This is a genomic window from Microlunatus sp. M237, assembly GCF_056896895.1.
Genome location: NZ_JBXHBL010000001.1, coordinates 1,185,157 through 1,286,038 on the forward strand (window position 1 = coordinate 1,185,157; position 100,882 = coordinate 1,286,038).

The 100,882-nt window shown below is 67.8% G+C and carries 92 protein-coding genes, 6 rRNA genes and 3 pseudogenes (1 of these 101 cut by a window edge); 48 read left to right on the forward strand and 53 right to left on the reverse strand.

Annotated elements, in window-relative coordinates; all coding sequences use genetic code 11:
* Positions 1 to 871, forward strand: partial view of an ABC transporter ATP-binding protein gene (locus AC1XX3_RS05685; protein WP_483320092.1) — the 3' portion only. 866 nt of this gene lie to the left of the window's left edge; 871 of the gene's 1,737 nt are visible here — the last part of the coding sequence; its start codon lies beyond the left edge, outside the window; it ends in the stop codon at positions 869 to 871.
* Positions 868 to 2,943 carry an ABC transporter ATP-binding protein gene (locus tag AC1XX3_RS05690; protein WP_483320093.1) on the forward strand — a complete coding sequence of 692 codons (2,076 nt, stop codon included), beginning with the start codon at positions 868 to 870 and terminating at the stop codon, positions 2,941 to 2,943. Before AC1XX3_RS05685 ends, AC1XX3_RS05690 begins: the two co-directional genes overlap by 4 nt.
* Before the next feature lie 12 nt (positions 2,944 to 2,955).
* Here AC1XX3_RS05690 and AC1XX3_RS05695 read toward each other — a convergent pair whose 3' ends face one another.
* The 4 genes from AC1XX3_RS05695 to AC1XX3_RS05710 all read right to left on the reverse strand — a co-directional run bounded on the left by AC1XX3_RS05695 (position 2,956) and on the right by AC1XX3_RS05710 (position 7,617).
* On the reverse strand, positions 2,956 to 3,489 hold the full coding sequence (locus AC1XX3_RS05695) for a TetR-like C-terminal domain-containing protein (RefSeq protein ID WP_483320094.1): 534 nt from the start codon (positions 3,487 to 3,489) through the stop codon (positions 2,956 to 2,958).
* 264 nt (positions 3,490 to 3,753) lie between these two features.
* Positions 3,754 to 4,491, reverse strand: coding sequence for an SDR family oxidoreductase (locus AC1XX3_RS05700; protein WP_483320096.1), 738 nt, complete (start codon positions 4,489 to 4,491; stop codon positions 3,754 to 3,756).
* 184 nt (positions 4,492 to 4,675) lie between these two features.
* Entirely contained in the window at positions 4,676 to 6,961 is a 2,286-nt protein-coding gene (locus tag AC1XX3_RS05705; RefSeq protein ID WP_483320097.1) for a glycoside hydrolase family 3 C-terminal domain-containing protein, read from the reverse strand.
* A gap of 71 nt (positions 6,962 to 7,032) precedes the next feature.
* Positions 7,033 to 7,617: an alpha-ketoglutarate-dependent dioxygenase AlkB family protein gene (locus AC1XX3_RS05710; RefSeq protein WP_483320098.1), complete on the reverse strand. Its 585-nt coding sequence runs from the start codon at positions 7,615 to 7,617 to the stop codon at positions 7,033 to 7,035.
* A gap of 83 nt (positions 7,618 to 7,700) precedes the next feature.
* On the opposite strand from AC1XX3_RS05710, the gene AC1XX3_RS05715 reads away from it, so the two are divergent.
* Complete coding sequence (locus AC1XX3_RS05715; protein ID WP_483320099.1) at positions 7,701 to 9,290, forward strand: molybdopterin-dependent oxidoreductase; 1,590 nt, start codon at positions 7,701 to 7,703, stop codon at positions 9,288 to 9,290.
* On the opposite strand, the gene AC1XX3_RS05720 is transcribed toward AC1XX3_RS05715, so the two are convergent.
* Positions 9,291 to 10,151, reverse strand: a complete 861-nt coding sequence (locus AC1XX3_RS05720; RefSeq protein WP_483320100.1) for a helix-turn-helix transcriptional regulator — start codon at positions 10,149 to 10,151, stop codon at positions 9,291 to 9,293.
* Positions 10,152 to 10,251: 100 nt separating this feature from the next.
* On the opposite strand from AC1XX3_RS05720, the gene AC1XX3_RS05725 reads away from it, so the two are divergent.
* Genes AC1XX3_RS05725 through AC1XX3_RS05740 form a run of 4 tightly spaced genes read left to right on the forward strand, consistent with a single transcriptional unit; the run spans position 10,252 to position 14,108 of the window.
* Positions 10,252 to 11,232 carry an SDR family NAD(P)-dependent oxidoreductase gene (locus tag AC1XX3_RS05725; protein WP_483320101.1) on the forward strand — a complete coding sequence of 327 codons (981 nt, stop codon included), beginning with the start codon at positions 10,252 to 10,254 and terminating at the stop codon, positions 11,230 to 11,232.
* A 55-nt stretch (positions 11,233 to 11,287) separates the two neighbouring features.
* The gene (locus AC1XX3_RS05730; RefSeq protein WP_483320102.1) at positions 11,288 to 12,418 is read left to right on the forward strand and encodes an NAD(P) transhydrogenase subunit alpha; all 1,131 of its coding nucleotides are present in this window, start codon (positions 11,288 to 11,290) and stop codon (positions 12,416 to 12,418) included.
* Positions 12,415 to 12,729 carry an NAD(P) transhydrogenase subunit alpha part 2 gene (locus tag AC1XX3_RS05735; RefSeq protein WP_483320103.1) on the forward strand — a complete coding sequence of 105 codons (315 nt, stop codon included), beginning with the start codon at positions 12,415 to 12,417 and terminating at the stop codon, positions 12,727 to 12,729. Before AC1XX3_RS05730 ends, AC1XX3_RS05735 begins: the two co-directional genes overlap by 4 nt.
* On the forward strand, positions 12,726 to 14,108 hold the full coding sequence (locus AC1XX3_RS05740) for an NAD(P)(+) transhydrogenase (Re/Si-specific) subunit beta (protein WP_483320104.1): 1,383 nt from the start codon (positions 12,726 to 12,728) through the stop codon (positions 14,106 to 14,108). The genes AC1XX3_RS05735 and AC1XX3_RS05740 overlap by 4 nt, the downstream gene beginning before the upstream one ends.
* 42 nt (positions 14,109 to 14,150) lie before the next feature.
* On the opposite strand, the gene AC1XX3_RS05745 is transcribed toward AC1XX3_RS05740, so the two are convergent.
* Positions 14,151 to 15,041 carry a phosphodiesterase gene (locus tag AC1XX3_RS05745; RefSeq protein WP_483320105.1) on the reverse strand — a complete coding sequence of 297 codons (891 nt, stop codon included), beginning with the start codon at positions 15,039 to 15,041 and terminating at the stop codon, positions 14,151 to 14,153.
* A 358-nt stretch (positions 15,042 to 15,399) separates the two neighbouring features.
* On the opposite strand from AC1XX3_RS05745, the gene AC1XX3_RS05750 reads away from it, so the two are divergent.
* Both AC1XX3_RS05750 and AC1XX3_RS05755 read left to right on the forward strand, forming a co-directional pair.
* A complete protein-coding gene (locus AC1XX3_RS05750; RefSeq protein WP_483320106.1) occupies positions 15,400 to 15,981 on the forward strand; it encodes an ArsR/SmtB family transcription factor in 582 nt (193 codons plus the stop codon).
* Complete coding sequence (locus AC1XX3_RS05755) at positions 15,981 to 17,315, forward strand: MFS transporter (RefSeq protein WP_483320107.1); 1,335 nt, start codon at positions 15,981 to 15,983, stop codon at positions 17,313 to 17,315. Before AC1XX3_RS05750 ends, AC1XX3_RS05755 begins: the two co-directional genes overlap by 1 nt.
* Here AC1XX3_RS05755 and AC1XX3_RS05760 read toward each other — a convergent pair.
* Together AC1XX3_RS05760 and AC1XX3_RS05765 are read right to left on the reverse strand one after the other, a co-directional pair.
* Positions 17,234 to 18,136 carry a M56 family metallopeptidase gene (locus AC1XX3_RS05760; protein WP_483320108.1) on the reverse strand — a complete coding sequence of 301 codons (903 nt, stop codon included), beginning with the start codon at positions 18,134 to 18,136 and terminating at the stop codon, positions 17,234 to 17,236. The two genes, AC1XX3_RS05755 and AC1XX3_RS05760, sit on opposite strands and share 82 nt — an antisense overlap.
* Positions 18,133 to 18,561 (reverse strand): BlaI/MecI/CopY family transcriptional regulator, encoded by a 429-nt coding sequence (locus AC1XX3_RS05765; protein WP_483320109.1) that lies wholly within the window; start codon positions 18,559 to 18,561, stop codon positions 18,133 to 18,135. The genes AC1XX3_RS05760 and AC1XX3_RS05765 overlap by 4 nt, the downstream gene beginning before the upstream one ends.
* A gap of 106 nt (positions 18,562 to 18,667) precedes the next feature.
* Here AC1XX3_RS05765 and AC1XX3_RS05770 point away from each other — a divergent pair, with 106 nt between their 5' ends.
* From AC1XX3_RS05770 to AC1XX3_RS05825, 12 genes are all read left to right on the forward strand, one after another.
* On the forward strand, positions 18,668 to 20,179 hold the full coding sequence (locus AC1XX3_RS05770) for a cytochrome ubiquinol oxidase subunit I (protein ID WP_483320110.1): 1,512 nt from the start codon (positions 18,668 to 18,670) through the stop codon (positions 20,177 to 20,179).
* A gap of 12 nt (positions 20,180 to 20,191) precedes the next feature.
* A complete protein-coding gene (gene cydB, locus AC1XX3_RS05775; RefSeq protein WP_483320111.1) occupies positions 20,192 to 21,217 on the forward strand; it encodes a cytochrome d ubiquinol oxidase subunit II in 1,026 nt (341 codons plus the stop codon).
* Positions 21,218 to 21,375: 158 nt separating this feature from the next.
* The gene (gene cydD / locus AC1XX3_RS05780; protein ID WP_483320220.1) at positions 21,376 to 22,965 is read left to right on the forward strand and encodes a thiol reductant ABC exporter subunit CydD; all 1,590 of its coding nucleotides are present in this window, start codon (positions 21,376 to 21,378) and stop codon (positions 22,963 to 22,965) included.
* Complete coding sequence (cydC, locus tag AC1XX3_RS05785) at positions 22,962 to 24,545, forward strand: thiol reductant ABC exporter subunit CydC (RefSeq protein ID WP_483320112.1); 1,584 nt, start codon at positions 22,962 to 22,964, stop codon at positions 24,543 to 24,545. Before cydD ends, cydC begins: the two co-directional genes overlap by 4 nt.
* Before the next feature lie 68 nt (positions 24,546 to 24,613).
* Entirely contained in the window at positions 24,614 to 25,165 is a 552-nt protein-coding gene (locus AC1XX3_RS05790) for a VOC family protein (protein WP_483320113.1), read from the forward strand.
* Positions 25,166 to 25,477: 312 nt separating this feature from the next.
* Positions 25,478 to 26,224, forward strand: coding sequence for a polysaccharide deacetylase family protein (locus AC1XX3_RS05795; protein ID WP_483320114.1), 747 nt, complete (start codon positions 25,478 to 25,480; stop codon positions 26,222 to 26,224).
* Positions 26,221 to 27,807, forward strand: coding sequence for an MDR family MFS transporter (locus AC1XX3_RS05800; protein ID WP_483320115.1), 1,587 nt, complete (start codon positions 26,221 to 26,223; stop codon positions 27,805 to 27,807). Before AC1XX3_RS05795 ends, AC1XX3_RS05800 begins: the two co-directional genes overlap by 4 nt.
* Positions 27,800 to 28,690, forward strand: a complete 891-nt coding sequence (locus AC1XX3_RS05805; protein ID WP_483320116.1) for a glycosyltransferase family A protein — start codon at positions 27,800 to 27,802, stop codon at positions 28,688 to 28,690. Before AC1XX3_RS05800 ends, AC1XX3_RS05805 begins: the two co-directional genes overlap by 8 nt.
* Complete coding sequence (locus AC1XX3_RS05810) at positions 28,687 to 30,030, forward strand: glycosyltransferase (protein WP_483320117.1); 1,344 nt, start codon at positions 28,687 to 28,689, stop codon at positions 30,028 to 30,030. The genes AC1XX3_RS05805 and AC1XX3_RS05810 overlap by 4 nt, the downstream gene beginning before the upstream one ends.
* 48 nt (positions 30,031 to 30,078) lie before the next feature.
* Positions 30,079 to 30,615, forward strand: a complete 537-nt coding sequence (locus AC1XX3_RS05815; RefSeq protein ID WP_483320118.1) for an NUDIX domain-containing protein — start codon at positions 30,079 to 30,081, stop codon at positions 30,613 to 30,615.
* A 97-nt stretch (positions 30,616 to 30,712) separates the two neighbouring features.
* On the forward strand, positions 30,713 to 31,099 hold the full coding sequence (locus tag AC1XX3_RS05820) for an ArsR/SmtB family transcription factor (protein WP_483320119.1): 387 nt from the start codon (positions 30,713 to 30,715) through the stop codon (positions 31,097 to 31,099).
* A complete protein-coding gene (locus tag AC1XX3_RS05825; RefSeq protein ID WP_483320120.1) occupies positions 31,096 to 31,590 on the forward strand; it encodes an SRPBCC family protein in 495 nt (164 codons plus the stop codon). The genes AC1XX3_RS05820 and AC1XX3_RS05825 overlap by 4 nt, the downstream gene beginning before the upstream one ends.
* Positions 31,591 to 31,622: 32 nt before the next feature.
* Here the strand turns inward: AC1XX3_RS05825 and gdhA are convergent, their stop codons facing one another.
* On the reverse strand, positions 31,623 to 32,960 hold the full coding sequence (gene gdhA / locus AC1XX3_RS05830; RefSeq protein WP_483320121.1) for an NADP-specific glutamate dehydrogenase: 1,338 nt from the start codon (positions 32,958 to 32,960) through the stop codon (positions 31,623 to 31,625).
* Between the two features lie 88 nt (positions 32,961 to 33,048).
* On the opposite strand from gdhA, the gene AC1XX3_RS05835 reads away from it, so the two are divergent.
* A complete protein-coding gene (locus tag AC1XX3_RS05835; protein ID WP_483320122.1) occupies positions 33,049 to 33,396 on the forward strand; it encodes a VOC family protein in 348 nt (115 codons plus the stop codon).
* Between the two features lie 18 nt (positions 33,397 to 33,414).
* Here the strand turns inward: AC1XX3_RS05835 and AC1XX3_RS05840 are convergent, their stop codons facing one another.
* The 5 genes from AC1XX3_RS05840 to AC1XX3_RS05860 all read right to left on the reverse strand — a co-directional run bounded on the left by AC1XX3_RS05840 (position 33,415) and on the right by AC1XX3_RS05860 (position 37,962).
* Positions 33,415 to 33,954: an AAA family ATPase gene (locus AC1XX3_RS05840; RefSeq protein ID WP_483320123.1), complete on the reverse strand. Its 540-nt coding sequence runs from the start codon at positions 33,952 to 33,954 to the stop codon at positions 33,415 to 33,417.
* Positions 33,955 to 34,016: 62 nt separating this feature from the next.
* Entirely contained in the window at positions 34,017 to 34,568 is a 552-nt protein-coding gene (locus AC1XX3_RS05845) for a P-loop nucleotide/nucleoside kinase family protein (protein WP_483320124.1), read from the reverse strand.
* A gap of 67 nt (positions 34,569 to 34,635) precedes the next feature.
* Positions 34,636 to 36,072 (reverse strand): lactate racemase domain-containing protein, encoded by a 1,437-nt coding sequence (locus tag AC1XX3_RS05850; protein ID WP_483320125.1) that lies wholly within the window; start codon positions 36,070 to 36,072, stop codon positions 34,636 to 34,638.
* 67 nt (positions 36,073 to 36,139) lie between these two features.
* Positions 36,140 to 36,907 carry an SDR family NAD(P)-dependent oxidoreductase gene (locus tag AC1XX3_RS05855; protein WP_483320126.1) on the reverse strand — a complete coding sequence of 256 codons (768 nt, stop codon included), beginning with the start codon at positions 36,905 to 36,907 and terminating at the stop codon, positions 36,140 to 36,142.
* Entirely contained in the window at positions 36,904 to 37,962 is a 1,059-nt protein-coding gene (locus AC1XX3_RS05860; protein ID WP_483320127.1) for a sugar-binding transcriptional regulator, read from the reverse strand. Before AC1XX3_RS05860 ends, AC1XX3_RS05855 begins: the two co-directional genes overlap by 4 nt.
* A gap of 133 nt (positions 37,963 to 38,095) precedes the next feature.
* Between AC1XX3_RS05860 and eltD the strand changes: the two genes are divergently transcribed.
* A complete protein-coding gene (gene eltD / locus AC1XX3_RS05865) occupies positions 38,096 to 39,187 on the forward strand; it encodes an erythritol/L-threitol dehyrogenase (RefSeq protein WP_483320128.1) in 1,092 nt (363 codons plus the stop codon).
* A gap of 51 nt (positions 39,188 to 39,238) precedes the next feature.
* The gene (locus AC1XX3_RS05870; protein ID WP_483320129.1) at positions 39,239 to 39,736 is read left to right on the forward strand and encodes a ribose-5-phosphate isomerase; all 498 of its coding nucleotides are present in this window, start codon (positions 39,239 to 39,241) and stop codon (positions 39,734 to 39,736) included.
* A 72-nt stretch (positions 39,737 to 39,808) separates the two neighbouring features.
* Here AC1XX3_RS05870 and AC1XX3_RS05875 read toward each other — a convergent pair whose 3' ends face one another.
* Both AC1XX3_RS05875 and AC1XX3_RS05880 read right to left on the reverse strand, forming a co-directional pair.
* A complete protein-coding gene (locus AC1XX3_RS05875) occupies positions 39,809 to 40,123 on the reverse strand; it encodes a hypothetical protein (RefSeq protein ID WP_483320130.1) in 315 nt (104 codons plus the stop codon).
* A gap of 371 nt (positions 40,124 to 40,494) precedes the next feature.
* Complete coding sequence (locus AC1XX3_RS05880) at positions 40,495 to 41,076, reverse strand: hypothetical protein (protein WP_483320222.1); 582 nt, start codon at positions 41,074 to 41,076, stop codon at positions 40,495 to 40,497.
* 134 nt (positions 41,077 to 41,210) lie between these two features.
* Between AC1XX3_RS05880 and map the strand changes: the two genes are divergently transcribed.
* Positions 41,211 to 41,975: a type I methionyl aminopeptidase gene (gene map / locus AC1XX3_RS05885; protein WP_483320131.1), complete on the forward strand. Its 765-nt coding sequence runs from the start codon at positions 41,211 to 41,213 to the stop codon at positions 41,973 to 41,975.
* On the opposite strand, the gene AC1XX3_RS05890 is transcribed toward map, so the two are convergent.
* From AC1XX3_RS05890 to AC1XX3_RS05935, 10 genes and pseudogenes are all read right to left on the reverse strand, one after another.
* Positions 41,972 to 42,481, reverse strand: a complete 510-nt coding sequence (locus tag AC1XX3_RS05890; RefSeq protein WP_483320132.1) for a MarR family winged helix-turn-helix transcriptional regulator — start codon at positions 42,479 to 42,481, stop codon at positions 41,972 to 41,974. The genes map and AC1XX3_RS05890 overlap by 4 nt on opposite strands.
* 134 nt (positions 42,482 to 42,615) lie before the next feature.
* Positions 42,616 to 43,182, reverse strand: a complete 567-nt coding sequence (locus tag AC1XX3_RS05895) for a dihydrofolate reductase family protein (protein ID WP_483320133.1) — start codon at positions 43,180 to 43,182, stop codon at positions 42,616 to 42,618.
* Positions 43,183 to 43,218: 36 nt separating this feature from the next.
* Positions 43,219 to 46,272 (reverse strand): LysM peptidoglycan-binding domain-containing protein, encoded by a 3,054-nt coding sequence (locus tag AC1XX3_RS05900; RefSeq protein WP_483320134.1) that lies wholly within the window; start codon positions 46,270 to 46,272, stop codon positions 43,219 to 43,221.
* Between the two features lies 1 nt (position 46,273).
* Positions 46,274 to 46,693 carry a pilus assembly protein TadE gene (locus AC1XX3_RS05905; RefSeq protein ID WP_483320135.1) on the reverse strand — a complete coding sequence of 140 codons (420 nt, stop codon included), beginning with the start codon at positions 46,691 to 46,693 and terminating at the stop codon, positions 46,274 to 46,276.
* On the reverse strand, positions 46,690 to 47,085 hold the full coding sequence (locus AC1XX3_RS05910) for a TadE/TadG family type IV pilus assembly protein (protein WP_483320136.1): 396 nt from the start codon (positions 47,083 to 47,085) through the stop codon (positions 46,690 to 46,692). Before AC1XX3_RS05910 ends, AC1XX3_RS05905 begins: the two co-directional genes overlap by 4 nt.
* An 80-nt stretch (positions 47,086 to 47,165) precedes the next feature.
* Positions 47,166 to 47,534, reverse strand: coding sequence for a TadE/TadG family type IV pilus assembly protein (locus tag AC1XX3_RS05915; protein ID WP_483320137.1), 369 nt, complete (start codon positions 47,532 to 47,534; stop codon positions 47,166 to 47,168).
* Positions 47,535 to 47,546: 12 nt separating this feature from the next.
* Positions 47,547 to 47,708, reverse strand: coding sequence for a hypothetical protein (locus tag AC1XX3_RS05920; RefSeq protein WP_483320138.1), 162 nt, complete (start codon positions 47,706 to 47,708; stop codon positions 47,547 to 47,549).
* 183 nt (positions 47,709 to 47,891) lie between these two features.
* Entirely contained in the window at positions 47,892 to 48,779 is an 888-nt protein-coding gene (locus AC1XX3_RS05925; protein ID WP_483320139.1) for a type II secretion system F family protein, read from the reverse strand.
* On the reverse strand, positions 48,776 to 49,516 hold the full coding sequence (locus AC1XX3_RS05930; protein WP_483320140.1) for a type II secretion system F family protein: 741 nt from the start codon (positions 49,514 to 49,516) through the stop codon (positions 48,776 to 48,778). The genes AC1XX3_RS05925 and AC1XX3_RS05930 overlap by 4 nt, the downstream gene beginning before the upstream one ends.
* A gap of 128 nt (positions 49,517 to 49,644) precedes the next feature.
* A pseudogene (locus AC1XX3_RS05935) lies at positions 49,645 to 50,004 on the reverse strand (P-loop NTPase family protein); the annotation flags it as partial.
* 20 nt (positions 50,005 to 50,024) lie between these two features.
* Here AC1XX3_RS05935 and AC1XX3_RS05940 point away from each other — a divergent pair.
* The 10 genes from AC1XX3_RS05940 (at position 50,025) to AC1XX3_RS05985 (ending at position 59,338) form a co-directional block, all read left to right on the forward strand.
* On the forward strand, positions 50,025 to 51,458 hold the full coding sequence (locus tag AC1XX3_RS05940; protein WP_483320141.1) for a recombinase family protein: 1,434 nt from the start codon (positions 50,025 to 50,027) through the stop codon (positions 51,456 to 51,458).
* Positions 51,459 to 51,809: 351 nt separating this feature from the next.
* Positions 51,810 to 52,241, forward strand: a complete 432-nt coding sequence (locus tag AC1XX3_RS05945; protein WP_483320142.1) for a hypothetical protein — start codon at positions 51,810 to 51,812, stop codon at positions 52,239 to 52,241.
* Positions 52,242 to 52,258: 17 nt separating this feature from the next.
* Positions 52,259 to 54,265 carry an AAA family ATPase gene (locus AC1XX3_RS05950; RefSeq protein ID WP_483320143.1) on the forward strand — a complete coding sequence of 669 codons (2,007 nt, stop codon included), beginning with the start codon at positions 52,259 to 52,261 and terminating at the stop codon, positions 54,263 to 54,265.
* 223 nt (positions 54,266 to 54,488) lie between these two features.
* Positions 54,489 to 54,959 (forward strand): hypothetical protein, encoded by a 471-nt coding sequence (locus AC1XX3_RS05955; protein ID WP_483320144.1) that lies wholly within the window; start codon positions 54,489 to 54,491, stop codon positions 54,957 to 54,959.
* Between the two features lie 44 nt (positions 54,960 to 55,003).
* Positions 55,004 to 55,513: a hypothetical protein gene (locus AC1XX3_RS05960; protein WP_483320145.1), complete on the forward strand. Its 510-nt coding sequence runs from the start codon at positions 55,004 to 55,006 to the stop codon at positions 55,511 to 55,513.
* Between the two features lie 168 nt (positions 55,514 to 55,681).
* Complete coding sequence (locus tag AC1XX3_RS05965) at positions 55,682 to 56,503, forward strand: phage major capsid protein (protein ID WP_483320146.1); 822 nt, start codon at positions 55,682 to 55,684, stop codon at positions 56,501 to 56,503.
* A gap of 58 nt (positions 56,504 to 56,561) precedes the next feature.
* The gene (locus AC1XX3_RS05970) at positions 56,562 to 56,837 is read left to right on the forward strand and encodes a hypothetical protein (protein WP_483320147.1); all 276 of its coding nucleotides are present in this window, start codon (positions 56,562 to 56,564) and stop codon (positions 56,835 to 56,837) included.
* On the forward strand, positions 56,834 to 57,157 hold the full coding sequence (locus AC1XX3_RS05975) for a hypothetical protein (protein ID WP_483320148.1): 324 nt from the start codon (positions 56,834 to 56,836) through the stop codon (positions 57,155 to 57,157). The genes AC1XX3_RS05970 and AC1XX3_RS05975 overlap by 4 nt, the downstream gene beginning before the upstream one ends.
* Before the next feature lie 226 nt (positions 57,158 to 57,383).
* A complete protein-coding gene (locus AC1XX3_RS05980) occupies positions 57,384 to 58,253 on the forward strand; it encodes a hypothetical protein (RefSeq protein ID WP_483320149.1) in 870 nt (289 codons plus the stop codon).
* A gap of 512 nt (positions 58,254 to 58,765) precedes the next feature.
* Positions 58,766 to 59,338, forward strand: a complete 573-nt coding sequence (locus AC1XX3_RS05985; protein WP_483320150.1) for a GNAT family N-acetyltransferase — start codon at positions 58,766 to 58,768, stop codon at positions 59,336 to 59,338.
* A gap of 154 nt (positions 59,339 to 59,492) precedes the next feature.
* On the opposite strand, the pseudogene AC1XX3_RS05990 reads toward AC1XX3_RS05985, so the two are convergent.
* The 8 genes and pseudogenes from AC1XX3_RS05990 to AC1XX3_RS06025 form a co-directional block, all read right to left on the reverse strand.
* A pseudogene (locus tag AC1XX3_RS05990) lies at positions 59,493 to 60,605 on the reverse strand (TadA family conjugal transfer-associated ATPase); the annotation flags it as partial.
* Positions 60,602 to 61,390, reverse strand: coding sequence for a P-loop NTPase family protein (locus AC1XX3_RS05995; protein ID WP_483320151.1), 789 nt, complete (start codon positions 61,388 to 61,390; stop codon positions 60,602 to 60,604). The gene AC1XX3_RS05995 and the pseudogene AC1XX3_RS05990, both read right to left, overlap by 4 nt.
* A gap of 1 nt (position 61,391) precedes the next feature.
* Entirely contained in the window at positions 61,392 to 62,009 is a 618-nt protein-coding gene (locus tag AC1XX3_RS06000; RefSeq protein ID WP_483320152.1) for an SAF domain-containing protein, read from the reverse strand.
* Between the two features lie 260 nt (positions 62,010 to 62,269).
* Positions 62,270 to 63,010 (reverse strand): hypothetical protein, encoded by a 741-nt coding sequence (locus AC1XX3_RS06005; protein ID WP_483320153.1) that lies wholly within the window; start codon positions 63,008 to 63,010, stop codon positions 62,270 to 62,272.
* A 523-nt stretch (positions 63,011 to 63,533) separates the two neighbouring features.
* Positions 63,534 to 64,181, reverse strand: coding sequence for a response regulator transcription factor (locus tag AC1XX3_RS06010; RefSeq protein ID WP_483320154.1), 648 nt, complete (start codon positions 64,179 to 64,181; stop codon positions 63,534 to 63,536).
* 58 nt (positions 64,182 to 64,239) lie between these two features.
* Positions 64,240 to 64,998: pseudogene (locus tag AC1XX3_RS06015) on the reverse strand (sensor histidine kinase); the annotation flags it as partial.
* A 329-nt stretch (positions 64,999 to 65,327) separates the two neighbouring features.
* On the reverse strand, positions 65,328 to 65,969 hold the full coding sequence (locus AC1XX3_RS06020; protein ID WP_483320155.1) for a DedA family protein: 642 nt from the start codon (positions 65,967 to 65,969) through the stop codon (positions 65,328 to 65,330).
* A 309-nt stretch (positions 65,970 to 66,278) separates the two neighbouring features.
* Positions 66,279 to 67,184 (reverse strand): LysR family transcriptional regulator, encoded by a 906-nt coding sequence (locus tag AC1XX3_RS06025; protein WP_483320156.1) that lies wholly within the window; start codon positions 67,182 to 67,184, stop codon positions 66,279 to 66,281.
* Between the two features lie 72 nt (positions 67,185 to 67,256).
* On the opposite strand from AC1XX3_RS06025, the gene AC1XX3_RS06030 reads away from it, so the two are divergent.
* Positions 67,257 to 68,186 (forward strand): EamA family transporter, encoded by a 930-nt coding sequence (locus AC1XX3_RS06030; protein ID WP_483320157.1) that lies wholly within the window; start codon positions 67,257 to 67,259, stop codon positions 68,184 to 68,186.
* A gap of 4 nt (positions 68,187 to 68,190) precedes the next feature.
* Here AC1XX3_RS06030 and AC1XX3_RS06035 read toward each other — a convergent pair whose 3' ends face one another.
* Both AC1XX3_RS06035 and AC1XX3_RS06040 read right to left on the reverse strand, forming a co-directional pair.
* Positions 68,191 to 70,143: a MinD/ParA family ATP-binding protein gene (locus AC1XX3_RS06035; protein ID WP_483320158.1), complete on the reverse strand. Its 1,953-nt coding sequence runs from the start codon at positions 70,141 to 70,143 to the stop codon at positions 68,191 to 68,193.
* Positions 70,144 to 70,161: 18 nt separating this feature from the next.
* Entirely contained in the window at positions 70,162 to 70,569 is a 408-nt protein-coding gene (locus AC1XX3_RS06040; protein WP_483320159.1) for a hypothetical protein, read from the reverse strand.
* On the opposite strand from AC1XX3_RS06040, the gene AC1XX3_RS06045 reads away from it, so the two are divergent.
* Entirely contained in the window at positions 70,541 to 70,882 is a 342-nt protein-coding gene (locus AC1XX3_RS06045; RefSeq protein ID WP_483320160.1) for a hypothetical protein, read from the forward strand. The two genes, AC1XX3_RS06040 and AC1XX3_RS06045, sit on opposite strands and share 29 nt — an antisense overlap.
* Here AC1XX3_RS06045 and AC1XX3_RS06050 read toward each other — a convergent pair.
* Positions 70,863 to 72,365, reverse strand: coding sequence for a peptidoglycan DD-metalloendopeptidase family protein (locus AC1XX3_RS06050; protein WP_483320161.1), 1,503 nt, complete (start codon positions 72,363 to 72,365; stop codon positions 70,863 to 70,865). The genes AC1XX3_RS06045 and AC1XX3_RS06050 overlap by 20 nt on opposite strands.
* Before the next feature lie 272 nt (positions 72,366 to 72,637).
* Between AC1XX3_RS06050 and AC1XX3_RS06055 the strand changes: the two genes are divergently transcribed.
* The 8 genes from AC1XX3_RS06055 to AC1XX3_RS06090 are packed head-to-tail and all read left to right on the forward strand — an operon-like array spanning position 72,638 to position 80,952.
* Positions 72,638 to 73,189 carry a DUF6668 family protein gene (locus AC1XX3_RS06055; protein ID WP_483320162.1) on the forward strand — a complete coding sequence of 184 codons (552 nt, stop codon included), beginning with the start codon at positions 72,638 to 72,640 and terminating at the stop codon, positions 73,187 to 73,189.
* Between the two features lies 1 nt (position 73,190).
* Complete coding sequence (locus tag AC1XX3_RS06060) at positions 73,191 to 73,490, forward strand: hypothetical protein (RefSeq protein WP_483320163.1); 300 nt, start codon at positions 73,191 to 73,193, stop codon at positions 73,488 to 73,490.
* 46 nt (positions 73,491 to 73,536) lie between these two features.
* Positions 73,537 to 74,373, forward strand: a complete 837-nt coding sequence (locus AC1XX3_RS06065) for a DUF8175 domain-containg protein (protein WP_483320164.1) — start codon at positions 73,537 to 73,539, stop codon at positions 74,371 to 74,373.
* 3 nt (positions 74,374 to 74,376) lie between these two features.
* Entirely contained in the window at positions 74,377 to 75,765 is a 1,389-nt protein-coding gene (locus AC1XX3_RS06070) for a hypothetical protein (RefSeq protein ID WP_483320165.1), read from the forward strand.
* Entirely contained in the window at positions 75,762 to 77,246 is a 1,485-nt protein-coding gene (locus AC1XX3_RS06075; RefSeq protein ID WP_483320166.1) for an SCO6880 family protein, read from the forward strand. The genes AC1XX3_RS06070 and AC1XX3_RS06075 overlap by 4 nt, the downstream gene beginning before the upstream one ends.
* 2 nt (positions 77,247 to 77,248) lie before the next feature.
* Positions 77,249 to 78,718 (forward strand): ATP/GTP-binding protein, encoded by a 1,470-nt coding sequence (locus AC1XX3_RS06080; protein WP_483320167.1) that lies wholly within the window; start codon positions 77,249 to 77,251, stop codon positions 78,716 to 78,718.
* Positions 78,719 to 78,731: 13 nt separating this feature from the next.
* Positions 78,732 to 80,549, forward strand: a complete 1,818-nt coding sequence (locus AC1XX3_RS06085) for a type IV secretory system conjugative DNA transfer family protein (protein ID WP_483320168.1) — start codon at positions 78,732 to 78,734, stop codon at positions 80,547 to 80,549.
* Entirely contained in the window at positions 80,542 to 80,952 is a 411-nt protein-coding gene (locus AC1XX3_RS06090; RefSeq protein WP_483320169.1) for a DUF4913 domain-containing protein, read from the forward strand. The genes AC1XX3_RS06085 and AC1XX3_RS06090 overlap by 8 nt, the downstream gene beginning before the upstream one ends.
* Positions 80,953 to 81,025: 73 nt before the next feature.
* On the opposite strand, the gene AC1XX3_RS06095 is transcribed toward AC1XX3_RS06090, so the two are convergent.
* The 8 genes from AC1XX3_RS06095 to AC1XX3_RS06130 all read right to left on the reverse strand — a co-directional run bounded on the left by AC1XX3_RS06095 (position 81,026) and on the right by AC1XX3_RS06130 (position 90,831).
* Positions 81,026 to 81,568 carry a hypothetical protein gene (locus tag AC1XX3_RS06095; RefSeq protein ID WP_483320170.1) on the reverse strand — a complete coding sequence of 181 codons (543 nt, stop codon included), beginning with the start codon at positions 81,566 to 81,568 and terminating at the stop codon, positions 81,026 to 81,028.
* A gap of 195 nt (positions 81,569 to 81,763) precedes the next feature.
* Positions 81,764 to 82,837: a zeta toxin family protein gene (locus tag AC1XX3_RS06100; protein ID WP_483320171.1), complete on the reverse strand. Its 1,074-nt coding sequence runs from the start codon at positions 82,835 to 82,837 to the stop codon at positions 81,764 to 81,766.
* Entirely contained in the window at positions 82,834 to 83,286 is a 453-nt protein-coding gene (locus AC1XX3_RS06105; protein WP_483320172.1) for a hypothetical protein, read from the reverse strand. Before AC1XX3_RS06105 ends, AC1XX3_RS06100 begins: the two co-directional genes overlap by 4 nt.
* Positions 83,287 to 83,343: 57 nt before the next feature.
* Positions 83,344 to 83,844, reverse strand: coding sequence for a DUF192 domain-containing protein (locus tag AC1XX3_RS06110; protein WP_483320173.1), 501 nt, complete (start codon positions 83,842 to 83,844; stop codon positions 83,344 to 83,346).
* A 212-nt stretch (positions 83,845 to 84,056) separates the two neighbouring features.
* Positions 84,057 to 84,173: ribosomal RNA gene (rrf, locus tag AC1XX3_RS06115) — 5S ribosomal RNA — on the reverse strand.
* A 137-nt stretch (positions 84,174 to 84,310) separates the two neighbouring features.
* Positions 84,311 to 87,435: ribosomal RNA gene (locus AC1XX3_RS06120) — 23S ribosomal RNA — on the reverse strand.
* A gap of 361 nt (positions 87,436 to 87,796) precedes the next feature.
* A 16S ribosomal RNA gene (locus tag AC1XX3_RS06125) occupies positions 87,797 to 89,315 on the reverse strand.
* Together the 16S, 23S and 5S rRNA genes form the textbook arrangement of a ribosomal RNA operon.
* A gap of 541 nt (positions 89,316 to 89,856) precedes the next feature.
* Positions 89,857 to 90,831 carry a helix-turn-helix domain-containing protein gene (locus AC1XX3_RS06130; protein WP_483320174.1) on the reverse strand — a complete coding sequence of 325 codons (975 nt, stop codon included), beginning with the start codon at positions 90,829 to 90,831 and terminating at the stop codon, positions 89,857 to 89,859.
* Between the two features lie 7 nt (positions 90,832 to 90,838).
* Between AC1XX3_RS06130 and AC1XX3_RS06135 the strand changes: the two genes are divergently transcribed.
* The gene (locus AC1XX3_RS06135) at positions 90,839 to 91,258 is read left to right on the forward strand and encodes a DUF6157 family protein (RefSeq protein WP_483320175.1); all 420 of its coding nucleotides are present in this window, start codon (positions 90,839 to 90,841) and stop codon (positions 91,256 to 91,258) included.
* A gap of 14 nt (positions 91,259 to 91,272) precedes the next feature.
* Here AC1XX3_RS06135 and AC1XX3_RS06140 read toward each other — a convergent pair whose 3' ends face one another.
* The 3 genes from AC1XX3_RS06140 to AC1XX3_RS06150 are packed head-to-tail and all read right to left on the reverse strand — an operon-like array spanning position 91,273 to position 92,578.
* Positions 91,273 to 91,527, reverse strand: a complete 255-nt coding sequence (locus tag AC1XX3_RS06140; RefSeq protein ID WP_483320176.1) for an aminoglycoside adenylyltransferase domain-containing protein — start codon at positions 91,525 to 91,527, stop codon at positions 91,273 to 91,275.
* A gap of 15 nt (positions 91,528 to 91,542) precedes the next feature.
* Entirely contained in the window at positions 91,543 to 92,139 is a 597-nt protein-coding gene (locus tag AC1XX3_RS06145; RefSeq protein ID WP_483320177.1) for a hypothetical protein, read from the reverse strand.
* Positions 92,132 to 92,578 carry a hypothetical protein gene (locus AC1XX3_RS06150; RefSeq protein WP_483320178.1) on the reverse strand — a complete coding sequence of 149 codons (447 nt, stop codon included), beginning with the start codon at positions 92,576 to 92,578 and terminating at the stop codon, positions 92,132 to 92,134. Before AC1XX3_RS06150 ends, AC1XX3_RS06145 begins: the two co-directional genes overlap by 8 nt.
* Positions 92,579 to 92,691: 113 nt before the next feature.
* Between AC1XX3_RS06150 and AC1XX3_RS06155 the strand changes: the two genes are divergently transcribed.
* Complete coding sequence (locus AC1XX3_RS06155) at positions 92,692 to 93,534, forward strand: nucleotidyltransferase domain-containing protein (protein ID WP_483320179.1); 843 nt, start codon at positions 92,692 to 92,694, stop codon at positions 93,532 to 93,534.
* Positions 93,534 to 93,938: a hypothetical protein gene (locus tag AC1XX3_RS06160; RefSeq protein ID WP_483320180.1), complete on the forward strand. Its 405-nt coding sequence runs from the start codon at positions 93,534 to 93,536 to the stop codon at positions 93,936 to 93,938. The genes AC1XX3_RS06155 and AC1XX3_RS06160 overlap by 1 nt, the downstream gene beginning before the upstream one ends.
* A gap of 79 nt (positions 93,939 to 94,017) precedes the next feature.
* Here the strand turns inward: AC1XX3_RS06160 and AC1XX3_RS06165 are convergent, their stop codons facing one another.
* From AC1XX3_RS06165 to AC1XX3_RS06185, 5 genes are all read right to left on the reverse strand, one after another.
* Positions 94,018 to 94,401, reverse strand: a complete 384-nt coding sequence (locus AC1XX3_RS06165; protein ID WP_483320181.1) for a VOC family protein — start codon at positions 94,399 to 94,401, stop codon at positions 94,018 to 94,020.
* Entirely contained in the window at positions 94,394 to 95,185 is a 792-nt protein-coding gene (locus AC1XX3_RS06170; protein WP_483320182.1) for a MerR family transcriptional regulator, read from the reverse strand. Before AC1XX3_RS06170 ends, AC1XX3_RS06165 begins: the two co-directional genes overlap by 8 nt.
* Before the next feature lie 119 nt (positions 95,186 to 95,304).
* Positions 95,305 to 95,421 (reverse strand): 5S ribosomal RNA (rrf, locus tag AC1XX3_RS06175).
* A gap of 137 nt (positions 95,422 to 95,558) precedes the next feature.
* Positions 95,559 to 98,683 (reverse strand): 23S ribosomal RNA (locus AC1XX3_RS06180).
* Positions 98,684 to 99,044: 361 nt separating this feature from the next.
* Positions 99,045 to 100,563, reverse strand: a 16S ribosomal RNA gene (locus AC1XX3_RS06185).
* Positions 100,564 to 100,882: the final 319 nt, after the last annotated feature.

Below are 100,882 nucleotides of genomic sequence, written 5' to 3' on the forward strand. Positions count from 1 at the left end.
GATGGCGAGCTTCTTGCTGATGATCGCGCCGCGTGCCGCGGTCTGCGCCGAGCGGATCAAGGAGGTGCTGGACACCGACTCCTCGGTCGTGCTGCCGGCCAACCCGGTCACCAGCCTGCGCAGCACCGGCACCGTCGCCCTGCGAGCCGCCGAGTTCACCTATCCCGGTGCTGACCACCCGGTCGTCCGAGACGTGTCCTTCGACGCCCGCCCGGGCCAGACCACAGCCATCATCGGCTCCACCGGCGCCGGCAAGACGACCCTGATCTCGCTGATCCCGCGGCTGTTCGACGCCACCGGCGGGTCGGTGGAGGTGGACGGCGTGGAGGTGCGTGAGCTCGACGCCGACCTGCTGTGGAGCCGGATCGGTCTAGTCCCGCAGCGACCGTTCCTGTTCTCCGGCACCGTGGGCAGCAACCTGCGCTACGGCAAGCCCGATGCGACCGACGAGGAGCTGTGGCACGCCCTCCGGGTGGCCCAGGCCGCTGACTTCGTCGCCGAGATGACCGGTCAGCTGGACGCCCCGATCAGTCAGGGCGGCACCAATGTGTCCGGCGGGCAGCGCCAGCGACTGTCGATCGCCCGGGCGCTGGTGAAGAAGCCCGAGATCTACATCTTCGACGACTCCTTCTCGGCCCTCGACGTCACCACCGACGCCCGGCTCCGGGCCGCGCTGAAGGCGGAGACCCGGGAGGCGGCCGTGATCATCGTCGGCCAGCGCGTCGCCACCATCGCCGACGCGGACAAGATCTTGGTGCTGGAGGACGGAACCATCGTCGGCTCCGGCACCCACGACGAGCTGCTCGAGACGTGCGCCACGTACGTCGAGATCGTCAACTCCCAACTGAGCGCCGAGGAGGTGGCCGCATGACCAGCACGACACGCACCCAGGACGGGCCCGACGACCCCACGACGGACCCGGCACCGGCCACCGGATCGTCGGTGCCCACGCCGAAGGCGCCCGAGCGTCCCAAATACCAGCCGAACGCCGGGTCGCGGATGTTCGGTCAGGGGCCTGCGCCGGAGAAGTCGATGAACTTCGGGCCATCGCTGCGTCGGCTCCTCGGCCACCTGGCCCCCGAGCGCGTCGTCATGATCGCCGTCATCGCACTCGCCGTCTTCGGCATTGCGATGAGCGTGGTCGGGCCGAAGATCCTCGGCTGGGCCACCGACGTGATCTTCACCGGCATCATCGGCAAGCAGCTGCCGGCCGGAGCCAGCAAGGAGCAGGTGGTCGAGTCGCTGCGGGCGCAGGGCAACAACACCTTCGCCGACATGGTGCAGCGGCTCGACATCATCCCGGGCCAGGGCATCGACTTCGACCGGCTGGGGCAGATCCTGCTGCTCGCGTTAGGGCTCTATCTGGCGTCATCGCTGTTCTTGTGGCTCCAGGGCTATCTGCTCAACGGCGCGGTGCAGCGCTCCATCTACGCGATGCGCGCGGAGGTCGAGGCCAAGCTCAACCGGCTGCCGCTGCGCTATTTCGACCGGCAGACCCGTGGCGAGCTGCTCAGCCGAGTCACCAACGACATCGACAACGTCTCGCAAGCCCTGCAGCAGACGCTGAGCCAGCTGCTCACCGCCCTGCTGACCGTCATCGGCGTGGTGATCATGATGTTCGTGGTCTCGCCGACGTTGGCGCTGATCGCGCTGATCACCATCCCGGTATCGGTGCTGATCACCGGACTGATCGGCAAGCGGTCACAGAAGCTGTTCGTGCAGCAGTGGAAAACCACCGGTGAGCTCAACGGGCACATCGAGGAAGCCTTCACCGGTCACGCGTTGGTCAAGGTGTTCGGCCGGCAGCACGAGGTGGAGGAGGTCTTCGCCGAGAAGAACGAAGGGTTGTTCCGATCCAGCTTCGGCGCGCAGTTCGTGTCCGGCATCATCATGCCGGCCATGATGTTCGTCGGGAACCTCAACTACGTGGTCATCGCCGTCATCGGCGGCCTGCGGGTGGCGAGCGGCACCATGAACCTCGGTGACGTCCAAGCCTTCATCCAGTATTCGCGCCAGTTCACCCAGCCGCTGACCCAGCTGGCCTCGATGGCCAACCTGCTGCAGTCCGGAGTCGCCTCGGCCGAGCGGGTGTTCGAGGTGCTGGACGAGGAGGAGGAGTCGGTCGAAGCGGCCGGCGCCCTCAACCCGACCCGTGGCCGGGTGGAGTTCGACCACGTCCGGTTCGCGTATGACCCGGCGACGCCGCTGATCACCGACTTGTCCCTGGTCGCCGAACCCGGACACACGGTGGCGATCGTGGGACCGACCGGGGCCGGCAAGACCACCCTGGTCAACCTGATCATGCGGTTCTACGAGATCGACGGCGGGCGGATCACCCTCGACGGCGTCGACATCACCTCGGTCCCCCGCTCGGCGCTGCGGGCCAGCATCGGCATGGTGCTGCAGGACACCTGGCTGTTCCACGGCACGATCCGGGAGAACATCGCCTACGGGCGTCCGGACGCGACCGAGGCCGAGATCATCGCGGCAGCGGAGGCGACGTACGTCGACCGGTTCGTGCACTCGCTGCCGGACGGCTACGACACCGTGATCGACGAGGAGGGCAGCAACATCAGCGCCGGCGAGAAGCAGCTGGTGACCATCGCCCGCGCGTTCCTGGCCGACCCAGCGTTGCTCATCCTGGACGAGGCCACGAGCTCGGTCGACACCCGCACCGAGGTGCTGGTGCAGCACGCCATGGCGGCACTGCGCAGCGATCGGACCAGCTTCGTCATCGCTCACCGGCTGTCGACGATCCGGGACGCCGACGTGATCTTGGTGATGGAGAACGGCAACATCGTCGAGCAGGGCAGCCACGAGGAGCTGCTGGAGCGGCAGGGGCACTATTACGCCCTCTACAACTCCCAGTTCGCCGGCGCCGTCGAAGACGCGGAACCCGCTGGGGCCGAACCCGTGCCGGTCGGGCCGCCGGCCGGAGGCTGACGGTCCCCCGGCTTACCGGGGGGCCACGCCGTCGAGCAGGTTGGTGACCAGAGCCACCAGGAACTCGTCACTGACGGGCTCGTCCGGCACCAGCAGCCGGTGGTAGACCGCACCCCAGAGCTGATCGACGAGGACCTGGGCGTCGACCTCGGGACGGAGCTGCCCCTGCTCTTGGGCCCGGACCAGCCGTTCGCACGCGAGCTTGCGCCGGTTCGACGAATACAGCACCCGATAGGTGGCGGCAAGGTCCGGATCGGTCTGGGACTCACCGATCAGCTGGGTCAGCACGCGTCCGCCCGCCGTCTTGGTCATCACCGTGGCGAAGGCCCGCAACTGGCTGAGCAGGTCGGCGCGGATGTCCCCGGTGTCGGGGAAGGCCAGGGCCTTCTCGACGGCATGGAGATAACCGTCGAGGGCGAGCGAGCCACGCGACGGCCACCACTTGTAGATCGTGGTCTTGCTGACTGACGACAGCCGAGCGACTCGTTCGAAGGTGAGGTCGGCGATCCCCTCGCTGAGCAACAGCTCCCCGACGGTGCGCAGCACGTCTGCTCTGACCTCGTTGGCTGGACGCCGACCGCGGCCCCTGCGGGGTGCGGGCTGAGCGGGCTGGGTCGACACACTGTCCTTCCATCGTGGCGGGGGTGAGCCAGTCTAGAGACCCACCAGGGATCGCGTCGTCAGTCGACGGCATGGTCGGCGACGAGTCCCGGGACGACGATTGACGTCTCGACGCCAGGTAGGAAAGGCGCCGGTGGCCCGAGGCCTTCTCGTTTCTCAGTCGTGGAACGCGATGGTGGCCGATCGGGGTCAGGCCATGCCGCCGTTGACGTAGATCACCTGACCATTGATCCAGCGACCGGGGCCGGCGAGGAAGGCGACGGTCTCGGCCACATCGACCGGGGCGCCGAGGCGCTCGAGCGGGTTGCTCTTGGCGAAGTGCGCGACGGCAGCCTCATCCTTGCCGTTCAGGAACAGCGGCGTGGCCGTCGGTCCCGGGGCAACGGCGTTGACCGTGATGTCGCGGCCCCGCAGCTCGCGGGCGAGGACGAGCGTGATGGCCTCGACGGCTGCCTTCGAGGCGACGTAGGCGCCGTACGTCGGCAGCTGGGTGCGCGTGACGCTGGTGGAGAAGTTGATCAACGCTCCGCCGGCGCGCAGTCGGTTCGCCGCGAGCCGGCCGACGACGAAGGTCCCACGGATGTTCGTGCGGTGCATCCGGTCCAGGTCGGCGAGATCCAGCGACGCGATCGGCGAGAGGATCATGATGCCGGCGGTGTTGACGACGACGTCGATCCCGCCGACCGCCGACTCCATGGTGTCGAAGGCTTCACTCATCGCGACCTCGTCGGCGACGTCGCCGCCGACGGTGATGGCGGAGCCGCCCTTCTCGCGCACATCGGAGGCCAGCCGTTCGGCCCGGTCCGGGTTGCCGGCGTAATGGATCCCCACAGCGAAACCATCGTGGACGAGCCGTTCGACCACTGCGCTGCCGATGCCGCCGGCGCCGCCGGTGATCAGTGCCGTGCGGCTGGTGGTGGTGTTCATGAGGTACTCCTTTGATAATGGACGGCAAGTTCATATAACCATGGAAATGGTCGCGTCGTCCACATAATTGGAGATCCCTCGTCGATCGGTTGTCGAAGAGCTCGCCAACAGCGACGGGTCAGCTGATCGCGCGCGCACCCGAAGTTGACCGATGTTGCGCCCGCCGGCCTACTGCCGGCTGGACTCAGAGCTGAGCCACCAGCTCCGCCAGACGGTCACGGTCGAACCCCATCGCACCGAAGCCCGCCAGGGTGCTCATCGGCATCGTCCCGACCACCCGGATCATCTCCTCGTTCAACACCGCGCCCGGTCCGCCGCCGCTGCTCATCAGCTCCCGTCCGCGCGGGTTCGCCAGCCATTCCTGCAGCGTCGAGTCAGCTGTGAGTGGTGCGGCGATCGTCGGCGCCTCGATGGCGAGAACCACGGTGGCAGCCAGGTCGCGACTCGACGTACCGACACCGATCGCGAAGTCGCCGGACTCGACCACCCAGCGGCGATGGACGACCGACCAGAACGCGAACGAACGCTCGTCCAGCTCGAGGCTCACCTCTCGGCTCTCCCCCGGCTCCAGCCAGACCTTGGCGAACGCCTTCAACTCACGCACCGGCCTGCTGACCGAGCACGCCAGGTCGCCGACGTAGACCTGGACCACCTCAGCGCCGGCCACGGCTCCGGTGTTGGTCACCGTGGCGGTCACGGCCACGGCCAGGTCGCCGTCGGCCACTGAGCCGGTGATCGTTGCGTCGATGCCGGTCAGCGCGAAGGTGGTGTAGGACAGCCCGAACCCGAACGGATAGCTCACCTGCTGGTCGAGCTTGTCATAGCCGCGATAACCGATGAACAGGCCTTCGCCGTAGCGCACCACCTGGGAGTCGCCGGGGAAGTTCAGGTAGGACGGGTTGTCCTCCAGCCGCAGCGGCAGACTCTCGGCCAGCTTCCCGGAGGGATTCGCCGCCCCGAGCAGCAGATCCACCGCCGCGCTGCCGCCGGCCTGGCCACCGAGCCAGCACTCCAGCACCGCAGCCACCTGGTGCTCCCAAGTGGACAGCCGGACCGCCGAACCGTTGGCGAGCACCACGACCGCCCGGTCGTGCACCGCAGACACCGCGTCGACGAGCCGCAGCTGGTTCTCCGGCAGGTCGAGATGGGTACGGTCGAAGCCCTCCGACTCCGCAGCCGACGGCAGCCCCAAGAACAGCAGCACGTGATCGGCGCCGCGAACCGCCGCCACCGCCTCCTCGCGCAACGCCTCATCATCTGGGCCCGGGTCAATGGTGAACCCCGGGACGAAGACCAGCTCGACGTCGCCACCCAGCGCTGCGGTCAGCGCCGCGAGAGCGTCGTCGACCCGGGTCGGGTTCACCTGCGAGCTGCCGGCTCCCTGATAGCGCGGGGTCCGGGCGAACTCGCCCACCACCACCACCTTCGCTCCGGCCACCGGCTGCAGCGGCAGCACCGCAGCGTCGTTCTTCAACAGCACCGCCGCCTCCTGGGCTGCTCGGCGGGCCAGGGCGTGGTGCGCGTCCAGGTCCAGCCCCGGCCCCTCGGCCTGCGTCAGCTGCACCCGTTCGGCTGACGCCGGCTGTGCTTTGGCGACCAGCGTCAACACCCGACGGACGGCGAGGTCCAGCAGATCGGTGGGCAGTGCCCCGGACTCGACCGCCTCGATCAGCGCGACATCACTGTGGCCGAGCGCCGGTGGCATCTCCAGGTCCAGCCCCGCCATCAGCGAGGCGACCCGGTCGTGCACCGCGCCCCAGTCCGACACCACCAGACCCTCGAAGCCCCACTCGTCGCGCAGCACCTCGGTCAGCAACCAGTGGTGCTCACTGGCGTACGTCTGGTTCACCTTGTTGTAGGCGCACATCACCGTCCACGGCTGCGCCTGCTTCACCACCCGCTCGAAGGCGGGCAGATAGATCTCGCGCAGCGTCCGCTCGTCCACCTCGGCGCTGACCCGCAGCCGGTCGTCCTCCTGGTTGTTGGCCGCGTAGTGCTTCAGCGACGTCCCGATGCCCTGACTCTGCACGCCCTGCACCATCGCGGTGGCCAGCTCACCGGCCAGCCACGGGTCCTCGGAGACATACTCGAAGTTGCGCCCGCACAGCGGCGACCGCTTCATATTGATGCCCGGACCGAGCAGCACCGAGACACCCCAGTGCTTGGTCTCGCGCCCCAGCGCCTCGCCCACCTCGCGGAACAGCTCGACGTTCCACGACGAGCCCAACCCGGCCGCGGTGGGGAAACAGGTGGCCGGCACGCTGCCGCCGATGCCGACGTGGTCGGCCTCGTCCATCTGCGCCCGGAGCCCATGCGGTCCGTCGGCGACCATGATCCTGCTGACGCCGAGTCGCTCCACCGGAGCCGTGTGCCAGAAGGTGGAGCCCAGGCACAACGACGCCTTCTCGGCCAGCGTCAGCTCGGCTATCACGGCGTCGACATCGAACGGTGCGGCGGGGTCAACGGTCATCGGGGCTCCTCGACGGTGAGTGTGGTGGGTCCATGTCTAGCACCGACCCGCCGGTTCCGAGGGCCGACCGGCTACCCCGGTGATCGCGGCAGGAAGCGACGGAAGGTCAGGTTCAGCCGCGGACCGACCGGCCGGGTGGTCTTGGGCACTGCATGGGCGTACGCGCTCTGCGACTCCCCACTCATCACCAGCAGGTCGCCCTGACCCAGGTCCCAGGTCCACCGTTGGCGGGTCACACGATGCCGCAGCGCGAACCGACGCCGAGCGCCCAGGCTGACCGAGGCGATCGTGGGACGGGGACCGAGCTCCGGCTCGTCGTCGCTGTGGTAGCCCATCGAGTCCGAGCCGTCGCGATACAGGTTCGCCAGGCAGGAGTTGAACCCGAGGCCGAGCTCGTCGGCCAGTCGGTCCCGCAGCGCCGCCAGCGCCGTCGGCCAGGGTGACGGCGCGTTCACCACCCCCGAGTACGTGTACGGCTGGTCAGCGATCCAGCAGGTCAGCCGGGGCGTCGGCACCGTCCGCCCGAACAGGGTGATGTCGTGTTGTTCCCAGCTGATCTCGTTGACCAGCGCCTCGAACGTGGCGGCCGGCTCGTGCACCCAGCCGGGCCACAGGCGGACGCAGTCGGGCGCCGGATCCGGCTGCGTCGAGGCCATGGCGCCCACCGTACCCACCGGGAGCGGGGCCCCGCCCGAGCTCACTCGTTGTCGCATGCGGACCGGGAGCGCACTATGGACTCGTGCACCAGCGAGCGAGCAGGCCCTCCTCCGCCGACACCCCTGCAGCCCGGTGGTGGTCGCGCGGCAGCGGCGTCGTGGCCGGCCTGGCCGGGCTGGCCATCGCCGAGCTCGCTGCGGCGTTCGTCTCCCCCGCCGGCTCGCCCGTCACCGCGGTCGGCGCGCTGATCATCTCCGCGCTCCCCGCCGGGCTGGTGAACTGGGGCAAGGACACCCTCGGTCTCGCCGACAAGCCCATCCTGATCGGCATCATCACCCTCGGTGTCTTGGTGCTGTGTGGCCTGGCCGGGCAGCTGGAGCGTCGCCGGCACTATCTGGGTGCAGTGGTCTTCGCCGTCGTCGCCGCGATCGGACTGCTCGGCGTCGCCACCCGCCCCAGCGCCACCGCGGCCAGCTACGTCCCGACCGTGGTCGGGCTGCTGGCCGGTTATCTGATCCTGAACAGCCTGGTGGTCCGGCTGGCCCGCTGGCAGCCGCGCCGAGGCCGCAACGACGACCCCGATGCCTACGCCGGCGCCGTGGCCCCGGCGCGGCGGCAGTTCCTCGGCTGGACGCTTGTCATCGGCGCCCTGTCCGTGGCCGGTACGACCCTCGGGCGAACCTTCACCGCCGCCGCCAACGCCACCCTGCGGGCTCGCGAGGCGGTACGCCTCCCGGCTGCCGCCACACCGGCCCCGCCCGTCCCGGCCGGGGCCGACCTCGGCGTTGCCGACCTCACCCCGTACGTCACCGCCAATGACGACTTCTATCGGATCGACACCGCGCTGCAGGTGCCGACGATCAATCCGGACAAGTGGCAGCTGACGATCACCGGGATGGTGGAGAACGAGATCACTCTCGACTTCGCCGGCTTGCTGGCCAGGCCGCTGGTCGAACACGTCGCCACCTTGACCTGTGTCTCCAACGAGGTCGGCGGGACCCTGGTCGGCAACGCCTCGTGGCTCGGGTTCCCGATCCGGGAGCTGCTCGCCGAAGCGCGACCGACCGCGGGCGCCGACATGGTGCTGTCGACCAGCGAGGACGGCTGGAGTGCGGGCACACCGCTCGACGTGCTCACCGATCCGAACCGGCAGGCGCTGCTGGCAGTGGGGATGAACGGCGAGCCGCTGCCGGTCGAGCACGGCTTCCCCGTGCGGATGGTCGTCCCCGGCCTCTATGGCTATGTGTCGGCCACCAAATGGGTGACCAGTCTGCGGGTCACCACGTTCGCCGACGACCAGGGCTACTGGACGCCGCGCGGCTGGTCCGAGCGCGGCCCGATCAAGCTGGCATCACGGATCGACACCCCGCGGGACAGCAGCATCGACGCCGGTACGGTCGCGGTCGCCGGCGTGGCCTGGGCGCAGCACACCGGTCTGGCCAAGGTCGAGGTGCAGATCGACGACGGAGCCTGGCAGCCTGCCGAGCTCGCCGACACCACCGGTCCGGACACCTGGCGGCAGTGGAAGCTCAGCTGGGACGCCACCACCGGCGACCACACCCTGCGGGTCCGCGCCACCGACGCCGACGGGAAGGTCCAGACGGACCTCCGAGCCGATCCGGCTCCCGACGGGGCCTCCGGCCGGCACGAGATCAGCGTCTCAGTGCGCTGATCACCGCGCTGGCGCCATCTCCTGCATCCCCACCACCCGCAGCAGTGCCAGGGCCTCCGCGGCGGGCGTACCCGGCTCGGCGGAGTAGACGATCACCGACTGGTCGGCGTCCGGCAGCACCATGGTGTCGCAGTCGAGCACGATCGGGCCGATGGTCGGGTGCTCGATGGTCTTGCGCTGGCTGCGCCACGGCGCCGTCGCGCCCTCCTCCCACAGGCGACAGAACTCGACGCTGCCGGCCCGCAGCTCGGCCAGCAGCCGGCGGAGCCCCGGGTCGTCGGGATACCGGGCCGCGGTCGCCCGCAGACTGGCCACCGACTGCACCTCGGTGGCCTTCCGCTCCTCGGTGCTCATTGACACCCGCCCAAGCTGGGGGGCGTCCGGGTCGCCCAGGAACCGCTGCCAGATGATGTTGCGCCGATCCCGCGGGACCGCGGAGAGGTCACCCAACAGCGCCGAGGTCATCCGGTTCCAGGCGAGGATGTCGCCCTTGGCGCTGATCACCAGCACCGGCAGGTCGGCCAGCCGGTCCAGCAGCCGCTGGACACTCGGCCGGACCAGCTCCTCGATCCGTCCCGGTCGCGGCGGGACGCTGCCGGCCAGGTGGAAGAGCTGGTCACGTTCGTCGTCACTCAGCCGCAGCGCCCGAGCCAGTGCCCCCAGCACGGAAGCCGAGGGCCGCGGACCGCGGCCCTGCTCCAGCCGGACCACGTAGTCGACGCTGACGCCCGCCAGCTGGGCCACCTCCTCCCGCCGCAACCCGGTGACCCGGCGCCGGTCGCCGGCCGGCAGACCGACGTCGGCAGGCGACAACCGCGCCCGGCTCCGGCGCAGCACGGCGGCCAGCTCTGCTCGGTTCATGGTCCCAGCATCCCCCCTGGGCGCCGATCCTGCCTGGGACTCCCGATCCCAGGCTTCGCCAGCCCTGGAAGACCTTCAGAGACCGCCCGATGCTCAGAACATGACACATGAACTCTCTGCCCCATCCGTCCTCATCACCGGCGCCAACCGGGGTCTCGGCCGCGAGGCGGCCCGTCGCCTCAGTGCCCTTGGCTGGACCGTCTGGCTGGGCTCGCGCGACCTCACCGCCGGCGAGCAGGTGGCTGCCGAGGTGGCCACCGCCGGCGAGGTGCGTCCGATCGCCCTGGACGTCACCGACGACGCGTCGGTGGCCGCGGCCGCCAACACCATCGCCGCCGCCGCCGACTCCCTCGACGTGCTGCTCAACAACGCCGGGATCACCGGCCGCCATCTGTCGCCGGCCGAGACGACGCCCGCCCATTTCCTGCCGGTCTACGGGGTGAACGTGCTCGGCCCGGTCCGCACCACCCAGGCACTACTGCCACTGCTGCAGCGGGCCACCGCACCCCGGGTCGTGATGGTGTCCAGCGGCGTCGGGTCGTTCGGGGTCACCACCGACCCCGAACGGCTCGAGTCGACACTGCAGTCGCTGGTCTACCCCTCGTCGAAGGCGGCGCTCAACATGATCACCAGCCAGTACGCCAAGGCGTTCCCGGAGATCTTCTTCGCCTCGGTGGATCCCGGCTACACCGCCACCGACCTGAACGGGCACAGCGGCACCCAGCCGGTCGAGGTGGGAGCCGAGGTGCTGGTCCAGGCGGTCACCGGCAGGCCGGAACGTCCCAGCGCTCCTTCTTCGACGCCGCCGGGACGCTCCCCTGGTGAAGGACTACTGGCCGCCGATCTTGTCGTCGGCGGTCTGCTCGCCCTTCTCGATCTGCTCGGCACCCTTGCCGCCGGTCTTGGCCTCGGCGGCGTCACCGGCCTTCTCGATGCCCGCGTCGCTGGCCTTCTCCTCGCCGGCGTCGCCGGCCTTGTTCTTGAGCTCGTCCAGTCCCATGTCCACTCCTTGTCGAATATTCGACCGACGATAAGGTCGGCCGTCCTTCACGGGTCTCTACCCGCTCCGGTCCCGCACTAACGCCGCTCCACGTGTCGGCGCCGGGGAACCGGGGTGGTGGCACTAGGTTGCAGGAGTGCGGATCGCGGTAGCGAAGGAGCCCCAGCCGGGTGAGGCCAGAGTCGCGATGGTCCCGGACCTGGCGGCCCGCCTGGTGGCGGCCGGGCATGTGGTCAGCGTCCAGCCGGGGGCGGGCCTCGGCGCGCTGCACACCGATGCGGACTACCTGGCCGCCGGTGCGGACCTCGACGAGGAGCTGAGCAGGGCTGAGCTGGTGCTCAGCGTGCAACCGCTCGACGCCAACCAGCTGGATCGTCTGGCCCCCGGCACGGCGACGATCTCCTTCTTCGCCGCCAACCAGCGGCTCCACGAGGTGGCTCGACGGCGGGAGCGGCAGCTCAGCACCTTCGCCATGGAGTACGTCCCGAGGATCTCCCGTGCCCAGTCGATGGATGCCCTCACCTCGCAGTCGATGGTGGCCGGCTATCGCGCGGCCATCGTGGCGGCGGGCCGGCTGCGGCAGTTCTTCGGCCTGAGCATGACGGCGGCGGGTACGGTCCCGCCGGCGCAGGTGGTCGTGCTCGGCGCCGGTGTCGCCGGGCTGCAGGCCATCGCCACCGCCCGCCGGCTGGGCGCGGTGGTCAAGGGCTACGACGTCCGCTCCGCCGCGGCCGAGGAGATCCGCTCCCTGGGCGCGATCGCGATCGACCTCGAGCTGCCCACGCTGGAGGGCGCCGGCGGCTACGCCCGGGAGATGAGCGAGGAGCGTGCGGCGCTGCAGCGGGAGCGCCTCACCCCCTATCTGGCCGCCGCCGACGCGTTGATCACCACCGCGTCGGTCCCCGGCCGACGGGCGCCGATCCTGGTCACCACCGCGATGGTCGAGCAGATGCGGCCCGGCTCGGTGGTCGTCGACATCGCCGCGGACTCCGGCGGAAACGTGGAGGGAGTGCGGGCCGGTCAGGTGGTCCGGGTGGGGGCCGCACAGGTGTGGGGTGGCGCCAACGTGCCCAGTCAGATGCCTGCCCCGGCCAGCCGTCTCTATGCCCAGAACGTCTTGGCGGTGATCGAGCTGCTCACCACCGATGGCGCCTTCACCCCCGACTTCACCGACGAGATCGTGGCCGCGATGTGCATCACCCACGCCGGGGACGTACCGCACCACGCGACTCGGGACCTGCTCACCGGCGGAAGGCAGGAATCATGAGCGAGGGCATGGTCTGGCTGACCATCTTCGTGCTGGCGGTGTTCGTCGGCATCGAGGTGATCTCCAAGGTCTCCTCCATCCTGCACACGCCCCTGATGTCGGGCGCCAACGCCATCCACGGCGTCATCCTGGTCGGTGCGGTGCTGGTCGCCGGCTCGGCCGACTCCACCGGGGTGCTCGCTCTCAGCTTGGCCGCGGTGGTTCTCGCCTCCATCAACCTGGCCGGCGGCTTCGTGGTCACCGACCGGATGCTGCAGATGTTCTCCGGCCGCCGACGGCCGGCGAAGGACCGGCCTGGAGTCGACCGATGAGTGGCGTGGTGCCGCAGCTGGCGTACCTGGTCGCTGCGGTCTGCTTCATCCTCGCTCTCAAGGGCCTGTCCCATCCCCGAACCGCCCGACGCGGCAACCTCGTCGGTGCACTCGGCGCGGTGCTGGCGTGTGTCACGGTCTTTCTCAGCGCGGACCTGCGCCACCTGGTTCCGATCCTGATCGCTATCGCTGCCGGAACAGCTATCGGGGTGGTCGGTGCCTACCGGGTCCGGATGACCCAGATGCCGCAACTGGTGGCGCTGTTCAACGGCGTGGGCGGTGGCGCGGCCGCGATCGTGGCGCTGGTCGAGCTGCACCACGCCACAGGCCCGGGCAGCAGCGGCGCACTGGTCGAGCTGCTGGCCAGCGCCTTCACCATCGTCGTCGGAGCCGTCAGCTTCGCCGGCTCGGTCGTCACCTTCGCCAAGCTGCAGGAGCTGATGACGACCCGGCCGGTGGTGTTCCTCGGCTATCCGGTGGCGTACGCCGGGGTGATGGTGATCGCCGTGGCGGTGGCCGCCACGTTGCTGTTCATCCCGTCGCTGGCGCTGGGGCTGCTGCTGGCTGCGGTCGGCCTCGCCCTCGGCGTGCTGCTGGTGCTGCCGGTCGGCGGCGCGGACGTGCCGATCGTGATCTCGCTGCTGAACGCCTTCACCGGCCTTGCCGTGGCGGCCAGCGGCTACGTGCTCGGCAACCCGATGCTGCTGGTCGCCGGCACCCTGGTCGGGGCGGCCGGCACCCTGCTCACCCGGATGATGGCCGCCGCCATGGGCCGCTCGCTGGTCAGCACGCTGTTCGGTGCGCTCAAGGGCGGGTCCACCCTCGGGGCGCTCACCGCGAGCGAACGACCGGTGAAGTCGGCGTCCCCGGACGACGTGGCCATCCTGCTCGGCTACGCGGACCGGGTGATCATCGTTCCCGGCTACGGGCTGGCGGTCGCCCAGGCCCAGCACACCCTGGCCCAGCTGGTCGACGTGCTGCTGGAGCGCGGCACCCGGGTGGACTACGCCATCCACCCGGTGGCCGGGCGGATGCCCGGTCACATGAACGTGCTGCTGGCCGAGGCCCAGGTGCCGTACGAACAGCTCAAGGAGATGTCGGAGATCGACGCGGAGTTTACCCGGACCGACGTGGTCTTGGTCGTCGGGGCCAACGACGTTGTCAACCCGGCCGCGGAGACGACGCCGAGCGCGCCGATCTATGGCATGCCGATCCTGCACGCCAACCGGGCGCGGCAGGTGGTCTTCCTCAAGCGGTCGATGCGACCCGGGTTCGCCGGCATCGAGAACGAGCTGCTGTTCGAGCCGACGACCACGTTGTTGTTCGGGGACGCCAAAGACACGATGGCCAAGCTGCTGGCCGCGGTGAAAGCACTCTGACTGCGCCCGCCACCGTCGTAGCGCCAGCAGCCAGGCCTGAGGTCATCGCTTTCGAGAGAAGCGCTCCTCTCGTTCAGCCGGCGTCAAGAGCTCGAGCTCGGCCAGCACCTCGGGCGGGTAGGAGGTGACGACGTCGGCGGAGAACGGTGACACGACCGAGTGCACAACGTTGCCGCGAAACACTTCCACCAGCGAGAACGAGTGGTCGCGATCCGTCCCGATGAACTCTCGCGGGCCCCATAGCGGGTCGATGGTGTAGCACGTCGCCGACGCTACGGACACGGGGATCCCGGCGATGGTCCCGAAGGTCGGATAGTGCAGGTGACCGGCCAGCACTGCCCGGACGTCGGTTCCGGCGAGAACCCGCGCCAGCCGATCCACGTCGCGAAGCTCGACGATCCCCATCACCCGGACCGGAGTGGGAAGCGGTGGATGATGCAGCGCGAGGATCGTGCCATCGGGCGACGGCACCGCGAGCTCGTTGGCCAACCACTCGAGCTGATCATCATCGAGCGCGCCATGGTGATAGCCGGGCACCGAGCTGTCGAGGGCAATCAGACGAAGTCCTTTGACCCTCACGACCCGATCCTGGGACCGGACCTCCGATTCCTGATAGAGGCGCTCGGCGAACGGTGACCGCTCATCGTGGTTTCCCATCACCCACAGCAGCTCGGCGCCGAGTCGACCGGCCAGCGGCTCCAGCAGCCGAGCAGCGCGGTCATAGGCGTCGGGCTCGCCCAGGTCGGCGATATCCCCCGTCACGACGATGGCGTCGGCACTTTCCACCAGCTCCGAGATGCGAGCGACCGCCGCCACCAGCGCTCGGTCGGTATCCACCACGCCGAACTGCAGCCGCCGTTCAGCCAGGAAGTGCAGGTCACTGAGGTGCAGGATCTTGTAGGTCGGTTCGGGGTGCTGTCCGAACTGCTTCACGTAGGTTCCATTCGGTCGCTGGTGGACGGGAGCGACCCCGTCGGCGAAGCCGAGCGGAACCGCTGCGGCGATCCTGTCATCAACCCGCGGATCGCAGCGGCAGCGCCGCGCAGCCGACTCGCGCCGCGATCAAGAGCCCCGGCCGAACCGCGACGCTCGCTCCCGCGTCCGCCCTGATGCGTACGGCGCTACGTCGAGATGCGTAGCGACGTGTCATCTAGGGACCGATGTGCGCGCTCCCGTGGGCCCCCAGGGTTGACGGCGTGACGACATTCGGCGCCAGCCCGAATCCTGCCGGGAACCGTTCGAACCGCAAAGAAAGCTTTGCAAATGTTTCTTTGTGATCTAGTCTCGGATCATGTCCGAGCCATCGAGCCCGCCCCGGAGCGTCCAGGTCACCGCCGAGAACCTGAAAGGTCTGGCCCATCCACTGCGGACCCGCATCCTCGGGCTGCTACGGATCGAGGGTCCGGCCACCGCGACGATGCTGGCCGAGCGGCTGGGACTGACCAGCGGCGCGCTGAGCTATCACCTGCGCCAGCTCGAGCGCTACGGATTCATCGAGGACGACCAGAGCCGCGGCAACCGTCGGGACAGGTGGTGGAAGGCGGCGCACGAGATGACGAGCTTCGCCACCCTCCGCGACGATCCGGACCTCACCGATGAGGCGGACAGCATGACCGAGCAGCTGGCAGCCCGGTCGATCGAGCGACTGGCCAGCGCGGCCCGGGCGCAGCGCCACTGGCCCACCGAGTGGCGCGAAGCCTTCGACGTCTCGGATCTGGTGCTGGACCTCACCGCCGCGGAGGCGCGCCAGCTCAGCGAGGACCTGAGCCACCTGGTCGAGCGCTATCGGCGCCACGATCCCGCGGCCGAGCTCGAGCCGGGACGACTGCCGTACCTGCTGCAATACCAGGGATTCCTGCTGGACGGGGACTAGTGAGCAGCCGTACGCCCCTGGTCAGCCTGCTGGTGGTGATAGGTGTGGCCAATATCGGCATCCGCGTCTCCGCCATCGCCATCCCCTGGTTCGTGCTCACCAGCACCGGATCGGCCGCCCAGACCGGGCTGGTCGCGGCCTTCGAGCTGGGGCCGTACGTGGTCGCGAAGGCCCTCGGCGGTCCGATCGTCGACCGCCTCGGGCAGCGACGGGTCAGCATCGTCGCCGACGTGACCAGCGCGGTGCTGATCGGCCTCATCCCGATCTGCCACGTCGTCGGTGCTTTGAACCTCCCACTGCTGCTGATGCTCGTCGCCCTCGCCGGCGCTCTGCGAGGTCCTGGTGACAACGCCAAGGACACCTGCGTGCCACTGGTGGCAGAAGCCGCCAACACCCCACTGTCCCGAGTGACCGGCCTGTTCGGGGCGGTCGAGCGCAGCTCGGGTCTGATCGGGCCCGCACTGGCTGCGGGGATGATCGCGGCGTTCAGCCCCACCGGCGCGATCGCTGCCACCGCCGTCTGCTTCGGGCTCAGCGCCGTTGTGGTGTTGGTGGGCCTGCCGCGCTCCCTCGGCACCCCTGCAGTGGTCGATGCGTCCGCCCCGACCACCGGCTATCTGCAGCAGCTGCGCGAAGGCCTGACCTTCCTGCTGGCCGACCGCCTGTTGGTCACCTTGGCGGCGATGATCCTGGTCACGAACCTTCTCGACACCGGCAAGACCGCGGTGTTGCTGCCGGTGTGGGCGAACAACGGGGGCCACGGCGTCGGCGCCATCAGCCTGCTGCTGACCTGTTTCGCCACCTGCTCGGTGCTCAGTTCGCTGATCGCCAGCTGGATCGGGCACCGGCTGCCGCGTCGGCTCACCTACTTCACGGCGTTCTTCATTGCCGGTCCCCCGCCGTTCGTGGTGCTCGGTCTCGATCTCCCGCTCTGGGTGGTCACTGTCGCCTACGCCGTCGGCGGATTCGCCTCCGGCTTCCTCAACCCGATGCTGAGCGCCATCCTGTTCGAACGGATCCCCCGTCCACTGCTGGGGCGGGTGGGCGGCCTGGTGGATGCGGTGGCCTGGTCGGGCATGCCCTTCGGCGGGCTCGTCGCCGCCGCCTTGATCGCCCTCACCGGCCTATCGCCGGCCTTCTTCGTCTTCGCCGGCTGCTATCTCCTCGCGACCCTGTTGCCCGCGCTGGTCGGCCGGGCCTCCTTCGACCCGCCAGAGGAGAACCCCACCGCGGAGCGGGCCCCCAACCCGGCTCAGCCCGACAGCCCGGGCAGCACGACAGCCACCACCAGCCCTAGGACCGGCGCCGCCACCAGCCCGAAGGCCAAGGCGTAGACGGCGCACGACAGCATCCGCAGCCGACGGTCCTGGGGCTGGCTCAGCCGCTGCACCCGGGCCACCGTGGTGTCGCCGCCGGCCCCCAGCGCGGCCACCGGCACCGGGGAACCGGCCATCCGGACCAGCGCCCGCGCCAGCGGCAGCGGACCCGTCCGCCGGCGGGCGGCGTCATCAGCCAGCATCTCCACCAGCAGCCGGCACTGCACCGACGGGATCTCGGAGCGGACCACGATCGGGAAGGCGCGGTGCAGGGCCAAGAACGCGTCCAGGACCAGGTCGTGCCGGGCCCGGACGTGCGCGGTCTCGTGCTCCAGCACCGCGGCCAGCTCGTCTCGCGACAGCGCCGACAGGGTTCCCTCGCTCAGCACCACCCGGGACTCACGCAGGCCGGGCAGACAGTAGGCGACCGGCAGCTGCTCGGACAAGATGCGCAGGCCGGACAGCGGTGACGTCTCGTCGATCTGGCCGAGCAGGTCAACCGCTGCGCGGTGCCGACGACGACGAGCAGTGGTGGTGTGCGCGACCGTGACCAGTGACCAGGCCAGCCGGAGGACGACCGTGACGGTGAAGAGCAGGATCAGTCCGTACAGCACCAGCTCGAGCAGCGGCAACGCGGCGAGCGGCTGGGTCGGGTCGACCTGGGAGGCGACGATCAGCACCCCGGCTCCGATCACCGACACCAGCGCCGCGACCGAGCCGGCCTGCCACAGCACCACGGCGGCCCGCGGCACCCGGTGGAGGAAGCGCCACCGGGCGACCCACAGCGGTCCGGGACCGATCAGGACCAAGGCGCCGAGACCCAGCGCCAGCGCAATCATGAACTGGGGGCGACAACCGAGCCGGTGCCACGGACATCGACCCGGGCAGCGGTCGGGGCGGCTTCGAGTCGAGCCAGCGCCATCCGCATCGCCTCCGCCTCCTCGGTGCTGATCCGGTCCACGAAGGCCACCAGAGCGGCCGTGCGATGGGCCTGGTCGCCCTCCAGAGCGGTGTGCATCACCTCGGCCACCAGCTCTTCCCGCGTCTGCGCCGGGGCATAGCGATAGGCCCGCCCATCACGCTCACGCAGCACTAGACCCTTCTTCGCCAACCGGTCCAGCACGGTCATCACGGTGGTGTACGCCAGCGCACGGTCCCGGGTGAGGGCCAGATGCACCTCGCGGACTGACTGCGATCCCGACGCCCCCGACCCCGCCCACAGCTGCTCCATCACGCTGCGCTCCAGGTCACCCAGGCTGTTCACGCCGCCATTGTGCCCTACGACGTGATACGTACTACACCGATCAGTACTACGTGACTGAGTACGACGTTCCGTAGTAGGTTCTGAGGGTGACTTCAGGAGAGCCTCGATGAGTGCCGAATCGCTTGCCCGCTGGCAGTTTGCCATCACCACCGTGTATCACTTCTTCTTCGTGCCGGTGACCCTGAGCCTCGCGCCGTTGGTGGCGGGGCTGCAGACCGCCTGGGTCCGCACGGGCAACGAGAAATACCTGAAGCTGACCAAGTTCTTCGGCAAGCTGTTCTTGATCAACTTTGCCCTGGGTGTCGTCACCGGCATCGTCCAGGAGTTCCAGTTCGGGATGAACTGGAGCGAGTACTCCCGCTTCGTGGGCGACATCTTCGGGGCGCCGCTGGCGCTGGAGAGCCTGCTCGCGTTCTTCCTCGAGTCCACCTTCTTGGGCATCTGGATCTTCGGCTGGGACCGGCTCCCGAAGAAGCTGCACCTGGCCATGATCTGGCTGGCCGCGCTCGGCTCGACCTTGAGCGCCTACTTCATCCTGGCCGCCAACTCCTGGATGCAGAACCCGGTCGGGTTCACCTACAACGCCGAGCGTGGCCGCGCCGAGCTGACCGACTTCGTGGCCGTGCTCACCAACCCGGTCGTCCTCATCACCTACCCGCACCAGCTCTTCGCCAGCTTCATGGTCGGCGGGGCCTTCTTGGCCGCGGTCGCCGGCTGGCACCTGTTGCGGCCCGAACGCGCCGACGACACCGCCGAGTCCACCCCGGCGGCCGACACGATCGAAGGCGGCCCAGCGGTCACCGGCGCGGTCGAGGGCGGCACCGCCGCGGCGGCGCCGACGACTTCCACCGCGGACCGGGCAGCCTTCCGCACCGCGCTCAAGCTCGGCGCGGTCACCCTGCTGGTCGCCGCGCTCGGCGTGATCGTCACCGGTGACCTCCAGGGCAAGGTGATGACGCAGGTGCAGCCGATGAAGATGGCGGCAGCAGAGGCGCTGTACGACACCGAGCAGCCGGCATCCTTCTCGGTGATCACCATCGGGACCCCCGACGGGCAGCGAGAGCTGTGGTCCATCAAGATCCCGCACCTGCTGTCCTATCTGTCCACCGGTGACCCGGACGGGCGGGTGCTGGGGATCCGCGAGCTGCAGGCGTCGTACGAGGCGACCTACGGCCCCGGCACCTACAGCCCCTACATTCCGCTCACCTACTGGTCGTTCCGCTGGATGATCGCGCTCGGCGCCGCCGGCACCGTGCTCGGAGCCTTCCTGCTGTGGTCAGTGCGTGGCGGTCGCCAGCTGCGGGGCCGGTGGTGGCGCCCGGCGCTGATCGCCCTGCCGCTGCTCCCCCTGTTCGCCAACTCCGTGGGCTGGATCTTCACCGAGACCGGCCGCCAGCCGTGGCTGGTCTTCGGGCTGCTGCCGACCGCCACCGGGGTGTCGCCCGGGACCACCATCGCCGAGGTGCTCACCTCGATGACCACCTTCACCCTGCTGTACGGCGTCCTCGCCGTGGTGGAGGTGAAGCTGATGCTGAAGTACATCAGCGCTGGTCTTCCGGACGTCACCCCGCGACCCGTCGACGAGGACGAGGACGCCCCGCTCGAGTTCGCGTACTGAGGAGTCTGACCCATGGAACTCACCACCGTCTGGTTCGCCCTCATCGCCTTCATGTGGATCGGCTACTTCGTCTTGGAGGGCTTCGACTTCGGGGTCGGCATGCTGCTGCACGTGCTCGGCCGTAACGACCGGGAGCGGCGGGTCGTCGTCAACACGATCGGCCCGCACTTCGACGGAAACGAAGTGTGGCTGATCACCGCCGGTGCGGCGACCTTCGCCGCGTTCCCGGAGTGGTACGCCACCTTGTTCAGCGGCTTCTATCTCCCGCTGCTGATCATCCTGGTCGCGCTGATCGTGCGACTGGTGGCCATCGACTACCGCAGCAAGCGGACCGAGCTGGCGTGGCGACAGCGCTGGGACCTGGCCATCACGGTCAGCTCGGCCATCCCGGCCCTGCTGTGGGGGGTGGCCTTCGGCAATATCCTCCGTGGCGTCCCGATCGACGCCGACTTCAACTACGTCGGCGGCTTCTTCAATCTGCTCAACCCCTTCGCACTGCTCACCGGTCTGGTCACCTTGACCCTCTTCCTCACCCATGGCGCGGTGTTCGTCGCCCTCAAGACCGACGGCGTCGTCCGGGTCCGCGCCAACGCCTTCGCCGCCCGGATCGGCGTGGTCGCCGCCGTGCTGACCGTGGCGCTGGCCCTGTGGCTGAACCTGGACCACGGATCGATGATCACCTACGTCACCAGCGCTGTGGCCGCGGTCGGTCTGCTGGGGGCGCTCGCCGCGAACCGTGTCGGCCGTGAGGGCTGGGCGTTCCTCGGAACGGCTACCTGCATCGCGTTCCTCTTCCTCACCGCCTTCCTGGCGCTCTTCCCGAACGTGATGCCGAGCAGCCTGGACCCGGCCTGGAACCTGACGACGACCAACGCGTCGTCCACCCCCTACACCTTGAAGATCATGACCTGGGCCGCCGCGATCTTCACTCCGCTGGTCGTCGCCTATCAGGCATGGACGTACTGGGTGTTCCGCCGTCGGCTCAGCATCAGCTCGATCCGCGACGACGTGCTCCACCCCGAGCCGGCAGCCCGGTGACGACGCCACCCGTCGAGCACACCGGACAGGCGGGGCTGACCGAGGAGGCCGGGCAGGCGGGGCAAACCGCGCAGGCGGAGCAGACCGGGCACACCGGGCGGACGGGGCCGATCGACCCACGCCTGTGGCGCCGAGCGGCGGCCACCCGGCGCTATCTGATCGGCGCAACGGTGGTCGGCACCGTCACTGCCATCCTCGTCGTGGCGCAGGCCTGGCTGCTGTCCCGAGCCATCGCCGGCGTGTTCGACAGCCGGATGCCCGACCCGGCTCTGGCCGCGGTCCCCGCGCTGATCGCCGTCTTCGCCGCCCGTGCCGTGCTCAGCTGGCTCAGCAGCGTTCTCGCGCATCGGGCGTCGGCCGCCGTCAAGTCCCAGCTGCGGGTCGACATCCTTTCCGCCCGCTTGCAGGCCCCGACCGCACCGGCCACCTCGGCCTCCCTGGTCAACCTGGTGACCCAGGGACTGGACGCCCTCGACGGGTACTTCGCCCGCTATCTGCCGCAGCTGGTGCTCGCCGCCACGGTGCCGCTCGTCGTGGGGGTGGCGATTCTCAGCCGGGACTGGATCTCCGCCGTCATTGTCGCCCTCACTCTGCCGCTGATCCCCATCTTCATGATCTTGGTTGGCTGGACGACCCAGACCCTGGTGGCCCGGCGCTGGCGGGTGCAGTCCCGACTCGGCCACCACTTCGCCGACCTGGTCGCCGGGCTGCCCACGCTGCAGGTCTTCGGCCGCGCCCGGGCCCAGGCAGAGGGCCTGCGCCGCACCGGTGAGGCGCACCGTCGCGAGACGATGGCTGCCCTCCGGGTGTCTTTCCTGTCGGCCTTGGTGCTCGAGCTGCTGGCCACGTTGTCAGTGGCGGTCGTTGCCGTGGGCATCGGTCTGCGAGTGGTCGAAGGCCACCTGGACCTGGCCACCGCGCTCTTCGTGCTGATTCTCGCCCCCGAGGCCTATCTCCCGCTGCGGCAGGTCGGTACGCACTATCACGACTCCGCCGACGGGATGGCCGCCGCCGAACAGGCCTTCACCCTGATCGATGCCGGCACCCGCCCCGAGGCAGCCGGAGCCCAGCGGTCGGCAATGCCGGTTCCCGATCTGGCGACCAGCACCGTGGAGCTCGTCGGTGTCGGCTACCGACACCCCGGGAGCGAGCTGGACAGTCTCGCCGGGCTGGACCTCACCATCCGTCCCGGGGAGATGGTGGCGCTGGCCGGGCCGAGCGGCTCGGGCAAGTCCACCGCCCTGTCCCTGCTGCTGGGACTGGCGCAGCCCACCGCCGGCCGGGTGCTCGTCGGAGGCCACGACCTCGCCGACCTGGATCCCGACCAGTGGCGGACCCGGCTCGCCTGGGTCCCGCAGCAGCCGGCCCTGCTCCAGGGCACGGTGGGCAGCAACGTCGCGCTCGGCGCACCCGACGCCCCCCCACACCGGGTCCGCGAGGCGCTGGACCGCGCCGGCGCGCCCCGGCTGGACCTCGACCAGGTGGTGCAGGCCGGCACCGAAGGACTGTCCGCCGGCGAGATCCGCCGGGTGGCTCTGGCCCGCGCGCTGCTACGGGTGCAGTGCGGGGGCGGCCAGCTGCTGGTCGTCGACGAGCCGACCGCCGGCCTGGACGCCGACAGCGAGGCTGTGGCGGTCGCCGGCCTGCGCCGGTTGGGGGTCAGCGCGGTGGTGGTCAGTCACCGATCCGCCGTCCTCGACGCCGCGGACCGCGTGGTCGCACTCGGCGCAACGGCGGTCGCACGATGATCGACCGTCGCCTCGCCGGCGCCATCGCCTTGAGCACAGCCTCGTCCGCCGCCGGCGTCGCCTTGATGGCCTCCTCCGCCTGGCTGCTGTCCCGGGCCGCCGAGCACCCGCCGGTGTTGTTCTTGATGATCGCGATCGTCGGCGTCCGCGCCTTCGGGCTCGGCCGTGGCGTGTTCCGCTATCTCGAGCGGCTGGTCGGGCACGACGTCGCACTGCGCCGCCAGGCCGCGCTGCGGGTCGAGGTCTTCGAGGCGCTGGCCCGCGGCACCTGGGTGGGTCGGCGCGGCGGTGACCTGCTGTCTCGGGTGGTCAACGACGTCTCTGCCGCCCAGGACCGGGTTGTGCGGGTGATCGTCCCGCTGGCGTCCGCAGGGCTGGTCGCCGTCGGCACCACCCTGCTGCTCACCATCATCTGGCCACCGGCCGGTGTCCTCATCCTGGCGGCGACGCTGCTGGGCGCCGTCTTGGTGCCGTGGTGGGCGGGGCGGCTGTCCGCGGCCGCCGACCGGTCGCTGGCGCCGCTGCGCGGTGAGCTGGCTGAGGTCATCTCCCAGGCCCACGCGGCCGCACCGGATCTGTGGGCGTACGGAGGCTCAGAGGTTCTGCTGGACCGCGTCCGGACCGCCGACGCCGCGCTGCGCCGAGCCGAGCAGCGCGCCGCCACGGTCGCCGGGCTGGCCGGCGCCGCCCAGCTGCTCACCACGGGCGCGGCGGTCCTGGCCGGGCTGCTGACCGCTGCCTTCGCCGTGGCTGACGGCGAGCTGGCCCCGGTCCAGGTGGCGGTGCTGGCGCTGACGCCGCTCGCGCTGCACGAGATCGTCGTCGGCCTGCCGGCGGCGGTGGCCGCTCGCAACCGGACGCGCGCTGCCCTCCGCCGCGTCGACGAGCTGCTCCGAGCCGAGCCGATCGGCTCCGGCGACAGGTCGGTGGCTCCGGCCGGTGACGTCGGCGCTGTCGACCTCGACGACGTCGAGCTCGGCTGGCCCGGCGGTCCGACCGTGGTGGAACACCTCGATCTGCAGCTGCGCGCGGGCGAGCGAGTGGGCCTGGTCGGGCCGAGCGGATCCGGGAAGACGACGGTCGCCGCCGCCATTCTCGGCCTGTTGCCCGCCCGGGCGGGGTCGGTGCGCGTTCGTGGCGGCGTCGGCTATCTGGCCCAAGATGCGCATCTCTTCGACACCACCATCGCGGAGAACCTGCGGATCGGCGACAAGACCGCGACCGATGCCGCCTGCGAAGACGTCCTGCGACGGGTCGGTCTGGATCTCCCCCTCGATCGGCTGGTCGGCGAGCACGGCAGCCGGCTGTCCGGCGGGGAGGCCCAGCGGATCGCGCTGGCCCGCTTGCTGCTCCGCCGCGACGCGGTGGTTGTGCTCGACGAGCCGACCGAGCACCTGGACCGTTCCACCGCCGACGCCCTGCTGGACGACCTGTTGGCCCTGACCTCCGACGCGGCCGTGCTGGTGATCAGTCACGACCCGACGCTGCTCGCCCGGTGCGACCGCGTGCTGCGGCTTGACCCGCGCAGCCCGTACGCAGACCCGATGCCAGGTTCGGCGGTTCCGATCACCGTGGGCTAGCGAGCCGGCGATGGCGGCTGTCGGGAAAGTCCAAGACCGGACGGCGTGACGGTTTCTAGCGTGGGTCCATGACCAAAACCAGCGAAGCCATCAGCCCGGACTCCAGCACGCAGGCGAACGATCATGCCGTCGGCGTCACCGGACAGCACACCACGCACGGCATCCCGCACGGCTACTCGGCCATAACGCCGTTCATCGTGGTCACCGAAGCCGCCCGCGCGCTCGACTTCTACGTCGAGGTCTTCGGCGCCCGGGTGGTCGACGTGACCCGAGCCGGCGAGCTGGTGGCCCACGCCGTGCTCGACTTCCACGGCCACGGTGTCCTCCAGCTCGGCGACGCCATGCCGGATTACCACCTCGTCCCCCCACCCGGCGGTGGCGACGCCTGCTATTCGCTGGGGCTCTACTGCGACGATGCCGACGCGGTCGTCGCCCGGGCGGAGGCCGCCGGCGCCACCGTGCGGGAACCGCTGACGACGTTCGTCTCGGGCGACCGTTTCGCGAGCATCCTCGATCCCTTCGGCGTCCGTTGGTCGGTCATGTGCCGCGTCGAGGACCTGTCGGAGGAGGAGAGCAACGAGCGGGTACGTCAGTGGGCTGCGGAGAGCTTCGGTTCGTGACCGTCCCGGTCCGCAGGTCCGAGTCACCGGGCGGTGCTGGATGGGTGGCGATCGCGTGACCGCCACCCCCCGAGCCCGCACGATCGCAATCCCCCGATCGTCGTCTCGTGCGCCGGCTCCTTCGGCTAGCACCAGTTCGCTCGGGCGCAGGCCAGAAGAAGCCGCTCATCCATAGTGCCGCGTACAACGTTGTTATGAGATCGATATATAACAAATTGGTCTCGAATGTGGTCGAGGTCACCTTCGGTCGGCGATCGGCTCCCATTGGCGGGCGGCGCGTCCGCGTTCGGCGGCGTCATCTAGGTTGGAGCAATGTCCGCCGCTCGCAGCCGGTCGCGCGCCGGCCTGGCGCGCCCCCTCCTCGGCGGCATCGCCACCGCCGTGACCGCGGCCCAGCTGCTCGGCTTCAGCTCGCGGACCCAGGTGTTCGGCCGGTTCCCGTACCAGGGAGACACCGATGCGAAGCTGCTCGCGCTGACGTTCGACGACGGACCCAACGAACCGCACACGTCAGCGCTCCTCGACACCCTCGCTGACCGCGGGGTGCCGGCCACGTTCTTCCAGGTCGGGCGCTGCGCCGAGCGCCACCCGGAGGTGACCCGCCGGGTCGTCGACGACGGTCACGTCCTCGGCAACCACAGCTACAGCCATGCCTTCTCGCGCTATCTGACCGAGCCGCGCCAGCGAGACGAGATCCGGCGGGCGGCCACGGTGCTGCACGACCTGACCGGCCAGATGCCCGCGCTCTATCGGCCGCCGTGGCTGTGCCACTGGCCATGGGTGCTGCGCAGCATCAGCGATGCCGGGCTCCAGGTCGTCTCGGGCACCTTCGGCCACCCGCTGGAGGTGTTCCAACCGCCACCACAGCAGCTGGCTGCCGGCACGGCGACCAGGGCCGCGCCGGGCGCGATCCTGATCATGCACGACGGGCGCGAGGCCCGGGGCGGTCCCCGGCACAACACCGTGGCCGCCGTCGGTCCGCTGATCGACCGGCTGCGGGACGAGGGGTACGCCTTCACGACAGCGGACCGGCTGCTCGGGGTAAGACCCTACGCATGAGCACGTCCGAGATCTTCGAGCGACCGACGCTGGGGCGGCGGCAGCTGCACCTGCTCTTCGCCGGGCTGATGATCGGGCTGTTCCTGTCCGAGCTGGACCAGACGATCTTCGCCACGGCGCTCCCGACCGTCGTCGCCGAACTGGGCGGGGTCGAGCACATGCTGTGGGTGAGCACCGCCTATCTCGTCGCGTCCACGGTGACGATGCCCGTCTACGGCAAGCTCGGCGACCTGCTCGGACGACGGCCGATGTTTCTCACCGCCCTGATCATCTTCGGTCTCGGCTCGGTGATCGGCGGCCTGTCGACGTCGATGGGCTGGCTGATCGCGGGGCGCGCTGTGCAAGGGCTCGGCGGCGGCGGCGTGCTGATCCTGGTCCAGGCCGCCATCGCCGATGTCATCCCGGCCCGCGAACGCGCCCGCTATCTGACAGTGGTGGGAGCGGTGTTCGCCCTGTCGGCCATCCTCGGACCGCTGCTCGGCGGCTGGCTCACCGAGGGCATCGGCTGGCGCTGGGCCTTCTGGCTGAACCTGCCGCTGGGAGCGCTGGCGGTGGCGTCGGCCGTCGCCTTTCTGCGGGTGCCGCAGCGGAGGGCCGATCCCGTGTCGATCGACGTGTGGGGCATCACCACCATGGCCGTCGGGGTCACCGCCATCGTGCTGGTCACCACCTGGGGCGGTACGGAGTTCGCCTGGGGCTCGCCGGTCATCATCACCCTGGCCGGACTTGCGGTGCTGGCCTCCGCGGCCTTCGTGCTGGCGGAGAGCCGCGCCGCGCAGCCGATCATCCCGCTCGGCCTCTTCACCGAACGCAACTTCCTCGCGCCGACCGCGGCGGGACTGGTGATGGCGGTGGCCATGTTCGGCGCCATCGCCTACCTGCCGACGTACCTGCAGATGGTGACCGGGCTGTCCCCGTTGCGCTCGGGGATGCTGATGCTGGCGCTGATCGGCGGCCTCGGGCTGGCCACCGTGGCGTCGGCACAGGTGGTCAGTCGAACCGGCCGCTACAAGGCGCTGCCGATCGTCGGTTCGGCCGCCGTCGCGGTGGCCCTGCTGCTGCTGTCGACGCTGACGGTGGCCAGCCCGCTGCCGGCGATCGGTGCGTATCTGTTCGTGCTGGGCGCCGGGATCGGCGCCGGCCTGCAGATCCTGGTGGTAATCGCCCAGAACGCAGTGCCGCAGTCCGAGGTCGGCACCGCCACCGCGGCCAACAACTTCTTCCGCGAGATCGGGGTCGCCCTGGGTGCCGCCCTGGTCGGCACGGTGTTCACCGTCCGGCTGCAGCGGCTGCTCACCGATCGGCTGCCGGCCGACGCCGACCTGGACATCAATGCGCTCGGCCCCGAAGGGCTGCGGAGTCTGACTCCCGGCGTCCGGGGCCTGGTCGTTTCGTCCTACAACGACGCGATGACACCGGTCTTCCTCTACCTGGTCCCGTTGATGGTGGCCAGCATGATCGCGCTCTGCTTCGTCCGCCCGGTGCCGCTGGCGACGGCGACCGCGTCGCCCGACGGCGCGACCGATCCGGTGCCCGGCGCCGGTGCGGCACCGTCGGCGGGTGCGGGGGGCGTCCGTGGCTGAGAGCATCCGGTTCTCCGTCGTCATCCCCGCTCTGGACGAGGCTGACTACCTCGACACCGCCCTGCGGTCGCTGGCGGCGCAGGACTTCCGCGGCGGCTACGAGGTGATCGTCGTGGACAACAACAGTCGCGACGACACTGTCGCGATCGCCACCCGGCACGGCGTCCGGGTGCTGCATGAGTCCGAGCCGGGCGTCTGCGCCGCCCGGCAACATGGCACCGAGCAGGCGCGGGGAGAGATCGTGGTCTCCACCGATGCCGACACCGTGCACCCACCCGACTGGCTGAGCCGGCTCGACGCGCGGTTCGCCGCGGAGCAGGACGTACTCGCCGTGGCCGGTCCCTGCCGCTATGCCGACCCACCGTGGTGGGCTGCCGTCTTCCCACCACTGTGGTTCATCTTCATCGCGCTGGTCGCCCGCACCACGGGGCGGGTGCTCTATCTCACCGCGACCAACGTCGCGTTCGTCCGCGAGGGCTTCCCGGGTTACGACACCTCCCTCACCCAGGGCGGTGACGAGGTGGACCTGCTGCGACAGCTGCAACGCCGCGGCCGGGTGGTCTGGGATGGCCACAACCCGGTGGTCACCTCGTCCCGCCGGATGGACCAGGGCCTGGCGCACACCGTGTTGGTGTCCTTCGGCTATCACTACGCGCTGTCCTACCTGGTCAACCGGTTGTCGTCGCGGCGCGTCATCGGCACCGCGCCGCCCATCCGCCGCCAGCACGCCGACGAGGTCGACCGGAGACGGCGCCGATGGGGTGTCGCCGTGGCGGTCGTCCTGGTCACGGCGCTGGCCGCGCGGCTGACCCGGCCGGGTCGTGAGCTGCGAGCCTCGCACCCGGACAGCAGCGCCGACCGCCGAGCGGGTACGGGCCGATGAGCGACGCGCCGGCCACGTCCAGGTCGACGTTTCTGCTGCCCACCACCCCTCTGTACGGCCACGTCAGCCCGATGCTGACCGTCGGTCGCGGGCTGCGGCGTCAGGGCCATCGGGTCGTCGTTCTGACGGGCCGGAAGTATCGCCAGGACGTGGAGTCGCGGGGGCTCGAGTTCGCGGCCCTGCCCGCGGCGGTGGACTACGACGACGCGCACCTGGACCACTTTCTGCCCGGCCGTCACGCTCGAAGCAGGATCGCTGCTGCCCGCCACGACATCCTCGGCCTGTTCATCGGCCCGCTGGAGCTCCAGCATCAGGCCTTGACCGAGACGCTCGCCACCGCGACGTTCGACGCCGTGGTCTGCGAGTCCGCGTTCCTGGGCGTGCTGCCGCTGCTGCTGGGACAGGCACCCGGGCAGCGGGTGCCCGTGGTGGGGATCTCCGCCACCCCCTTGTCCCTGCCGAGCGTGGACTGCGCCCCGTTCGGCTCCGGCATCGACCCGGGTTCGTCCCCCCACACCCGGCGGCGCAACCGGCTGCTCAACGCCGTGCTGCGCAACGGCCCGATGCGCCCGGTGCACCGGGCGCTGGACGACAGACTCGCGGCGTACGGCCTGCCGCGCGGGGCGGTGAGCTTCTTCGACGTGGCCACCCGGTTCGACGTCACCTTCCATCTGGCTGCAGCCGGGCTGGAATACCACCGCCGCGAGCTGCCGTCCTCGGTCCGCTTCGTCGGTCCGCTGCGGCCCGAGCGGCGAGCCGCAACGGTACTGCCGGTGTGGTGGGACGAGCTGGACGGGCGACGGCCGGTGGTACACGTGACCCAGGGAACGATGGACAACGCCAACCTGGCCAAGCTGCTGGTTCCGGCCGTACGTGGCCTCGCGGGCGAGGAGGTGCTGGTGGTGGCGTCGACCGGTGGTCGACCGGTCCACCACCTGACCGACCTGCTGGACGATCAGCCGGCGAACCTGCGGGTGGCGGAGTTCCTGCCGTACGACCAGCTGCTGCCGAAGATCGACGTGATGGTGACCAACGGCGGGTTCGGCGGTGTCCAGCAAGCCCTCAGCTACGGCGTGCCGCTGGTGGTCGCCGGGGTGAGCGAGGACAAGCCGGAGGTCGCCGCCCGGGTGGCGTGGTCGGGAGCCGGCATCAATCTGCGCACCGGTACGCCGTCGCCCGCCAGAGTCCGGTCAGCGGTCCGGACCACCCTCGGCAAGCCGCAGTACCGCCAGGCCGCACAGGTCCTGTGCGACGAGATCGCCGCGCTCGGTGACCCGGTGGCGAGGATCGTCACCGCCGTCGAGGAGCTGACCGCTCGCAGCGAACAACCGCTCGCCTGACGTCGACCGCTCGGCGCGCACGTTCGCACCGCTTAGTAGGTTGGCCGGATGGACTCCATCGAGGCCCGGTATCCGCTGCTGCACCGGCCGGACCGCTGGGAGTGGGCGGCAATCACCATGACCTTCTCGACCACGCTGCCCGCCGATGCGCTGGTGGCCAGCACCCACGTCGTCGGATTCGCCGACGAGAAGATCCTGCTGTGCCGGTCCGAGGGGTCGGACTCCTGGTTCCTGCCCGGCGGCACCCGCGAGCCGGACGAATCGGTGATCGACTCGGTCCACCGCGAGCTGGCCGAGGAAGCCGGAGCCGAGCTGGTCGGCCCGTTCCATCCCATCGGCGCCCATCTGGGCATCTCCGAGGCCGAGACCGCCTACCGACCGCACCTGGCGCATCCGACGAAGGCATGGCTGTGGGGCTGGTGCGAGGTTCGGGTGGCCGGGGAGCCGGGCAACCCACCCGACGGTGAGCAGGTGGCCGAGGTACGGCTGCTGCCGCTGGCCGACGCCGTTGCGCTGGCGTCGGTGGAGTCGCCGTGGATGGGCGAGCTGATCATGCTCGCCGCCGAGGAGCGAGCGCGACGCTGACCGTCGTGGCGCGTCCCGGTAGGGGTTGTTCAGGGCGCCGCTGCGCTAACGAGTCGCCTTCCCTTGCAATTGGTATCCAATCGGTTACCATTTGGGAATGGATGCTTTCGGGGCGCTGGCTGATCCCGTTCGACGGACACTCCTGCTGCGACTGGCGAAGAGCCCTTGCCGGGTGGTCGACCTGGCCGCTGACTACGCGATCTCCCGTCCGGCGGTCAGCAAGCATCTCCGGCTGCTGACCGAGGCCGGGCTGACCACCGTCGAGGACCGCGGCCGGGAGCGCCACTACGCGCTGCGAACCGACGGGCTGGCTGCGGTCGGCACCTTTCTGACCGAGCTCACCGGGTCCGGACCCCGCACCCGGCTGAGTGCGAACGTGCTCGACGCCCTCGAGACCGAGGTCCGTCGGACCGTCCGTGATCACCGCACCACCTCACCCACCTCCGCGCCCCAGCGGCGCCCTGCCGAGCAGGAGAGCGCATGACCCCCACCCCCACCGGCCGGCTGGAACCGGACGGCGACCGTTCACGGCTGGTTCTCGAACGTACGTTCCGGGCTTCCCGGGAGGCGATCTGGGCCGCCGTCACCGAGCCGGAACGGCTGGCCCGCTGGATCGGCACCTTCACCGGCGATCCGTGGTCGGGACACATCGCCTTCGAGATGACCGCCGAGGACGGATCACCGAGCGAGGAGGTGCAGATCCGGGAGTGCACGCCACCCGCCACGTTGAAGCTGACCTGGCTCACCGGGGACGACCCGTGGATGGTCGACCTCCACCTCACCGAGGCCGCCGGCGTCACCACCTTGACGTTCACGCACTCCGGCCTCGACCCGGTCGCCGCCGAGAGCGTCGGCCCCGGCTGGGAGTTCTATCTGGACCGGTTGGTCACGGCGGAGAACGGTGGGGACCCCGCCGCCGTCGACTTCGACCGCGACTACTACCCGGCGATGCTGCCGCACTACCGGACCCGCTGACGCAGCCTGCGCCAGCGCACCGGCGGCTGGTGTCAGATGACGCCGAGGGCGAGGACCGCGTCCGCGACCTTCACGAAGCCGGCGATGTTGGCCCCGGCCACGTAGTCGCCCGGGCGGCCGTAGTGCTCGGCGGTCTCGATGCAGCGGTCGTGGATCGCGACCATGATCTCGGTCAGCCGTTTCTCGGTGAACTCCTCCGTCCAGGCGTCCCGGCTGGCGTTCTGCTGCATCTCGAGCGCGGAGGTCGCCACCCCGCCGGCGTTGGCTGCCTTGCCCGGGCCGAACAGCACGCCCGCCTCGGCGAACAGCCGGACCGCGGCCGGGGTCGCCGGCATGTTGGCGCCCTCGGCGACGACGACGCAGCCGGACGCGATCAGGCTGCGCGCGTGACTCTCGTCCAGCTCGTTCTGGGTGGCGCACGGCAGGGCCACCTCCGCACCGACGTCCCAGATGCTGCCGGTGGCGACGAAGCGCGCCGACGGGCGCCGCTCGGCGTAGACCGAGATCCGCTGGCGCTCCTCCTCCTTGACCTGACGCAGCAGCTCGACATCGATGCCGTCGGGATCGACGACATAGCCCGACGAGTCGGAGCAGGCCACGACGTGGCCGCCCAGCTGCTGGGCCTTGACGATGGCATAGATGGCCACGTTGCCCGACCCGGACACCACAACCCGCTTCCCGTCCAGTGACTGGCCCCGGGTGCGCAGCATCTGGTCGGCGAACAGGACCACCCCGAACCCGGTGGCCTCGGTCCGCACCAGCGAACCGCCCCAGGAGATGCCCTTCCCGGTCAGCACGCCGGACTCGTACCGGTTGGTGATCCGCTTGTACTGTCCGAACAGATAGCCGATCTCGCGCCGGCCGACACCGATGTCGCCAGCCGGGACGTCGGTGTACTCGCCGATGTGGCGATAGAGCTCGGTCATGAACGACTGGCAGAACCGCATCACCTCGGCGTCACTGCGGCCGCGCGGGTCGAAGTCCGACCCGCCCTTGCCACCACCGATCGGCATCCCGGTCAGCGCGTTCTTGAAGACCTGCTCGAACCCGAGGAACTTGACGATGCCCAGGTTGACGCTCGGGTGGAACCGCAGCCCGCCCTTGTACGGGCCCAGCGCCGAGTTGAACTCGACCCGGAACCCGCGGTTGATGCGGATCCGGCCCTCGTCGTCCACCCACGGCACCCGGAAGATGATCTGGCGCTCCGGCTCACATAGGCGCGCCAGCACCTCGGCCTCCGCGTATTGGGGGTGGCGGTCCAGCACGGGTCCCAGCGACTCGAAGACCTCGGTCACGGCTTGGTGCAGCTCGGGCTCACCCTGGTTGCGGGAGATCACATCGGCGAACACGGGCTGAAGTCGGACGTCCATGCCTCTTAACCTACGTGCCGCAGACCGCGGGCGAAGCACTGGCGACAGTCCTCGGACGCTGCCACCATGGAGCATGAGGATCTCCCAGATGATCACCGTCCTGGACGCCGCAGACCTGCAGCCGGAGAGCACCTTCTGGGCCGAGCTGCTCGGCGGCACCGTCGACGCCGAGGACGACTGGCACAGCATCTACGTCGACGGACAGCCCCGGATGGGCATCCAGCTCGCCCCCGACCACGTCGCCCCGCACTGGCCCGACGGCTCGCCGCAGCAGATCCATCTCGACCTCTACGTCCCCGACCTCGCCACCGCCCACGACGAGGTGATGGGGTTGGGAGCACGGCTGCTGCAGCCGGCCGACGATCCGGTCGCTCGAGAGGGCTTCCAGGTCTACGCCGACCCCGCGGGACATCCGTTCTGTCTGTGCTGGGGCTGAATCGGCACCACGAGCGGGCTAGACGCGGGCCGACTCCAGGTTGGTCAGGATGTCCTGCACCGTCTGCTGCGGTGTCTGAGCGCTGGAGTCGAGCCAATAGCCGATCCGTGGTGTCTCCGAGCGCAGCGCCGCGTCGAGCTCGGTCGGGCTGAACGCGGTGTAGCCCTGCTTCGCGCGCTGGTGCTCGCGCAGGGCCAACGCTGACACCGTCGGGGACAGCACCACCAGGAACCGATTCCGGGTACGGATCCGGTCCACGAACGTGGCCAACTCGGCCCCGATGATCACGTCCTGGACGATGGCGTCGAAGCCGAGGTCGGCGAACCGGTCGGCCGTGTGACCGGCCAGCTCGTAGCGCAGGCTCAGCTGCGCGAGGGCCGCGGCGGACGGTGACGGCGTCATGTCGTCGCGACCGTTCACCACCATCCGCCGAAACGCGTCGCCTCGGACGTGCACCGACGCGGGCAGCTGCTCGGCCAGCAGCGCAGCCACCGTTGACTTGCCGGCCGCCATCGCCCCGGTGATCACGATCACCCGTCCCGTCGCTCTCTTCTCCACGGCCCGGATCATGCCAAGCCCGGGCGACGGCGCGCGAGGCGTTTTCGCTGTACGTACGGCGACTAGGAGGCGTCCACGGCCCGGACGCACTCCACCAGACGGAGATAGGCCGCGTCGGCGCCACCGTCGGGGTTGTCGATCACCACCGTGCCCGGGCGCTCCGCGGCCACCTCACGGACCGCCGCCTCATATCCGGCGATCAGCTCGGTCGGGTCGACGTCGGCCTCGGCGACCTGGTGATCGTCGACCGCGGCGGCGGATCGAGCCCGGAACCGGCCCTCGGCCGTACCCGGGGGCGTGGTCAGCAGAACCTCGACGAAGGGGACCGACCACTCGACGGCGAGGTCGGCCAGCGCGACCACGAAGTCGGCGCGGCCGAGCAGCTGCGGCACGACCACGCTGTGCCCGTCGGCGAGGGCCTGGCGGATCAGGGCCAGGGCGAGTCGCCGGGCCAGCCGGCCGGCGTCCATCGGCTGCCGCCGCCAGCCACCCACCAGGCTGCGGACGAGGTCGATGTCGACCGCGACGGTGAGCGGATGGTCGTCGGCATACCGGCGAGCCAGCGTCGACTTGCCGGAGCCGGGTGCGCCGTTGATCAGGATCAGGGCCGCCATGGCGCGAGCCTACGGCAGTCGGCTGCGCCGACAGCTAGTCCGGACCGACGCCGGACCTGGCTGGTCACTAGCCGTCCAGGCCCGCGGCGGGTACGTCACGGCCGTCCGGTTCACCGGCCCCGCCGAAGGCTCCTGCGTCGGCGCCCGGCGGCCGCAGCCGATACAGCACCTCACCCGCGTGGGGCTCGACGAACGTGTCCGGATCGGCTTCGTAGGCCGCGATGTCGACGGTCGCCGGATCGAGATAGTTGAGGTTGACCGACCGGGTGACGTCCTCGGGAATGCCAGTCGCCAGGGTGACGGTGACCCGGTTGTGTTCGCCGTTCTCGGGGTCCCAGGTGCCCTGTCCGCGCAGATGGGTCGAGTGGGCCAGATCGCCCCACGGTCGGTCCCGGAACTGCTCCCATTGTCCGAGGAAGTAGTCACGGTTGTGATAGCCGATCTCACTGATCTGCGGGTGCATCACCGACACCTGGGTGATGTGCGGGGCGTAGATGATCACCTCACCACCATCGGCGACGATCGGCTCCAGCTTGTAGAACCCCTTGGCAGCGGTCCAGATGTCCTCATATTTGCTGGGCATCACCGACAGCACCCGCCGCACGGGTGCGTCCAGATACGTCACGTGCGTCTCGGCCGAGACGGCGGCGCAGGCGGCCCAGGCGTCCTCGGGCGTCCCGAAGGCGGCGGCGTGCAGTGTCTCGGTCCCCGAGGCGACCACCAGACACAGCGCCAGCCGCGTCGCCGGGATCATGCCGGCGGCCTCGTTCACCAGGGCACGGACCGGGGTGATGCCGCGGGTGCCGATCATCTGGGCACTCGTGATCAATGCGCCGACCCAGTGGGACAGGTCGATCAGCTCCTGGCCCGACACCCCGGGGAAGAAATACTTGTTGCCGCCGGAGAAGCCCACCACCTCGTGCGGGAACACCGGACCCACCACGATCGCGACGTCGGCCTCGGCGACAAGACGGTTGATCCGCACCTCGACCGCCGTGTCGGACATCAACCCCGCGGTGAGCTCGCTCAGCCGGTCGGCCCCGATGGTGCCGAGTGAGGTGAAGGTCTCCGGCAGCCAGGACTCGTGGTTGTGGATGCCCCAGCCGGGATACACGTCCTCCGATCTCCCGGGGGGATAGCCCAGGTGCCGACCGAGTTGCTCCTCGCTCATCCCCTGGTGGGTGCCCAGGGCGATGACCACGTCGACTCCGGCCACCCGCCCGGCCATCGCCTCGTGCATGGCCGTCAGCAGCAGCGGCAACGGACAGGTACGGGTCCCGTCCGGCACCACCAGGCAGACTCGCTTGCCGTCCAGGTCGGCGGCGGCCAGGGAGTCGAGGACGAACCGGCGTACGTCCGCGACGGCGAGGCTCTCCCCCGGTCCGCCCAGCAGCCGGGCCCGGGTGGGGTCCCCGGGATCGGTGCCGAAGCTCACGGAGCCGGCTGTCTCGTGAGCCTGCCTGTCCTGAGCGTGCCTGTCCTGGCCGTGGTTCGCGCCCGTCATGCCCACACCCTGCCTCCTGCCGCGCCCGCGACACAACCCCGGGTCGGACTCCGCGACGACCGAGCCGTCAGCTGATGAGATAGCCGCCGTCGACGGGCAGGTCCACGCCGTTGATCATGGCCGCGGCGTCGGACGCGAGCCAGACGGCGGTCTCGGAGACCTCACGGGGGAAGGCGAAACGGCGCAACGGGATCCGTTCCAGCATCGGGGTCGCCTTGTCCGGATGATCGAGCCAGACGCGCTGTCCCATGTCGGTCAGCGTCACCGTCGGACAGATCGAGTTCGCCCGTACGCCCGACGGTCCGAGCTCCAGGGCCAGCACCTTGGTGGCCATGATCAGTCCCGCCTTGGCCAGGCAGTAGCCGTAGTGCTCGGTCAACGGCCGCAGTCCCGCCGCCGAGGCCATGGTGATGATCGAACCGGAGCCCGCGGTCGCCATCGCCGCGCCGATCCGGGCTGCCAGCAGCGACGGAGCACGCAGGTTGACGGCGAGCACGTCGTCCAGATGCGCGGCGGTCAGGTCGACCGCCAGCTCCGGGTGCGAGATACCCGCGTTGTTGATCAGCACGTCCAGCCCGTCGAACACGGCGAGCGCGTCCACGGCCAGCTGCTCGGGTGCGGCCGGGTCCGCGAGGTCGGCGACCACCACCTGCACCTCCACCGCATGCTCCGCGGCCAGCTCACTCGCCTGCTCGTGGAGCAGGTCCGGGTCGCGTCCGCTCAGCACCAACGAGGCACCCGCCGTCGCGAACGCCCGAGCCAGGTCGGCCCCGATCCCGCGCGACGCTCCGGTGATCAAGGTTCGCTTGCCGCTCAGCCGACGCTCTTCGCTCACGAGATGTTCCCTTCGGACCCCGTCGGGGTCTTTGGTGATGTCGCCGGTTCGGTCGACGCCAGGATCTGCTCGGCCGTCACCGGATCGGTGACCAGCTGGTTGAAATAGCCGGCGCGGGCGCCGGCGATGATCGGGGCGATCTTGTCGGTCCCGACCGCGACAGCGATGGTCGTCGGCAGCTGCTGCAGAGCGGCCAGCTCGAGGGCGATCAGCCGCTCACTGCCGGGGTACGCGACCGGCCGACCCGCGCGGTCATAGAACCGGGCGCAGACGTCGCCGACCGCGGCGAGCAGCGACGCCGCCGAGCTGGGCACGAACTGGGGGAACACCGAGCGCAGCACTGGTGGGGCGCCCACCCCCATCAGCACGCAGCGGGCGTGCGGCCACAGCTGCAGCACCCGCTGGATGGCCGGGTCCTTCTGCAGCGTGTCGAACAGCTCGGCCCCGGGCAGCGCAGGAGCAAACAGATACGTCGGCCGGCCGCCGATCCGCGATGAGATCCGCCGGGCGATCTCGTTGGTCTGATACCAGCCCTCGGGCTGGTCCTGGCCCCCGACCGTGGGCACCACCAGCACACCGGGCAGCCGCGGCAGCTCGTGACCGGACACCTCATACATGGTGCGCCCGGAGGAGACCAGCAGAACGTCACCGGGGACCAGCCCGACATCGGCCAGCGCCCGTCCGACGGCGGGGGCCAAGACGCTGCCGAGCGCGTCCTCGGTGGCGGTGGTCGGGGTCGGTGACGGCAGCCGGGCTGACAGCTCCACCCGGCGCAGACCGAGCGCGGCGGCCACCCGCTCGGCGAGCAGGTCGTCGGTCCGGGTGTTCGGCGGGATGACCTCGATCCGCACGATCCCCTGTCGACGCGCCTCCGACAGCAGCCGGGAGACGGTGGGCCGGCTGATGCCGAAGCGGGCGGCCACCTCCGCCTGGGTGGCGTCGTTCTCGTAGTACATCCGCGCCACCGCGTACAGCTGGGCCGGCGGGTGGCCGCCACCTCGGGGCAGGGCCTCGCTCCCTGCGTCCATCGCTGGGTCGGCACCGGGGGTGGTCACGTCCTGAGTATGTCCTGAACCACCAGCCAGCCCCAGCGATTCTGCACATCTGTTCGGTACGAATGTGCGGGTGCTAGGTTGAGCGGTGACCACGCCTGACGGGTCTGGCCCGTCCGCAGCAGGAGGAACGAAGATGACCAGTGCGGTTGAGCTGCCCGAGATGATGCAGGCCGTGATCTGTCACGGCCCCGAGAACTACACCCTGGAGCAGGTGCCGGTGCCGCGTCCTGGCCCCGGTGAGGCGCTGGTCAAAGTCGAGGCGGTGGGCATCTGCGCCAGCGACCTGAAGTGCTACCACGGGGCGCCGAAGTTCTGGGGCGACGAGAACCGGCCGGCCTGGGCCGAGACGGAGGTCATCCCCGGCCACGAGTTCGTCGGCACTGTCGTCGAGCTGGACGCCGCCGCCGCGAAGCGGTGGAACATCGCGGTCGGTGACCGCGTCGTCAGCGAGCAGATCGTGCCGTGCTGGAAGTGCCGCTACTGCCTGCGCGGGCAGTATTGGATGTGCGCACCGCATGACATGTATGGCTTCAAGCGGTCCAACCCCGGCGCCATGGCTGAATACATGCTCTACTCCGCCAACGCGCTGGTGCACAAGGTCTCGCCGGACCTGCCGCCGGCCCACGCCGCCTTCGCCGAGCCGCTGTCCTGCTCGCTGCACGCGGTCGAGCGCGCCGGCATCACCTTCGACGACGTGGTCGTGGTGGCCGGCTGTGGCCCGATCGGCCTCGGCATGGTCGCCGGCGCCAAGGCGAAGAGCCCGGCGCTGGTCATCGCCCTCGACGTAGCCCCGGAGAAGCTGGCCCTGGCCAAGGAGTGCGGCGCCGACCTGGTGATCAACATCGCCGAGCAGGACCCGGTCGAGGTGGTCAAGGGCTTGACCGAGGGCTACGGCGCCGACGTCTACATCGAGGGCACCGGCCACCCGTCCGCGGTGCCGCAAGGGCTGAACCTGCTGCGCAAGCTGGGGACGTACGTGGAATACAGCGTCTTCGGCTCCGACGTGACGGTCGACTGGTCGATCATCAGCGACGACAAGGAGCTCAACGTGCTGGGCGCGCACCTCGGCCCGCACTGCTGGCCCGCGGCCATCCGGATGATCGAGTCGGGCATCTTGCCGATGGACAAGATCTGCACCCACCAGCTGCCGCTGGCCGACTTTCAGCAGGGTCTGGACCTGGTGTCCAGCGGCCAGCAGTCGGTCAAGGTATCCCTCATCCCCTGATCTTTCGCAGCGGGGCGCAGACTGGGGCGTAACGAACCCGAGGAGAAAATCATGACGAGCAATGCTCCGCTGCGGATCGTCGTCGGCTGCGACGACGCGGGCCTGCAGTACAAGGACCAGCTGAAGGCCGACCTGCAGGGCGATGACCGGGTGGCGGAGGTCTTCGATGTCGGCGTCACGGGCGACGAGAACACCGCCTACCCGCACGTCGCCGTCGAGGCGGCCCGGATGATCGCCGACGGCAAGGCCGACCGGGCCCTGCTGGTCTGCGGTACGGGGCTGGGCGTGGCCATCAGCGCCAACAAGGTGCCGGGCATCCGTGCCGTCACCGCGCACGACTCCTTCTCGGTCGAGCGGTCGGTGCTCAGCAACGACGCCCAGGTGCTGTGCTTCGGCCAGCGCGTGATCGGCATCGAGCTGGCCCGGCGGCTGGCCCGCGAGTGGCTGGCCTACGCCTTCGACCCGGAGTCCGCCTCCGCCGAGAAGGTCGCCGCGATCGGCAGCTATGAGACCGGCGCCACCGCGAACGAGACCGCCGCCAGCTGCTGAAGTCGTTCGACGCCCTCCGCCGGCTACGGCTGGTGGACGGCGGTGGTCAGACGGGCGATCCGGAAGTTCGCGTCAGGTCGAAGAAGAAGTCGAGGTCGACCGGGCTCCCGGGAAGTTCCCCCGGGAGCCGACAGGTGAGCGTGGTGCGCCCGGTCGCTGATCGATGTCCGCAGCAGTCGGCGTCGTGGTGTCGGTGTATTCGCTGACCCCGCGGTCGAGCCAGGTCCGCACCTCGGCGGTGCCGTGGTAATTCATGCCGTCATCGGTGACGTGGGCGTCCGGCGCGAAGCTGACGATGGCGCCCGCGCGGTCGGCGCTGGTGCTGAGAAGGAGGTAGACGCGGACCGGATCCGGGCAGCCGGCAAGTGGACCATGCTGATCCTGCACGACTGAGTCGACGGCTACTCCGGTTCGACGAGTTCCAGTCCAACATCGGCATCTCCTCGAGCATGCTCAACAGCCGGCTGAAGTCGCTCGTCGACCGGGGCATCCTCGAACGACGGCCGTACCAGGAGCGACCTGTCCGCTACGAATATCTGCTGACGAGTTCGGCTGGTCGCTGCGGCCGGTTCTGGTCGCGCTGGCCGCCGGAGACCGGCCGGACGCGGAGCCCATCGTCGTCGACGCCGTCACCGGGGACCGGGTGGACGACCCGCGGTTCATCTTCGCCGCCGGACCGGCCGCCGGCCCGCTCATGCGACAGCGCTATGACGCGGCGAGTCCACGATGCGCATCCCGCAGCGGTGTGGGGGATTCAGTCACGCCTCGATGACCGGGGCGGCGCAGAACCGTCGGACAGCGGCCAGGAACACCTCGCGGTCGACGTCATAGAGGCCGGGCTGGAGGGTGAATGCCTGCAACCACGGCTTGGTGCCGGCCCGACGCTCGAAGTCGACGTCGTGCTTGGTCGCGAAGTGCAACGACTCCTGCTGTGGCAGCCACCACGCCGTCCGTGGCAGTCCGGCGAAGGACTTCCTCGCGTGCACCTCGCCGACTGCGCTCCAGGCGAGGAATCGGCCGTCCCGGGTGGTGATCCCGTCGGGATCCAGCCGCACCGCCCAGGACTCGGAGCGGGCTCGGCGGGCAGCGCGGAGGAACGTGGACAGATAGCCGGCGGCCAGCAGGACGTAGACCACGCTGAACCACTGTCGGGTCACCACAACCCCGACTGCGAACAACAGCACCAATAGCCCCGGCAGGAGCATCCGTCGCCGGAGTGCCGACGGCGACGACCGCAGGAGCACCACGTCAGCCTCGGCCGTCGCGGGCCGGTCGGTGACAGCGCCGGGGTGGTCGGGTGCGTCCGCGCGCCGTCTGCCGTCGCTCGATCCACCGTCCACGCCGCCCCGATCTGTCTGCGCCCGGCCGGACCGGGCAGCACCGACCCTAGCGATCGGTTGCGGTCTGCGGGCGCAAAGTGGTCAGCGAGCAGCGGCGAATCGATCCACCTCATCAGACGAGGGACAATGGGGACGTGATCGAATACCGCACCCCGCACGAGATCGACCAGATGAAGCCTGCCGGCGTGTTCGTCGGCGAGGTGCTCACCGAACTGACCCGCCGCGCCGACGTCGGCGTCAACCTGTTGGAGCTCGACGAGATCGCGCACCAGATGATCCGCGACCGGGGCGCGACCTCCTGCTACATCGACTATCACCCGTCCTTCGGCGCCAGCCCGTTCGGCAAGGTGCTCTGCACCTCGGTCAACGACGCGGTGCTGCACGGCCTCCCCCACGACTACGTCCTGGCCGACGGCGATCTGCTCAGCCTCGACTTCGCCTGCGCGGTCGACGGCTGGGTGTCCGACTCGGCCGTCTCGGTGATCGTCGGTACGCCCCGGCCCGAGGACTCGCAGCTGATCGAGGTGACCGAGCAGGCGCTGGCCGCCGGGATCGAGGCTGCCCAGCCCGGCAACAAGGTCGGCGACATCTCCTTCGCCATCGCCCGGGTGGCGACCAAGGCCGGCCTCAAGATCAACACCGACTTCGGTGGGCACGGCGTGGGGCGCACCATGCACGGTGACCCGCACATTCCCAACAACGGGCGCCGTGGCCGCGGTCTGCCGCTGCGACCGGGGCTGGTCGTCGCCATCGAGCCGTGGTTCCTGCACAGCACGGACAAGATCTACACCGACCCCGACGGCTGGACGCTGCGCAGCCGCGACGGGTCCCGCGGTGCGCACGCCGAGCACACCGTGGCGATCACCGACAGCGGCCCGTTGGTCCTCACCCAGCGCTAGTCGCAGCCCGCTCCAGGCTCGAGCTCGACGCAGGGGTCCGACGCCTGGTCGACAGGTGGCGAGGCCGCAAGGATGGCTCGCATGATCTCGCCCATAGCCTCCACCTGGGCGGGCGTGAGCCGGTCGATCACCAGCGAACGCACCGCCGCCACGTGTCCGGGGGCGGTGGCCACGATCTTGGCCAGACCGGCCTCGGTCAGGTGGGCGACCACGACGCGGCGGTCGCCGTCGGCCATCGACCGGGTGACATAGCCGGCCAGCTCCAGCCGGGCCACGATCCGCGACAGCCGTGACTGCGAGGTCTGCGAGATGGCGGCCAGCTCGCTCATCCGCAGCGGCGCTCCGTCCTGCTCCGACAGCAGGGCCAGCACCATGTAGTCGCCCATGCTCAGATCGGCGTCGCGCTGCAGCTGGGAGTCCAAGGCGGTAGGCAACGTGAACAGGACGCCGGCCAGCGCGCGCCAGGACGCCAGCTCCTTCTCATCCAGCCACCGCACGTCCGCCATGACCCGAGCCTACCGAGTCCCCGACCATCAAAGCAGTGTGCGTGCAGCCAGAATGGGCTCCGCCATTCACGACACTGCGCCCACCGAGAGCCAGGGTCATCCCCGCCTGGTCGACTCGTCGCCTTGCCGGGGAGTCAGTCGGCCGGGCGCTGCACGGCGTAGTGGATCATCACGAAGGTCCCTCCGGCCTCGGTCACACTGATCACCTTGAGCGGCGGGGTGGCCAACCGACGCGGCAGCAACGGCGCGCCGGAGCCGAGGAACACCGGGGCGATCCCGACGATCACCTCGTCCAGAAGCCCGTGATCATGGAACTGCCCGACCAGCTCACCACCCCCGACGAGCCACAGGTTCTTGCCCTGCGCCGCCGCCGTCATCGCCTCATGCACCGGACGTACGTCACCGGAGACGAAGTGGATGTCGGCTCCCTCGACGGTCGGCAGCTGGCGGCTGGAGAAGACCCAGGTCGGCTGCTCGTAGGCCCACTTCTCGGGATGGTCGGCGAGGTTCTCGTGCGCATAGATCCACTCGTACGTGGTGGAGCCCATGGCCAGGGCGCCGACGTCGGCGATGAACGCGTCATAGCCGGTGTCGGCCAGCTCATCGCCCGGCTCACCGAGCTGGAGCAGCCACTCCAACGAGTTGTCGGCGTCGGCGATGAATCCGTCGATGCTGGTGGCGGTGTAGTACTGCGTCGTCATGTGACAAAACGTCCCACCCACCACTGACAGTTCTCCTCAGGCGAGCCGGGCCCGTACCCGACCCTCCATCACCTCCTGCAGCAGCACCACCGTGGCGGGGTCGAGGTCCAGCCCCAAGCCCCGGGCGTGGCCTGCCACCTGCAGCGCCAACCGCTCAACCTCGCGTCGGTTCCCGGCCCGATGCTCGGTCCGAATGCGTGCCGCCATCAACAGCTCGTCCTCAGGCGCCGCGGCGAGACCGCGGGCGGCCGCCCACCGGGCCAGATCGATGTCGTTGGTCGCGAGCGACCGATGAGCCAGTTCCACACCGATGTCGCGCACCGCCGAGATCATGTCGGTGCGGAGCTCCTCCGCCCAATGCCACTGGTAAGGGGCGGCGTCCGCCAAGGGAGCGCCCCGCACCAGCTCAAGCGCAGCCTGAAGTCCACTGGTGCTGGTCTGGTCCACCGTCGGAGCCGTCAGCAGCTTCAGCCGGATCCAGTCCGAGCTCACCGCTGGATGCAGAACGATCCGCCCGGTGTACGCGTCCGGGAGATAGGCCTCACCACGGTCGTCGTTGCCCAGCCAGCTGCGCAGTCGGCTCATGTTCGACCGCCGGGTGCCCTCGGCCACCGCCAATGCGGAGGCCATCGTCTGCGCCGACCGGCCGGGGTGCTCGAGGATCCAGCCGCAATACTCCAGACACTGTTTGGCTGCTCGCGGAGGCGCGGAGCCCGCCGGTCCGACCAGCGCGACCGGACCCAGCATCAACAGCGTGGGATGGTGCACGGCCGCTTCGCCGGTCACCTCCGTCGCCATCAACCTGATCCTCTCTGTCGCTGTCTCTGACCGCCTGCTGTCTTCCGTGCGCGCGCTCGCATCCGGCGGGCCCCAGCCGGCTACGCGACGGCCGAGATGTCGGACGTTCGACTCGCCCGGTTCGGCTGGTTCGGCCGCGTCCGGTTCGGGTTCGGGGGGTGACCACCACGGAGCCGGGACAGTGTCCGCGCTCCCCGTCGTCTCGACCAGTTCCAGCAACGCGTCAGCGGCGGATGCTGAGATGAGCTGTGGAATCAGCGTGATGCCCAGCGGCTGAAGCGTGCCGTCGGTGTCGTCGCCGTTCGGCAACCGAAGACACCACCGAACGTCCTTGCTCGGTGCCGCCAGGACCGCCGCTATCGTCGGCCGCGGGGCCTGGGTCGTCAGACGGACGATCCGCTCGTGCTGCTCGCCGGTCAGCGGATCGGCGACGAGAACGATCTCGGGGGCCCATGGGTCGGCCAGATCCGGGTCGACGCGATGTTGGCCCAGCACCGCCTGCGGCGCATGGGCCCGTTGCACCGATGCCCGCCGCTCGAGGCGGGATAGCAGCTCGTCCACGTCGTCGCAGCGGGTGACGTTGTGGTGGCCCAGCGCCTCGGGCAGCCGGCAACCACCGACGAGCGTGAGGATGAGCTCATCGGCCCACAGCGACATGGCGAGCTCGGCCGCCATAGCGGTCAAGGCAGCGTTCGTCACTGCGGGCTCCGGGCTCTCCAGACCCAGCAGCCCCAACGCCTCCAGGTCGACCAGGACCAGCCTGCCCTCGGTGTCGCGGCCCATGGTGGTGAGCCCCGGGTACGGCCTCGCCGCCTCATCGACTCCGGGAACCGTACGTAGGTAGTGCGCCTCGGCGGCGTCGAGCCACCAGGAGCGGCCGCGGACGCGGAAACCGACCGGCGCTGTCGAGACATCGCCATCCATGACGAGCTCGAGCTGATCGTCGCCCACCTTGGCCATGGACAGCCTCGGGAGGGGAGTCTGGGTGCTGCGACAGTGTGCGGCGATGGCGCGGACGGCGAGGTCGAGCGTACGCAGCGACACCGACCGGGCGCGCCGTCCCAGCGTTGCCTCCACCGACTGAGCGGTCGGGCTCGGATGCAGGATCCGGCGCCCGAGGGGACGGGCTTGCAGCTGCTGTCGGCGCCGGTGAGCCAGGGCGACCACAACCCCAGCGGCCAGCAGGCCACCGACTCCGGCCAATCCGAGCACGGCGAAGTCCTCGTGCTGCGCAGCGATCTCCTCACCACGTGACGCGGCGCCACCGTCGGGAACAGCGGCCTCGGCCGGGACAGCGGCGGTCCTCGGCAGATCCGCGTCGGGCTGGAGGCCGGCGGAGTGCGAATCCACCGACTGCGAGGTGGGCTCGCTGTCCCGGGGTGTCTCGGGGTTGTCGTTCGCACGCTTCGACGTCTCCGGCTCGTTCACGGGCGAGCGTTCCTGCGGCGGCAGCCGAAGCCGCGCGCCGACAGCAAGCTCGTCCGGGTCAGACAGCTCGGCCCGGTTCACCGCATAGATCTCGGGCCACCGGTCGGCATCGCCGAGCCGTCGCGCCGCGATCGAGGAGAGGCTGTCCCCCGACCTGACCACAACGGAGTCCGCCGTTCTGTCCGGCTGGACCGTGCCTGCGGGGATCACCAACCGCCAGCCCGGTTCGAGGCGATCGGGGCCACCGGAGAGCAGGGTCGGGTTCGCGGCGGCGATCGTGCGCCACTCGCGGCCGTTGCCGTAGTAGCGCTCGGCCAGACTCCAGAGGTCGTCGCCGGAGGCGACCTCGTGCTGCAGCGCTCCGGCGGGGGTGGGGACGACCCCGCCCGGCTCCGCGAGCATCGGCGCAGCGGTCGGCACGGCTCGTGCCGACCCTGGCGTCGCCGCGTCCGCCGCGGGTGCGGGGGTCAGCGGCCGGTCGACCCGCGCCGCGATGTCCTCACCACCGTGGTCACTGGTGACCACGGTCGGCACCAGGGCCATGACCGCGACCACCATCGCCGTTGCCAGCTTCTGCGGTGCCGCCAGGCCGGGCAGTCGGAGACGGATACGTCGGCCGGAGAGCAGATGCAGGACCTCCGCCGTGACGGAGATGGCGAACACGGCCCAGGCCAGCCAGGCCACCACGGTGATCAACCCGAGCAGGAGGGAACCATCGTCGGGTCGCAGCAGAGCCTGCGCCAGCGCCGACCAGCTCCGCTCGTCCGGCCAGACATCGGCCCCGATGCGGACCAGGACGTACGGCACTCCGGCCAGACCAGCGACCAAGCCGAGGAGGGCGATCAGTCCTCTCAGTACGCGCACTTCACCCACCGCCCGTCGCGGTGATCGTGGCCTCGGCGTGCCCGGCGCCCTGGACCGAGCCGATGCCGAGAATCGACAGGAAGACGGTCGGTGCGTCAACCGTGGTGTTCACATGAACTGTTCCGTTCCGCAACGTGACGGTGCCCGAGACGCCAGGGCTGGCGGCGAGATAGGTGCGGGCGGCTCGGGTGGCGGCCGCCGCATCCGTCCGGCCGCGGATGGCACCGGTCGCGGCGGCATTTCCCGCTGCTCGGGCGGCACCGGCGGCCGCCGACTCCGCCCGGCTCGCGGCAGCCACTTTCTGGCCGCCGTCGACCACCAGACCGGCGGCCATGATCAACGCTGCGACGACCACGAGGACGAAGACACTGACCGAGTTGCCCTGCTCGTCGGGTAGCGTCCCGGTCGGCAAGGCGCTCATCGTTCCCGACTCCGATAGGTGTCCAGTGCCGCCGACCCAGAGGCGTCCACCGTCAGCGAGCCCGGCATGCCGGGAAGGAGCACGTCGTCGAACCGCAGCCGGCAGCTGACCCGACTGGTGATGGTGGCCGGCTGACCCACAGGGACCGCGAAAGCCGACGTGTCCACGGTGACCGACCGGCTGGCGCACTCGATCGCGTTGGTAGCCAGGGCGGCTGCCCCCGCGTCGGCTCCCACCCGACGCGCGTCCGCGGCGCTGCGCGACAGCGATGCGGCACGGGCAGCGCTGTACGCCGCCTCAGCCACGCCGGTTCGGGCCATCCAGATCCGCCCGCCCGCCATGATGAGACCCAGCATGAGGATGAGTGTGGGCACGAGCAGGGCGAGTTCCACCGAAGTCGATCCTCGTTGGTTCTGCGTCGCCCGAACTGCCGGGTGAGCGGATTGGACGAAGGCCACCGGCCGCAGCCTGATCACGGATCCGTCACCCGCTCCATCGGTGCCGTCGCCGACTCGCTGATCAGGCCGAGACCCAGGTCGAAGAACATCGGCACCCGCGCGGACAGCTCCACCCGCACGCTGGTTGCCCCGCGGCTGACGCTGACGTCGACGTCGCGGAGGCCGCCCGACTGCGCCACCCGAGATGCAGCAGCCTCCGCCCCACCCGCACCGCCTTCGCTACGGGCGACGTCCGCCGCGGCATTGACGGCTCGCACCGCGACGTTGTGGGCATGGATCCACACCGCCGCCTGCACGATGCCGATCGTGCTCAGCAACAGCATCGGCAACAGCACGGCGTACTGGACGGACTGGCTCAGGCCGCGTTGGTCTCGTCGATCCATCGACGATCAGCTCTACTTCGGCATGTGACTGGACACGTAGGCCCCGACCGCGCCGATCACCGCCAGCGCGATGGTGACAGCTCCGGCCAGCAGGATGGCGTTCTCTGTCGACTGGCTCAGACCGCGCTCGTCGCGTCTCGCCTGGTCCTGCAGACCGATGACGACCGTCACCATGGTTCCGATCCATAAGCGGATATTCATCGAGCTTCCTCCTGTTGTGTAGTTCGGCTGTGGTGCGGTTCGACTGCGGTGTGGTTCGGCTCGTCGGCCACGGCAATGGCGGGACCTGCATGACCACCTTCGCCTTCTTGGTGTCGACCGGCTGCGGGGAGACGGTGATCTGTGGACAACACCCCGTCATCCCCAGACGATCTTCATCAGCGGTGCCCCGATCAGGATCACGCCGAAGATCAGGGCGGGAACCGTCATGTAGATGGTCATCTCCTCCGACACCGCGTTGGCCTGCTGATGCTCGCGAGCGAGGTGAGCGTCACGCAGCTCTTTGACCCTGGCCCGCAGCGTTGCGGACAGCGCCGCACCACTCTCATCGAGCTGCATGACGTCGGCGATGTCGACGAGCTCGGGCAGGTCGAGCTGGGCTGCCAGCTTCCGAAGCTCGCCGTACGGTGGTTGCTGCTCCAACCTGGCTCGCTGCAGTGCCATCCGAATCTGGCAGAAGAGCGGGATGTCACTGAGCTCGGCGGCGTGGTGCAGCGCTTGCGTCGCCGACGCATTGGCCAGCCGCTCCAGAGTCACCAGGTCGATGAAGGTCAGCAACGCATCGCCGGCGTCGGTACGGACGGACTTGGCATTGGAGCGAAGCATCAGGTCGGGCGTGACGAAGCCGACCACTAGCCCGACGGGCGCGACGAGGGCCGGCACTAGGAGTGGCCACCCGAACCACACGGAGCCGAGGAAGAGCAGCAGGGCCGGCAGCAGCGCCCCGACGAGGGCGAGGGCCGCCTTGTCGCCGTAGAACTCGGCCACTGACCTGTCGCGGAGCTGAAGGTTCTGCCGCTGCCGTGCGGTCACGGTCAGCGGGCTGTGGCGATACAGCCAGGCCCCGATGCGATCCGAGCGGGTAGCTCCATCGAGATGGGCGTCCGCCGCGATCGGGGAGCTTCCTCCCTCGAGACCCTCGAGCGCGTCGGCCAAATGCGGCGTGACCGGGCGTACCGCAGTCACCAGCGCCACCGCCGCGGCGGCGAAGACGATACCGGTCATCAGGACCACTGCAAGAGTCATCGCGGCGCCGTGACCAGGATGCGTTCACGGGCACGGCTGCGGGCCTTGCTGCGCATCAGGGTCAGCGACAGCGCGTAGGCGGTGAGCAGCACCGACAAGATCAGCTGACCCATCGGCGTGCCGTAAGGAGCGAAGAAACCTGGACTGAGAAGCATGGCACCGGCCAGCGTCACGGTGGTGATCACCGTGACCTGCCGGACGACCGTGTAGGGCTTGGCGCGTTCGGTTTCGATCACCCGGCGGGCCCGGAGCTGGTCCTGCAGCGAGTCCGCCAACGCCTCCAGCGTGGCGGACGCCCCGCTGGATCCGCGTTGCGCAGCAAGGATGAGTGCCGCGATCACCCCGTCAGCCGCCGGGCTGTCCAGGTCATCAGCGAACCGCAGGAGCGCGTCCCTGGTGTCCCAGCGGCTGTTCAACCTCGCGACGAGGACGCCGACCGGCACTTCGATCGCCTCCGGGGCAGTCCGACGAGAGACCCGGATCGCGTCCGCGATGGATCGTCCGGTGGGCAGGGTGGCCGCGAGCGTACGGACCCAACGGTCAAGTGCCTCGAGCAGCACCACATCGCGTGCCCGCGGCACCGTGAGCAGCGCCGGGAGACCGAGCAGGGCGGCCGGCACCAGGACCACCGCGATGACCCAGCCGGTCATCGCACTGATCAACACCCCGGCCAGCACGCCGACGCCCAGCAGGACGTCGCGTCGTCGCCCCTTGCCGCCCGGTGGCCGCCTCGTCACGGTGGTCCACCTCTCGGCCACCGTGCGGCCTGACGGCGCGCGCGGCTGATGTGGCGTCAGCCCGTACGCCATCGCAAGGAGCCCGGCGATGATCAGCGCGCCGATTGCCGCGGCAGCCGCGCCCGGCATCAGGGGCCGTCCACAGTCGCGCCGCCGGGCAGGGGGCGCAGGAACTGGGTCAGCTCGGACTGGAACTCGGCATTGGGGAAGAAGCCGTGCCCGGCGCGGTAGGTCAGGTGCGTCACGGGTCGGCCGGACTCGATCGCCCGGGTCACCTGACGAATCTCGGCCACCAACCGCCGCCGGACCCCGCCCTTCCAGGTGTCGTCCTCCAGCTTGACGTAGATGAAGAGGTGCACGTTGTGCGCGATCTGGCGGTAGGCCTCGTCGATGCTCAACACGCCGCCCTGGGCGACGCGTGATGCCAGCCGATCCATCGTCGACTCGGCCGAATGCGAGTGGGTCGTCGACAGCGTGCCGGCGCCCGCCAGGGTAGTAAAATTATGCCATGACATCTCCCGTCCGAGCCGCCATCTACACACGGATCAGCCGCGACATCGAAGGCCAAGGGGCCGGGGTGACCCGACAGGAACAAGACTGCCGGGCCAAGGCGGCGGCGCTGGGCTGGTCTGTGGCCGGTGTCTACAGCGACAACGACATCTCCGCATACTCAGGCAAGGTCCGGCCCGGATACCAGGCCCTGCTCGACGCCATCAGAGGCGGCCAGGTCGACGCCGTGGTCGTGTACCACCACGATCGTCTCCACCGCCAACCGCGCGAACTCGAAGATTATGCGGAGTTGTGCGCCCCCAGGGGCGTGCTGACCGAGACCGTGCAGTCAGGCAACCTCGACCTAGCCACCGCAGACGGGCTCACCATGGCCCGCATTTACGGCGCTATGGCGGCTGGCGAGTCCCGGAAGAAGGGCGAGCGGCAGCGGCGAGCGAACCTGCAGCGCGCAGCGCAGGGCAAGCACTTTGGGACCAGGCGACCGTTCGGGTACGAGCCCGATGGCGTGACAGTCCGCGAACCCGAAGCCAAGGCAATCCGCGAGGCGTACGACCTGATCCTCAGTGGAGGGTCGCTGCGCGAGGTCGCCCGGCGATGGAACGACGCCGCGCTGCTCACCCCGCAGAAGGGCAACGCGTGGACAGGCACTGTGGTCGGGAGGACGTTGAAGACTGCCCGGTTGGCCGGGATGAAGGTGTACCTCGGTGAGATCGTCCGCGGTGACGACGGGGAGCCCGTGCCGACAGAGTGGCCAGCGATCATCGACCCCGACACCTGGCACGCCGCCCAGGCGGTGCTGTCGGAGCCGAGCCGCAAGTCAACCCCGACGTTCTACTCGCAGTTGTTGCTGTCAGGTGTGGCCACGTGCGCCGAATGCGGGTCCCCTATCCAGTCCGGCGGGAAGCGCAACGGCCGTAGCCGGTACCGCTGTTCTGCGAAGGGTGGGCACGTGTACCGCGAGGCGGGGCCGGTTGACGAATATGTCGAGGCGGTGGTGTTGCGTCGCCTGGCCGAACCGGACGCACTCGAACTGGTGCGACCCGACACCGACGAGGTCGATGTGGCGGCGCTTCGCCGCGAGGTGAACGGCATCCATCAAAGGATGGACGGGCTGGCAGAGGCTTACGCCGAGGGCACGTTCTCGATGAGCCAATTCAAGAAGGCCGACGAGCGGCTCCTGGCCCGGTTGGCTGAGGTCGAAGCGAAGATGCCTGCGCAGACGGGCGGAGCCTTGGGAAAGTTGATCACCGCCCGTGATCTGTTGCTGGCTTGGGATTCGCTGACCACCGAGGGCAAGCGCGGCGTCATCGACACGCTGATGACGGTCCGGCTTGTGGCACCCGGGACGAAGGAGAACGCCTACGTGTGGGAGTTCGGCGTGCGGCATGCCAACCCGGAGACCGTTCTGATCGAGTGGAGGCAATCGCGCTAGCTGACAGCGCCGCTTGCGAGAGCCACATGAGCCTGCTTCAATTGACATACCAGCAGGCGATCTCCCGTTCTTACGGACTAGAGCCGACATCTCACACAGCCGATGACTAAGTGTGCTGGCAAGGGGGAAGGTCCCGGGGTTTAAGCATGCCCGCTTAACACCCTGGTTGACCACTCCGAGAGAAAGCACACCCATGGCTGACGCCTACCCTCCACATTCGGACCGCCCTCGACAGGCCGCGGCTAACTGGCGCGACCCCTTCACGCGTGCGGTCGAAGCATCCGTGCGACTCGCGCCGCCTCTCACCACAGACCAGCAGCGCAAGATCGCCAACCTTCTGGTGGTGGCCCGATGAACTACTTCCCCAACATCCGGCAGATGCGCCGCAAGGAAGGTGACTTCGACCTCATCTACATCCTCGACGGGATCAAGCATCGGATCACCAACTTCGAGCCATCCGCGAGGATGCGCACCGACGTTCTCGAAGTCATCTCGTACTGGAGTTCGTTCGCGTTCTGCTGCGAAGCCTTCGCCGAAGGTCCAAGCCTTCAGCTGTTCAATCGACCCAAGACCTACGTTTGCCCGGAGCACGGCGACTACAACTTCGACAAAGAGGGCGGCCAACCCGGGGTCGAGCGGCCCGCGCTGGCGGGCAGGTGCTGGCGCTGTCGCGGGCGGTCTGAGGTGCCCGCTGTGCTGGCACAAGGCCCCGACATGATCGGACTCGAGTTCTGCCGACCATGCCTGTACGCCGAGATCGGGCAGGACGGGGACGCCGCATGAAGATCAACAGCGAGTTCTTGGAGCGACTGCACGAACCGCTGCAGCGCTACCTCGACCTGACTCTCTCCGACACCAAGGGTTGGGCACACGCCGCCCTCGGTCACCTACCGAAACTGCGCACCGGCCCCGGCGACCGTGAGACCTACCAACACAGCCAGTGGGAGCCACGAGCGTACAAGTGGCCCGATCAGCGGGCGCAACTGACCGCTGACCTGACCAACCACCCGTTCGACGCCTACCTGTGCCCGTACGTAATGAAAAGCCAGCGCCGTGCCAAAGGAGATGCCGTCGTACGCCGTCTGCTACATGCAGATGTTGATCATGGACACCTGGACCTCGAACTGGTCAGAGCCATCGACGGGTGGGCTGTCGGATCCGGCAGCCCTGGCAACGGCCACGTCTACCTGAACCTGGACGAGCCAGTCACCCAGGAGGCGTTGGAGCGGCTCAACCGGGCACTCGGTAACTACCTCGGTGGTGCTGAGAAGTACTTGGACAACGACGTCCTTCGACCGCCGTGCACGTTCAACCACAAGTCGGCGGTACGGGGCGGTACGCCAACGTACGTCGACTACCTTGTCGAGCCGAGCGGGGTAGTGTGGCCAGCCGACCGCCTCGCCGCCCGGCTCGGGGTCGACCTGACTACGAAACCTGAGGTCGAGCGCCACCACTCCGCCCCAGCGGTCAGCGCGACTCGGCAGCCGTTGCCCGCGAGCGTGCAGGCAGCGTTCGACAGGTCGGATGGGGACCGAAGTGCCCGCACCTACGGACTCGTCGCGGCTTGTCACGACGCCGGTCTGACACGAGAACAAGCGGTACAGGTTGTGGCCACGCACCCGGCGACTGTCGACAAGTTCGGGAGTGGTCAGCGGCTTTCTGAGGAGTTCGCCCGCAGCTGGACCAAGGTGTCTGCCTCTGGGACAACCCGCCCCAGCGTCGAAGCCGGACCCAGATTGATCCTCACTCCCGCGTCGGACATCACTCCGCGCCGGGTCCGGTGGCTGTGGGACGGCAGGCTGGCGCTCGGAACGCTCGGGCTGCTGGCTGGCAGGGAGGGTCTTGGCAAGTCCACGCTGACGTACTGGCTCGCTGGTCAAGTGACGCGCGGGCAACTGCCTGGGGAGTTCAGCCGCAAGCCGAAGGCCGTACTGGTGTGCGCCAGTGAGGATTCTTGGGAGCACACCATCGTCCCCCGGCTGATGGCGGCAAACGCCGACCTGGCGCGGGTCTACAGAGTCGAGGTAGAAGCCGACGGAATCCACATCGGTCTCTCCCTCCCCCGCGACCTGGACGCTGTTGAGGAAGCCGCCCGTGAGACCGACGCAGCCCTACTGCTGCTCGACCCGCTGATGAGCCGCCTGGATATCAAGATCGACAGCCACAAGGACGCCGAGGTGCGACACGCCTTGGAGCCTCTTGTGGCGCTGGCGGATCGATCCGGGCTCGCGGTGCTGGGCTTGATGCACCACAACAAGTCCGGCAGCACCGACCCGCTGCAACTGGTGATGGGATCCAAGGCCTTCACCGCAGTTGCACGGTCAGTCCACACGGTCGTCCCCGACCCTGACGACGAGACAGACACCCGGCGGTTCTTCGGGACCCCGAAGAACAACCTCGGGACGACCGCACTGCCGACCTTGTCGTTCACCATCGGCACCTACCAGTTCCAGACTGGCGATGGAGAGACGGCCACCACTAGCCAGATGGTGTGGGGCGACGAGGTGAATATCAGCATCGGTGAGTCGATGCGCCAACGAGCCGACTCCGGCGAACACTCCGCCACCAAGGAAGCGGCGGAATGGCTGGTGGATTGGCTCGCGACGCAGCCCGATGGTCGTGCGGCCTCTGTTGACGCCAAGCGCGCCGGGCGCAAGGAAGGCCACTCCGAATCCACCCTGAAGCGGGTCCTCGACAAGGGCGCGCAGTGGAACCTTGCCTGGGAATCTGGCGGGTTCCCCCGGAAGTCGTACTGGTACCTGACCAACCGCCCGTCGCAGCCGCCACTAACCGACGAGTCACCGTGATCAGCCCAGTCGGCTCAGTCCGTCCTGGAGACGTGAGCCGACTGAGCCGCCTGAGCCGACTGAGCCAGTCGGAGCAGAAGGGGAGGTATATAAAACCCTCTCTCTCCCGTCGAAACGATCGGCTCGACTGGCTCAATCGGCTCGACTGGCTCAGCCCCCCAGGACGTGATCTACCCGACTACACCCTCAACCACCAGCCAGACCCACGAACCGAGAATGGAAGATGATCATGAAGATTCGCACCAAGACCGAGCAGGCTGTGGACTGGCTCGCCGCGTATCTCGGCAGCCAGCCGGACCGGACAGCGTTGTCGTCCGAATGCAAGGCAGCGGCGACCGCCGAGGGCTTCTCGCCACGCACAGTCGATTACGCCCGAAGTCGACTGGGTGTGGAAATCCAGACCGGATCCCTCCCGGGCAAGCCGTTCTGTTCCTGGTGGACGCTGCCGTCCGGCCCAGTCACGGCTGGCGTCACAGCCCAGGATCACAAAGACGCGCTCGAGCTAACCAGAGCACTAGGCGATGGCGACCTCTTGCACGTCCAGGCCGTGATGCGGACCTGCCGACCGCCGCAGATGACGACCGCACTCGGACTCACCCTGGCGCTGGTCCTGGACCGGTACAGCAGCGACCGAGATAAGGCGCTCGACGCCCTCGCGGAAGTTGGAACGACCCTGTGGGAGAAGCAGCGATGACCACCGACCCGAACCCACCGAACACCCAACAGACAGGAACAAAAATGACCGAGAACATTGCAGCAGCGCCCGGCACGGCAACGTCCGCCCAGGAGCAGCCCACCGGAGCGACTGAGACAGTCACCCCCGACACCGAAGCGCCCGGGACCGGCGAAGGTCACGACGAGCCGACCGAGCCCACCGACGACCAGGGCGACACCAAGGGCAACAAGGAAGCCGCGAAGTACCGCCGCCAACTCCGCGAGGCCGAAGCGGAACGCGACGGGCTGCGGACCCGACTGGAGACCCTGCAGCGGGCCGAGGTCGAGCGGCTCGCCGCCGAGCACCTGGTCGCCGGAGATGCCCTGTGGATCAGCGGGGCCGAACTGGGCGAGTGCCTCGACGACGACGGCAACGTCGACCCGGCCAAGGTCAAGCAGGTGTGTGGCCTCGCCATCGAAGCCCGCCCGTACCTGGCGCCGAGGATGGCGTCGGCACGCGAAGTCGGGATCGGAGCCGTAGGTTCACCCGTCAGCCGCAAGGCCACCATGGCGGACGTGATCAAATCTGCCTGATTGGCCCCGGGTAACCTCGGGGTGTTTTCCTGGTGGTGGGCACGGATCGTTCGCCAGGCGCGGACACCGGCCCACCGCCAGCCCCGAGGGCAACCGCCCTGTTGAGTCCGTGACTCCAGGTCGCAACAACCACCACCCGCCAGGTTGCGCCAGGACGGACGAACCAACATGCTCACCACAACCAACGCCAAGTCGATCCTGACTCCGGAACAGGTCAACGACCTGCTGATCCTGCCGATTCAGGCCGCCTCGATCGCGGCGCAGGTGTCCACCGTCAAGGTCATCGGATCCAAGTCGTACCGGATCCCGATGGTCACCGACGACCCGAACGCCGAGTGGGTCGCAGAGGGACAGGAAATCACCCCCTCCGACGCCGCGTTCGACGAGCTGATCGTCACCCCATCGAAGTTGGCCGGGCTCACCGCCGTCACGACCGAACTGGCCGAGGACTCTGACCCGTCGGCCATCGAAGAGGTTGGGGCCGGGCTCGCGCGCGACCTCGCCCGCAAGGTCGACTTGGCGTACTTCGGCAACCTCACCGGACCGGCCCAGGCCGGGCTGGGGTCGCTCACCACCGGCCTGGTCGAAGGCGAGTTCGTCGACACCGACGTGTTCGTCGACGCGGTCGGTGTGGCCCAGGACCTGGGCACCGACATCGACTACTGGGTCGCCGGTTCCAGCACCGCCCGTGTGCTGGCGAAGTTGCGGAAGGCCGACGGCTCCAACGAGTCGCTGTTCGCGGTTGACCCGACCCAGCCCGCGCGGCGGATCATCGAGGGCCGGCCGCTGCTGGTCACCCCCGCAGTTCCGGCCGGGGTGATCTGGGGCATCCCCAAGTCCCGCGCTTACCTGGTGATCCGTCAGGACGCCCGGATCGAGGCGGACAAGTCGGTGTACTTCACCTCCGACCGGGTCGCGGTGCGAGGCACCATGCGGATCGGGTTCGGGTTCCCCCAGGCCGCCGCAATCGTCAAGGTCGCCGCAGCCTGAGGCGTTGAGGCCGGGTCAATGACAGGCCCGGCCTCACCCTCCCCCGACAGGAGATGTGATGGACGCTCAATGCCCCGAGTGTGGCGGGACCCGGCTGTACAACTGGGTCTACCGGCACACCAACGACTGCACCACCCGTGCCGCAGAGGACGCCACCCAGGCCGCCGACCACGACAAGCGCCACCCCGGGCGCAGCCAGTTCGCCCGACCCGTCACCGCCGCCGAACGCGCGCTGGTTGAGGCGGCTGGGCTGACGCTCAACGGCGAGACCACCGAGGTCACGTTTCGACCTGGGTACCGGCATCGCACTATCGGAGGGTGGACCCGGCCATGACCACGACGCGACCAAACCACTATCGCAGCGCGCTCGGTTCCAAGTACCGGCGGCTGTGCGCGGACATGAAGCGGAGCCCCGCAGGCAACGTCTGCTGCATCTGTGGTGGCCCGATCGATGTGGACCTGCCGACGTCGGAGAGCAACTCGCCCGCGTACTGGACAGTCGAGCATCAGCCGCCACTTAGTGAGGGCGGCGATCTGATCGACGACATCAAGGGTCCAGCGCATCGCGGCTGCAACTCCGCAGAGGGACGACGGCTCCAGCTCAGGAACCCCATCCCGAGCAAAGGCGTGATCGAGCACAGCCGAGACTGGTGACGACGAGCCCTCCGTTGGCCCTTCCGCTGACCGGGAGACCCCGAGGTACCAGGGGGCAACCCCCTCAGCGTCAGGGTCAGGAAGCCAGTCCCGGCACTGGCTCTTCTATTTGCGGAACACCGAGATGTCACTTTGCGGAACACCGAGGTGTGACCCAATCCGGGCTGTAGGTCCTCCCCGCGACTAGAGAAGGGCACCATTACTCGCGGCGACAGGCTAATCTGGCATGATCCAGGTTGTGGCTGAGGACTGGGTGCCGTTCGGATTGACTGAACAACAGCAGGCTGACTACGCAGTGCTGGTATCTGACTTGCCGCCGTGGCTAAAGGAGTCAGTGGTCGGTTGGCTTTGTCCATACTTGCTGGACGGAAGTTGGGCCCACAATGGTCGCTGCCTCGAAATTCAGAGAGTCACGTCTGTGGGCATAGGTGTGACTTCAACATCGACCACAACGGCTTCCCTTCTTGCCGGAGCCCTCCGGCGCCTACCCGACCTAGAATTGCTGTCCCTGGTCGACTACGTGGTCGGCTACTGGATCAAGTTCAAAGGCGCCGGACCGGTGAGGCAACTCGAGGACGTCCTCGCTAGCGGGCGGTCGAAGTGGACTGTCGGCGACCGCCTAGGCCGAGCCGGACTGGTCGAGCGAGTGCCCGCAGGTGTTCAAGACGTAGTCGAGTCCGTGATTGGTAGCGCTGGATCTGCGGGGACGGTGTTGGCCCGAGCGTGGGCGCATGTTCACGGTCTCGAACCGAACGACAGTGCGGCCTATGCAGATGCCGTGCGCGCAGTCGAAATTGCGGCCATCACCGCAGTGCAACCGAAGAACACGTCCGCAACACTTGGCACGGTGCTTGGGCAGATGAAGGCGGACGGCGATTGGCGATTGCCCCTCCGGGAGGCGGCTTCCGCCCCAGGTCCTGAGACCGTAATGGCACTCATCCGGATTCTGTGGTCCGGGCACCGCGACCGGCATGGGAGTCCCAACTACTCCGACGTCACCCATGAGGAAGCCCGCGCCGCCGTCACGTTGGCAGCCACCTTGGTGGACTGGTTCGACTCCGGAGCGCTGAGCCGAAGAGCCGCCACAACAAGCTGACTCCCCTGGCGCATGTCACCACTGGGCTGGTTTCCTGGGGGATGCGTCAACGACACCGATCACGCTAGCCTTGGGGCGGATCGGATCGAAGGGCGGCGCACCCCTCTCGAGCCTTTGAGGTGCCGTTCCTGCGCAACACCCACCGTCCAGGCGGTGTGGTGCGACCGGCCGGACACCCGGACTCAGTGTGGGATCGGGTTTCGGGTCACGTGTTGGTAACGAATTGGCAACAGAGTGCCCTAGAATGATGTACTAGACATCAGTAGTCGAGCTTGGGGACTACCGCACTCAGCCAGGAGGCTTCCGAAGATGTCGCACGCTTACTCCGCATCGCCCTCACCGCGGCGAGCCGATCTCGGCAAGCGCCGCAGCTTCTCCCCTGCGCCCATCTCGAATGATGACGCCCGCCGGAGCGACAGTTACAAGCGCAAGACCGGACTCGATCGGTCCTTCGCGGACCGCCGCGACGCATCTAGGCGACTGCCTAAGCCGCCCGCCGTCCGTATCCCTGAGTGAGTTCCACTGCTGCCGCCTACGAACTGCGATGGGTAGAGCCGAAACGAACTGATCGCGAGCGACTCAAGGCTTTCACCTGTTGTGCACCCGAGAAGCGCACTTGGCCGTACCACCTGAGCCGGCACAGTCGAGAGTGGGAACTCGATGCCCAAGCCTATGTCCGCGCGGATCTTCCGATCCCCCCACGTCCCCCGGATTTTGTAGTGCTAGCAGAGGACGCTAACGGCATAGTCGCCGCCGGTCACTTCCAGCAAGACGGCGACTATGCCTACATCGGCGTGTTAGCAGTCGAACTCCGAGCACGGGGCAGGGGTGCAGGGCGGCTCGTGATGCGTGAGATAATCCGACGTATCGGAGTGCGTGCCGATGAGCAAGCCGAGCAATCAGTGACCATCGAGTGCCGCATTGACCCTCGAAACGAGCCCTCCGTACGCTTGATGTCCAGCTTTGGGTTCCAGAAGTACGTCGAACCCGACCTCGACTACGACTCCAACGGAGTCGCGCATATTGATGATCAAGTGGTGTTGGACCTGTGGCGAGCCGAATGGCCTGGGGACACCAGTAGGTAGCGCAGCGGACCGCGACAGTTGACAGACCGGTTATGCTCAGCGGGACAAAGCCTGTATTCCCAAAACGCCCGCTGAGCATAACCGGTCTGTCAACTGTCGCGGTCCGCCTAGATACTGGGGCGATCTAGGGTTGACCGTATAATTCCCCTACCCTCGCGCCCGCCTGCATCGCCTCGAACATCGCCGCCGCCTCGCCGCCACGCACCTCGCCGACGACCAGCCTGGACAGGTTCTGGCGCAGAGCCTCCGGCATCAGGTCGGCGACGGTGAACTCCCCGAGCGGCCGGCCGGCCTCCCGTTCGCCATGACCGGCCCGGGCCTGCAGGGCAAGAATGTTGTTCCGCCCCGACTGGAGGTGGGTCATCAGCTCATAGTCGGTCTCCAGCGTGCCGAACCGTTCGTTGCCGGGGATCGCGTTGATCAGCGCTCGGAGCAAGGTGGTCTTGCCGGCACCTTGGTCGCCGGAGATCACCATGGACTTGCGCGCCAGCACCGCCGCATCGAGGAACTGCGCTATCTCGTACGGCATCAGTCCCCCGTCGGCCAGATCGGCCAGACTGACATCGGTGAGGATGTGTTGGCGGATCACGATGCTGGGCCGGTATGACAACCCGAAGCCGATGGCGTGCAGCCGGAACCGGTCGCCGAGCGCGAGGGTCATGGTGGGGTGGGTGTCGTCGAACGGGCGACTGGGGGTCGCGTTCTCACCGAGGAACCTGATCGCTTCGACGAGCTCCTCATCGCTGTCAGCCACCGGCGGCAGCGTCTCCCGACGACCGTCTCCGTACTGGACCACCACCGAGTCCCAGCCGTGGATCTCGATATTTTCGGCGGCTGGGATGTCGAAGAGTGGCTGCAGCCGGCCATAGCCGAACACCGCGTGCTCCACCGCCGCGACATAGGCCAACTCGGTGTCGGTCGACCACAGCGCTGAGCCGTTGCGGTGCAGCGCTCGGACGTGGTCGGCGACGACTCTACGGATGGCAGCTCGGCCCATCAGCAGCCTGTCGTCGGCTGGCATCGGCCGTCCGGTCTCCGTGACATAGGCCTGCGTTTCGTCGGCGATCTTGGCCGACGCGTCCTTGCGCAGGGTCACGACCTGCGCCCAGTCGACGTCCTCGGCCGCGAGCGCATCCCGGTGCGCGATGTCTGCAGCCTTGAACACCCCGAAGGGCGAGGGCGCCAGCGCTCTCGTCGGTGCGGTCACCTCGGTGTCCTCCTCGAAAAGGGGGACGTCTCGCAGATCGGTATCCGACAGATCGGTCATCGCCTGCTCCCCACCCGGTCCTGCGCGCGCCTCAGGTGCCGATAAAGCTCGTGGGCGAGATCGTCGATGGACCGCACGAATCGGCTCGCGCCGAACTTGCGGCTCCGCGGCGATCCGTCCGATAGACAGCTCGCGTTCGCCGGGTCGTCGGCGAGCGAGCCAAGCAGGGGTACGCCGAGCAGGCTGGAGATCTCACGTCCGCTGTAGGGCCGACCCTCGCCCAGCGTGACCAGTCCAGCGGCCGTCTCGGCACCGGTCGAGGCGCACTGCTCGACCAACGTGGGCAGGTGCATCCGGGTGGCCGCCACCGCACGCAAGCTGGTGCGCGTCAGCATCGCCACAACACCGCTGCGCTCCAGCAGAGCAGTCGGCAGGCCGATCGCTCCGAGGCGACCGGCGTCGATGATCACGTCGATCTCGACTTCCTCGAGGCGGGACAGGGTTTCGGCCAGGTCGCGCCACGCGGTCGAGAAGAGCGCCGCACTCCCCGGTCGGGAGAACCCTGGTAAGAAGAGCCGCCGGTGCTCGCTGTCTGACGTGAGCTCGATCGACTGGTCGATCACCACCTCGTCCAGTGAGCGACGGTCGCGATGCGCCTCCGCGACCCGGAGCAATCCCTTGCCGGTCCGGCTTCGACCCTGCAGATAGCCGGCGAGCACGGCCTGGGGGGCATTGGGATCTGCGTCGACGAGCAACGCCGCCCGGGGCCACGACAGGGCGAGTCCGATGCCGGTCGTCGTCACGCCGGGCGAACCCGCGGCAGAGGTCAGGACCACAACTCCCATGTCAGCGCTCCGCGTCGCGAACTACGGCGATGCGACCTTGCGCTGACAGCGTCGCCACCACAGCTGCCTGGTCAGCGGTCACGTCCACGTTGAGCAGCACCGAAAGACCGTCGGGATCCGGAGCGGCGTCCACCACCTTGGCCACAACCGCGAGGTTGGTGAAGCTGTCCTCGAACCCCGGTTCGGCTCCCTCCGGCGGAACAGCGACGAGGCGGACCGGGCTCCCCGGAGCCAGATGGCCGGTGGGCGCCCGTCCGGTCACCAGCTTGATCCCCACGATCGCCCGCCTGACCTCCGGGATCGAGACGGGACCGACCGCCCCGGCGGGCAGCAGACTTCCCGCCATCAGGTCAACGGTGGCTCGCTGCCCGACGAGTGAGTCCAGCTGCTCGGCCGGGACCGTGGTCACGCCGGTGGTGGACCCCACCGTCACGGCCCGCAGATCCCCCTCCTCGATCACCGAACCGCGATAGACGGTGGACGAGACCGCAACGACGGATTGGGACGTGGACACCTCGTTGTAGAGGAAGAAGGCGCCGAGCGCCCCCAGGCAGAGGGCCATCACTCCGAGCGCCACCCACTTGGGATTCCGCCGACCGCGGATCGGCGGTTCCGGCATGCTCGGCGTTGTCGCCCGCGACGTCGGTCGTGGCGGCTTCAAGCCGCGCGCCATGGCAGATCGTGTGCGGGCCACTGGCGATTCAGTCGCGGTCAATGTGACTCTCTCCCGAGGCAACGACGAGGCGGGAACTTGGCCGGAATCGTAAGACATAGTCCATCGATGTGTCAGGGCTCACCGGCGTGGCGGTACGAAATTGGTGCCTCTGTTGTAATAGATGCGTCAGTTACTTCGATTGGGTCCAAATCAATCCCGCCCCGTCAGGCGATGTCGGCCAGCTCGTCGGCATGGCGCGCCAGTCGTCGGAGTGCTCGACTGCAGCGATATCTCAACAGCTCAGGCTTGAGCTGGTGGCGGACCGCAGCATCTCGACCTCGCATTCCCTCCGCATAGACGCTGGTGAGCACGGCTTCGGTCGAGTCGTCGATGAGCCGCAGCTGTCGCGCCGCAGCGATGACCTGGTCCGCCGTGATGTCGACGCCTCCGCCGTGCCGGTTCACTGACTGCTGGTAGATGCGCTCGAACGTCGAGTCGACCGGCATCAAGACTGCACCGTGGGCCGTCAGAGGTGACTCACGCTTGACCGCCTTCAAGGTGTCAAGGGCAAGGTTGGCAGCCACCCGGTGTGGTCGCGTCGACACCGGGTATGTCCGGATTCGGCACCAGAGAGCGGCCACGTACTCGTCGCAGCCGGCCGCCCGGTCCCGGGCCGCCATCCGGACGATTTTGCCGAGCATGGTCTGCAGCACGACGCGGCCGGCGAGCTCGTCACCTCGAGCGCACTCGAACAGAAGAGCAAGAAGGGCGGCATCCGGCTCGAGCCGGACTGCGTCCAGCACATCGGTCAGACTGGCACAGCCCGTCAGAACCGCATGTCGGGTCGACCACTGGTGCACGCTCCCCCAATGGTGCGCGACCAGCAGCTCGTCCCACTCGCGGTTGAGCTGCGCCACGATCCGAAACCGCTGCGCGGGTGCCCACTGTCGCCGAATGCCGCCCATCTCTCCCCCTCGATCTCTCGATGGGTCGACGATGTCCGACGGGTGTTGTCAAAGGTGTTGTCCGGCGCGCACCCGGTGTTGTCCGTCTCCATGCTGCTCTGGCGCGACCCCGCCAGTCGCCGATCGGGATCAGAAGGTTCGGAGTTCGAGTGTCTCCGGGTGCGTCACCAAGATCCTGACCAAGGTGCGTTCGGCAGATCTGGTCCACATCCAGGCATCTCACAAGGCGCCTCTGACAGCAACCCCACTTTCATCCGCCTCAGGCCCGGTCCACAGCCGCCGGGGCTTCGCCAAGCGCCGTCGACATCAGGTGCGAACACAAGTCGGTGGTGATCGCCAGCTGCGAATGCCCGACAACATCCACCACCCCACGAGCAGGACACCCGACCCGAGACGGCGGGCAGCGGGATGCTGCGGCGCGACCTCGAGGACTTCCGGGGGACCGTAGATCAGGTCCTCACCTGGCAGCCGTTGCTGCAGGAAGGTCGCAGCCTCATCCAGAAGGACCGGTGCGAATGGCGAGCTAGCAGTTGCCGAGGTAGGCAAGGACCGCGAGGACGCGGCGGTTGTAAGTCGTGTCCGGGGGAATGTCGAGCTTTTCAAAGATCGTGCCGATGTGCTTCTCGATTCCACTCTGACTGATGTAGAGCTGCGCGGCGATCGAGGAGTTGCTGCGACCCTGCGCGACGAGCTCGAGCACTGACCGCTCACGCTCGGTGAGACCTGCGTAGCGTCCGTCCGGCTCACTTTTGGCTGCGAAGAGCTGGCGGATGACCTCAGGATCGAACGCAGTTCCGCCGTGCCCGACCCGCTCGAGGGCGTCGAGGAAGCCTGCGATGTCGGCGACGCGGTCCTTGAGCAGATAGCCCACACCGCCCCGTCCGTCGAGCAGCTCGCTCGCGTGGCGGCGCTCGACGTATTGCGAGAGGACCAGGACGGCAACGTTGGGCCACTCGCGACGTATGTGGAGCGCGGCGTGGATACCCTCGTCGACGAACTCTGGGGGCATCCGCACGTCGACGATCACGAGGTCGGGCTGCTCGGCCGCGACGACCCGGATGAGCTCCTCCGCGTTGCTGACTGCGTCCGTGACTGTGTGCCCTTCGGCGGCCAAGAGCTGGGCGATGCCCTCGCGCAGCAAGGCGGAGTCTTCGGCGAGGGCTATCCGCATGAATCACCGCCCTGACCGTCGTCGGCCCGCCTCGAGGGCTGTCGACGGTGAGGCGGCCACCTCGTGCCGCGACCCGGGAAGCGATCCCGGATAGGCCGGACCCTGCTGGGTCCGCACCACCGCTTCCGTCGTCTCGGACGGTGAGCAGGAGGTTGCTTCCGGGTCGGTCGACGTCGACATCGATGTCGATCTGTGAGGCATTCGCATGCTTGATTGCGTTGGTGACCGCCTCGCTCGCGACGAAGTAGGCGGCAGCCTCGGCGGTACGGTCGCCAGGGTCCGCTGCGCTGAGCCGGAGATTGATCCGGACGGGAGTGCGGTCACACAGGGCCTCGAGTGCCGCGGGCAGACCGTCCCGCACGAGCATTGCCGGATATGTGCGCCAGGCGACGCTTCGCAGATCATCGAGGATCTGCTGTGTCTCGGCGCGTGCTCGCTGCTGGAGGTCAGCTCGCATCACCGGATCATGAGTCCGTTCAGCTCGCGCGAGCAGGATGGACAGGGCGACCACCCGCTGCTGCACGCCGTCGTGGATGTCCCTTTCGATGCGGCGCCGTTCGGCATCCACGGCGGTGACCACGTCGTCAAGTGTGGTGTGGAGCCGACTCACCTCCTGGGTGAGTTCTGCGACCCCGGGCCGGGCCAGGGCGAGCCACGCTCGGCGGTCGAGCCAGGCGATCCCGGCGAGGCCCGACAGAGCGAGGAACATCAAGAGCGCGCCGGGCAGTGCGTATTGCGCTACCGTCGCCCAGGTGACCGCTCCGGGGTCCGCGTCGAAGATGGCGACGGCCCGACCCGTCGCGGCGCCGAAGATCATCTCAACGGCCACAACCAATCCGATCACGACCAGTGCCAAGACGCTGGCGGTCAGCAGCCCGAGCAGCGTCTCGATGGCCAGCAGCCCCAGCAGCCGTCCCCCGTGCGGCCGGGCGTTGGAAGGCGCTCCCCTGGTCCAGGCCAGCCGCCGCGCCCCCCACTCCGAGACTGTCCGAGCGGGCGCCAGGGAGATCGGGGCGGCGACCAGCGCCGACAGCTGCGCAGGAAACAGAAGAGCGCCCGCGACCGATCCGACAAGCCCCCGTCCTGCGCTCACGAAGGCCTCCCCGGTTCGGTGTCCGCCCGCTCCGTACTGCGACGTCTCAGGGTTCACGGCACAAGTTTGCCCGACATGCGCTGACGCACCCGCAGCACCAAGAACGCGCCCGCGGATACGGCGACCGCAGCGATCACGAGTTTTTGCAACGTGTCCGCGTACTGCTCCACAAGAACCCAATTTTCACCCAGGAGATAGCCGGCCGAGACGAAGGTGGTGTTCCAGATGACGCTTCCTGCGCCGGTCAGCAGCGTGAACCGAGCCAGTGGCATCCTCTCGATGCCCGCGGGAATCGAAATCAGGCTGCGGAAGAGCGGGATCATCCGTCCGAAGAACACAGCCTTCGATCCGTGCCGCGCGAACCACTCCTCCGCCCTGTCGACATCGGAGACCCTCATAAGAGGCACCCGGGCCACGATGCGCCGGAGCCTGTCGCGGCCCAACGAAGCGCCCAGCCCGTAGAGGACCCACGCGCCCACCACGGAGCCGAGCGTGGTCCAGATCAGCACCTCGATGAGACCGAACGTCCCCCGGCTGGCGGTAAATCCGGCCAGCGGCAGGATGATTTCACTGGGCAACGGCGGAAACAGGTTCTCCAGTGCGATGGCCAAACCGGCGCCCGGACCACCCAGTGATTCCATCAGCGCGACCGCCCACTCAGCGACAGCATTCAGGTCAGCAGAATCTTTGTCCATGTCGACCAAGCTATGGACGGACCGGTGATGCGGTCAGTAGAGCCAGCCACCCGCCGTGGTGGGGATATCCGCACCATCTGAAGCCTCTGAACTGGCGACATCTTTGGTGAGCAGCTCGGAGCTGATGGTTTCTCACAGCTCGATCAGAATGCTTTGCCAGCGGCGCCGGCGGCCGGGAGTTCCTCGGCGAGCCGCTGCAGGTCCTGTCCGAAACGGCCGGCGTCGGCGCTGCCCACTGCGACGAGCACCAGATGACGCCGCCGCCGTCGGTGGGACGGATCGGCTCGATCACCTGCTGGCGACTACGGATCAGTCGGCATAGAGCGCGGCCTCCGCCACCAGCGCCGCCAGCACCACCTGGACCGCCCGCCGGGCCGCCCGGTCGGGCCGCATCAGGACCTCGAGATGCCGGCCCGCGCGGATGTCGGTCAGCGGCACCAGCGCGATCTTGCCGGCGGCGTGCTCCACCGTGGTGTGCCGGGGCAGCAGCGCGATCCCATGGCCCCGGGCCACCAGCTTCTCCATCAGCGGCAGATGGGTGGACCGACGCACCACCCGGACAGGCGACCCGGCCCGCGCGGCGATGGCACTCAGCGCCCGGTCGATCGGGAAGTCCGCCGGCGGCGCTATCCAGTCCTCGGTGATCACGTCCGATGGCGACAGGCTGGCCCGACCGGCGAGCGGATGGTCCAGCGGGAGAGCGACGTCGAGCGGCTCCCGCAGCAGCGGCACCACCTCCAGCCCGGAGCGGTCAGGCACCTCGCGGTCGTCGGAGCGGTGCGCCACCACCAGGTCGTGGTCCACCGTCAGCGCGGCGAACCCGTCCTGGGCCACATCCTGGTCGATCGTCTCCAGCGTGATGGCCGGGTGGGCGGCCAACCGGTCCAGCACGCCGGGCAGCAGCAGCTCGGCCGCGGAGAAGAACAGCGCCAACCGTACGTTGCCGCCCACCTCGCCGAGATAGGCCTGCCAGGCCGCCTCCGCCTCGGCGATGGCCGTGGCGATCCCGCGCGAGCTCGCCACCAGCGCCAGCCCGGCGTCGGTCAGCTGCACCCCGCGACCCACCCGCTCGACCAGCGTGACGCCGACCTCGCGCTGCAGCAGCTTCAGTTGCTGCGACACCGCACTCGGCGTCCGCCCGGTCGCGTACGCCACCTCGGTGACACTGCCCCGATCAGCCAGCTCGCGCAGCACCGCCAGATGCTCGACATCCATGTAGGGAGGCTACATCGATCATGAAGGTCTATTCGCTGGTGCTTCAGTGCCAACTCGGGCCACGATGGACCCGTGCCCCTCCGCGACCGCCTTCTCGCTCTCATCGTCGCCGTCTGCTGGGGCATCAACTTCCCCGCCACGGCGCTCGCGCTGGAGCACTTCCCGCCGCTGTTCCTGGTCGCGCTGCGCTTCGCCCTGGTCGCCGTCCCGACGTTGCTGCTCGTCCCCCGCCCGCAGGTGCCGCTCCGCTGGCTGCTCGGCACCGGCCTCGGCCTCGGCGTGCTGCAGTTCGCCTTCCTCTACGTCGGGATGGCGGCCGGCATGCCGAGCGGACTGGCCTCGCTGGTGCTGCAGGCCTCCGCCCCGTTCACCGTCCTGCTTGCCGGCATCTGGCTGCGCGAGCGGCTCACCCGGCAGCAGCTGATCGGGATCGGCATCGCGGTGCTCGGCCTGATCGTGATCGCCGTCCACCGGGCCCAGGTCGCCGCCCTGCTGCCGGTCGTCCTCACCCTGTGCGGGGCGCTGGGCTGGGCCATCGGCAACGTCTGCAGCCGCAAGGCCGCCGCCCCGAAGCCGCTGCACCTCACCTTGTGGATGTCGGTGGTGCCACCGATCCCGATGCTGATCCTCAGCCTGGCCCTCGAGGGACCCCGCGCCATCGGCCACTCACTGGCCACCGCATTCACCGTCGACGCCCTGCCGGCGGTCCTCGGCCTGCTCTACGTGGTGGTCATCGCCACCCTGGTCGGCTACGGCCTGTGGAACACGCTGCTGTCGCGGCACCCGTCCAACCAGGTGGCACCGTTCTCGATGCTGGTCCCGGTGGTCGGCGTGCTGGCTTCCTGGGTGGCGTTCGGGGAGCTGATCGACACCGTCGAGCTGGCAGCCGGGATCGCCGTGGTGGCCGGGGTGCTGTTCGCCTCCGCTCCGCGACGCCGCCGTACCGCCGAGGGAGATCCGGTCGCCGAGGTGATCCCGGAGGTCACCCGGTCAGCACCCTGACCGCCTACAGCCGGGCTGCGACCTCGGCGGCGGCCCGCAGCACCGCCCGCTGGGTCCGCGGCGCCAGCGCGGCGAAGCGCAGATGCGTGGCCCGCAGCGCCTGGTCGTACGGCACCGTCAGCGCGGTCCGGCCCACTCCGCTGAACCCTTCCGCAATCTTGGTCGCCAGCGCCTCCTCCTTGTCCGCCTGGGACACCACCACCACGGCCTTGGCCGCCAGCTGCGCCGACCGCTCGTCCCGCTGGGCCAGGGCGTCCAGCAGCAGCCGCCCGGCCTCGGCGTGGTCGGGCCGGGTGGTGGTGGCCACCACGATCTGGTCGGCGTGGTCCATCATCCGCAGCCAGTTCGGGGCGCTCTCGTCGTTGCCGGAGTCAACGATGATCAGCCGGTAGTACTTGCTGATCACCCGGTGGACTGCGTCGAAGGAGTCGGCGGTGAGCCGCTGCTGCTGGGCCAGCAGGGCAGGGTTGGAGCGGAGTACGTCGAACTTGTCCTCCCGCTGGTGATGGACGAATTCGGCCAGCTGACCCACCTGCGCAGCCGGCTGCATCAGCTCCTCCGCATGCGGCAGCAGGTCCTGGAAGTGGGCCAGGTGCGTGGCCTGCTCGGTCCGCCAACCGAGGGTGCCGCGGGTCTCGTTGTTGTCCCAGGCAAGCACGCCCGACCCGCCGTGGCGGGCGAACACCGCGCTCAGCAGCACGGTGAGCGGCGTCTTGCCGGCCCCGCCCTTGCCGTTGACCACGGCGATGGTCCGCGGCCCCGGCCAGTGCGCGCTGACCGCGGACACGTCCGCCCGCTCAGCCCGCTCCGCCTCGCTCGGGGCGGTGCGGATGCCGACCTTGGTCAGCAGCCCTCGAAACCCCACCGCGGCGGGATCTTCGGCATCGGGACCGCCGAGGAAGGACGCTGACGCCGGGAGCTCCCACCCCGGAACGGCAGCGGATCCGCTCGCCCGGTCGGCAGGGGCAACGACGGGCGGCGCCGCGACCGGCAGACCGGCCGGCGGGGTCTCGATGCCAGCGGCCGGGCGAGGCTGCGGCATCGGTGCGGAGCGACCGGGTGCGGTGTCCGGCGATCGCGGGACGTGGGTCGGCTGCTGGTCGGGCTCCCCCGCCCCGACCGGTGCTGCGCTCGGCCCCGACGTCGGCAACGGCGTACCGCCGAACGGGTTCAACCACGTCTGAGGCTGCTGCGGTCTCGGGGCCGGGGTCGGCTGGTGGCGCGCGACCTCAGGCGGCGACGGTGCCCACGAGACCGCCTCCTGCTGCTGCGGCGGGATCGGAGCGGGCGCCCAGGCTCCCGTCGGCGCCGACCCGCCACCCTTGCGGCGGCGGGATCGTGACGCCGGCGGTTCCGCCGGCAGCTCCCAGCTGAAGCCGGGCGCCGGATCGGGGTCTGGAGTCGGGCGGTGGCCGCCCTGAGGCGCCATCGGGGTCTGCGGAGCGTACGGCTCGCCGGCGGGCGCCGCCGAGCCGGGGAACGGCCCCGGATACCTCGACCGGTCAGCGGACGGGGGTGGCTGGAACGGGAATGACTGCGGAGACTGGGCGGGCGGGAGCCGCAACGACTGCTGGAACGCCTCCATGCTCACCGGGCTGCCGGACTGCGGCTCCGGCGCCGGTCCGGGCCGGCCTCCTCCCGGTGCCCAGCCGGCATCCGCCTCGGCCTGAGCCCGGTCGGCCGCCGCCTGCGCTGCGGTGATCTGCTCCACATCCGAGGCATGGCCATCGGGGTGGACGACGAGCCGGGTGGTGCCGTGGTCGTCCTCGGCCAAGGCGCGGACCGGCCGGTTCAGCTCGGCGCAGACCGTCCGGGCCACCGCGTGCACAGCCACCTGGTGGGGGTCGGTCGAACCGTCGTGCTCGATCCGCTGACCGTTGACGCTGACGTCGGTCCCTCGGATGGTGAGCAGCACGATCGGGAACGGTGCCACCTTGACCACTGCCTGCTTTGCCATGTCTTCTCGTCTCCTCGTCTAGCCGGTGCGGACCTCGCCGACCCGCCAGCCGGCGGTGGCGTGGGCGCGGTGCAACGTGACATATGCGACGAGCTCACGGGGCGTCTGGCTCCATCCGCCGCGACCTCGTGGTGTGACGGTGACCACGCGGGCCCGATACCCGGTGGTCGCGGTGTCCTTCGGCTGCCCCTGCTCGTAGGACCTGGCGGCCTTGACCTCGGTATAGCCGTCGTGCGCCGCCAAGTCGGTCCAGTCGGCGCCGCCACCGCCGGGCATCGGTTGCCGCACCGCCGCCGCATAGTCCGCGGTCAGCCACCGCATCGCGCGCCGTGAGCCGTCCATCGGACTGCGATCGATCCGGGTGTCTGTGGTCCAGATGGTCGTGACGACGGCATCGGTGACCGCGTCGAGACTGCGCTCGTCCACCCGGCGCGGGTCGACCACCCCGCCGCGCGGCGTACCGGACTTGCCCGCCGGCACCGGCTCGGCCGACCCGGGTCCCGTCGAAGGGGACGAGACCGACGGGGACGAGGCCGACGAGGCCGACGGGGACGAGGGCGACGAGGACGACGGCGACGAGGACGACGGCGACGAGGACGGCGGGCTGGTGAACGGCGTGGCCGATGGACCGGCCGGGCCCTGTGCAGCGGGTTGCGCCGACTCCTGGGAGCAGCCGACCGCAGCGAGGACGACGGCGACGAGCACCAGCCCGAGCCTGCTCACCCGTGGAACCGTTTGACCGACCACGTCATCGCCTCCCAATAGCTGTTGCCGCGCACGGTGGCGATCTCCACGGTCTTGCCCGGTCGGGGCGCGTGGATCATCTTGCCGTCGCCGATGTAGATGCCGATGTGTTGATAGTTCGCGCCGCCGCTGTCGGAGAAACCGATGATGTCGCCCGGACGCAGCCGCGAGAAGTCGCGCTGGATGGTGCGGCCGCGCGAGTCGCGCGCCTGCTGGTCGGCGGTGCGCGGCAGGGTGATCCCCGCCCCGGTGTGGACGGCGTACTGGACCAGACCGGAGCAGTCGAAGCCACCACCGCTGGGTCCGTTGGTGCCGCCGCCACCCCAGACGTACGGGGTGCCGAGATAGCGCCGGGCGGCGTCGACGATCCCGCCCTGGCCGCCCCCGTCGTCGCCGGAGGGCAGCTGGTCGAACGGCACCGGGGAGTTCGGGTCGTTGCCGTGCTGGCGTAGGAAGGCCGCCGGGTCGATGGCCTTGTGCTGGTCGACGGCGTGCGGGTCGTTCTTGCGGATCTCCAGGTGCAGGTGCGGGCCGAACGTACGCCCGGTCATGCCGACCCGACCGATCTCGGTCGTCACCTGCACGGTGGCGCCTTGGCGAACACTCGTCGCACCGAGGTGGTTGTAGGTCGAGATGATGCCGTTGCCGTGGTCGATCACGACCCGAGTGCCGTAGTCACCGGCGCCACCCACCGCGGTGACGGTGCCACCGGACACGGCGTGCACCGTCGCACCGATCGGTGCCGCATAGTCCAGCCCGGTGTGGTAGCCGAGCGCCCAGCTGCCGACGTCGCCGAAACGTGCCGTCAGGGTGTAGCTCTTCAGCGGCTGCGCCCAGACCCCCGCCCCGTACGTCCCACCGGAGCTGGTGAACGCGGGGATCCGCGCCAGGATGCGGCGGACGTACTCCTGGGTCTCACTGAAAGGCGGCACGCCGCCGTACTTCACGACGTTGCCGGGACCGGCGTTGTAGCAGGCCAGCAACAGACTGAGCGGGTCGCCCTTGATCTGGCCGAGCGCCAGCTTCTCCGCGACGAAGGCGGCCAGGCTGCACATGTAGTCGGCCTGGCTGCCGATGGCGTCTTGGGCGTTGAAGACGTCCGCCCGCCCGTCGCCGCTGTAGTCCTTGCCCCACGTCGCCCAGGTGCCGGGCATGAACTGGGCGATCCCCTGCGCGCCCGCCGGCGACTGCGCATTCGGATTCCAGCCCGACTCCTGCTCGATCTGCGCCGCGAGCACCGGACCGGTCACCTCAGGACAACGCGTCGCTGCCTCGAGCAGGTACGGCAGATATTCCGCCGGCACGGCGGCCTCGTTCAATCCGGTGCCCGAACCGCTGCCGCTGTCGGGCAGGTCGCGCGCGCCCGACATGGCCATGATCATCAGTAGCGGGAGACCGATCATGATCAAGAACGGGACCAGGATCACGGCGGCGCCGGCCAGCAGCCCACTGCTGTTGGTGCCGCCGTCGTCGCTCATCTACACCACCGGTCGGGTCAGGGAACAGCTCGGGGATACGCCACCGCGGACGGCAGACCCGTACCAGGGTAGGGATCGAGCGGTTCACCTCATCCGGAGCAATTGCTTTCATGATCAAGCGAAAGGAGCAGTCCAGGGTTGGCCCGGAAGTGACACCCAGTCGACTTACTGTCGTTTCTCGGACGTCGACCGCCCCTCGGGGCCAGAGCCGGAAGGGACCCGCCGTGGCTCGAGACCAAGCCCCTCCACCGTCCCCGTGGGCAGTGGCATCCATGGGCGCGACCGAGGTGGCGCAGCAGCAGCTGCTTGCTCCGCCACCGGCCGAGGCGCTGCCCGAGGTGATCGGCGCCCCACCCGTCACCGGTCCGCTGCTGCCCACCACCGACCAGCCCTGTCCCACCCGGCAGCCGTTCGGTTGGCTCGGGGCCCATGGCGGCGCCGGAGCCACGTCCCTGGCGCGGCACAGCCAGGTCGGCGCCGACCTCGGCGGCGCCTGGCCCGACCCGGCGCTCGGCTGGCCGCGCAGCGTGGCGCTGGTCTGCCGTTCGAACGCCACCGGCTTCCGCGCCGCCGGGCGAGCCCTGCACGAGTGGGCTTCCGGCGCCCGGCTCGGGCTCGACGTTGTGGCCCTGGTGGTGGTGGCGGACTGCCCCGCCAAGCTCACCAAGAACCTCAAGCTGCGCCTGCACGAGCTCTCGGGAGCGGCACCCACCGTGCTGCACATCCCCTGGATCCCGGCTTGGCGCGAGACACCCGAGACGGCACACCCGGCCGTCTTCAAGACCGGGGCCAGTGTGCTGGCCCTGACAACGAAGGAGAACTGAGATGGTCGACAAGCTGCTCGCCCTGCCGTACCGGCTCTGGATGCCGCTGCTGCAGATCCCCAACCCCGGTGGCGGCAACGCCCCGGAGGCCGTCCAGCGGAAGGTCAACACCGCGCTGTCCTTCGGCATGTACGTCGTCGGCGCGGCCTGCGTCGCCGGTCTCTTGGTGTGCGCCGGCCTGATGGCCCTGGCCTACCGCCGCGGCGAGTTCGGTGAGAAGGCCTCGATGCTCGGCGGCGTCGCTACCGCCTGCATCCTGGCCGGCTCCGCCGCGTCGCTGGTCGGCTTCTTCATGGGCTGAGCCGGACACGTCCCCCCGCCCCCTCCCGGAAAGGCACCCGCGCCCGATGGCTGCACCTTCGGACTCACCCCGACCCTTCCTCGCCCAGCCCCGCACGATCCTCGCTGGGCTGGTCCTGGTCGCCGTGCTGGTCGCCGCCGTGGTGGTCGTGGTCGGTCGGGGCGGCGACCGGGCCGACCTACCTCCGGCCACCACCTCACCCCCCACTATGGCTAGCCCAGTTCCGGCCAGCCCCACTCCGGCCAGCCCGACTCCGGTCAGCCCGTCCGCGCCCGCAACTCCACCTCCACCGCCTACCACTCCGGCCCCGCCGAACGCCCCACCGACCTCCGCGTCGACCCCGGGGACCGTCGGCTATTCGTCGTCGTGCGGGTTGCGGGGCGGCACCAACGAGCTGCCGGCCACGGCGCCGACCGACATTCAGTGGCAGAGCGTGAACGGTTGGTCCTATCCGGTCTCGCCCGCGTACGGGCCCGGCCGGCGGACCGAGACGGGGCCGTGGTCGTGCTACGCCCGGACACCGTCCGGGGCGCTGATCGCGGCGTACACGATCGCGCTGCGGGTCGACGGCCTGGCGGAGGACTTCGAGACCGTGGTCCGGGAGCAGACAGTGCCCGGCGTCGGGCAGACCACCCGGCTGGCCGAAGGGCCGCAAGAGCCACCGACCACCCCGGTCACGCCCAAGGGTTTCGTGGTCGACCGCTACACCAACGACGAGGCGACCGTGACCCTCTTTCTCGGGGCCGGTCAGACCGACGTGACCTGCTCGTTCGCGGTGCTCTGGAGCGAGGGCGACTGGAAGCTGCGGCTGCAGCCCAACGGGCAGACGCCGTCCGGCTGCATCCAGGGTCCACCCAGCCAGTACGTCCCGTGGGGGGCCTGAGCCATGGGTTGCGGCGTCACCGACCCGGTCGCCTGCGTCACGGAGGCGGTCAACAACACCATCGGTGGACTCGGCTCGGCCGTGCTCGAGGCCTTGGCCAGCGCTTTCAAGGAAGGTGCCGAGTGGGCGATCGAGAACCTGAGCACCGCCTGGCTGAAGGCGCCGTCACCCGACGTCGACTCATCGGCCTCGGTCACCGGGTGGGTCTCTGACCACCTGCATTTCATCGTGTTGTCGGTGATGGTGTTCTCGATCTTCGTCGCCGCCTATCGGATCGCCACCACGGGCAACTTCAGCCACTTCCGAGAGCTGAGCGAGGCGATCGTGAGGGTGGTGCTGGCGTCGAGCGCGGCGGGCTTCTTGATCATGTTGGGTGTCGAGGCCGGGGATGCCTTCTCCGAGTGGGTTCTCGATGAGGCGGACCTGGACTTCTCCCAGACGGTGGTGTTCGCAGCGGTCGCCAACCCCGGCATCGTGCTGATCCTCGCCTTCGTCGTGATCATCGCTCAGGTGATCCAGCTCGGACTGATGTTGATCCGCAACGGCATGATCATCATCCTGGCGGGGGTGCTGCCGCTGACCGCCGCCGCCAGCAACACCGGTTCCGGCAAGCAGCAGTGGAGCAAGGCCGTGGCCTGGACCATCGCCTTCGTGATCTACAAGCCGGTGGCCGCTCTGATCTACGCCGCGTCGTTCGAGATGGCCGGCTCGGAGCAGGACCTGGCCACCCAGCTGTCGGGCATCTTCATGATGGTGCTGGCCATCTTGGCTCTTCCTGCCCTGATGCGTTTTCTGGTCCCGGCGACCGCTGCGATGGCAGGCGGCAACGCCGGCGCGATGGCGGGACAGCTCACCGGGGCGATGGTGGGCGCTGTCGTGGCGACCGGTGCCATCGCGGCCACCGGCGGCGCCGCGGCGGCCGGTGGCGGTTTCGCCGGCTCAGGTGCTGCCAGTTCCCTCGGCTCGGCCGGTGGCGCCGCCGGAGCGGGTGGCGGGGCGGTCGGCGGTGCTAGCGGCGCCGGAGAGGCGGCCGGCGCCGCCTCCAGCGGTGGGGGCGGCACCTCGGCCGCCGTCGGTGGCGACCCGGCCGGCGGCACGGCAAGCCCCAGCGCCGTCGGCGATGGCTCCACCAGCTCCAGCCCCGGCGGTGGCGGCCCCGAAGGTGGGTCGGCCACCACGGCGCACTCCGGCGGATTGAGCTCCGAGGGTGGCGGATCGAGCGGTGGTGGATCCGGTGGTGGTGGCTCGGGCAGCGCTGGGTCGGGCAGCAGCGCCTCGGGCGCCGACGGCGGCGGTCGGAACCCCGACGTGTGGATGGCCGTCGGACGCGGAGCGGCCGTGGCCACCAGGGTCAGCGACAGCGCCTCGGGCGCCGTAGGAGATGAATCATGACGACCACCGCGATTGAACGCCCGACCTACGGCAACTGGGTCGAGCAGCGCTCCCCCGGCATCGGCGGCTTCGGTCTGGCCGGCACCGTGCTGATGCTGACCGGCCTCCTCGTCGGCCTGCTCGCCATGATGATCGGCGGGCCACTGGAGGGCCTGGTCACCGTGGGGATCTTCGGCGTCCTCTTCACCGCCGTAGCCACGCCCGTCGGCCACTCCCTCGCCGCCCGGATCGCCTGGGCCCGGCAGGTCCGCAACCGTGAACATCAATGGAGGTCTGGCGTGTTCAGCTTCAACTCCGACCCCAGCATCCGGCTCCCCGGGATGCTCGGCCGCACCACCTTGAAGTCGAAGGACGACGCCTTCGGCAACCCCTTCGTCGTGATCAAGAACCCGAGGGCGGGTGGCCTCTACACCATCGTCGCCCGCTGCCTGGCCGAAGGTCCCGGTCTCCAGGACCAGGAACGGCTGAACATGTGGGTCGCCGGCTACGGCGGCGTGCTCGCCAGCATCGGGCAGGAGCAGGGACTGGTCTGCGCCAAGTCGATCGTGGACACGGCACCGGATCCGGGCGGGCGGCTCGGGGCCATGGTCCACGCCACCCGGGTGCCGAACAGCCCGGACATCGCCCGGGCGGTGATGGACGAGTGCGTGGCGACCTTCCCGGTCGCCTCCAGCGAGAACGTCACCTACGTGGAGCTGACCTATCGGGGCCGGAGCCTGTCCAAGCGGGGTCGGGAGGAAGACATCTTGGCCGAGCTGGCCCGCAAGGTGCCGTCGCTGCTCGGCCAGCTCCAGGCCGCCGGCGGCGGTGCGGTCGACATGGTGACCATGTCCGAGCTGCCCAAGATCGTCCGGGCGGCGTACGACCCCGCCGCTCAGCGCTACCTCGAGCAGGCCGAGCTGGCCGGTCTCGACGAGGACGTCGAGTGGGGCGACGCCGGCCCGGTCGCCGACCAGGCGGCGTGGGACCACTACCGCCACGACTCCGGGATCTCCATCACCTGGGAGATGACCCGGCCGCCTCGGGCGGCGGTGAAGGAGCTGGCGCTCGCCGGCGTGCTGCGTCCGCACCGCGACTTCGTCCGCAAGCGGGTCGCTCTGATCTATCGACCGCACACGCCGGAGGAGAGCGCCAAGGTGTCTGAGAGCGATGCGCAGACCGCGACCTTCGTGGCCAGCACCAGCAAGAAGAAGATCACCGCCGCCGCGTCGCTGGCGATGCGGGCCACCGAGCAGGCCCGCCAGGAGGTGGCCTCCGGTGCCGCGCTGGTCCGCTTCTCCATCCTGGTGACCGCCACGGTGACCAAGGAGGACGACCTGGTCCAGGCCGCCTCCACCATCGAGAGCCGGGCCGGCGCCATCCCGCTGCGGGTGCGCCGTTCCTACGGCTCGCAGGCGTCTGCCTTCGCCACCACCCTGCCTGTCGGCTTCGTCCCGTGGGAGCACACCGTCATTCCCGCCAAGGTCAGGGAGCTGGTCTGAGCATGCGCAACCCGATGGGCCCCCGTGGCTTCAAGGGCGCCGGCGGCGGATCCTGGAACCTGCTGCCGACCCCCAGCTCCTACCGCGGCACCTCGGTCCAGGTGTGCGGCCTGTGGCCCTACTCCGGCGGCTCCGCCCGTCCGGTGGTCGGCGTACCGATCGGCCAGGACATCGAGACCGAGGCCACGGTGTGCTGCGACCCGATCTCCTGGTTCAACGCCGGACTCGCCTCGAACCCGTCAATGATGATCTTCGGCATGCCGGGTCTGGGGAAGTCGTCGTTCGCCGTCCGTCAGATCCTCGGCCTGGCCGACCAGGGTGTTGTGCCGCTGGTGCTCGGCGACCTCAAGCCCGACTACGTGGACGTCATCCGAGCGCTCGGCGGCCAGGTGATGCGGTTCGGCGAGGGCCAGCGGCTCAATGTGTTGGACCAGGGCGCGATGGCCGAGGCGGCGGACCGGATCGGCGGCACCGACGGTGACGCCCTGCGGGAGCAGGCACTGCAGCGCTCGGTGATGATGGTCGTCACCCTGGTGCAGATCATGCGGCGCGACCGGCTGGCCGACTGGGAGGCCAACCTGATCTCGATGGCGGTCCGGATCCTCACCGACAAGCACCGTGCCAGCGGCAGCGAACCGCCCACCTTGCCGGACCTGTCCTACCTGCTGCAGCACCCCAGCCTGGAGATGCTCGACTCGGCCCTCGCCGACGACGACGCTGAATACCGCCAAGCCACGAAGCCGCTGAACCGCTCGATCAAGGCGCTCCTCGGCGGCGCCCTCGGGCGTACGTTCAGTGGCCAGACCACCGAACGGCTGCGGACCGACGCCACCGGCGTGTGCGTGGACATCTCCGGAGTGGAGCAGCTCGGCAACGACGTGCTGGCCGCGATCATGCTCGCCACCTGGTCCGAGGGGTTCGCCTCGGTCGAGGCCGCGAACGCGCTGTCCGACGCCGGGTTGCAGCCGCAGCGGCACTACCTGGTGATCATGGACGAGATGTGGCGACCGCTGCGGATCGAGGGCGCTGGGCTGGTCGACAAGTTGGACGGCATCACCCGGCTGAACCGGAGCCAGGGTGTCGGCAACATCTTCATCACCCACACCCTCAAGGACATGGAGTCGATGTCGAACCAGGCCGACACCTGGAAGGCCCGCGGTTTCGTCGAGCGCTCCGGGATCGTCGTCACGGCCGGTCTGGCCAAGGACGACCTGCGCTCGCTCAGCGATGTGAAGCGGATGAGCGAGGTGGAGATCAACACGGTGGCGCGGTGGTCGACCCCGCCGGGTTGGCGGCAGAAGATGGTCACCGATCCGGTGACCGGTCACCTCCGACCGGCCCGTCCGCCGGGCTGCGGCAAGGTGCTGATCAAGCTCGGCGAACGCGCCGGCATCCAGACCGAGGTACGCCTCACCCAGGCGGAGCTCAACCTGCATGACACCAATGCCCGCTGGGTCCAGGCCGCGAGCTGAGGGCGGCGACGTCATGGTGAGATCACGTCAGCCCGATCCGGGCAGCCGCCGGGACGAGACGCTGGTCGTGCTGGGGCTGCTGGCCCTGGCCGCCGTCATGGCCGGTGGCGCCTGGGCCGCCCTCCACCTGGCGGCGTGGTGGAACGGCACCGCAGCACCGGTGGGCAACCCGCTCGAGCTGGTCCGCGATCTGGCTCGGGGTCGTCAGCCCTGGTCGCCGACCGCCACCACGATGGCCGCACTGATCGGGCTCGCCCTGGTGGCCGTCGTGATCGGAGTCGCCGCCCTGACCGGGCGGCGAGACAGCCGGCGGAGCCGGGCAGACCGTTCCAGCCGACATCTGGCGCGCGGCCGCGACATCGCCCCGCTGACCCGACGACAGGTCGCGGCCAAGGCGCAGCGGCTGGGCGTGACCAGTGCCTCACCGGGCATTCCGATCGGTCGGGCACTGCCCTCCAAGCAGCTGGTCTTCGCGTCCTGGGAGGACATGCAGATCGACATCTGGGGCCCGCGTACGGGCAAGACGACCAGCCGCGCCATCCCGGCCGTGCTGGAGGCGCCGGGTGCGTGCCTGGTGACGAGCAACAAGCGCGATGTGCTGGACGCCACCCGCGGTCTGCGCGCGCAGCAGGGTCGGATCTGGCCCTTCGACCCGCAGAACGTGGCCGGCGAGCAGCCCGACTGGTGGTGGAACCCGTTGAGCTATGTCACTGACGACGCCCGCGCCGAGAAGCTGGCCCGGCAGCTGGCCGCCTCGGCACGCCGTCCGGACGCCCGCACCGACGCATACTTCGACGCCGAGGCCGAGAACGTGATCGGCCTGCTTCTGTTGGCCGCGGCCGAGAGAGGCGCACCGATCACCCAGGTCTACTCCTGGCTGACGAACCCCACCGACGAGGAGCCCGTCGACCTGCTCAAGAACGCGGGTTACCAGCTGCAGGGCGAGAGCCTGCTGGCGCTGATCATGCTGCCGGACCGACAGCGGGACGGCGTCTACGGCACCGCACGGTCCCTGATGGGCTTCCTCCGCAACGCCCGGATGACCCGCTGGATCACGCCACCGGCCTTCGGTTCCGGTCGTCAGCTCGACCCTCGGGCCTTCGTCCGCTCCACCGACACGTTGTATCTGCTGTCCCGCGACGGCGAGGCGAGCGCCGGACCGCTGGTCGCGGCTCTCACCGTGGCCGTGGTGGACGCGGCCGAAGAGCTCGCCACCGCCAGTCCCGGTGGTCGGCTCGCGGTCCCCTTCGTCGGGGTGCTGGACGAGGCCGCCAACATCTGCCGCTTCGCCGACCTCGACTCGTACTACTCCCACTTCGGCTCCCGCGGGATCGTGATGCTGACCATCCTGCAGAACTGGGCCCAGGGTGAGCAGGTCTGGGGTGCGGCCGGGATGGAGAAGCTGTGGTCGTCGGCCAACATCAAGGTGTACGGCGGCGGGGTCGACGACGACAAGTTCCTGCGCCGGCTCAGTGATCTGATCGGGGCGTACGACCAGGTCGTCCGCAGCGAGACGTACGGCCGTGGGCAGCGCAACCGGACCCGGTCGGTCCAGCAGCGGACCATCCTCAGCGTCGCCGAGCTGCGCGAGCTGCCTCCCGGACGGGCGGTCCTGTTCGCCTCCGGCACACCGGCCCTGCTGATCGAGCCGCAGCCGTGGTTCTCCGGTCCGCACGCCGCCGAGATCAATCGGTCGATCGCGTCCTACCAGCCGACTGAGGACTTCTCCCAGCCGCGGCCGTACTCGCCGACCGTTCCAGGGCCGACGGACTACCGCCCGAGTGTGCCGAACACCAGTTCGGCGTGGAACGTGGGGAGGATCGATGACTGAGCTGGTCGCCGGGTACGGCGGCGAGCCGGAGCGGGACCGCCGCTGGGAGTCGGCGGAACCGGAGCCCCACTTCGCCGACGTGTACGACTTCGTGGAACAGTTCGTCGCCCCCGTCTACGGTCGCCGGGTGGACCAGCAGAAGCGCCACTTCCGCTGGTGTTCGCGCTGGTTCGAGCATCCGGAGGCCGTGGCCCGGCTGGATGCCTGCTGGAAGGCCTTCGAGGCACTGCGATCCGACCCGCTCGGCGGTTCGGTCTGGTGGCGCGACCACGCCGACCCGTGTCTGACCGCCCTCACCCATGCCGAGGGGCCGTTCAGCGACTGCAGTGCCACCCACCACCGGGTACAGCCCCCACTGCCGGTGGAGCCGGCGCCGAGCTGGCTGCGAGCTCCCCAGCACTAGCCAGTGCGATCCTGACAGCTTCCCCGGCTGCGGGCGTACGCCGATGGCCTGCAGCGAGTGGCGCGAACCTTGCTCAGCCCTGCCTGGAGCGGGCTGCGCCGGTCTCCAACAGTCGCACGGCAGCGTCCTCGAGCGCTGCGGTGAGCGGGTGGTCGACCAAGGCGTCGGCGGCCTGCTGGAACTGCGCGCCGGCCACCAACAGCTGGGTGGCGCTCAGCTCCGCGGGCTGGAACCGGGGACCCCACGGGCCGGGAAAGGGCAGCGGCCGGGGCGGGGTGCCGCAGAACTCGTCGACGAGTCGGTTCAGCCTGGCGCGGGTGACCTCGACCGCGCTCTCGCCGTTGCCACTGACGATGATGATGCCAGCCAGCTCGAACCGCTCGAGGTGGCGGCTCAGGACGTCGCGGACCGCAACCGCCCACTGCGCCGGATCGGTGTCCGGTCCCCAGCCGATCGACTTCGGCGGCAGCGGTTGCGGGTTGAGCGCCACCTCGTCGCCGCGCGCCCACACTGCGCCGGCCGAGTCGACCACAACCGGCTCTCTGGGTATCGGGCGCAGGACGGAGTCGACGAGGTCGGCGAGGGCCGAGGCTGACAGCGTGATCTGAGCGGACATCTGCTTCTCCTAAGGTCGGACCGGCGAACTACCGGTAACCGACAGGAGGGGACATCGCGGCTGGGCGATACGCGCGCCGACCTCGCGGCAGGGCGATACGGGTGCCGACCTCGCGGCAGGGCGATACGGGTGCCGACCTCGCGGCAGGGCGATACGAGTGCCGACCTCGCGGCAGGACGGTCAGCTGCCCGCGGTTCACCGACCCCGGTCGACGTCCGGACCCGACGCGCCGCCCAGCCGGGAGGACGGCCGCGTCCGGTCCGTGGGGACCGGACGCGGACCGGGGTCGCGCGTGAACGCGCGCATCGGCGCGCTCGCTCGGTGTGCTTCCAGCGCGGACTGCTCCAGCAGTGGGCCGCCGCGGACTGCGCGCTCGTGCAGACTGATCAGCTTCGGCTCGGCGCTGACGGAGGCGACATGATGGACCTCCAGTCGGTGCACCACAGGGCACTGCTCGGCCAGCTCACGAGCCGTCAGCTGTGACTTCGACGGCTGATCGGCACCGCCGGCGAACAGGTCGCGGGGCACCGCCGACGGGACCCACCGGCCGCCCAGCGCATTCGATTCCCCAGACCGGACCGCCTCTTGATAGCCCTCCCGCCAGCGGTGGGCGATCCGCTCGGTCGAGACCTGGTAGGTGGTCTCCACGTCGATCACCCGCACCCGATAGCCGGCCCTCTCCAGCTCCTGTCCGGTCTGGATGGCCGCCGGCTGCCACGACAAGACGGTGTCGACGACAAGATTGTCGCCGCGCGCGATGGCCTCACTACGAGCCCGACCGGCCAACATCGACGACTCCTGGTGAACCAGGGCCGCCATCTCGAGCGGGAAGAACCGCTCACCGTCCGCCTGTAGCCTGCTCACCTCCGGCGGGAGGAGCGAACGTTGATAGCTGCCGTCACGGACAGCCTCGCTGAGCAGCTGCTCCTTGAAATAGTCGGCGTCGAGAACCCGCCAGCGGTCGATCTCAGGCCCGAGGACCTGGCGCAGGACCGTCGACTTGCCGGCCCCGGGTGGGCCGGCGAGGACGATCGCCTCGCGCTGCTGCGCGACGTCGGGCTTGGAGCGTACGTAGTCAGCGAGGATTCGGGCATGCAGCCTCTCCCGCTCGGCCGTCGGCACCTTCGAACCGACGTGGAACCAGTCGGGGTTGGCAACGCTCGCGTGCGGACCCCAGGCGTTGAGCGGACCGTCGTCGCGGGAGAGCTCCTCCAGCCGTTGCCGGTGGCGGGTGACCGCCGCGTCGTCCGGGCCGACCTCCGGGCTCATCGCTGCGCCTCGATGGCCGTCAGGATCTTGTCGTAGGTGACGTCGTCGATGAGGCCGTGGCTCAGCGCGGCGCGGACCTCGTCCACCGTCCCGGGCGGGTCGGCCCACAGGTCATCGGAGGGACTCGCTAGACCTGGCCGGGGCGCGTACGCCCAGTGGCTCAGCTCGTCGACGACCTGGTCGGCCGTCAGCTGTCCCGCGGCGTAGCGCTGCGCGATCTCGTACGGCCGGGCACCATGGAACCCCGGGCGGGCATCCGGCTCCTGGATGGCGCGGCGCAGGAGGTCGTTGATGGCCTCGCGGGAGAGCCGCAGCTCGGCGGCGAGATCCTCAGGCCCAAGCTGGGTGGCCGCGGCTGCCACCGCGCGGAGATAGTCCAGCCGGGATACCTCCGCACTGGCGCGCGCGCGGCGCAGTCGGATGATCGCGGCCAAGTCGTGTTCAGGCAACGGTGCTCCTCTCCGGGATTCACATCCTAGGAGGGCGAGGGCTCACACCGGCCGCCGTCAGCCGTCCATCGTCAGCGTGATGGGCGTGCCGACAGGGATCTGGGCCAACGCACCAGCGGGCACCTCCAGCAGCGCGTCGGCTGCAACGCCAGAAGAATAACGGGGGCACCGTGCCATCTCTGCCAGCTGGCAGGGCGGCACTGTGCGGACGCCGACGATGCGCCCATCGCGGACCCAGGCCACATCCAGTGGGAGGTGCATGTCGGCCATCCATACTTCCCGCACGGCGGCGCCATCGAACGGGAACCACATCCCAGTCCCGGCGGGCATCGATGACCGTCCGGACAGCCCGGTCCGCTGCTCTTCGGGGGTGGCGGCCACGTCGACGGTGAACGACGGCCCATCGGTGATCGACACCCGCGCCGTCTTCATCGGTCCGCTCAGCCAGCCGTACTGCACCAGGGCGTACGCCCCCGCGGCGAGCACCGAAACGACGCTGAGCACGAGCAGGGCACGGAGCACCCAGCCGAAGGCGGCGTGGGTTCTCAAGGGCGACATCGTGACCACGCTACGCCCGCACCGGACCGCTCGGGCCAGAACCCACGCGGGCCTGAACCCAAAGCTTCGCCAACGACAAAAAGCCGCCGCTCCTCATCATCCATTGATGAGGAAAGGCGACATCGAAATCATCACGCACAGTGGCTGCGGCTATTGGCGCTGAAAACACTTCAAGGCCGGCCACGTGAAGTGGTCGGCCTTGAAGTGTGTATGTCCGGCGACGTCCTAGTCTCCCACACGGTCCCCCGTGCAGTACCATCGGCGCTGAAAGGCTTAACTTCCGGGTTCGGAATGGAGCCGGGTGTTTCCCTTTCGCCATGATCACCGTAACTCTATGGAGATGTAGCGGTTAAAACTTGTCATATGTTCACCACCAACCACACCCCGACAAAGGGGTGGGTGGGGTGATGATGACAGTTCCCGACCGTATCTCGGGAACTGCACAGTGGACGCGTAGCATCTTTGTAGGAACAAGCCCTCGGCCTATTAGTATCGGTCAGCTCCGTACATTGCTGTACTTCCACATCCGACCTATCACCCAGTGATCTGCTGGGGGCCTTACCAGGTTATCCTGTGGGAGCCCTCATCTTGAAGTGTGCTTCCCGCTTAGATGCTTTCAGCGGTTATCACGTCCCAACGTAGCCAACCAGCCGTGCCCTTGGCAGGACAACTGGCACACCAGAGGTTAGTCCGTCCCGGTCCTCTCGTACTAAGGACAGCTCTTCTCAAGACTCCTACGCGCGCAGCGGATAGGGACCGAACTGTCTCACGACGTTCTAAACCCAGCTCGCGTGCCGCTTTAATGGGCGAACAGCCCAACCCTTGGGACCGACTCCAGCCCCAGGATGCGACGAGCCGACATCGAGGTGCCAAACCATGCCGTCGCTATGGACGCTCGGGCAAGATCAGCCTGTTATCCCCGGGGTACCTTTTATCCGTTGAGTGACGGCGCTTCCACATGCCACCGTCAGATCACTAGTCCCGACTTTCGTCCCTGCTTGAGGTGTCCCTCTCACAGTCAAGCTCCCTTGTGCACTTACACTCGAAACCTGATTGCCAACCAGGCTGAGGGAACCTTTGGGCGCCTCCGTTACCTTTTAGGAGGCGACCGCCCCAGTCAAACTACCCATCAGGCACTGTCCCTGATCCAGATAATGGACCTAGGTTAGATATCCAGAACAGCCAGAGTGGTATTTCAACGTTGACTCCACAACCACTGGCGTGGCTGCTTCAAAGTCTCCCACCTATCCTACACAAGCTGTACCGAACACCAATACCAAACTATAGTAAAGGTCCCGGGGTCTTTCCGTCCTGCTGCGCGTAACGAGCATCTTTACTCGTAGTGCAATTTCGCCGAGTCCGTGGTCGAGACAGCGCCCAAGTCGTTACGCCATTCGTGCAGGTCGGAACTTACCCGACAAGGAATTTCGCTACCTTAGGATGGTTATAGTTACCACCGCCGTTTACTGGCGCTTAAGTTCAGAGCTTCGCACTTGCGTGCTAACCCTTCCCCTTAACGTTCCAGCACCGGGCAGGCGTCAGTCCGTATACATCGTCTTGCGACTTAGCACGGACCTGTGTTTTTAGTAAACAGTCGCTTGGGCCTGGTCTCTGCGGCCTTCAACGCCTTCCGGAGTAAATCCGTTGACGTGTCCGGCCCCCCTTCTCCCGAAGTTACGGGGGCATTTTGCCGAGTTCCTTAACCACGGTTATCTCGATCACCTTGGTATTCTCTACCTGACCACCTGAGTCGGTTTAGGGTACGGGCGGCTCTACAACTCGCTCACGAAGGTTTTCTAGGCAGCATAGGATCACCCACTCCGATGCACGAATGCACAAGAGCCATCATGTCTCAGGCACGTGAGGTACGGATTTGCCTATACCTCGCCCTACGCACTTAGCCCGGGACTACCATCGCCCGGGATGGGCTACCTTCCTGCGTCACTCCGCAGCTTGCCTACTACAAGATCGGGTCGCAGACTCAACCTCTATTGACCCGAAGGTCGCCAGAAGTCTTGCGTGCTTAGCATCACTCGCCTCGGCAGGATCGTTCTAGCGCCGGTACGGGAATATCAACCCGTTGTCCATCGACTACGCCTGTCGGCCTCGCCTTAGGTCCCGACTTACCCAGGGCAGATTAGCTTGACCCTGGAACCCTTGGTCTTTCGGTGGAGGAGTTTCTCACTCCTCATTCGCTACTCATGCCTGCATTCTCACTCGTGTGCTCTCCACGGCTGGATCACTCCGCCGCTTCATCGCGCACACGACGCTCCCCTACCCATCCACGCGCTTGGACCGACAAAAGCCGGCCGGGCTAATACGTGAATGACACAGCTTCGGCGGATTGCTTGAGCCCCGCTAAATTGTCGGCGCGGAATCACTTGACCAGTGAGCTATTACGCACTCTTTCAAGGGTGGCTGCTTCCAAGCCAACCTCCTGGTTGTCTGCGCAACTCCACATCCTTTTCCACTTAGCAATCGCTTAGGGGCCTTAGCTGGTGTTCTGGGCTGTTTCCCTCTCGACTACGAACCTTATCGCCCGCAGTCTCACTGCCGCGCTCTCACTTACTGGCATTCGGAGTTTGGTTAATTTCGGTAAGCTTGTGGGCCCCCTAGACTATCCAGTGCTCTACCTCCAGCAAGAAACGCGCGACGCTGCACCTATATGCATTTCGGGGAGAACCAGCTATCACGGAGTTTGATTGGCCTTTCACCCCTATCCACAGCTCATCCCCCAGGTTTTCAACCCTGGTGGGTTCGGTCCTCCACGACGTCTTACCGTCGCTTCAACCTGGCCATGGATAGATCACTCCGCTTCGGGTCTAGAGCACGCGACTAAATCGCCCTATTCGGACTCGCTTTCGCTACGGCTTCCCCACACGGGTTAACCTCGCCACGTACCACTAACTCGCAGGCTCATTCTTCAAAAGGCACGCCGTCACATCCACACAAGTGTGTTTGCTCCGACGGATTGTAGGCAATCGGTTTCAGGTACTATTTCACTCCCCTCCCGGGGTACTTTTCACCTTTCCCTCACGGTACTTGTCCGCTATCGGTCACCAAGGAGTATTTAGGCTTAGCGGGTGGTCCCGCCAGATTCACACGGAATTTCAGGGGTTCCGTGTTACTTGGGGTAACGCTCAAGAGTGATCATGTTACGTCTACAGGGGTATTACCTTCTTTGCCGTACCTTCCCAGAGTACTTCGACTTCGATGATCATTTATGACTCTTTGACCAGTTGACAGCATGGTCAGAACGGCCCCACAACACCACACTTGCAACGCCTGTCAGCTATCACACAAGTGAGGTTTGGCCTCTTCCGCGTTCGCTCGCCACTACTTACGGAATCACGGTTGTTTTCTTTTCCTGTGGGTACTGAGATGTTTCACTTCCCCACGTTCCCTCCTACTGCCCTATATATTCAGGCAGAGGTCGCCGGACATTACTCCGGTTTCTTTCGAGGTTTCCCTATTCGGAGATCCCCGGATCGAAGCTCGTTTACCAGCTCCCCGGGGCTTATCGCAGGTTACAACGTCCTTCATCGGCTCTTGGTGCCTAGGCATCCACCGATTGCCCTTAGTAGCTTGTTTTTACTACAAAGATGCTCGCGTCCACTGTGAAGTTCTCAAAATACGGGCGGACACCAGAGAACCCAAACCCAAAGGCTTGAACCCACCTGGCCCGCAAGAAGACCGCCCCAGCACCCGAACCAAAGTCCAGATGAGGTGACCGAATCTTCAGGACCCAACAGCGTGCTTAGGCAACCACTCCACCACCAGAGGTTCCACTCCATCACACCCCGAAAGGCGATCCAGTTGTACTGACTGACAATCTCATAGCTGCTTAATAGTCAATGTTCCACATTCCAGAACTTGTCCAGCCGAGAACAGACGCCTCGGCACTGGACGCAATGGACGCGCAACTTCCGTCGTGCGCCAATTAGCTCCTTAGAAAGGAGGTGATCCAGCCGCACCTTCCGGTACGGCTACCTTGTTACGACTTAGTCCTAATCGCCAGTCCCACCTTCGACAGCTCCCTCCACAAGGGTTGGGCCACCGGCTTCGGGTGTTACCGACTTTCATGACTTGACGGGCGGTGTGTACAAGGCCCGGGAACGTATTCACCGCAGCGTTGCTGATCTGCGATTACTAGCGACTCCGACTTCATGGGGTCGAGTTGCAGACCCCAATCCGAACTGAGACTGGCTTTTTGGGATTCGCTAAACCTTGCGGTCTCGCAGCCCTTTGTACCAGCCATTGTAGCATGCGTGAAGCCCTGGACATAAGGGGCATGATGACTTGACGTCATCCCCACCTTCCTCCGAGTTGACCCCGGCAGTCTCCTATGAGTCCCCGGCACTATCCGCTGGCAACATAGGACGAGGGTTGCGCTCGTTGCGGGACTTAACCCAACATCTCACGACACGAGCTGACGACAGCCATGCACCACCTGTATACCGACCTTGCGGGGGCTACATCTCTGCAGCTTTCCGGTATATGTCAAACCCAGGTAAGGTTCTTCGCGTTGCATCGAATTAATCCGCATGCTCCGCCGCTTGTGCGGGCCCCCGTCAATTCCTTTGAGTTTTAGCCTTGCGGCCGTACTCCCCAGGCGGGGCACTTAATGCGTTAGCTTCGGCACGGAGAACGTGGAATGTCCCCCACACCTAGTGCCCACCGTTTACGGCGTGGACTACCAGGGTATCTAAGCCTGTTTGCTCCCCACGCTTTCGCTTCTCAGCGTCAGGTAATGCCCAGAGAACCGCCTTCGCCACCGGTGTTCCTCCTGATATCTGCGCATTCCACCGCTCCACCAGGAATTCCGTTCTCCCCTGCATCCCTCTAGTTTGCCCGTATCGGAAGCAGGCTCAGGGTTAAGCCCTGAGTTTTCACTTCCGACGCGACAAACCGCCTACAAGCCCTTTACGCCCAATAATTCCGGACAACGCTCGCACCCTACGTATCACCGCGGCTGCTGGCACGTAGTTGGCCGGTGCTTCTTCTGTAGGTACCGTCACGTTAGCTTCGTCCCTACTGAAAGCGGTTTACAACCCGAAGGCCGTCATCCCGCACGCGGCGTTGCTGCATCAGGCTTTCGCCCATTGTGCAATATTCCCCACTGCTGCCTCCCGTAGGAGTCTGGGCCGTATCTCAGTCCCAGTGTGGCCGGTCGCCCTCTCAGGCCGGCTACCCGTCGAAGCCTTGGTGAGCCATTACCTCACCAACTAGCTGATAGGCCGCGAGCCCATCCCTGACCGCCGGAGCTTTCCACCAAAGAAGATGTCTCCAAAGATGAATACCCGGTATTAGCAGCTGTTTCCAACTGTTATTCCGAAGTCAAGGGCAGGTTGCTCACGTGTTACTCACCCGTTCGCCACTCGTGTACCCCCGAAGGGGCCTTACCGTTCGACTTGCATGTGTTAGGCACGCCGCCAGCGTTCGTCCTGAGCCAGGATCAAACTCTCCGTTGAAAAATATCGACAACCGGCAAAGCCGGATAATCGTCAAAAACAACGAGCTTGACGCTGACAGAACCCAATAGCTGGGTCAATCAATTTCAATCTCAAAGGAATCCGACTCGACCAACCAACCACCCCAAAAGAGGAGGCCAGCCAACCAAGCACGGGTTCAATAGTGCATATTTGGCATTGACTTTTAGCACGCTGTTGAGTTCTCAAAATTCGGGCACACACCGCACATCCGCCATCACTGACATCCGCTTGGGGCAACTCGACCAACCTTACGCAACCAAACCCACCAAGTCAAACCCAGCGAATCCGATCCCGCCCCCGCACAAACTCACCGATTAATTGATGGGTTCTGGCAAGAACGCGCACCGAATCACGTGGATCGTTTGATTTGGGTTTTCCGTCGGGCCTTGGCTGGTGGATTCCCACCTCGCACTTGCGTCCCTTCGGGTGTTCTACTCTACACCATCTGGCTGCGACTTTCCAGTGCCGCCATCCGGTTCGGTTCTCCGTAGTGGAGCCCCGCAGTAGGACGTCGTCTACCTTAGCCAGCCCGACCCTCACGCGCAAATTCGGCTCCAGCTGGGTCGGTCGCGCCCCGGGGCGGCGCGACTTCGTGGTCTGGGTCGACCGTCGCCGGTGCATTGAGCAGGCGCAGTGAGCGCAGGTAGGCGCCGGGTGTCATCCCCACCGCGGCACGGAAGTCGTTGACCAGATGAGCCTGGTCTGCATAGTGCAGCCGGGCTGCCACCTCGCTGGTCGTGAGGGCGTCCGGCATGGAGAGCAGCTGCACCACCTCCTGCAACCGGATCCACCGGCCTACCCGGTTGGGTCCTTGGCCGAGCGTCGCCCGTAGCGCGCGCTGGATCGTCCGTTCGCTGACCCCGTGCCGGCGGCCGAGCTCAGCGACCGGGGTGGGCCCGGACCGTGTGAGTCCGGCAACGACGTCATTGGCGAGGGACTGCAGCGCGGAGATGCCCCGCTCGGCCAGTGCCTGGCCAAGAAGCCGGTCGGCCGCAGCCGCCTGGTCCTGCGGGTCACGGTCCGCGGGGAGCTGTCGCAGCAAGGCGAACAGCCGGGCGTCCAGCGCGGAGGTCACCTCGATCGTCGCGCCGGCGATCGTGGCCGGGGCCAGATCACTCACTACGGCGAGTCCCGCTGGTCGCAGCCGGATCCCGAACGCGCGACCCGACCCGTGGATCTCTCGGACCCAGGCCCGCCGCTGGACGCCCGTGATGACCAGCGGCGCAGGCACCTCCCCCTGCTCCACCGTCAGGGTCACCGCCGGTGCGGACACGATGTGCTGGGCGATCCGCTCCGGGCCGAGGTGCCACTCGACCGACCAGTACCTCTCCACGACGTCGGCCACGCGAGGGTCAGGGGCGAACCACCGCGCCCGGTAGCGGGTGAGGTTGTCCGGGTGTAACACCCCAGAGCGCTCCGTAGGGTCGATCAGCCGGTCCGCCATGTCGACATGGTCGCATTTCTCCAAGACTGCGGCCGCGGTTGGCGTGAACATGAGCAGCATGCACAGTACGAACTACGTCAACACCTTCATTCCCGTCGCCGACGACACCACCGCGGTGGAGGGCACGCCGCCGCCGGCGCGGACGACCCCCAGCGTGGCCGCATTGACCTATCGCCTGATCGCAGACCACCCGTACCGGTTCACCTCCGACGACGTTCTCTTCACGGTGTGGGCCGACCGCAACGGTGTCGCCGAAGAGGACCGCGCCTCGGCCCGGACCGCCTTCTTCGCCAAGGGGCAGCCCTGCCTACGGTCCAGCGACCTGGCCAAGCGCTATGGCTGGGGCGTGCACGCAGACGGCGCGGGGCGCGTCGCCCTGTTCTCGATGAGCTCGGCGGAGTATGCGACGTTCGAAGCGGGCCGGGCTCTCGACGGCACCGCCGTGTTGGTGAAGCGGGCCATGCGTTCCCGGCGCTGAGCCACGGCTTCGCGCTACCCGTTCGGAGTGCTCGCAGCTTCGACGATCAGCGGCGTCACGTGCTCGACGAAGTCCCAGGTGAGCGCGGCGAACGCGGGATCGGCGGCCCGATGGGCACGCTCCCACGGATCGGCTCGTGCAGCGATCGCTTGCTCGATCAGGTCATGCCACCGCGGGGACAGCAGGTTCTGACACCACCGCCCCGCGCCGACCTTGCCCGCCACCGTGCCGCGCGTGGCGGTGTACAGCATCCGGCAGCGGGTCAGCACCTCGTGCGGCTGGCCCTAGGCGTTGTGCAGATAGTCGGGATCGGCGAGCATATCTCGGTGGCGTGACACCGCGAGGCGGGCCGCCTCCTGTCGCAGACTTGCCGCCGGGACGTCGTCGAGCAGGCTCCACCCGGCCGGACCGTGGACCGCCAACCCCTCGTGGTGAAGCACCCACCGGCAGACTTCGCTGTTGTCGTGACTGGACCACTCCATCACTGTGTGGCCGTTGTCGACGTACAGCCACGGCGTCGCGTCGGCCCGGCGACGAAGCTCGGCGGCTGACACGTACGACCCCTCGAGGTGGCGCGCCCAAGGCTCAGGGCGAGACGGCATCGCCGCGTGCAACTCGCGGACCGCTCGCTGGGCGCCGGCCGACAAGGCCCGGCGGGTGACGGCCAGGAAGTCGACATCTGCATGCGAGTCACCACACCCGAGGGCGAACGACCCGGTCAGGTACAGCCCGACCAGGTCAGCGCCGAGAGCGTCGGCGAGCCTGTCGGCCAGCTCGGCCAGCACCGTCCGCAGTGACGTGGCCCCGTCCGCGCCGAGCTGGTGGTCCAGCTCGGGGAGGAAGGATGGTGGCCCGGCGCGGCTGTCGCCGTGGCTACACATCGTCCGGCGTGGCTTCGTGTCCGGCCCGCCCGTCGCTGCGCTCGTTCTCCTTCATCTGGGCCTCGTACAGATGGCGTCGTCCGCCGGCGTGCTGCTGCCGCGCCGCCTCCTCGAGCCGACGGAACAGCGACCAGTAGTTGTCGTCGTAGTCCTCGACGATCTGGAAGGTCCACCGTCCGGCAATCACGTTTCGCCCCACGAGCTCGGACTCAATCCGTGCCGCCGTTTCCTCGTGACCTGCCTTGCGCAGACTCTCCACCGCACCCTGCAGTGCGATGTCAGCGGAACCGGTGAGCTGATGGAAGGTGTAAAGGTGGCCTCGGGCACGTTCGACGGTCTCGAGCGCTTCGGACAGCTCGCCCAGGGCCTCGACCGTGGCCTGAGAGACGTCAGCCGGGATGCGGTGGGCCGAGTCGGGGCCCTGCTGGTCAGTACTCATGCCGGATCGTAACCCTGGACCGCGCCCTTGTCCCCCGTCACGCGGGGGACTCCCCCCACCCCTCGCGTCACCCTACTATTGTGCGGGAGGTCCTACTTTAGTAGGTTATGTGAATGGACTTCAGCCAGCCGTTTCGCGCCGTCACCCCGACGCTCGACGGTCCGGTGCTGCGGGTGCTGGCCCGGTCCAGCGAGCCGATGACGCGGCAGCAGGTGACGGCTGTCGTCGGCGACGCCAGTGAGGCCGGCGTGACGAAGGTGCTACGTCGACTCGCCGAGCAAGGGGTGGTGATCGAGCAGCGGGTCGCGTCGCTGTACACCTACCGAGGCAACCGGGACCACCTGGCGTGGCCGGCGATCGAGCTCCTCCACTCCGCCGCCGCCCGGCTCGAGAGTCGCCTCCGAGAGGCAGTCGAGGGGTGGAGGCTGCAGCCGCTGTCGGTGGAGCTGTTCGGCTCCCTGGCAACGGGTACGGCCGACCTCGAGTCGGACGTGGACCTGATGATCTATCGACCGCTGCTCGCGGACGAGGAGGCACCGGCATGGGACGCCCAGGTTGTCCAGCTGCAGGCAGCCGTCACCCGCTGGACCGGCAACCAATGCGAAGTGTTGGAGTTCGACGCCCCGACCCTGGTATCCATGGCCGCAGCAGCCGAGCCGGTGCTGAGATCGCCTCGGGTGCCCCTCGCCGGTTCCCCGCTCGCAGATCTCATCCCGGACCCCCAGTTGGCGCGCGCCGTCGAAGAGGCGCTCGGCTCGCCAGATCCCGCGACGGCAATGGCGCAGATCGTCGGACCGTCCCGCAACCGACCCGGCGCAGGGACGTACCGCACCATCAATGCGGCAGCTCTGGCTGCCGGAGTGGAGCTGGCGGCGTCGGTCGACCAGCGTCCGAGCCCACCGGAGTTGTCAGCGCCGCCCATCGAGCAGGTCGATCGCCGACTGGGTGGTCAGTGATGGCACGCGAAGACAAGATCCGCGCCGTTGACCGCTCGTTCGGCCAGACCCGGTTGGGCGATGCCCGGGCCTATCTCCAACAGGCCGAGGTGAGCCGCGACCTGGTGGACGGCTCCCGCCGAGCCGCGACAGTGGTGTCGTCTGCCGTGCTGGCGGGCATTGCCGCCGGCGACGCGGCCTGTGTGGTCACCCTGGGTCGCTACTCCGTTGGGGCGCATGACCAGTCGGTACGGCTGCTGCGCAGTGTCACCGGTGCCGCACGGGCCGCGAACGACCTCGCCCGCCTGATCTCGCTCAAGACTGCGGCACAGTACGCCGGCGGCAGCCTCAGCGACCGGGACGCCGACGATGCGATCGCCCGCGCCCGTCGGGTGCTGGACTTCGCCGAGCTCCAGTTCCGCTGACGACCGATCCGACCGCACCACCGTCCGAGGTCCGCGGGGGGAGATCGCCGGGGGATCCGAGCCGTCCCCGCGCCACGTGTCAGCTGCGCTGGTTCAGGAACCAGCGGTGACCGTACGGGTCGGTGAAGACGGCCACCCGGCCGGCCGGCGGGCTGTCCTCGGGGCCTCGCGTCATCGGCGTGCCGGTCGCCGCCACCCGTGCGGCCAGCCGGTCGACGTCGAGGATCTCGAGATGCAACGAGACTGCGGCTCCTCGAGTCGGGTCAGGCGGAGCCACCCCGGCCGAGGCAAAGGCGTCCGACATCATCCACCGGGCTCCGCCGACGGTCAGCTCACAGTGACCGATCAAACCGTCGTCCATCACGATGGGCTCATAGCTGACCACAGCGCCCAACGCGGCGACGTACCAGTCAATCGCGGCGCGCGCATCGGAGACACAGATGTAGGGGGTGAGCTCAGCCATGGTCGGTCTCCAGGTCGCGGTCGTCGCGTAGCGGGGTCTGGAAGGACCAGAGATGGCCTTCCGGGTCGCGCACGCCATACTCACGTACGCCGTACGTCATGTCGGTCGGTGCATAGTCGATCTCGGCGCCGGCGGCGACGACTCGAGCGTGGTGGGCGTCCACGTCATCGACAGTGACCGCCACGGCCGCCGTGCACGTCCCTGCGGTGATCGGGGACGACAGCCGGTGCACAGCGGACTCCTGGTGCAACCAGACAGCACCATCACCGACGTAGACCTCGCCGTGGACCGCCCGACTGTTCTCATACGCGATCGGGCCCCGACCGAGACCGAACACCTGCACCAGATAAGCATGCGCCGCGGCGATATCGGCGTAGACGAGCAGCAATACCCGCCGCGTGACCACCGACTCATCGCCGCCCAGGCCCGCCAGCAGGTCCAACAGCGCCTCGTCACTGGCTCCCTGGTCGCCCATCAAGCGATCCTCGACCGCGCGCACCCGTTCGCGAGCCCTAACCAGCGCGGCAAGCTCGGAGTCCAACTCGGTGAGGTAGGCCCGGGTGAGCGCTCGCAGGTCTTCCACGTCGGGATCGACCTCCGCCACCGGGGTGCCCAACTGCCGAAGAAGACGAATCCGATAGAGCCGGTCGACGCTGTTCCGGTCGTAACGTCGACGTCCACCACTGTCCCGCGTGGGCGACAGCAGCCCGACATCTTCGTAGTAGCGCAGGGTGCGCTGCGACACACCGGTTCGGGCAGCCACCGCCCCAATGCTGAGCTCCATGACCGCCACGATAGGTCCTCACGTTGCGTCAGGGTCAAGGCCGGGCGCTGAAATACCTGCGGGCATGCCAAAACACTTCAAGGCCGGCCACGTGAAGTGGTCGGCCTTGAAGTGTGTATGTCCGGCGACGTCCTAGTCTCCCACACGGTCCCCCGTGCAGTACCATCGGCGCTGAAAGGCTTAACTTCCGGGTTCGGAATGGAGCCGGGTGTTTCCCTTTCGCCATGATCACCGTAACTCTATGGAGATGTAGCGGTTAAAACTTGTCATATGTTCACCACCAACCACACCCCGACAAAGGGGTGGGTGGGGTGATGATGACAGTTCCCGACCGTATCTCGGGAACTGCACAGTGGACGCGTAGCATCTTTGTAGGAACAAGCCCTCGGCCTATTAGTATCGGTCAGCTCCGTACATTGCTGTACTTCCACATCCGACCTATCACCCAGTGATCTGCTGGGGGCCTTACCAGGTTATCCTGTGGGAGCCCTCATCTTGAAGTGTGCTTCCCGCTTAGATGCTTTCAGCGGTTATCACGTCCCAACGTAGCCAACCAGCCGTGCCCTTGGCAGGACAACTGGCACACCAGAGGTTAGTCCGTCCCGGTCCTCTCGTACTAAGGACAGCTCTTCTCAAGACTCCTACGCGCGCAGCGGATAGGGACCGAACTGTCTCACGACGTTCTAAACCCAGCTCGCGTGCCGCTTTAATGGGCGAACAGCCCAACCCTTGGGACCGACTCCAGCCCCAGGATGCGACGAGCCGACATCGAGGTGCCAAACCATGCCGTCGCTATGGACGCTCGGGCAAGATCAGCCTGTTATCCCCGGGGTACCTTTTATCCGTTGAGTGACGGCGCTTCCACATGCCACCGTCAGATCACTAGTCCCGACTTTCGTCCCTGCTTGAGGTGTCCCTCTCACAGTCAAGCTCCCTTGTGCACTTACACTCGAAACCTGATTGCCAACCAGGCTGAGGGAACCTTTGGGCGCCTCCGTTACCTTTTAGGAGGCGACCGCCCCAGTCAAACTACCCATCAGGCACTGTCCCTGATCCAGATAATGGACCTAGGTTAGATATCCAGAACAGCCAGAGTGGTATTTCAACGTTGACTCCACAACCACTGGCGTGGCTGCTTCAAAGTCTCCCACCTATCCTACACAAGCTGTACCGAACACCAATACCAAACTATAGTAAAGGTCCCGGGGTCTTTCCGTCCTGCTGCGCGTAACGAGCATCTTTACTCGTAGTGCAATTTCGCCGAGTCCGTGGTCGAGACAGCGCCCAAGTCGTTACGCCATTCGTGCAGGTCGGAACTTACCCGACAAGGAATTTCGCTACCTTAGGATGGTTATAGTTACCACCGCCGTTTACTGGCGCTTAAGTTCAGAGCTTCGCACTTGCGTGCTAACCCTTCCCCTTAACGTTCCAGCACCGGGCAGGCGTCAGTCCGTATACATCGTCTTGCGACTTAGCACGGACCTGTGTTTTTAGTAAACAGTCGCTTGGGCCTGGTCTCTGCGGCCTTCAACGCCTTCCGGAGTAAATCCGTTGACGTGTCCGGCCCCCCTTCTCCCGAAGTTACGGGGGCATTTTGCCGAGTTCCTTAACCACGGTTATCTCGATCACCTTGGTATTCTCTACCTGACCACCTGAGTCGGTTTAGGGTACGGGCGGCTCTACAACTCGCTCACGAAGGTTTTCTAGGCAGCATAGGATCACCCACTCCGATGCACGAATGCACAAGAGCCATCATGTCTCAGGCACGTGAGGTACGGATTTGCCTATACCTCGCCCTACGCACTTAGCCCGGGACTACCATCGCCCGGGATGGGCTACCTTCCTGCGTCACTCCGCAGCTTGCCTACTACAAGATCGGGTCGCAGACTCAACCTCTATTGACCCGAAGGTCGCCAGAAGTCTTGCGTGCTTAGCATCACTCGCCTCGGCAGGATCGTTCTAGCGCCGGTACGGGAATATCAACCCGTTGTCCATCGACTACGCCTGTCGGCCTCGCCTTAGGTCCCGACTTACCCAGGGCAGATTAGCTTGACCCTGGAACCCTTGGTCTTTCGGTGGAGGAGTTTCTCACTCCTCATTCGCTACTCATGCCTGCATTCTCACTCGTGTGCTCTCCACGGCTGGATCACTCCGCCGCTTCATCGCGCACACGACGCTCCCCTACCCATCCACGCGCTTGGACCGACAAAAGCCGGCCGGGCTAATACGTGAATGACACAGCTTCGGCGGATTGCTTGAGCCCCGCTAAATTGTCGGCGCGGAATCACTTGACCAGTGAGCTATTACGCACTCTTTCAAGGGTGGCTGCTTCCAAGCCAACCTCCTGGTTGTCTGCGCAACTCCACATCCTTTTCCACTTAGCAATCGCTTAGGGGCCTTAGCTGGTGTTCTGGGCTGTTTCCCTCTCGACTACGAACCTTATCGCCCGCAGTCTCACTGCCGCGCTCTCACTTACTGGCATTCGGAGTTTGGTTAATTTCGGTAAGCTTGTGGGCCCCCTAGACTATCCAGTGCTCTACCTCCAGCAAGAAACGCGCGACGCTGCACCTATATGCATTTCGGGGAGAACCAGCTATCACGGAGTTTGATTGGCCTTTCACCCCTATCCACAGCTCATCCCCCAGGTTTTCAACCCTGGTGGGTTCGGTCCTCCACGACGTCTTACCGTCGCTTCAACCTGGCCATGGATAGATCACTCCGCTTCGGGTCTAGAGCACGCGACTAAATCGCCCTATTCGGACTCGCTTTCGCTACGGCTTCCCCACACGGGTTAACCTCGCCACGTACCACTAACTCGCAGGCTCATTCTTCAAAAGGCACGCCGTCACATCCACACAAGTGTGTTTGCTCCGACGGATTGTAGGCAATCGGTTTCAGGTACTATTTCACTCCCCTCCCGGGGTACTTTTCACCTTTCCCTCACGGTACTTGTCCGCTATCGGTCACCAAGGAGTATTTAGGCTTAGCGGGTGGTCCCGCCAGATTCACACGGAATTTCAGGGGTTCCGTGTTACTTGGGGTAACGCTCAAGAGTGATCATGTTACGTCTACAGGGGTATTACCTTCTTTGCCGTACCTTCCCAGAGTACTTCGACTTCGATGATCATTTATGACTCTTTGACCAGTTGACAGCATGGTCAGAACGGCCCCACAACACCACACTTGCAACGCCTGTCAGCTATCACACAAGTGAGGTTTGGCCTCTTCCGCGTTCGCTCGCCACTACTTACGGAATCACGGTTGTTTTCTTTTCCTGTGGGTACTGAGATGTTTCACTTCCCCACGTTCCCTCCTACTGCCCTATATATTCAGGCAGAGGTCGCCGGACATTACTCCGGTTTCTTTCGAGGTTTCCCTATTCGGAGATCCCCGGATCGAAGCTCGTTTACCAGCTCCCCGGGGCTTATCGCAGGTTACAACGTCCTTCATCGGCTCTTGGTGCCTAGGCATCCACCGATTGCCCTTAGTAGCTTGTTTTTACTACAAAGATGCTCGCGTCCACTGTGAAGTTCTCAAAATACGGGCGGACACCAGAGAACCCAAACCCAAAGGCTTGAACCCACCTGGCCCGCAAGAAGACCGCCCCAGCACCCGAACCAAAGTCCAGATGAGGTGACCGAATCTTCAGGACCCAACAGCGTGCTTAGGCAACCACTCCACCACCAGAGGTTCCACTCCATCACACCCCGAAAGGCGATCCAGTTGTACTGACTGACAATCTCATAGCTGCTTAATAGTCAATGTTCCACATTCCAGAACTTGTCCAGCCGAGAACAGACGCCTCGGCACTGGACGCAATGGACGCGCAACTTCCGTCGTGCGCCAATTAGCTCCTTAGAAAGGAGGTGATCCAGCCGCACCTTCCGGTACGGCTACCTTGTTACGACTTAGTCCTAATCGCCAGTCCCACCTTCGACAGCTCCCTCCACAAGGGTTGGGCCACCGGCTTCGGGTGTTACCGACTTTCATGACTTGACGGGCGGTGTGTACAAGGCCCGGGAACGTATTCACCGCAGCGTTGCTGATCTGCGATTACTAGCGACTCCGACTTCATGGGGTCGAGTTGCAGACCCCAATCCGAACTGAGACTGGCTTTTTGGGATTCGCTAAACCTTGCGGTCTCGCAGCCCTTTGTACCAGCCATTGTAGCATGCGTGAAGCCCTGGACATAAGGGGCATGATGACTTGACGTCATCCCCACCTTCCTCCGAGTTGACCCCGGCAGTCTCCTATGAGTCCCCGGCACTATCCGCTGGCAACATAGGACGAGGGTTGCGCTCGTTGCGGGACTTAACCCAACATCTCACGACACGAGCTGACGACAGCCATGCACCACCTGTATACCGACCTTGCGGGGGCTACATCTCTGCAGCTTTCCGGTATATGTCAAACCCAGGTAAGGTTCTTCGCGTTGCATCGAATTAATCCGCATGCTCCGCCGCTTGTGCGGGCCCCCGTCAATTCCTTTGAGTTTTAGCCTTGCGGCCGTACTCCCCAGGCGGGGCACTTAATGCGTTAGCTTCGGCACGGAGAACGTGGAATGTCCCCCACACCTAGTGCCCACCGTTTACGGCGTGGACTACCAGGGTATCTAAGCCTGTTTGCTCCCCACGCTTTCGCTTCTCAGCGTCAGGTAATGCCCAGAGAACCGCCTTCGCCACCGGTGTTCCTCCTGATATCTGCGCATTCCACCGCTCCACCAGGAATTCCGTTCTCCCCTGCATCCCTCTAGTTTGCCCGTATCGGAAGCAGGCTCAGGGTTAAGCCCTGAGTTTTCACTTCCGACGCGACAAACCGCCTACAAGCCCTTTACGCCCAATAATTCCGGACAACGCTCGCACCCTACGTATCACCGCGGCTGCTGGCACGTAGTTGGCCGGTGCTTCTTCTGTAGGTACCGTCACGTTAGCTTCGTCCCTACTGAAAGCGGTTTACAACCCGAAGGCCGTCATCCCGCACGCGGCGTTGCTGCATCAGGCTTTCGCCCATTGTGCAATATTCCCCACTGCTGCCTCCCGTAGGAGTCTGGGCCGTATCTCAGTCCCAGTGTGGCCGGTCGCCCTCTCAGGCCGGCTACCCGTCGAAGCCTTGGTGAGCCATTACCTCACCAACTAGCTGATAGGCCGCGAGCCCATCCCTGACCGCCGGAGCTTTCCACCAAAGAAGATGTCTCCAAAGATGAATACCCGGTATTAGCAGCTGTTTCCAACTGTTATTCCGAAGTCAAGGGCAGGTTGCTCACGTGTTACTCACCCGTTCGCCACTCGTGTACCCCCGAAGGGGCCTTACCGTTCGACTTGCATGTGTTAGGCACGCCGCCAGCGTTCGTCCTGAGCCAGGATCAAACTCTCCGTTGAAAAATATCGACAACCGGCAAAGCCGGATAATCGTCAAAAACAACGAGCTTGACGCTGACAGAACCCAATAGCTGGGTCAATCAATTTCAATCTCAAAGGAATCCGACTCGACCAACCAACCACCCCAAAAGAGGAGGCCAGCCAACCAAGCACGGGTTCAATAGTGCATATTTGGCATTGACTTTTAGCACGCTGTTGAGTTCTCAAAATTCGGGCACACACCGCACATCCGCCATCACTGACATCCGCTTGGGGCAACTCGACCAACCTTACGCAACCAAACCCACCAAGTCAAACCCAGCGAATCCGATCCCGCCCC

Excerpts from the sequence above, each read along its gene's own strand:
- AC1XX3_RS05945 (WP_483320142.1), top strand. The coding sequence starts at position 51,810 with ATGAACTACTTCCCCAACATCCGGCAGATGCGCCGCAAGGAAGGTGAC.
- AC1XX3_RS06050 (WP_483320161.1), bottom strand. The coding sequence starts at position 72,365 with ATGAGCGACGACGGCGGCACCAACAGCAGTGGGCTGCTGGCCGGCGCC.
- AC1XX3_RS06020 (WP_483320155.1), bottom strand. The coding sequence starts at position 65,969 with ATGGACAAAGATTCTGCTGACCTGAATGCTGTCGCTGAGTGGGCGGTC.
- AC1XX3_RS06130 (WP_483320174.1), bottom strand. The coding sequence starts at position 90,831 with ATGTTCACGCCAACCGCGGCCGCAGTCTTGGAGAAATGCGACCATGTC.
- AC1XX3_RS06135 (WP_483320175.1), top strand. The coding sequence starts at position 90,839 with ATGCACAGTACGAACTACGTCAACACCTTCATTCCCGTCGCCGACGAC.
- cydB (WP_483320111.1), top strand. The coding sequence starts at position 20,192 with ATGGAACTCACCACCGTCTGGTTCGCCCTCATCGCCTTCATGTGGATC.
- AC1XX3_RS05720 (WP_483320100.1), bottom strand. The coding sequence starts at position 10,151 with ATGAACCGAGCAGAGCTGGCCGCCGTGCTGCGCCGGAGCCGGGCGCGG.
- AC1XX3_RS05750 (WP_483320106.1), top strand. The coding sequence starts at position 15,400 with ATGTCCGAGCCATCGAGCCCGCCCCGGAGCGTCCAGGTCACCGCCGAG.
- gdhA (WP_483320121.1), bottom strand. The coding sequence starts at position 32,960 with ATGGACGTCCGACTTCAGCCCGTGTTCGCCGATGTGATCTCCCGCAAC.
- AC1XX3_RS05890 (WP_483320132.1), bottom strand. The coding sequence starts at position 42,481 with ATGGCGGACGTGCGGTGGCTGGATGAGAAGGAGCTGGCGTCCTGGCGC.
- AC1XX3_RS05905 (WP_483320135.1), bottom strand. The coding sequence starts at position 46,693 with ATGAGCGCCTTGCCGACCGGGACGCTACCCGACGAGCAGGGCAACTCG.
- AC1XX3_RS05760 (WP_483320108.1), bottom strand. The coding sequence starts at position 18,136 with ATGATTGCGCTGGCGCTGGGTCTCGGCGCCTTGGTCCTGATCGGTCCC.
- AC1XX3_RS05795 (WP_483320114.1), top strand. The coding sequence starts at position 25,478 with ATGTCCGCCGCTCGCAGCCGGTCGCGCGCCGGCCTGGCGCGCCCCCTC.
- AC1XX3_RS05975 (WP_483320148.1), top strand. The coding sequence starts at position 56,834 with ATGACCACGACGCGACCAAACCACTATCGCAGCGCGCTCGGTTCCAAG.
- AC1XX3_RS05825 (WP_483320120.1), top strand. The coding sequence starts at position 31,096 with ATGACCCCCACCCCCACCGGCCGGCTGGAACCGGACGGCGACCGTTCA.
- AC1XX3_RS05810 (WP_483320117.1), top strand. The coding sequence starts at position 28,687 with ATGAGCGACGCGCCGGCCACGTCCAGGTCGACGTTTCTGCTGCCCACC.
- AC1XX3_RS05835 (WP_483320122.1), top strand. The coding sequence starts at position 33,049 with ATGATCACCGTCCTGGACGCCGCAGACCTGCAGCCGGAGAGCACCTTC.
- AC1XX3_RS06070 (WP_483320165.1), top strand. The coding sequence starts at position 74,377 with ATGGGTTGCGGCGTCACCGACCCGGTCGCCTGCGTCACGGAGGCGGTC.
- AC1XX3_RS06025 (WP_483320156.1), bottom strand. The coding sequence starts at position 67,184 with ATGGATGTCGAGCATCTGGCGGTGCTGCGCGAGCTGGCTGATCGGGGC.
- AC1XX3_RS05940 (WP_483320141.1), top strand. The coding sequence starts at position 50,025 with ATGACATCTCCCGTCCGAGCCGCCATCTACACACGGATCAGCCGCGAC.
- AC1XX3_RS05920 (WP_483320138.1), bottom strand. The coding sequence starts at position 47,708 with ATGGTGACGGTCGTCATCGGTCTGCAGGACCAGGCGAGACGCGACGAG.
- AC1XX3_RS06150 (WP_483320178.1), bottom strand. The coding sequence starts at position 92,578 with ATGAGTACTGACCAGCAGGGCCCCGACTCGGCCCACCGCATCCCGGCT.
- AC1XX3_RS05770 (WP_483320110.1), top strand. The coding sequence starts at position 18,668 with ATGAGTGCCGAATCGCTTGCCCGCTGGCAGTTTGCCATCACCACCGTG.
- AC1XX3_RS06065 (WP_483320164.1), top strand. The coding sequence starts at position 73,537 with ATGGCTGCACCTTCGGACTCACCCCGACCCTTCCTCGCCCAGCCCCGC.
- AC1XX3_RS05960 (WP_483320145.1), top strand. The coding sequence starts at position 55,004 with ATGACCGAGAACATTGCAGCAGCGCCCGGCACGGCAACGTCCGCCCAG.
- AC1XX3_RS06170 (WP_483320182.1), bottom strand. The coding sequence starts at position 95,185 with ATGGAGCTCAGCATTGGGGCGGTGGCTGCCCGAACCGGTGTGTCGCAG.
- AC1XX3_RS05710 (WP_483320098.1), bottom strand. The coding sequence starts at position 7,617 with ATGGCCTCGACGCAGCCGGATCCGGCGCCCGACTGCGTCCGCCTGTGG.
- AC1XX3_RS06060 (WP_483320163.1), top strand. The coding sequence starts at position 73,191 with ATGGTCGACAAGCTGCTCGCCCTGCCGTACCGGCTCTGGATGCCGCTG.
- AC1XX3_RS05740 (WP_483320104.1), top strand. The coding sequence starts at position 12,726 with ATGAGTGGCGTGGTGCCGCAGCTGGCGTACCTGGTCGCTGCGGTCTGC.
- AC1XX3_RS06055 (WP_483320162.1), top strand. The coding sequence starts at position 72,638 with ATGGGCGCGACCGAGGTGGCGCAGCAGCAGCTGCTTGCTCCGCCACCG.
- AC1XX3_RS06035 (WP_483320158.1), bottom strand. The coding sequence starts at position 70,143 with ATGGCAAAGCAGGCAGTGGTCAAGGTGGCACCGTTCCCGATCGTGCTG.
- AC1XX3_RS06005 (WP_483320153.1), bottom strand. The coding sequence starts at position 63,010 with ATGGGCGGCATTCGGCGACAGTGGGCACCCGCGCAGCGGTTTCGGATC.
- AC1XX3_RS05965 (WP_483320146.1), top strand. The coding sequence starts at position 55,682 with ATGCTCACCACAACCAACGCCAAGTCGATCCTGACTCCGGAACAGGTC.
- AC1XX3_RS05725 (WP_483320101.1), top strand. The coding sequence starts at position 10,252 with ATGACACATGAACTCTCTGCCCCATCCGTCCTCATCACCGGCGCCAAC.
- AC1XX3_RS05850 (WP_483320125.1), bottom strand. The coding sequence starts at position 36,072 with ATGACGGGCGCGAACCACGGCCAGGACAGGCACGCTCAGGACAGGCAG.
- cydC (WP_483320112.1), top strand. The coding sequence starts at position 22,962 with ATGATCGACCGTCGCCTCGCCGGCGCCATCGCCTTGAGCACAGCCTCG.
- AC1XX3_RS05980 (WP_483320149.1), top strand. The coding sequence starts at position 57,384 with ATGATCCAGGTTGTGGCTGAGGACTGGGTGCCGTTCGGATTGACTGAA.
- eltD (WP_483320128.1), top strand. The coding sequence starts at position 38,096 with ATGACCAGTGCGGTTGAGCTGCCCGAGATGATGCAGGCCGTGATCTGT.
- AC1XX3_RS06145 (WP_483320177.1), bottom strand. The coding sequence starts at position 92,139 with ATGTGTAGCCACGGCGACAGCCGCGCCGGGCCACCATCCTTCCTCCCC.
- AC1XX3_RS06160 (WP_483320180.1), top strand. The coding sequence starts at position 93,534 with ATGGCACGCGAAGACAAGATCCGCGCCGTTGACCGCTCGTTCGGCCAG.
- AC1XX3_RS06165 (WP_483320181.1), bottom strand. The coding sequence starts at position 94,401 with ATGGCTGAGCTCACCCCCTACATCTGTGTCTCCGATGCGCGCGCCGCG.
- AC1XX3_RS05845 (WP_483320124.1), bottom strand. The coding sequence starts at position 34,568 with ATGGCGGCCCTGATCCTGATCAACGGCGCACCCGGCTCCGGCAAGTCG.
- AC1XX3_RS05925 (WP_483320139.1), bottom strand. The coding sequence starts at position 48,779 with ATGACTCTTGCAGTGGTCCTGATGACCGGTATCGTCTTCGCCGCCGCG.
- AC1XX3_RS06110 (WP_483320173.1), bottom strand. The coding sequence starts at position 83,844 with ATGTCGCCCTTGAGAACCCACGCCGCCTTCGGCTGGGTGCTCCGTGCC.
- AC1XX3_RS06000 (WP_483320152.1), bottom strand. The coding sequence starts at position 62,009 with ATGCCGGAACCGCCGATCCGCGGTCGGCGGAATCCCAAGTGGGTGGCG.
- AC1XX3_RS05970 (WP_483320147.1), top strand. The coding sequence starts at position 56,562 with ATGGACGCTCAATGCCCCGAGTGTGGCGGGACCCGGCTGTACAACTGG.
- AC1XX3_RS05735 (WP_483320103.1), top strand. The coding sequence starts at position 12,415 with ATGAGCGAGGGCATGGTCTGGCTGACCATCTTCGTGCTGGCGGTGTTC.
- AC1XX3_RS06095 (WP_483320170.1), bottom strand. The coding sequence starts at position 81,568 with ATGTCCGCTCAGATCACGCTGTCAGCCTCGGCCCTCGCCGACCTCGTC.
- AC1XX3_RS05790 (WP_483320113.1), top strand. The coding sequence starts at position 24,614 with ATGACCAAAACCAGCGAAGCCATCAGCCCGGACTCCAGCACGCAGGCG.
- AC1XX3_RS06090 (WP_483320169.1), top strand. The coding sequence starts at position 80,542 with ATGACTGAGCTGGTCGCCGGGTACGGCGGCGAGCCGGAGCGGGACCGC.
- AC1XX3_RS05870 (WP_483320129.1), top strand. The coding sequence starts at position 39,239 with ATGACGAGCAATGCTCCGCTGCGGATCGTCGTCGGCTGCGACGACGCG.
- AC1XX3_RS05995 (WP_483320151.1), bottom strand. The coding sequence starts at position 61,390 with ATGGGAGTTGTGGTCCTGACCTCTGCCGCGGGTTCGCCCGGCGTGACG.
- AC1XX3_RS05820 (WP_483320119.1), top strand. The coding sequence starts at position 30,713 with ATGGATGCTTTCGGGGCGCTGGCTGATCCCGTTCGACGGACACTCCTG.
- AC1XX3_RS06100 (WP_483320171.1), bottom strand. The coding sequence starts at position 82,837 with ATGAGCCCGGAGGTCGGCCCGGACGACGCGGCGGTCACCCGCCACCGG.
- AC1XX3_RS05705 (WP_483320097.1), bottom strand. The coding sequence starts at position 6,961 with ATGACCGTTGACCCCGCCGCACCGTTCGATGTCGACGCCGTGATAGCC.
- AC1XX3_RS06080 (WP_483320167.1), top strand. The coding sequence starts at position 77,249 with ATGCGCAACCCGATGGGCCCCCGTGGCTTCAAGGGCGCCGGCGGCGGA.
- AC1XX3_RS06075 (WP_483320166.1), top strand. The coding sequence starts at position 75,762 with ATGACGACCACCGCGATTGAACGCCCGACCTACGGCAACTGGGTCGAG.
- AC1XX3_RS05800 (WP_483320115.1), top strand. The coding sequence starts at position 26,221 with ATGAGCACGTCCGAGATCTTCGAGCGACCGACGCTGGGGCGGCGGCAG.
- AC1XX3_RS06085 (WP_483320168.1), top strand. The coding sequence starts at position 78,732 with ATGGTGAGATCACGTCAGCCCGATCCGGGCAGCCGCCGGGACGAGACG.
- AC1XX3_RS05690 (WP_483320093.1), top strand. The coding sequence starts at position 868 with ATGACCAGCACGACACGCACCCAGGACGGGCCCGACGACCCCACGACG.
- AC1XX3_RS05895 (WP_483320133.1), bottom strand. The coding sequence starts at position 43,182 with ATGACGACGCAGTACTACACCGCCACCAGCATCGACGGATTCATCGCC.
- AC1XX3_RS06155 (WP_483320179.1), top strand. The coding sequence starts at position 92,692 with ATGGACTTCAGCCAGCCGTTTCGCGCCGTCACCCCGACGCTCGACGGT.
- AC1XX3_RS05700 (WP_483320096.1), bottom strand. The coding sequence starts at position 4,491 with ATGAACACCACCACCAGCCGCACGGCACTGATCACCGGCGGCGCCGGC.
- AC1XX3_RS05815 (WP_483320118.1), top strand. The coding sequence starts at position 30,079 with ATGGACTCCATCGAGGCCCGGTATCCGCTGCTGCACCGGCCGGACCGC.
- AC1XX3_RS05915 (WP_483320137.1), bottom strand. The coding sequence starts at position 47,534 with ATGGATCGACGAGACCAACGCGGCCTGAGCCAGTCCGTCCAGTACGCC.
- AC1XX3_RS06010 (WP_483320154.1), bottom strand. The coding sequence starts at position 64,181 with ATGCGGATAGCCCTCGCCGAAGACTCCGCCTTGCTGCGCGAGGGCATC.
- AC1XX3_RS05955 (WP_483320144.1), top strand. The coding sequence starts at position 54,489 with ATGATCATGAAGATTCGCACCAAGACCGAGCAGGCTGTGGACTGGCTC.